105 protein-coding genes (1 of these 105 only partly in view) are annotated in these 114963 nt (G+C 59.8%); 55 read left to right on the forward strand and 50 right to left on the reverse strand.

Annotated elements, in window-relative coordinates; genetic code table 11:
• Positions 1-592, reverse strand: a 592-nt coding sequence (locus AC5FXY_RS14085) for a hypothetical protein (RefSeq protein WP_493557329.1), incomplete at its 3' end; no start/stop codon positions are given.
• 292 nt (positions 593-884) lie between these two features.
• Between AC5FXY_RS14085 and AC5FXY_RS14090 the strand changes: the two genes are divergently transcribed.
• The 6 genes from AC5FXY_RS14090 (at position 885) to AC5FXY_RS14115 (ending at position 6083) form a co-directional block, all read left to right on the forward strand.
• Complete coding sequence (locus AC5FXY_RS14090) at positions 885-1334, forward strand: ABA4-like family protein (protein WP_493557330.1); 450 nt, start codon at positions 885-887, stop codon at positions 1332-1334.
• 31 nt (positions 1335-1365) lie between these two features.
• The gene (locus tag AC5FXY_RS14095; RefSeq protein WP_493557331.1) at positions 1366-2217 is read left to right on the forward strand and encodes a hypothetical protein; all 852 of its coding nucleotides are present in this window, start codon (positions 1366-1368) and stop codon (positions 2215-2217) included.
• 54 nt (positions 2218-2271) lie between these two features.
• A complete protein-coding gene (locus tag AC5FXY_RS14100; protein WP_493557332.1) occupies positions 2272-3600 on the forward strand; it encodes a hypothetical protein in 1329 nt (442 codons plus the stop codon).
• A gap of 156 nt (positions 3601-3756) precedes the next feature.
• Positions 3757-4764: a sensor histidine kinase gene (locus AC5FXY_RS14105; RefSeq protein WP_493557333.1), complete on the forward strand. Its 1008-nt coding sequence runs from the start codon at positions 3757-3759 to the stop codon at positions 4762-4764.
• Between the two features lie 36 nt (positions 4765-4800).
• Positions 4801-5319 carry a flavodoxin family protein gene (locus AC5FXY_RS14110; protein WP_493557334.1) on the forward strand — a complete coding sequence of 173 codons (519 nt, stop codon included), beginning with the start codon at positions 4801-4803 and terminating at the stop codon, positions 5317-5319.
• On the forward strand, positions 5316-6083 hold the full coding sequence (locus AC5FXY_RS14115) for a LytR/AlgR family response regulator transcription factor (RefSeq protein ID WP_493557335.1): 768 nt from the start codon (positions 5316-5318) through the stop codon (positions 6081-6083). The genes AC5FXY_RS14110 and AC5FXY_RS14115 overlap by 4 nt, the downstream gene beginning before the upstream one ends.
• A 91-nt stretch (positions 6084-6174) precedes the next feature.
• On the opposite strand, the gene AC5FXY_RS14120 is transcribed toward AC5FXY_RS14115, so the two are convergent.
• The 10 genes from AC5FXY_RS14120 to AC5FXY_RS14165 all read right to left on the reverse strand — a co-directional run bounded on the left by AC5FXY_RS14120 (position 6175) and on the right by AC5FXY_RS14165 (position 19510).
• Entirely contained in the window at positions 6175-7674 is a 1500-nt protein-coding gene (locus AC5FXY_RS14120) for a RagB/SusD family nutrient uptake outer membrane protein (RefSeq protein ID WP_493557336.1), read from the reverse strand.
• Positions 7675-7689: 15 nt separating this feature from the next.
• Entirely contained in the window at positions 7690-10917 is a 3228-nt protein-coding gene (locus AC5FXY_RS14125; protein WP_493557337.1) for a SusC/RagA family TonB-linked outer membrane protein, read from the reverse strand.
• 568 nt (positions 10918-11485) lie between these two features.
• Positions 11486-12178: an HAD family hydrolase gene (locus tag AC5FXY_RS14130; RefSeq protein WP_493557338.1), complete on the reverse strand. Its 693-nt coding sequence runs from the start codon at positions 12176-12178 to the stop codon at positions 11486-11488.
• Positions 12179-12310: 132 nt separating this feature from the next.
• Positions 12311-12844 carry a GAF domain-containing protein gene (locus tag AC5FXY_RS14135; protein WP_493557339.1) on the reverse strand — a complete coding sequence of 178 codons (534 nt, stop codon included), beginning with the start codon at positions 12842-12844 and terminating at the stop codon, positions 12311-12313.
• A gap of 79 nt (positions 12845-12923) precedes the next feature.
• Positions 12924-13529 carry a hypothetical protein gene (locus AC5FXY_RS14140; RefSeq protein WP_493557340.1) on the reverse strand — a complete coding sequence of 202 codons (606 nt, stop codon included), beginning with the start codon at positions 13527-13529 and terminating at the stop codon, positions 12924-12926.
• 41 nt (positions 13530-13570) lie between these two features.
• Positions 13571-14359, reverse strand: coding sequence for a LytR/AlgR family response regulator transcription factor (locus tag AC5FXY_RS14145; protein ID WP_493557341.1), 789 nt, complete (start codon positions 14357-14359; stop codon positions 13571-13573).
• Between the two features lie 108 nt (positions 14360-14467).
• Positions 14468-15592: a sensor histidine kinase gene (locus AC5FXY_RS14150; RefSeq protein WP_493557342.1), complete on the reverse strand. Its 1125-nt coding sequence runs from the start codon at positions 15590-15592 to the stop codon at positions 14468-14470.
• A gap of 13 nt (positions 15593-15605) precedes the next feature.
• Positions 15606-16268 (reverse strand): hypothetical protein, encoded by a 663-nt coding sequence (locus tag AC5FXY_RS14155; protein WP_493557343.1) that lies wholly within the window; start codon positions 16266-16268, stop codon positions 15606-15608.
• Between the two features lie 95 nt (positions 16269-16363).
• Entirely contained in the window at positions 16364-17068 is a 705-nt protein-coding gene (locus AC5FXY_RS14160) for a hypothetical protein (protein WP_493557344.1), read from the reverse strand.
• Positions 17069-17311: 243 nt separating this feature from the next.
• Positions 17312-19510, reverse strand: coding sequence for a TonB-dependent receptor (locus AC5FXY_RS14165; protein WP_493557345.1), 2199 nt, complete (start codon positions 19508-19510; stop codon positions 17312-17314).
• 427 nt (positions 19511-19937) lie between these two features.
• Here AC5FXY_RS14165 and AC5FXY_RS14170 point away from each other — a divergent pair, with 427 nt between their 5' ends.
• The 5 genes from AC5FXY_RS14170 (at position 19938) to AC5FXY_RS14190 (ending at position 23423) form a co-directional block, all read left to right on the forward strand.
• On the forward strand, positions 19938-20381 hold the full coding sequence (locus AC5FXY_RS14170; protein WP_493557346.1) for a YsnF/AvaK domain-containing protein: 444 nt from the start codon (positions 19938-19940) through the stop codon (positions 20379-20381).
• A 40-nt stretch (positions 20382-20421) separates the two neighbouring features.
• Positions 20422-21390: a YsnF/AvaK domain-containing protein gene (locus AC5FXY_RS14175; RefSeq protein ID WP_493557347.1), complete on the forward strand. Its 969-nt coding sequence runs from the start codon at positions 20422-20424 to the stop codon at positions 21388-21390.
• 188 nt (positions 21391-21578) lie between these two features.
• On the forward strand, positions 21579-22253 hold the full coding sequence (locus AC5FXY_RS14180; RefSeq protein ID WP_493557348.1) for a hypothetical protein: 675 nt from the start codon (positions 21579-21581) through the stop codon (positions 22251-22253).
• Positions 22254-22324: 71 nt separating this feature from the next.
• On the forward strand, positions 22325-22747 hold the full coding sequence (locus AC5FXY_RS14185; RefSeq protein WP_493557349.1) for a hypothetical protein: 423 nt from the start codon (positions 22325-22327) through the stop codon (positions 22745-22747).
• 16 nt (positions 22748-22763) lie between these two features.
• Positions 22764-23423, forward strand: a complete 660-nt coding sequence (locus tag AC5FXY_RS14190) for a DinB family protein (protein WP_493557350.1) — start codon at positions 22764-22766, stop codon at positions 23421-23423.
• Between the two features lie 17 nt (positions 23424-23440).
• Here the strand turns inward: AC5FXY_RS14190 and AC5FXY_RS14195 are convergent, their stop codons facing one another.
• The gene (locus AC5FXY_RS14195; protein WP_493557351.1) at positions 23441-23983 is read right to left on the reverse strand and encodes a DUF4136 domain-containing protein; all 543 of its coding nucleotides are present in this window, start codon (positions 23981-23983) and stop codon (positions 23441-23443) included.
• Between the two features lie 214 nt (positions 23984-24197).
• Between AC5FXY_RS14195 and AC5FXY_RS14200 the strand changes: the two genes are divergently transcribed.
• The 4 genes from AC5FXY_RS14200 to AC5FXY_RS14215 all read left to right on the forward strand — a co-directional run bounded on the left by AC5FXY_RS14200 (position 24198) and on the right by AC5FXY_RS14215 (position 27719).
• A complete protein-coding gene (locus AC5FXY_RS14200; protein ID WP_493557352.1) occupies positions 24198-25154 on the forward strand; it encodes a 3-oxoacyl-ACP synthase III family protein in 957 nt (318 codons plus the stop codon).
• Positions 25155-25293: 139 nt separating this feature from the next.
• The gene (locus AC5FXY_RS14205; RefSeq protein WP_493557353.1) at positions 25294-26217 is read left to right on the forward strand and encodes a fatty acid desaturase; all 924 of its coding nucleotides are present in this window, start codon (positions 25294-25296) and stop codon (positions 26215-26217) included.
• Between the two features lie 69 nt (positions 26218-26286).
• Complete coding sequence (locus AC5FXY_RS14210) at positions 26287-27207, forward strand: pirin family protein (RefSeq protein WP_493557354.1); 921 nt, start codon at positions 26287-26289, stop codon at positions 27205-27207.
• Positions 27208-27269: 62 nt separating this feature from the next.
• Positions 27270-27719, forward strand: coding sequence for a GNAT family N-acetyltransferase (locus AC5FXY_RS14215; protein WP_493557355.1), 450 nt, complete (start codon positions 27270-27272; stop codon positions 27717-27719).
• A gap of 241 nt (positions 27720-27960) precedes the next feature.
• On the opposite strand, the gene AC5FXY_RS14220 is transcribed toward AC5FXY_RS14215, so the two are convergent.
• The 14 genes from AC5FXY_RS14220 to AC5FXY_RS14285 form a co-directional block, all read right to left on the reverse strand.
• The gene (locus AC5FXY_RS14220; RefSeq protein WP_493557356.1) at positions 27961-28518 is read right to left on the reverse strand and encodes a hypothetical protein; all 558 of its coding nucleotides are present in this window, start codon (positions 28516-28518) and stop codon (positions 27961-27963) included.
• A gap of 156 nt (positions 28519-28674) precedes the next feature.
• Entirely contained in the window at positions 28675-29334 is a 660-nt protein-coding gene (locus AC5FXY_RS14225) for a GAF domain-containing protein (protein WP_493557357.1), read from the reverse strand.
• 24 nt (positions 29335-29358) lie between these two features.
• Positions 29359-30723 carry an undecaprenyl-phosphate glucose phosphotransferase gene (locus AC5FXY_RS14230; RefSeq protein ID WP_493557358.1) on the reverse strand — a complete coding sequence of 455 codons (1365 nt, stop codon included), beginning with the start codon at positions 30721-30723 and terminating at the stop codon, positions 29359-29361.
• A gap of 434 nt (positions 30724-31157) precedes the next feature.
• Complete coding sequence (locus AC5FXY_RS14235) at positions 31158-32348, reverse strand: glycoside hydrolase family 26 protein (protein ID WP_493557359.1); 1191 nt, start codon at positions 32346-32348, stop codon at positions 31158-31160.
• 26 nt (positions 32349-32374) lie between these two features.
• Complete coding sequence (locus AC5FXY_RS14240) at positions 32375-33157, reverse strand: WecB/TagA/CpsF family glycosyltransferase (protein ID WP_493557360.1); 783 nt, start codon at positions 33155-33157, stop codon at positions 32375-32377.
• 97 nt (positions 33158-33254) lie between these two features.
• On the reverse strand, positions 33255-33773 hold the full coding sequence (locus tag AC5FXY_RS14245) for a serine acetyltransferase (protein WP_493557361.1): 519 nt from the start codon (positions 33771-33773) through the stop codon (positions 33255-33257).
• The gene (locus AC5FXY_RS14250; protein WP_493557362.1) at positions 33766-34827 is read right to left on the reverse strand and encodes a glycosyltransferase family 4 protein; all 1062 of its coding nucleotides are present in this window, start codon (positions 34825-34827) and stop codon (positions 33766-33768) included. The genes AC5FXY_RS14245 and AC5FXY_RS14250 overlap by 8 nt, the downstream gene beginning before the upstream one ends.
• A 20-nt stretch (positions 34828-34847) precedes the next feature.
• Entirely contained in the window at positions 34848-35726 is an 879-nt protein-coding gene (locus AC5FXY_RS14255) for a glycosyltransferase family 2 protein (protein WP_493557363.1), read from the reverse strand.
• On the reverse strand, positions 35680-36939 hold the full coding sequence (locus AC5FXY_RS14260) for a VpsF family polysaccharide biosynthesis protein (protein WP_493557364.1): 1260 nt from the start codon (positions 36937-36939) through the stop codon (positions 35680-35682). The genes AC5FXY_RS14255 and AC5FXY_RS14260 overlap by 47 nt, the downstream gene beginning before the upstream one ends.
• 18 nt (positions 36940-36957) lie before the next feature.
• A complete protein-coding gene (locus tag AC5FXY_RS14265; RefSeq protein WP_493557365.1) occupies positions 36958-38307 on the reverse strand; it encodes a flippase in 1350 nt (449 codons plus the stop codon).
• 91 nt (positions 38308-38398) lie between these two features.
• Complete coding sequence (locus AC5FXY_RS14270; protein ID WP_493557366.1) at positions 38399-39466, reverse strand: glycosyltransferase family 4 protein; 1068 nt, start codon at positions 39464-39466, stop codon at positions 38399-38401.
• Positions 39467-39532: 66 nt separating this feature from the next.
• Complete coding sequence (locus AC5FXY_RS14275; protein WP_493557367.1) at positions 39533-41836, reverse strand: GumC family protein; 2304 nt, start codon at positions 41834-41836, stop codon at positions 39533-39535.
• Positions 41837-41847: 11 nt separating this feature from the next.
• Positions 41848-42624, reverse strand: coding sequence for a polysaccharide biosynthesis/export family protein (locus tag AC5FXY_RS14280; protein WP_493557368.1), 777 nt, complete (start codon positions 42622-42624; stop codon positions 41848-41850).
• A 314-nt stretch (positions 42625-42938) separates the two neighbouring features.
• Positions 42939-43712, reverse strand: coding sequence for a DUF4184 family protein (locus tag AC5FXY_RS14285; protein WP_493557369.1), 774 nt, complete (start codon positions 43710-43712; stop codon positions 42939-42941).
• 172 nt (positions 43713-43884) lie between these two features.
• On the opposite strand from AC5FXY_RS14285, the gene AC5FXY_RS14290 reads away from it, so the two are divergent.
• The 7 genes from AC5FXY_RS14290 to AC5FXY_RS14320 all read left to right on the forward strand — a co-directional run bounded on the left by AC5FXY_RS14290 (position 43885) and on the right by AC5FXY_RS14320 (position 50427).
• Entirely contained in the window at positions 43885-45096 is a 1212-nt protein-coding gene (locus AC5FXY_RS14290) for a Gfo/Idh/MocA family protein (protein ID WP_493557370.1), read from the forward strand.
• A 148-nt stretch (positions 45097-45244) separates the two neighbouring features.
• Positions 45245-46072 (forward strand): cation efflux transmembrane domain-containing protein, encoded by an 828-nt coding sequence (locus AC5FXY_RS14295; RefSeq protein ID WP_493557371.1) that lies wholly within the window; start codon positions 45245-45247, stop codon positions 46070-46072.
• Positions 46073-46356: 284 nt separating this feature from the next.
• A complete protein-coding gene (locus AC5FXY_RS14300) occupies positions 46357-47196 on the forward strand; it encodes a hypothetical protein (RefSeq protein WP_493557372.1) in 840 nt (279 codons plus the stop codon).
• A 299-nt stretch (positions 47197-47495) separates the two neighbouring features.
• Positions 47496-47933: a hypothetical protein gene (locus AC5FXY_RS14305; protein ID WP_493557373.1), complete on the forward strand. Its 438-nt coding sequence runs from the start codon at positions 47496-47498 to the stop codon at positions 47931-47933.
• A gap of 217 nt (positions 47934-48150) precedes the next feature.
• Positions 48151-48288, forward strand: a complete 138-nt coding sequence (locus tag AC5FXY_RS14310; RefSeq protein WP_493557374.1) for a hypothetical protein — start codon at positions 48151-48153, stop codon at positions 48286-48288.
• Between the two features lie 37 nt (positions 48289-48325).
• The gene (locus AC5FXY_RS14315; RefSeq protein ID WP_493557375.1) at positions 48326-48565 is read left to right on the forward strand and encodes a hypothetical protein; all 240 of its coding nucleotides are present in this window, start codon (positions 48326-48328) and stop codon (positions 48563-48565) included.
• A 203-nt stretch (positions 48566-48768) separates the two neighbouring features.
• Positions 48769-50427: a M28 family peptidase gene (locus AC5FXY_RS14320; protein WP_493557376.1), complete on the forward strand. Its 1659-nt coding sequence runs from the start codon at positions 48769-48771 to the stop codon at positions 50425-50427.
• Between the two features lie 149 nt (positions 50428-50576).
• Here the strand turns inward: AC5FXY_RS14320 and AC5FXY_RS14325 are convergent, their stop codons facing one another.
• Complete coding sequence (locus tag AC5FXY_RS14325; protein ID WP_493557377.1) at positions 50577-51824, reverse strand: hypothetical protein; 1248 nt, start codon at positions 51822-51824, stop codon at positions 50577-50579.
• A 153-nt stretch (positions 51825-51977) separates the two neighbouring features.
• Here AC5FXY_RS14325 and AC5FXY_RS14330 point away from each other — a divergent pair, with 153 nt between their 5' ends.
• From AC5FXY_RS14330 to AC5FXY_RS14345, 4 genes are all read left to right on the forward strand, one after another.
• The gene (locus tag AC5FXY_RS14330) at positions 51978-53204 is read left to right on the forward strand and encodes a glycosyltransferase (protein ID WP_493557378.1); all 1227 of its coding nucleotides are present in this window, start codon (positions 51978-51980) and stop codon (positions 53202-53204) included.
• A gap of 494 nt (positions 53205-53698) precedes the next feature.
• Complete coding sequence (locus AC5FXY_RS14335; protein WP_493557379.1) at positions 53699-55135, forward strand: AMP-binding protein; 1437 nt, start codon at positions 53699-53701, stop codon at positions 55133-55135.
• Between the two features lie 11 nt (positions 55136-55146).
• On the forward strand, positions 55147-56292 hold the full coding sequence (locus AC5FXY_RS14340; protein WP_493557380.1) for a DUF3419 family protein: 1146 nt from the start codon (positions 55147-55149) through the stop codon (positions 56290-56292).
• Complete coding sequence (locus AC5FXY_RS14345) at positions 56285-57475, forward strand: aminoglycoside phosphotransferase family protein (protein ID WP_493557381.1); 1191 nt, start codon at positions 56285-56287, stop codon at positions 57473-57475. The genes AC5FXY_RS14340 and AC5FXY_RS14345 overlap by 8 nt, the downstream gene beginning before the upstream one ends.
• Before the next feature lie 302 nt (positions 57476-57777).
• On the opposite strand, the gene AC5FXY_RS14350 is transcribed toward AC5FXY_RS14345, so the two are convergent.
• Together AC5FXY_RS14350 and AC5FXY_RS14355 are read right to left on the reverse strand one after the other, a co-directional pair.
• Positions 57778-58848: a hypothetical protein gene (locus tag AC5FXY_RS14350; RefSeq protein ID WP_493557382.1), complete on the reverse strand. Its 1071-nt coding sequence runs from the start codon at positions 58846-58848 to the stop codon at positions 57778-57780.
• 236 nt (positions 58849-59084) lie between these two features.
• Positions 59085-61658, reverse strand: a complete 2574-nt coding sequence (locus AC5FXY_RS14355) for a PEP/pyruvate-binding domain-containing protein (RefSeq protein ID WP_493557383.1) — start codon at positions 61656-61658, stop codon at positions 59085-59087.
• Positions 61659-62139: 481 nt separating this feature from the next.
• Here AC5FXY_RS14355 and AC5FXY_RS14360 point away from each other — a divergent pair, with 481 nt between their 5' ends.
• A complete protein-coding gene (locus AC5FXY_RS14360) occupies positions 62140-62700 on the forward strand; it encodes a hypothetical protein (protein WP_493557384.1) in 561 nt (186 codons plus the stop codon).
• 66 nt (positions 62701-62766) lie between these two features.
• On the forward strand, positions 62767-63252 hold the full coding sequence (locus tag AC5FXY_RS14365) for a hypothetical protein (protein ID WP_493557385.1): 486 nt from the start codon (positions 62767-62769) through the stop codon (positions 63250-63252).
• A 137-nt stretch (positions 63253-63389) separates the two neighbouring features.
• Here AC5FXY_RS14365 and AC5FXY_RS14370 read toward each other — a convergent pair whose 3' ends face one another.
• On the reverse strand, positions 63390-64289 hold the full coding sequence (locus tag AC5FXY_RS14370) for a UbiA prenyltransferase family protein (RefSeq protein ID WP_493557386.1): 900 nt from the start codon (positions 64287-64289) through the stop codon (positions 63390-63392).
• Positions 64290-64329: 40 nt separating this feature from the next.
• Here AC5FXY_RS14370 and AC5FXY_RS14375 point away from each other — a divergent pair, with 40 nt between their 5' ends.
• Complete coding sequence (locus AC5FXY_RS14375) at positions 64330-66579, forward strand: efflux RND transporter permease subunit (RefSeq protein WP_493557387.1); 2250 nt, start codon at positions 64330-64332, stop codon at positions 66577-66579.
• 244 nt (positions 66580-66823) lie between these two features.
• Here the strand turns inward: AC5FXY_RS14375 and AC5FXY_RS14380 are convergent, their stop codons facing one another.
• Positions 66824-67069 carry a hypothetical protein gene (locus tag AC5FXY_RS14380; protein WP_493557388.1) on the reverse strand — a complete coding sequence of 82 codons (246 nt, stop codon included), beginning with the start codon at positions 67067-67069 and terminating at the stop codon, positions 66824-66826.
• Positions 67070-67182: 113 nt separating this feature from the next.
• Between AC5FXY_RS14380 and AC5FXY_RS14385 the strand changes: the two genes are divergently transcribed.
• Positions 67183-68436, forward strand: a complete 1254-nt coding sequence (locus AC5FXY_RS14385) for a cation:proton antiporter domain-containing protein (RefSeq protein WP_493557389.1) — start codon at positions 67183-67185, stop codon at positions 68434-68436.
• Between the two features lie 42 nt (positions 68437-68478).
• The gene (locus AC5FXY_RS14390) at positions 68479-69840 is read left to right on the forward strand and encodes a YfcC family protein (protein ID WP_493557390.1); all 1362 of its coding nucleotides are present in this window, start codon (positions 68479-68481) and stop codon (positions 69838-69840) included.
• On the opposite strand, the gene AC5FXY_RS14395 is transcribed toward AC5FXY_RS14390, so the two are convergent.
• The 3 genes from AC5FXY_RS14395 to AC5FXY_RS14405 all read right to left on the reverse strand — a co-directional run bounded on the left by AC5FXY_RS14395 (position 69841) and on the right by AC5FXY_RS14405 (position 71362).
• Positions 69841-70410 carry a hypothetical protein gene (locus AC5FXY_RS14395; RefSeq protein WP_493557391.1) on the reverse strand — a complete coding sequence of 190 codons (570 nt, stop codon included), beginning with the start codon at positions 70408-70410 and terminating at the stop codon, positions 69841-69843.
• A 127-nt stretch (positions 70411-70537) separates the two neighbouring features.
• Positions 70538-70933, reverse strand: a complete 396-nt coding sequence (locus AC5FXY_RS14400; protein ID WP_493557392.1) for a DUF6960 family protein — start codon at positions 70931-70933, stop codon at positions 70538-70540.
• A 141-nt stretch (positions 70934-71074) separates the two neighbouring features.
• Entirely contained in the window at positions 71075-71362 is a 288-nt protein-coding gene (locus AC5FXY_RS14405) for a hypothetical protein (RefSeq protein WP_493557393.1), read from the reverse strand.
• 502 nt (positions 71363-71864) lie between these two features.
• Here AC5FXY_RS14405 and AC5FXY_RS14410 point away from each other — a divergent pair.
• Both AC5FXY_RS14410 and AC5FXY_RS14415 read left to right on the forward strand, forming a co-directional pair.
• Positions 71865-72575 carry a DUF421 domain-containing protein gene (locus tag AC5FXY_RS14410; protein ID WP_493557394.1) on the forward strand — a complete coding sequence of 237 codons (711 nt, stop codon included), beginning with the start codon at positions 71865-71867 and terminating at the stop codon, positions 72573-72575.
• 38 nt (positions 72576-72613) lie between these two features.
• The gene (locus AC5FXY_RS14415) at positions 72614-73324 is read left to right on the forward strand and encodes a DUF421 domain-containing protein (protein ID WP_493557395.1); all 711 of its coding nucleotides are present in this window, start codon (positions 72614-72616) and stop codon (positions 73322-73324) included.
• Here AC5FXY_RS14415 and AC5FXY_RS14420 read toward each other — a convergent pair.
• The gene (locus tag AC5FXY_RS14420; protein WP_493557396.1) at positions 73321-73887 is read right to left on the reverse strand and encodes a hypothetical protein; all 567 of its coding nucleotides are present in this window, start codon (positions 73885-73887) and stop codon (positions 73321-73323) included. The two genes, AC5FXY_RS14415 and AC5FXY_RS14420, sit on opposite strands and share 4 nt — an antisense overlap.
• Before the next feature lie 380 nt (positions 73888-74267).
• On the opposite strand from AC5FXY_RS14420, the gene AC5FXY_RS14425 reads away from it, so the two are divergent.
• From AC5FXY_RS14425 to trpS, 7 genes are all read left to right on the forward strand, one after another.
• Positions 74268-76112: a glycosyltransferase gene (locus AC5FXY_RS14425; RefSeq protein ID WP_493557397.1), complete on the forward strand. Its 1845-nt coding sequence runs from the start codon at positions 74268-74270 to the stop codon at positions 76110-76112.
• Between the two features lie 299 nt (positions 76113-76411).
• Positions 76412-77233 carry a DUF4198 domain-containing protein gene (locus AC5FXY_RS14430; protein ID WP_493557398.1) on the forward strand — a complete coding sequence of 274 codons (822 nt, stop codon included), beginning with the start codon at positions 76412-76414 and terminating at the stop codon, positions 77231-77233.
• Between the two features lie 99 nt (positions 77234-77332).
• A complete protein-coding gene (locus AC5FXY_RS14435) occupies positions 77333-77707 on the forward strand; it encodes an STAS domain-containing protein (RefSeq protein WP_493557399.1) in 375 nt (124 codons plus the stop codon).
• A gap of 122 nt (positions 77708-77829) precedes the next feature.
• Positions 77830-78741, forward strand: a complete 912-nt coding sequence (locus tag AC5FXY_RS14440; protein ID WP_493557400.1) for a ribonuclease Z — start codon at positions 77830-77832, stop codon at positions 78739-78741.
• A gap of 250 nt (positions 78742-78991) precedes the next feature.
• Positions 78992-79759: a queuosine precursor transporter gene (locus AC5FXY_RS14445; protein ID WP_493557401.1), complete on the forward strand. Its 768-nt coding sequence runs from the start codon at positions 78992-78994 to the stop codon at positions 79757-79759.
• A gap of 37 nt (positions 79760-79796) precedes the next feature.
• On the forward strand, positions 79797-80417 hold the full coding sequence (locus AC5FXY_RS14450; RefSeq protein ID WP_493557402.1) for a hypothetical protein: 621 nt from the start codon (positions 79797-79799) through the stop codon (positions 80415-80417).
• Positions 80418-80444: 27 nt separating this feature from the next.
• The gene (trpS, locus tag AC5FXY_RS14455; RefSeq protein WP_493557403.1) at positions 80445-81422 is read left to right on the forward strand and encodes a tryptophan--tRNA ligase; all 978 of its coding nucleotides are present in this window, start codon (positions 80445-80447) and stop codon (positions 81420-81422) included.
• Positions 81423-81598: 176 nt separating this feature from the next.
• Here trpS and AC5FXY_RS14460 read toward each other — a convergent pair whose 3' ends face one another.
• Both AC5FXY_RS14460 and AC5FXY_RS14465 read right to left on the reverse strand, forming a co-directional pair.
• Positions 81599-82477 carry a hypothetical protein gene (locus AC5FXY_RS14460; protein WP_493557404.1) on the reverse strand — a complete coding sequence of 293 codons (879 nt, stop codon included), beginning with the start codon at positions 82475-82477 and terminating at the stop codon, positions 81599-81601.
• Positions 82478-82585: 108 nt separating this feature from the next.
• Entirely contained in the window at positions 82586-83758 is a 1173-nt protein-coding gene (locus AC5FXY_RS14465) for a CaiB/BaiF CoA transferase family protein (protein WP_493557405.1), read from the reverse strand.
• 72 nt (positions 83759-83830) lie between these two features.
• Here AC5FXY_RS14465 and AC5FXY_RS14470 point away from each other — a divergent pair, with 72 nt between their 5' ends.
• Positions 83831-84871 (forward strand): Gfo/Idh/MocA family oxidoreductase, encoded by a 1041-nt coding sequence (locus tag AC5FXY_RS14470; protein ID WP_493557406.1) that lies wholly within the window; start codon positions 83831-83833, stop codon positions 84869-84871.
• Between the two features lie 9 nt (positions 84872-84880).
• Here the strand turns inward: AC5FXY_RS14470 and AC5FXY_RS14475 are convergent, their stop codons facing one another.
• Positions 84881-85540 (reverse strand): NAD-dependent epimerase/dehydratase family protein, encoded by a 660-nt coding sequence (locus tag AC5FXY_RS14475; RefSeq protein ID WP_493557407.1) that lies wholly within the window; start codon positions 85538-85540, stop codon positions 84881-84883.
• Positions 85541-85823: 283 nt separating this feature from the next.
• Here AC5FXY_RS14475 and AC5FXY_RS14480 point away from each other — a divergent pair, with 283 nt between their 5' ends.
• The 5 genes from AC5FXY_RS14480 (at position 85824) to AC5FXY_RS14500 (ending at position 92130) form a co-directional block, all read left to right on the forward strand.
• The gene (locus AC5FXY_RS14480) at positions 85824-87374 is read left to right on the forward strand and encodes a DEAD/DEAH box helicase (RefSeq protein WP_493557408.1); all 1551 of its coding nucleotides are present in this window, start codon (positions 85824-85826) and stop codon (positions 87372-87374) included.
• A 180-nt stretch (positions 87375-87554) separates the two neighbouring features.
• Positions 87555-88124, forward strand: a complete 570-nt coding sequence (locus tag AC5FXY_RS14485) for a biliverdin-producing heme oxygenase (protein WP_493557409.1) — start codon at positions 87555-87557, stop codon at positions 88122-88124.
• On the forward strand, positions 88106-90418 hold the full coding sequence (locus AC5FXY_RS14490) for an ATP-binding protein (protein WP_493557410.1): 2313 nt from the start codon (positions 88106-88108) through the stop codon (positions 90416-90418). Before AC5FXY_RS14485 ends, AC5FXY_RS14490 begins: the two co-directional genes overlap by 19 nt.
• Positions 90419-90862, forward strand: a complete 444-nt coding sequence (locus AC5FXY_RS14495) for a response regulator (protein ID WP_493557411.1) — start codon at positions 90419-90421, stop codon at positions 90860-90862.
• Entirely contained in the window at positions 90862-92130 is a 1269-nt protein-coding gene (locus tag AC5FXY_RS14500; protein ID WP_493557412.1) for a sensor histidine kinase, read from the forward strand. The genes AC5FXY_RS14495 and AC5FXY_RS14500 overlap by 1 nt, the downstream gene beginning before the upstream one ends.
• 224 nt (positions 92131-92354) lie before the next feature.
• On the opposite strand, the gene AC5FXY_RS14505 is transcribed toward AC5FXY_RS14500, so the two are convergent.
• The 10 genes from AC5FXY_RS14505 to AC5FXY_RS14550 all read right to left on the reverse strand — a co-directional run bounded on the left by AC5FXY_RS14505 (position 92355) and on the right by AC5FXY_RS14550 (position 100720).
• Positions 92355-93026 (reverse strand): DUF998 domain-containing protein, encoded by a 672-nt coding sequence (locus tag AC5FXY_RS14505; protein ID WP_493557413.1) that lies wholly within the window; start codon positions 93024-93026, stop codon positions 92355-92357.
• 53 nt (positions 93027-93079) lie between these two features.
• Positions 93080-93643, reverse strand: coding sequence for a Crp/Fnr family transcriptional regulator (locus AC5FXY_RS14510; RefSeq protein WP_493557414.1), 564 nt, complete (start codon positions 93641-93643; stop codon positions 93080-93082).
• Between the two features lie 58 nt (positions 93644-93701).
• Positions 93702-94298 (reverse strand): DUF4240 domain-containing protein, encoded by a 597-nt coding sequence (locus AC5FXY_RS14515; protein ID WP_493557415.1) that lies wholly within the window; start codon positions 94296-94298, stop codon positions 93702-93704.
• 106 nt (positions 94299-94404) lie between these two features.
• Positions 94405-95337: a 1,4-dihydroxy-2-naphthoate polyprenyltransferase gene (locus tag AC5FXY_RS14520; protein WP_493557416.1), complete on the reverse strand. Its 933-nt coding sequence runs from the start codon at positions 95335-95337 to the stop codon at positions 94405-94407.
• Positions 95338-95449: 112 nt separating this feature from the next.
• A complete protein-coding gene (locus tag AC5FXY_RS14525; protein ID WP_493557417.1) occupies positions 95450-96043 on the reverse strand; it encodes a glutathione peroxidase in 594 nt (197 codons plus the stop codon).
• 81 nt (positions 96044-96124) lie between these two features.
• Positions 96125-96706 (reverse strand): LOG family protein, encoded by a 582-nt coding sequence (locus AC5FXY_RS14530; RefSeq protein WP_493557418.1) that lies wholly within the window; start codon positions 96704-96706, stop codon positions 96125-96127.
• An 87-nt stretch (positions 96707-96793) separates the two neighbouring features.
• On the reverse strand, positions 96794-98584 hold the full coding sequence (argS, locus tag AC5FXY_RS14535) for an arginine--tRNA ligase (protein WP_493557419.1): 1791 nt from the start codon (positions 98582-98584) through the stop codon (positions 96794-96796).
• Positions 98585-98813: 229 nt separating this feature from the next.
• Positions 98814-98993, reverse strand: coding sequence for a hypothetical protein (locus AC5FXY_RS14540; protein ID WP_493557420.1), 180 nt, complete (start codon positions 98991-98993; stop codon positions 98814-98816).
• 75 nt (positions 98994-99068) lie between these two features.
• Positions 99069-99518, reverse strand: a complete 450-nt coding sequence (locus AC5FXY_RS14545; protein WP_493557421.1) for a YbaY family lipoprotein — start codon at positions 99516-99518, stop codon at positions 99069-99071.
• Positions 99519-99745: 227 nt separating this feature from the next.
• Positions 99746-100720, reverse strand: coding sequence for an arginase (locus AC5FXY_RS14550; protein WP_493557422.1), 975 nt, complete (start codon positions 100718-100720; stop codon positions 99746-99748).
• Between the two features lie 338 nt (positions 100721-101058).
• Between AC5FXY_RS14550 and AC5FXY_RS14555 the strand changes: the two genes are divergently transcribed.
• From AC5FXY_RS14555 to AC5FXY_RS14565, 3 genes are all read left to right on the forward strand, one after another.
• Positions 101059-102456, forward strand: a complete 1398-nt coding sequence (locus AC5FXY_RS14555; protein ID WP_493557423.1) for a type III PLP-dependent enzyme domain-containing protein — start codon at positions 101059-101061, stop codon at positions 102454-102456.
• 192 nt (positions 102457-102648) lie between these two features.
• Positions 102649-102795 (forward strand): hypothetical protein, encoded by a 147-nt coding sequence (locus AC5FXY_RS14560; protein ID WP_493557424.1) that lies wholly within the window; start codon positions 102649-102651, stop codon positions 102793-102795.
• 220 nt (positions 102796-103015) lie between these two features.
• Positions 103016-103171 (forward strand): hypothetical protein, encoded by a 156-nt coding sequence (locus AC5FXY_RS14565; protein ID WP_493557425.1) that lies wholly within the window; start codon positions 103016-103018, stop codon positions 103169-103171.
• 77 nt (positions 103172-103248) lie between these two features.
• On the opposite strand, the gene AC5FXY_RS14570 is transcribed toward AC5FXY_RS14565, so the two are convergent.
• Positions 103249-103779 carry a D-glycero-alpha-D-manno-heptose-1,7-bisphosphate 7-phosphatase gene (locus tag AC5FXY_RS14570; protein WP_493557426.1) on the reverse strand — a complete coding sequence of 177 codons (531 nt, stop codon included), beginning with the start codon at positions 103777-103779 and terminating at the stop codon, positions 103249-103251.
• Positions 103780-103945: 166 nt separating this feature from the next.
• Between AC5FXY_RS14570 and hemG the strand changes: the two genes are divergently transcribed.
• Genes hemG through AC5FXY_RS14585 form a run of 3 tightly spaced genes read left to right on the forward strand, consistent with a single transcriptional unit; the run spans position 103946 to position 107120 of the window.
• Positions 103946-105289: a protoporphyrinogen oxidase gene (hemG, locus tag AC5FXY_RS14575; RefSeq protein WP_493557427.1), complete on the forward strand. Its 1344-nt coding sequence runs from the start codon at positions 103946-103948 to the stop codon at positions 105287-105289.
• An 18-nt stretch (positions 105290-105307) separates the two neighbouring features.
• A complete protein-coding gene (locus AC5FXY_RS14580; RefSeq protein WP_493557428.1) occupies positions 105308-106114 on the forward strand; it encodes a polyprenol monophosphomannose synthase in 807 nt (268 codons plus the stop codon).
• A gap of 52 nt (positions 106115-106166) precedes the next feature.
• Entirely contained in the window at positions 106167-107120 is a 954-nt protein-coding gene (locus AC5FXY_RS14585) for a TerC family protein (RefSeq protein WP_493557429.1), read from the forward strand.
• A gap of 20 nt (positions 107121-107140) precedes the next feature.
• Here the strand turns inward: AC5FXY_RS14585 and AC5FXY_RS14590 are convergent, their stop codons facing one another.
• Complete coding sequence (locus tag AC5FXY_RS14590) at positions 107141-109303, reverse strand: transglycosylase domain-containing protein (protein WP_493557430.1); 2163 nt, start codon at positions 109301-109303, stop codon at positions 107141-107143.
• A gap of 282 nt (positions 109304-109585) precedes the next feature.
• On the opposite strand from AC5FXY_RS14590, the gene purB reads away from it, so the two are divergent.
• The 3 genes from purB to AC5FXY_RS14605 form a co-directional block, all read left to right on the forward strand.
• Entirely contained in the window at positions 109586-110935 is a 1350-nt protein-coding gene (gene purB, locus AC5FXY_RS14595; RefSeq protein ID WP_493557431.1) for an adenylosuccinate lyase, read from the forward strand.
• 174 nt (positions 110936-111109) lie between these two features.
• Positions 111110-111778 (forward strand): helix-turn-helix transcriptional regulator, encoded by a 669-nt coding sequence (locus AC5FXY_RS14600; protein ID WP_493557432.1) that lies wholly within the window; start codon positions 111110-111112, stop codon positions 111776-111778.
• 393 nt (positions 111779-112171) lie between these two features.
• Positions 112172-114963 carry the 5' end (the start) of a T9SS type A sorting domain-containing protein gene (locus AC5FXY_RS14605; RefSeq protein ID WP_493557433.1) on the forward strand. It continues 4078 nt past the right edge of the window, so only the first 2792 of its 6870 coding nucleotides appear in the window; the start codon lies at positions 112172-112174; its stop codon lies beyond the right edge, outside the window.

Consider the following 114963-nt stretch of genomic DNA (forward strand, 5'->3'; position numbering starts at 1 on the left):
CGTAGTCCTCGCGGCGCAGGCCGTCCTGCGTAAACAGCCGCTGACGGCCACGCACCACCTTGTACAGGTCGCCGAGAAACAGCTTTACGCGGCCGTAAAAAATCACGCCACTGATATCGTCTTCCAGCTTATCGGAGGCAAACAAAGCCTGCCGGTACCCAACGCCCCCACCAACCCCAATCCACCGAAAAAAGCGCATGTGCCCGCCCACGGTGGGTTCGAGCAGCCAGATGTTCTTGCGGGGCGTGCGGTAAAAGGTGCCGTCAGGATATTGGTACCCGATGGAATAGCGGCCGTAGCCGGCCTGCACGGGCACGCTCAGCTCCCAGCGCGGATTGCCGATGAGTACGTACTCGCTGTAGAGCGCGGCGTAGCGGAAGCGCACCTTGTTGGTGGTGCCGATGGGCATCGGGAAGGGCTGAACCGCATCGGTAGGAATGGCACTGCCCAGGAAATACAAGCCCATGCCAGCGCGGAGGCGGCCGCGCCACTCCACGCCCAGCTTCAGGCCATTGATGCCGACCAACCGCTGCTGCAAAAGCGAAAACCGCTGATCGATCTGAAAAACCACCCGCCGGTGTGCTTGCCGCACGTGGCTGCTATCGGGCCCGGCCGGGCTAGCCGCCTGGACAGTCCCTGGTCCCAACGCTAATAACAGACAGCAGCCAAACCGATTCACGAGCGGAAGGTACGGCGCGGGCGGCGCTTAGTTGTGCAATGGTCAGGGCAGCACAGCGGCCCTTGCCGGGAGGCACCAGGTACTGGTTTCGCTTCGCTGCTGGCCGCTGTCGGTTCACCCGTTTAATTATTCGGTTCGCCTGACATAGCCTGCAGTCGGAACCCGGCCCCGCGTAGTTTTGAGCAGAAGCTAACCCTCTGGAGCCATGACGCCCGAACTCGCCTTTACCATTGCCAACACCGCCGTGCTACCGGCCTGGCTGCTGCTCGCGGTGGCGCCGCGCTGGGTGGTTACGCGCCGGCTCATTCGCAGCGGGGCGTGGCCGCTGCTGCTGGCCGCCGCTTACGCCGCGCTGCTGGTGGTGCACTACCTCAGCCCCTATGCCGGCGAGGGCGGCTTTAGCTCCCTGGCTGAGGTAGCCGCCCTATTTCGCGACCCGTGGGCCCTCACGGCGGGCTGGGTGCATTACCTGTGCTTTGATTTGTGCGTGGGCATCTGGGAAGTGCGCGACGCCGAGCGCCGTGGCCTACCTCACTGGCTGCTGCTGCCGGCCTTGCTGCTCACGTTCCTCGTCGGCCCTATTGGGCTGCTGTTATACATGGGCCTACGTCGGCTGCGGCCCGCCCCGGTAACGGCCCCAGCGGCTGTGGTTTGATTTTCACGGTGTTGCCTTACTCTTGCTGACTATGAAAACTGCTCTTGCTCCCGTTTCCTCAATTCAGGTGTTGACCAGTCATTCGGCGGCGCGGCCGGGCGGGTGGCTGCGCGCCATCCACGCCAGCCACCCGGCCCTGGCTTGGACGGGTTGGTTGAACGTAGCCTTGCTGCTGCTGGCGCTGGCGCTGTGGCCCTTCGATGAGCGCACCGTGACCGGCCTGAACGTGTGGATCAAGCCCGCCAAATTCAGCGCGTCGGTGGTGGTGTACGTCTGGACGCTGGCCTGGCTACTAGCGGCTGTGCCGGCCTCGGCCCAGCGCAGCGCCCGACGCATCGGGCGGCTGGTAGCCGTGAGCATGGCAGTCGAAATTGTGGTCATCTTCGTGCAGGCGGCGCGCGGCACCACGTCGCACTTCAACGTTACCTCGCCGCTAAACGGCGTTCTGTTCGCGGTGATGGGCTGGATGATCATGCTCAACACCATTGCCATTGCCTGGGCCGTGGTGCTCACCTGGCGCCACCGGCCCCTGGGCCCGGCTGCCTGGGCCTGGGGCGTGCGCCTGGGGCTGCTGCTCTTTCTGGTGGGCTCGGCCGTGGGCGGCAGCATGATCAGCCGCATGGGCCACACCGTGGGCGCTACCGACGGCGGGGCGGGCTTGCCCTTCCTGGGCTGGAGCACCCGCCACGGCGATTTACGCGCTGCCCACTTCCTCGGGCTGCACGCCTTGCAAGCTATTCCGCTGCTGGGCTGGTGGCTGAGCCGCCGCTTGCCGCGCCGAGCCCTGCTGCTGACGTGGCTAGGTGCCCTGGCTTATACCTTGCTGGTCGCGGCGCTGTACGTGCAGGCTGTGAGCGGCTCGCCGCTCTGGGCTGGCCGATAAGTTACCCTGTCAACCGCTTCTCCTCTCCCTGCTCTTTTATCCATCCACCGTATCATGAAGAAATTAGTACTCCGCGTATTGCTGGCCCTGGTGGCACTTCCCGTAGTGTTGTTGCTGCTCAGTGGCCTGGGCTACGCGGCCTATGCATTGTATACCCTCGGCTGGACCGATGCTAGCACCGTGAACTACCTGCGCCAACAGCAGCAGGTGGTACCGACCAATGCGACGGGCGAGTTTCCGGCTTTCCAGGCTGATTTTTATGAAAACCAATTGTTTTTACTAGGCGAGTCGCACGGCACGGCCGTACCGCAGGCGCTGGACTTCGCCTTGCTGCGCCACCTAAACCAGAAAACCGGCTTGCGCAACTACGTGGCTGAAATCGACCCCAGCCAAGCTTATTTCTTTAATGCCTACCTGACCACCGGCAACGAAGCGCATTTGCAAACGGTGTTCAACTCCTGGGACGGCAACGCCCAGTGGGGCAACCAAGATTTCTACGACAAAGTGCGGCGCATTCGAACGCTAAACCAGTCGCTCCCAGAGGCCGGCCGCATCCGCTTTATTGGCGTCGACCGCATCCAGGATGTGGCGGTGGTGCAGCGGCACCTAGCCGCCGTGCTGCAGCGGGAAAGCTACGCCACCGGGACCAACGCCGTGCTCGATTCGCTGCAGCAGCTAACATCTGCCGAAGCTCCTAAAGAAAAAGCCATGGCTCAGCTGGCGCACCGGCTGCTGCCCGCTTTCCTGGCCGACTCCACAGGCCGTGGCCTCTCCTCGACCGGCCGTGCCGAGGTAGCGCAGGTACTGCGCAACGCTACTTACCTCACCGACAAGCGCATTCCCCGCGACAGCGTGATGCTGCTAAACCTGCAAGCGGAATACGCCCGACTGAACCTGGGCGCAGAGAAAATGTACGGGTTATGGGGCTTTCACCACGTGCTGCAATCGGCCGTGAACGACACCCGGCCCTTCGCGGCGCAGGTGCGCGCTTCAGCTCTGCCTTTTCACAACCAGGTGGTGTCGCTGGCTATTTTCAATACCGGTAGCGAAACCATGATTCCTGCCGGCAGCATTCCGGCCAACTTCCGCCCGGCAGAACGCATCGTGAATGTGGACTGGCTGAACGCCGCTGGCCCCGTGATACTGGTGCCCGGCATCCGCGACCTTACCGGTGCTACCGCGGAAGAAGCCACTGCCACGCTATTTCGCCTCGATGCCGCTGGCTCGCCTTATGGCCAGTCCTTGCAGCTCGCCCGCATGCTGGCGCCGCTGATGGGCCAGAACATGGAACCCTCCCGCGCCCGCGCCGTCACCACCGATTATTTTCAGTACGCCATCTTGGTGCGCAACTCCTCCGCTGTGAAGCCGCTGGCGGTCCGCTAAGCCATCAGCCCAAAAAACGCGGTCTTGGAGGGCGTCCTGCTGAGCGCAGTCGAACCAGAGGTCGGCGTAGCTTGGCAGGACGTTCGTCTTTCGTACACTTACTCTTACGACCGGGTACTTAAACCACCGCTCATACTCCCGGCCCACTTTCCCTTGATGCAGCCGCACACCCTCAACGACCGGCGCTTTCTGCTGCTGGGTATTCCCATAATTGCCATTCTGGCCCTGTTGCCGCGGGGTCTTACCAGGGACCACTCCGTTTCCACCGTCCTGGTTTCCTGGCTTATCTCGATGGTGTTTACCACGGTGTTTTGGCTGTCGGGCCGGGCGCTCTGGTTGGCGCTGTTTCGGCGCTACCCGCGGGTGGAGCAAACCGCCAAGCGCCTCTGGCTGCTGGGCCTGGGCAGCCTATTGATTACGGCCGCAGCCACGGTAGTTCTGCTGACGATGTTCGGCCTGCGCCTGCCATTTAGCGAGCTGGCCAAGGAGTTTGTCCTCAATCTTCTCCCAACGTTGATCATCCAGCTCGTGTACGAAAGCTCCAACTACTTCCGGCAATGGGAGCAAAACGTGCGCCGCGCCGAGCAGCTGCAGAGCGCCAGCCAACGCGCTCAGTTGGAGGCCTTGCAGCAGCAGTTGGACCCGCACTTCCTGTTCAACTCATTGAACACGCTGGCCGCCTTTATCGAGCCCGAAAACGAACCGGCCCAGCAGTTTGTGGAGCAGCTCTCCGATGTGTACCGCTACGTGCTGCTTAGCCGCGACCGAACCCTGGTGCCCCTACGGGAAGAACTAACCTTTGTAGAAGCCTACGTGGCCCTGCAGAAAGCCCGCCTGCGCGACAATCTGCAGGTGCAGTTGCAAGTACCCGAGGAACTGCTCGACCGCCAGGTGGCCCCGCTCAGCGTGCAGCTGCTGGTCGAAAATGCCCTAAAGCACAACGAAGCTTCCCGCCTACACGCGCTGCACGTGCACATCAGCGGCACCGATAACTGGCTGACGGTACAAAACGCCCGGCGGGCGCGCACCACGGCCTTGGCCCCCAGCACCGGCACCGGCCTGCGCAACATCCGCGAGCGGTACGCACTGCTGGCACCCCAACATCCCGTGGAGGTGTTTGAGGAGCCCGCTACCTTTACCGTCCGCTTACCGCTCCTCGATTAAGTTGTGGCGCTAGCCTTTCCTTAAGTACGCGCAGCCATGAATCTCCCGTTGGTTATTATCGGCAGTGCCCGCGGGCAGAGTGATACCCAGAAGCTGGTGGAAACGGCCTTGGCAGACGTAGCGCACACCGTGCTCGACCTGCTGGATTTTACTATTTATCCTTACTGCTATTCCGGCCGCTACCCCGCCGATGACGCTTTCCATCAAGTGGTAGAGGCTATGCTTCAGCACGAGTGCATCGTGTTTGCGACGCCCGTTTATTGGTACGCCATGAGCGCGCCCCTGAAAGTGCTTTTCGACCGGTTTACAGACCTGACCGAAACTCGTAAAGCCGACGGCCGTCGGCTTAAAGGCAAGCGCACTTTTTTGCTGGCCGTGGGGAGCGACGCCGCTTTACCCAGTGGGTTTGAAGTACCATTCGAGCGCACATCCGCTTACTTTGACATGGCTTTCGAAGGCAGCTTTTATTACTCGCAGAAGCACCCTCCTGCTGCTCTTGAATTCCAATTGCTCAAACAGGCTTTCATTACTCAGCTTGTTGCCTCACCCCTATGAACGTCCTGCTGCTCGAAGACGAATACCCCGCCGCTGAACGCCTGCAGCGGCTGCTGGCCCAGGCCGCCCCCGACGCGCAGGTAGTCGCCCACTGCGATACGGTAGCCGGCGCCGTGGAGTGGCTGCGCACCCACCCCGCTCCCGACCTAATCCTGGCCGATATTCACCTCGCCGATGGCATCAGCCTCGATGTGTTCGACCAGTTGGTGGTGACTACGCCCGTCATCTTCACTACAGCTTACGACCAGTATGCCCTGCAAGCCTTTAAAACCCACAGCGTAGATTACTTGCTTAAGCCCATCAAGCTGGCCGAACTGCAAACAGCTTTGCAGAAGCTGCGCCAGTGGCACAGCCCGGCTCTGGCCGCTTCTGAGGTGACTCAACGCTTGCAGAATGTGCTGCAAAATCCGTCTGCTCCCACCCAGCCCAAGTCACGCTTTTTGGTGCGCCAAGGCGAGCAATTGCTGCCCATTCAGGCTACCGACATTGCCTGGTTTCAAAGCCGCAACGAGACGGTGACGCTGGTAACCCATGCTGGTCAGCGCTTCCTCGTAGACTACACCTTGGAGCAGTTGGAACAACTGTTGGACGCACGGCAGTTTTTTCGCCTGAATCGGCAGTTTCTGGCCCATCTGCCGGCCGTACAGCGCCTGCACCCATGGTTCAACGGCAAGCTGAAGTTGGACCTGCAGCCCGCTCCCACGGACGAAGTACTGGTCAGCCGCGAGAAAGCTTCTGCGGTGAAAAGTTGGCTGGAGGGGTGAGTATTTCTCGCATCGCCTAGTGGCATAAGCCTATTTAAAGCAAAAAGCGGCCTTCCCAATGGGAAGGCCGCTTTTTGCTCTTGGAAAAATATTAGTTCGGCGTAATTAAGGCATTGGTCTGCCGTTCCGTCTGCGGAATTGGCCAGATGTAGCGTGGGTCGCTGGGCGGTACCTCACTCACGCCCGGCTTAGCGGGAATAGGCTGATTCAGGCGCATGATGTCAAGGATGCGGATGCCTTCGCCCAGGAACTCAATGCGACGTTCCGTCAGGATAGCGTTGATCAAATCTGGCTGCCCAATGGTAGTTGGGTACAAGCTGCCGTTGGAACGGCCACGCACGGCGTTGAGCAGGGCCACCGAACGGGGCAGGTCAGTGTTGGTCCGCGCCAGAGCCTCCGACAAGTTGAGCAATACTTCCGCGTAGCGAATTACAGGTGATTTGTCCGTATACGGGGATGGGGCGCCCGTAGGAAACTTGGTCAGGAAAGGCTTGTTGGCGGTACCTACCAGACGGACAAAGCTCGTTCGGCGCGCGTCGTTGGCACTGAATGCCGGGTTAGCCAGAATGCCGTTAGGATTCAGGGAGTACTCTCCATTGCCACCGCCACCGGCGCCCGGTAGAAAGTAGAAGCCCAACTGGTTTTGAGTACCCGGTTGGTTCTGAGCCGTGAACGGGAAGCTCAGAATGCTCTCCTGATTCTCCTGAGGCGGCGTAAATACCGAAGCAATAGAGGCAGCCAAGGAATGATTCACCCCGCTGGTCGCGGTGAAGGGCGCCGAGGCCGAAACGATTTTGTTTGCCTCGGTAATTACGTCCGCGTAACGCGCCATACTCAGGTATACCCGGGTTTTCAGCGCGATAGCCGTATTGCGGTGGGCCCGTGTCACGTTCAGCGTGGCCCCCGAGTACGTCAATGGCAGGTTTTGCTCGGCAAAGTTCAGATCTGCCAGAATCTGCGTGTACACTTCGGCTACCGTGCTCCGGGCCAAGTCGTTGCCGGTCAGCGTGGTTTGGGGCGTTAGGCGCAGTGGCAGGCCGGGCTTGCTGCCGTTGCCGTCGGTGTAGGGACGGGCATAATACTGCAGCAGCGAGTAGTAGCTGAGGGCCCGCAGAAACCGGGCTTCAGCGCGGTATTGGTTAGCGGTGGTGGTAGCAAAGTTGGCCGGAAATGGCGTAGCCGCAAACTTGGCCTCGTTGGCGTCCATGCCTGCTAAGAACACGTTGCACTGGTTGATGGCTTGGTAAGCGGCCGACCAGAGATTGACGACGTCGTTCTGCGAGTTGTCCGTGAGGGTGTTGTTCCACACGCTGAGTCCGGTAACGTTGTTGCCGGTTTCGTTGATGAAGTCCTCGCCCCGGATGTTGCCGTAAACGACAAAGCGTGAGCCGTAGAAGGCACCGGCTTTCACGAAGCTGTAGAGGCCATTTACCTGCGCCAGAATACGGTTCGGAGTGTCGAATGCAACCGTTTCGGAAATTAGGATTTCGGGGATGGGCTCCAGCAGGTCTTTCTGGCAGGAAACCGTGCCCAGGGTCAGCAGGCCGGCGCAAGCCGCCACGGCCAGTTTATTCTTAAAAGTTATTTTCATTGGAAAGTCAAACGATTAGAAGCCAACGTTGATACCGGCCGTGAAAGTGCGAGCCTGGCCCACAGAGTTGCGGTCTACACCGGCTCCCGTGTTGCTGGTGACGCCGTTGTTGGAAGAAATTTCCGGATCAATGCCCTTGTAGCGAGTCAGCAGGCCCGCGTTTTGTACCTGCACGTAGATGCGGGCATTGCTCAAGAGCAATTTGGTCAGGGCACCCTGAGGCAGCGAATAGCCCAGGGATACGTTGCGCAGACGGACAAAATCGCCTCGGTCGACGTTGGTCGAGATGGGGAAGGCCGAGCCGTTCGACACGTTGTCGGTGTACACTACCCGCGGCCACTTAGCGTTAGGGTTGTCCGGCGTCCAACGGTCCATAATGTCTACTTCGTTGTTCCAGAAGCGTTGGTCGTGCAGACCGGCCCGGGTACCGTTGTAGATATAATTGCCGCCCGAGTATTGCAGGAAAATGCCCAGGTCAAACCCTTTGTAACGGAAGGTGTTATCAAGGCCGCCAAACCACTTGGGCAGCACTGGGCCGTAGTACACGCCGTCATCATTCTGGTTGGGCTGGCTGACTGATCTGCCTTCCATGTCCGTCCATCCTGCGCCTTGGTGGTCGTACTGCACGATGGTGCCATCAGCCTTGCGGAACATACGGCGCCCGTTAGCGGGGTTGATGCCCACCGACTCTACCACGCGCAGTTCGCCCACCGAGCGGCCGACTTCCGTGAAGTTCACCGTTTCAAGCTGCGTGGCCGTTCCGATGCGTTGTCCTTCGGTGACCAGCTTCAGCACCCGGTTCTTCTGGGTTGTCACGTTGCCGCTGACCGTCCAACTGAAATCCTTGCCCTGAATCGCATTATAGCTCAGATTCAGCTCGATGCCGGTATTGCGCATCTCGCCAATATTGCCCGCGATGAAGTTAGCGTTGATGAAGTCGTTGGGACCAGACGCACCAGACGGGATACCACGCGAAGGGGCAGTCGGCGCGTTCAGAATCAAGCCGTCGATCAGGTTGCGGTAGTAAGCAAAGTTGCCGGTCACCTTATCCTCCAACAATCCAAAGGTCAAGCCCACATCGGTTTTTTTGCTCGTCTCCCAGGTCAGGTTGCGGTTACCGGGCCGCGCAAAGTACAAGGTCGCCGCATCGCCGTATAATCCCGGTCCGTACGTGCCCAACGATACGAAGTCTTCGATGCCATTGGAGTTGCCCACTTCGCCGTAGCTACCCGTAAGCTTCAGGAAGTTGACCGCTCTGGCCAAGGGCGAATTCTGCCAAAAACCCTCTTCGGAGATAATGTAACCCAAGGAAGCACCGTAGAAGTTGCCGTACTTCTTCGCCCAGGCCGAGTAGCCGTCGCGGCGCACGTTCACCGACGCGAGGTATTTCTTGCCGAAGTCGTAGTTAACGCGCCCGAAAAACGATACCAGGTAGTTGTCTCCCTGCACGTTGGTGCCGACCGGCACGTTGATACTGGTGAAGCTGCCTTCGAAAGTCTGGAAAAAGTCATCGGCAATCCCCTGGCGGTTGGCACCCCAACGCTTTATCTGGGTGCGCTGCTGCTCGTTGCCTAGCAGCACTGAGACGGTGTGATTGGTCCCGAAGGTCTTGTCGTACTGCAGCGTGTTGGCCCAGTTCCAGCGCTTGTTGGTGCGGTAGAAATTGGAAGCCGAGCCGCCGAGCGATTGTCCGTCGCCAGCCAGCGCTGTTAGGAACGAACGATCTTCAAAGGCCAAGTTATTGATGCCGTAGTTCGTGCGCAGGTTTAACCCGTTCAGGATTTCCCAGTTCAGGTACACGCTGCCTTGTATCTCGTTGCTCTGGGAAGTGAAGTAGTTTTGTTCCAGCTCAACGATGGGGTTGTAAAAGTTTATCGGCAGGGGCGCGCCACCCTGCGGGTTCACGTTGGCGCCCGGGCCGAGGCCGGGAGGGTTGATGTTGGGCCTACCGTCGGGGTTACGGGCCGGCACGTTGGGCGGCAGCGCCAGCGGCAAGCGGCCCAGGCCACCCGTAGCGAAGGTGGTTTGTCCGGCACCTTCGCCCGTAGAGCCAGTATTAGGTGACCGGTTATTGGTGTTGGCGTAGCTCACGCGCAAGCCAGCCGAAACGGTTTTGTACACCCGGTGGTCGACATTGAGGCGGGTTGACAAGCGAGAGAATTTGTTCTGCTCGATCATGCCTTCCTGCCCAGTGTAGCCCACCGACGAGAAGAAGGTCGTCTTCTCGGTGCCGCCCGAGAAGCTGACGTTGTTGGAATGCGAAAAGCCCGTGCGGTAAATGTAGTCGTACCAGCGCGTATCTACCCGGTTGCCATCAGGGTCGAGCGAGGGTCGAAAAGCCCCTTCCACGAAGGTGGCTGGCTGGCCCAATCTCCGGCGGTTCTCGTTCAGGTTCGCTACAGCTTCGTTCTTAATCTCCATGTACTGATCGGCGTTCAGCACATCATACAGGCGCGTCGGCCGCGACACGCCTACCCAGGAATCCAGCGACACGCGGCTCTGGCCGCGACGGCCCTTCTTGGTGGTAATCTGAATAACGCCGCCGGCGGCTCGCGAACCGTAAATAGCGCTGGCCGCCGCATCCTTCAGTACCTCCACGCTTTCAATATCGTTCGGGTTCAGGTTGCTAAGCGGGTTGTTGGGCACGCTGCCAATAGCCGATTGGTTGCCGCTGAAGGCCGGAACACCGTCGATGACGTACAGCGGTTCCGAGCTCAAGTTCACCGAGTTTACGCCGCGGATACGCACCACCGGGGGGTTGTTGAGCACCCCGTTAGGCGTGGTGATGTTCAGGCCCGGAGCTTGGCCCTGCAAAGCCTGCTCAAAGCTTTGCACTGGCTTTTGCGCCAGTACGGCCCCGCTTACGGAGGAAATGTTGCCGGCCAGCTCGCGTCGGTTTTGGCCCGTGCCGTACCCTACTACTACTACCTCACTGATGTCGGTGGTTTTGGCCGCCAGCGTAACGTTAATATTGGATTGGCCGCCAATTGCGACTTCCCGGGAATCGTAGCCAATGAAAGAGAATACCAGGGTGCTAGCCGATTCAGGCACGCCTACCGAGAAGCGGCCGTCGGAATCCGTAGCAGTGCCTTGCGTTCCGCCTTTTACCACAACGCTGACGCCGGGCAAGCCCGCTCCGTCGGCACCCGTGACCCGCCCGGTTATGGTGCGGGTTTGAGCGTACAAATCATGTCCCGCCAAGGCAGCTACGGCCATGGGGAACAAGAGTAAACTTTTTCTCATGATGATTAGGTGATGGTGAGTGAATGGTGAGTATTCGCAGCCAATTAGAAGCACAATTGTGAATTCTACAATTTTTTTATCAGACTGCAACCCTCTACCAACTCACGTGTCCCCCAACATTTCAATTTCCCCTCTTACCAGAAGCCTACCGGTGGCGCTAGCAGACCTACTACAGCCACGTCATCATCTTCTCAAACTGACCTACCAATAGAACCAGCCCAAGCCTCAGCTAGATAAAATTTTTATAACTGTATTATAGGATATACAACCATTTGCAAAGTTAAATAATTGACTAACAACTATTTAACCCCATAATTACAAACTGACAAACCTATCACACCATGACAGTATCCAGACTTGTCATTAGGTAGAATGATTAGTTAATTATGAGGATCAGCTCACCACAACTGTCCAGGTTGATACTAGAACCTGTTAGCTCTGGAGTAATATTTCGAGCAGTGAAAAACTTTGCAGGAAGCATATTCAAAGCGTAAAAAACTTCTGCCCATCTGGGATGAAAATCCACGATAGGCACTGCAACAACACATGATCTAACTAAGCCCCTATACTACACCAGCTTCAGCACTTCTTCCAACGACGTAATCTGTTGAAAGCTGACGCCACTCAACTGTTCTTCTGGCACGCGCTCCATCACCCAAGTGGTGTGAAAGGGCACGTACACCGCTTTCCCACCGAGCCGAGCCACCGGCAGGACATCTGACTTCAGCGAGTTACCGATCATCATGAACTCCGTCGGTAGCACTTGGTAGCGCCCCAGTATACGCCGGTACGTGTCTTCGTTTTTTTCACTGACGATTTCCACGTAATCAAAGAAGTCGCCCAACCCGGAACGCGCTAGTTTGCTTTCCTGATCAAACAGGTCGCCCTTGGTGAGCAGCATCAGTTTCAGGCCGCGGTCTTTCAGCGTTTGGAGCACTTCGGGCACCTGCGGCAGCAGTTCGATGGGAAAGCTGAGCAGCCGCTTGCCTTGGTCGAGAATGTGCTGAATTTCAGCCCCGCTAATGTTATTTTGGGTAAGCTCAAGCAGGGTTTCGATCATGTTCAACATGAACGATTTGGCGCCGTAGCCGAATACGGGCAGGTTACGGTACTGCACCTCGTATAGGTGCAGGCCTAGCGTCTCCGCATCGGCGTAATGCGTCAGCAACGCATAAAGGTCGGCTTCGGCCTGATCAAAGTGTGGCTGATTGGGCCAAAGCGTATCGTCGGCATCGAAAGCAATAAGGGAGGGCGAGGTCATAGCAGTAAAGCGCTGGCGGCCGCTAATAATCTGTTCTGTAAAATGAGTAACGGCCGCTAATGCTGCTCAAAGTTATAGTCTTGCAGCCCCACGAAATAGATGGTCGATTCAGCCTCTGATGGCTAGCAACATCTACTTCACTTTCTGTTGCCGCATATAGGCCTGCACTACCGGCAGCAGCAGCGGCAGAGCGACTTCGATATATGCTCGTTCGGCTGCCGTCCATTGCCGCGGATGATCAAACACGCAGGGCTGCAATATGCCCCAAAGCTGTTGCTCCTCGTCGGTGATGTGCGCGTGCACCAGCGCCCGGTGCCCGAAGGTGCGACGCTCAAAGTCGCGGTTCAAGACCTCAGGACCGGCGACTTCTACATCATTAACAAACACGGAAGGCTGTGCCGTCAACGCTGCCCGAAACAAAGGATCCTCCTGGGGTAAGTTGCCAGTATCGTCCTGCCAGTCGTGGCGTGGATCGGGTACGGCGTCGTCGAGGCGCCAGACCAGGGCAATGCGGCCGCGGCCTAGTGCTGGGTCCCGCACATATAGAAAGCAGCGGTCGGCGCGCAGGTGCTGACCGATTAGGGCCAGGGCTTCGTTGAGGGCGGCTTTGGGCTCCTCCGTTTGCGCCAGCGCCGCTTGCAGTTCTTGGGTTTCGGGAGCAGTCATGGAATGCGTGGTTTAGTGCAGCCAGTACGCAGCCCTGCGCTGGTGAGTTTATTGGTAGCAGTCAGAGCACAAACCACAGCTACAGTGCTCCGGCCGCGGCAGCCCCTACCCCCGCTCCAATTACCAACTCCACTCCGGTGTGCCGTTCCAGCACAAGGCGGGAGGCGGCTACCAGCACCGCCAAGCCCAGGGCTAGTGCCCCCCAGCCTGGAGCCATTATCACTACACAGCCAGCCATAAAAAAGGACAGCGCCGCGTGCAGCGACACCTTCAGCCGAAAGTTGATCAGGTAACACACCAGCAGCAAGCTGCTGGCAGCCACCATACCTGCCCGCAATGGGGCTGCTGAATCGACCAAGAATAGCAGGGTCGTAAGGGCGGCCAGTAGCCCGATCAGCCGCGGGTAAAATGAAGTGCGATGTTCCCGGACCGATACGTCGAAATTCGAGTACGCCCCGGATTTTACCTGCCGGTAAGTCCACAACGTCATGGGAGCAGCTACGCCCAGCACTACTCCTGACCACACCCAGGCTGCCGTGTGCCAATCAAGCAGCCTAAGGGCCAGAACGCCCACAAACAAGGTGGCCGTAAATAGCGGATTGCCCAGCGTGGAGGTCCAGTAAGCTGCGCGTACCAGCGTCGGGTGATACGGCCGCTTTGACTGCGTCTTTTGGGCAGTACTCATGGTAGCAGCAGTAGTTGTTCTTGAACTGATCTTGCCCGCAGCTACCGATCCAGCCAAGCTCGGAATGCCGATACCCGCTCACGGCTTACCAGCACGTCGCCCTCGGGTGAAGCTGGAGCCAGGGTGGTTTTCAGGCGCGAATTGGTGTAATGAATAATATCCTGGATAGCTGCGTGGTGCACGAGATAAGCGCGGTTCAGGCGAAAGAACTGCTGCGGATCGAGCAGCTTTTCCAACTGTTCCAGGGTTTGATCGAGCACGAAGCGGCGGTTTTCGCGGGTCTGCACGAAGGTGGCTTTTTCGAGGCTGAAAAAGTAGCTCACCTGCTCGATGGGAATCACCTTCAGGTGCTCCCCTACCTTCACCACAAACTGCTTTTTATACTGTTGCTGCTGGGGCTGTAGCTGCTGCAATACCTGGGTCAGCAGAGCCGAATCGAAGGCTGGAGCCGGGGCGGCGGGAGCAGCTGCTTGGCGCAACTCGCGCAGCTTGTGCAGAGCCGCCTGCAGCTCCTCCTCATCGATGGGCTTAAGCAGGTAATCGATGCTGTTGACTTTGAAGGCGCGCAGCGCGTACTGATCGTAGGCCGTGGTGAAAATGACCGGGCAGCGCACTTCCGTTTTCTCAAATAGCTCGAAGCTCAAGCCATCAGCCAAATGAATATCCAGAAACAGAACATCGGGCGGCGTGGCGGCGGACTGGAGTAGCGCGACGGCATCTTCGACCGAACCCGCCGTGGCCAGCACCTGCACGGGTGGTCCTTGGCGGCGCAGCAGATCGGTCAGGCGTTTGGCGGCCAGCGGCTCGTCTTCGATGATGAAGGCGGTCATAGGGGATGGTGAAGTGGCAGGTGGTATAAGGTAAGTAGTCAGGTACAAGGCCAGCGTGACGACTGAGCGCCGAATCAGCCATTTGACCGCCTCCCGGCTAGCCGATGGTCAGGCAGCCGACAGCTCCAGCACGGGCAAGGTTACCACGAATTCTTTTTCGCCTTGCTCCACCTGCACCGGTTCGGCGGTGAGGTGGCGGTAGCGGCCCTTCAGGTTCGGCAGCCCGATGCCAGTGGATTCGCCGGGGGCCACGCGGCGTGGACGCAGGTTGTTTACCACGCGCAGGCTTTTGCTGGCTTCGTCTATCTCGATGCGCAACTGCAGGGGTTGCTCGGGCGTGGCCACATTGTGCTTCAGCGCGTTTTCGAGCAGCAACTGCAGGCTCAGGGGGGGCACCACCGTCAACGGCGATACGCTGTTGGGGCGGGGCATATCTACCTGCAGGGCCTCGCCGTAGCGAATGCGCTGCAAAAACAGGTACGACTCGGCAAAGGCCAGCTCGTCTTGCAAGGGCACCACGTCGCGGCCGCGGGCATCGAGCACGTAGCGGTACACCTGTGAGAGCTGCCGAATAAAGCGCACCGCCAGCTTCGGCTCTTCTTCCACAAGTGAGGTTAGCGCATTCAGGGCGTTGAACATGAAGTGCGGGTCCAACTGCTGCCGCAGGGTTTCGGCCTCGGCCTGGGCCATTTCCTTTTGCAGTCGTTCGTTGCTAATCAGGGCTTCGCGCCAGCCCATCAGAAAGGCCCGGCTATGCATGGCCAGCGAACAAATAACCGTGATGCCCAGCGGAAACACGAAGTTGCGCCACACCTGCGGCGAGAGCATTACATTGGGGCTTGACCCCTTAACTCCCACTATGATCAACGCATTGATGAGCACAATAACCAACAGCGAACCGCCTAGCGATACTAGCAGCGTGAGGCCGAGACGCTTTAGCGGTTCGCGCTTCCAGTTGACGTAGCCATCGAGCCAATCCACGGCGTAGCCGTTGGTCAGCCACAAACCCAGCGAATAGATGTAGGTGATACCAAAGTTGATGGCCATGCGGCGCGTATTGCCCCAACATTCGCTGCAGGTAAAGCTGGAGATGATGACCGACAACACGAACATGGTCAGCAGCAGGCGTACCCAGCGGCGCGAGTTTTCCCGCGACCAGCGCCGCACCGGTGGCACCGTCGAGTCGCGCCCGCTGCGGGTAAGGTTGTCTTGGGTGGGAAAGAGGGTAGACACGGCGCGGACGGGTTTAGAGGGCAGGCCTGGAAAGCGGCTGGGCAGCCGGGCGCCGCAAGGCGTAGTACGAGATAAAGCCGACGGCCAGCGTGGTGCCCACCATCGAGGGCACAAATTGGCTGTACGGCTGGTATTGGGCCAGCACGGTGCCGGTAAAGGCCGATACCAGCGCAAAATACGAGCTGATCATCTTCCAGATGTGGTCGAGGAGCCACAGCTTGCGGCGCCACAGCGGCACAAAGGCGAAGCGGGCCAAATCGTAGATGGTTAGGCTGATCAGGAACCCGAGCGTCGTGTAGATAATTACCGGCGACCAGACCAGGTTTATCCGATGCAGCACCAGCAGAAACCCCACGCTGCCCAGCAGGAAAGCGGCTGAAAACAAAGCATCGGCGCGGGTGGGACCAGTGCGGCGCGTGCGCATCACGCGGTAACCCGACCAGGCCTGATACACGCTCATCATCACCACGATGGCCAAGAACGGGCGGAAGTTGAACACGGCCAGGCCCAGCACGGCGGTAGCCAACACCCCGCCCATCACCCACATAAACCCGCGTCCGACCCGCACGTGCAGGCGCCCGCCGCCGGGGCGCAGCATCGGCACCAGGCCCAGCAGCAGGCCCACCGAACCGAAGAGAATGTGCAGGCCGATATTAAACTGGTGCAGGCGTTCCATGGTGAGGCAGGCGCGATGGTGAAAGGTAACGAATCGGCCGCCGCTGAGCCGGCGAATGCGGCTAGGCGGCGGCCGGTCTTAGACTTGATCCGAAGTTATTTGGCAGCCGTTTGCGCGGGCTTGTCATAAGCAGCCAGGCGGCTCAGCGCCTGCTTCTCGCCCCAGTTGGGAGCCAGCTCATTGGCCGGCTTAAAGCTGGCGAAGCGGGCTTTGGCTTCTTCGTACAGCGGCTTGGCCGCTTCGGCTCCACCCCCAAACATCTTGGGCGTATAGTACACGTTATTGGCCTGCACTAGATAGCTGCGTGGGTTGGCCGGATTGGCTTTTTTGGCCTGTGCCACCGTTTCACTTGCCAGCTGCGGATACTTCATGGAGCGCGTCATGGGCGAGATGCCCAGGCGGGCCTGGTAGATGTAGGCCTGCATCACCAGCAGTTCCGATTCGTCGCCGCGCAGCTTGCGGGCTTGGGCCAGTGCCGCTTCGGCTTGGTCAAGGTACTTGTCTTTCACCTCGCCGTCTTCTTTGCTTTGGAAAGTGGTAATCAGCAGGGCATAAGCCTGGTAGTAGCGCGGCAGCCAATCGGCAGGGGCTACGGCGGCGGCGCGCTCCAGCTTGCCCACCAGGGCCTTGAGCTGGGCCGGGTCGCCGGTGCTCATAACTTCTTTCACGGTGGCGGCCATCATGTCGGTGTAGCCGGCAGGAGCAGCCTGGGCAGTAGCGGCTGGTTGCTGGGTTTTTGTTTGGGCCGAGGCGGTGAACGAAGCGGCGGCGAAGGCGAGGATGAGCAGTGACGTTTTCATGGCGTTGGGTTGGTTTGAGGATGAATTTCTTGGGAAGTGCGGCCCTGCGCCGCTCTGATGATTCAAAGGTGGACTACCACTGCCGCGGTTGAAATTTTAGGTTGCCGAAGTGTTGAGTGGGCCAGATGAAGCGTGGCAGCAGCGGACTGAGTTGTAAGGCTACTTTGGGGCCCTGGCGGGGGCGGGGTAGCCCGCAGAGGAAGCAGAGGCATTTGGAGGGCGTCGCGAACTTCACCACCGCTGCTATTCTGGGGCCGTTTCGGTATCGGCGGGCCGCTTCTTGTTAATCGAAATCAGCAGGCCAGCGAAGAGCATGCGCGGGGCCGAGGGCATCACGGCCACGCCTTCATAGCGGCCATCGGCGCCGGGGGTGCTGGCGTAGCGGTAGCCGAAGACGTTGTCGCGGCCGAGCACGTTGGAGCACGAGAGGTGCACGATGGTCAGGTGCTTCCGGATGGTGGTGAGGTAGCTCAGGTTCAGGCTCAGATCCTGGTAGCTGCGCGTGCGGCCTTGGTTGAAGCCGGGCAGGTTGGGGTCGTGGAAAGCGCGGGGCGAGGCGTAGCTCAGCGTCCCTCCTACCAGCGTGTGCAGTTTGCCGATCCAGTACTTACCCACTACCGATACGTTGTGCCGCGAGGCAAACGTGGGCACGGCCAGTTGTGGGTCGGCGCGCTGCTGCCGGCGCGTGTCCACCAGGCCGTAGCTTACCCAGTAGTCGAGGTTTTTGACGGTTTTCCGGTCGCGCCAGAACATATCCACCCCGCGAGCATAGCCACTACCGGCGCTGCGATAGGCCTCGGGCCGGGAAAGGCGCTCGGCGTCGAAGAGCGTGAGGTGGTTGTAGTCTTTTTGGAAGGCCTCGACGCGCAGCGTCCGGTCGTTTTTGACGCGCTGGTACGTGAGCAAGTAGTGAGTGGCGCGCTCGAAGCGCAGCCCACTGCTGTACTGCCCAAAGCGCAGCAAATCGTTGGCGGGTGTTTGGTAGAAGTGGCCATATGCAGCGGATACCTGGCTGCCTTCGCTGAGCTGATAAGCCAGAGCCAGGCGCGGGGCCACGTTCCAGCGACCTAGCACGGCCGAATATTCGGCGCGGGCACCGGTCCGGGCGGCCAGCTTGTTGGTGAATAGGATATCCGATTCGGCAAAGCCTGCAATACGCTGCTCGTCAAAGCCGGTGTGCAGCGTCGGGGCTTCGGCAGTAGCTTGGTATTGCTGGCGGAAACGCTGGCCCAGGCCTTCGGCACCCAGCTTCAGGTTGAAGCCCGTGCCGGCCGAGTCGTTGGTGAGCACCACGCGGCCCACCACGGATTGCTCCAGGTCGTGCAGGTACTGGCGGTCGGGGCGGATGGTTTGCTCGTCGCGGGTGCCGGCCACGCCGGTTTGCAGGCTCCAGCCGCGGGTGAGCGGGCTGCGGAAGGTGGCGTTCAGGTACTGGTTGTTGTTTTGCAACGCCACCGGCATGCCGCCCTCGTAGCCCGGCATGGGCTGGCGCAAGGCAAACGACTGTTGGGTGCCAGCTCCGTAGAGCTTCAGCATGCCCAGCTCGCCGGTGCGCTGGCGCAGCGCCACGGAGCCTCCGGCCATCATCGGAGCCTGCTGCCAGCCCCAGCTTTGCGGCACCAGGCGGTAGTAGGGCTGCAGGTTGGTATAGTCGCCGGTTACGGCGATGGAGCTCCGCTCGAAACGCTGCTGGTGCGACAGGCTCAGACCCACCGACAAAAGCGAAATGCCGGTCTGCGTTTCGGGCGCGAGGTCCAGGGAATTCAGCCCTACCACGGCGGACAGCGCCTGCCCGTACTCGGCCGAGTAGCCGCCGGTGCTAAACACCGTGCCTTTAAACAAATTTGGAGCAAACCGCCCGCGGGCCGGCACGCCCGAGACCTGCGCGCTGTACGGGCTCTGCAGGGGCAGGCCATCGAGGTATTGCTTGGTTTCGCCAGCGGCCCCGCCCCGCACAAAGAGCTTGCCTTCTTCGCCGTTGCGAGTGGTGCCGGGCAGCGTATTCAGCGCGCCGGCCACATCGGCCAGAGCGCCGGCAGTGGTTACCACGTCGCGGGCCGTCAGCACGGCGCTGCGCTTTTCGTCGCTGGCTTCAAAGGCCCCGGCTGTGATGACCACCGAGCCCAGCTGATTGCGGATGGCTTTCAGCACGATTGCGAAGTGCTTCGGCTGCCCGTCTAAGGCAACCTCCTGCTCGTGTACTTCAAAGCTTACTTGGGTGGCTACCAGCGTGAGCGTGCCGGTCTGGCGGGTGCTGAAGCTGAAACGGCCAAGCGAGTCGGTGCTGGCGCCATCGAAAGTGGTGCGCAGGTAAACATTGGCCCCGGGCAGCGGCTGGCCGCTGGCGTCGCGCACCGTACCGCTGAGGGTGGTGGCGTCTTGGGCCGACAGGCGAAGGGCCGTGGCCAGCAGCAGAAGCAGGAAAGGTAGCAGGCGTTTCATAGGGGTAGCAGCGAAGTGACGGCTCAAATGTGCCGCCCTGGCTACCCGGCTTCAACTAAACCTTACCGAAGCGTCGGACGCGCCGGACGAAGCGTCGGAATACCAGCCTCAGCCGCGGCGCCTTTTTCAGGTTTCGGTGCTATTTCCCTCGCTTCGCTGACTTCTTGACCCGCGTTAGTGCCTTTCAGCGGCACCCTTATTATCAGTCTGATTCAGCCCTTGGCGCCCTGCCCCAACCCACACACAAGGCATTGATCAACAATTATTAAACCACAAGCAGGCCAGTGCCAGCGCGAGGCCTTTTCATCGAACTGAACAATAACAATGCCTCCACCACCCCGTAAGCTAATCCCATCTTCCGCTTAGGAATATGAATAGAAAGTCGCACCGGTTCCGGTAGCCATCCGGACCACTACCCCCCAGCAGGATGATACCACCGCCCGATCAAAACCAGCCTCAAAACCCCGCGCCGCTTCAGCCGGGCGAACCGGTCATCTATCCGGTTATTGAGGAGCACCTGCACGTCGAGCGAGGCGTGATTGAGACGGGTCGGGTACGCGTGTCGAAGAAGGTGCACGAGGAACACCAAATCGTGAGCGGCCCGGCCGTGCGCGAGGAAATAGAGGTGGAACGCGTGCCCATCAATCAATACGTGGAAGCCGCGCCGCCCGCCGTACGCTACGAGGGCGACACGATGATCATGCCCGTGCTGCGCGAGGTGCTGGTGGTGGAAAAGCGCATCCTCTTTGTAGAGGAAGTGCGCATCACCAAGCGCCAGGTAGCAGCCGAAAGCCACGAACCCGTGTTGCTGCGCCGCGAAGAAATCGTGGTGGAGCGGGTGCCGACTGACCCCAATCAACCTGCGAGCTGAACGACAGCTCGCCATTATCCAACCTAACCCTTACACAACCATGTCACAAACCGTAATCGGCATCTTCGACGATGCCAGCCAAGCCCGCCAGGCAGCCCAACAACTCGAAAACGCCGGGGTAACCCGCGACCATATAGATCTATCGGCCGGTACTTCCTCCGAAGCTTCGGCTAGCAGCACAGCATCGACGGACGACGATAGCATCACTGGCTTTTTCCGCTCGCTTTTCAATAGCGACGATGAAGTAAGCCGCTACTCCCAAGTGGCCCGTCGCAGCGCAATGGTAACCGTACACGCCGACACGCCTCAGCAAGCTGAGCGCGCCCGCGACGTGCTGGACCGCTGTGGCGCCGTGGACATAGACGAGCGTGCCCAGCAGTACGGCAGCGGCAGCTGGACCGGCATGGCTGCCGGCCAAAGCCCGAACATGGACACCCAGAATAGCCAGACCATGGGTGCCCAGAACATGGGAACCCAAAACATGAGCGCTCAGAACATGTCGGACCAAAACATGTCCAATCAAGACATGACAAGCGGCACCATGGCGGGCCAGAACATCACGGGCCGCGGCCAGGACATGACAAGTCAGTCCATTCCGATTATCGAAGAAAACCTGCAAGTGGGCAAGCGCGAAGTGGAAACCGGTGGTGCCCGCCTGCGCAGCCGCATCATTGAGCGTCCGGTAGAGGAGCACCTGCGCCTGCGCCAGGAGCACGTCTGGATTGAGCGCAACCCCGTGAACCGCCCCGCTACCGAAGCCGACATTCAAGGCTTCAAGGAAGGTGAGATGGAAATTACGGAGCGCGCTGAAGTGCCAGTAGTCAACAAAGAAGCCCGCGTGGTGGAGGAAATCCGCATGGGCAAAGAGGTAGAGGAGCGCGACGAGACCGTACGCGGCACCGTGCGCCGCACCGATGTAGATGTGGAGCGCCTCGAAGGCGACGAAGCGATGCGCCAGCGCCGCATGTCGTCCGATCAAGATGATATAAACCGCGGCAGTGGCCTCTAGCGCCTATTGCTAGTTCCTTGAATTACTAGTGAAGCAGAGCGGCAGTCGGATTTCCGGCTGCCGCTTTTTTGCGTAGTGCCGGCCGCCCTATCTCGACTTTAACTTCTGGGCCCCGACCTGCGTTGAGCCAAAAACCAAGAGCTGTTTCGGCCGCAGAAACGCTCATCTACTCCTGAGAGCCAACTCCCATGAAACGGTTGAGCTACGCGTTGCTTGCGGCCTCACTGCTGATGTTGCCTGAGTTGGTTTGTGCCCAAAAGCGCACCTGGGAGGCGGCCGCCGCCGCGGGCGGCGCCGTGAACCTGCCCACGCCGCTGCGCATTCACCAGCAGGAAGCGCCGCCGCTGCGCCTCACGGCCCGCTACCGCACCGAGCCTTTTCGCCTGCCCGTCTACTACGACCTGCGCATCGCTACGTGGCGCGCCGCCAACGGCTGGGCGCTGAAAATGACGCACCACAAAATTATCCTGCGCAACCGGCCGCCGGAAGTGCAGCGTTTCTCCATCACCGATGGCTTCAACCTCCTGACCATAAACCGTCTTTGGCAGCGTCACGGGCTGGTTTGGTCGGTGGGCGCGGGCGCCGTCATCACGCACCCTGAGTCCACGGTGCGCGGCAAGGCCTTCCCGGAGCGCGGCGGCCTGCTGGGCACCGGCTATTTCCTCTCCGGGCCCACGGTGGAAGTGGCGTTGGCCAAGCGGCACTACTTTGCACGGCGCTGGTTTGTGGTGGGCGAAGGCCGAGCTACCGCTTCCTATGTGCGCGTACCCATTCAGGACGGGCACGCGCACGTGACCAACGCAGCCGTGCACGGCCTGGTGGGCCTCGGCTGGCAAATCAACGGCACCTCATCCGCTCCTTAGCTGCTGACCGCTTCCACTTCCGGGCCCTAGCCGGTGTAGTTCTCCAGTTCTCCCTGATTTCAACCTCCTTTATGGCAACTCGCTCCGCCCCCGCCCTCCTAGCTCAGGCTCAGCACTCGCTCACGCAGTTAGACAGCCGTATTCCCAAGCCAGTTTCGCCTCAGGCCCACGCCGTTGTTGACCTGTTTGCTTTTCCGTCTATGCTGGCCCTGACGGCTTGGATGTGGCGGCGCAACCGCCCGGCGGCGGGGCTGGTGCTAGCCAATGCCTTAATCGAAGGCACCACGGCCTCGCTCACCAATTTTCCTCCGGGCTTATTTCCAGTCCTCAACTTCCGGCAGCACGTGCTCATCGGCTTAATCGGCTCGCCCTTTTACTTGGCCGCAGCAGCCCTGACACCCGGCATTCCGTGGCGGCACCGCCGGGTGCCGTTGCTGCTGGGCTTGGTCCCCCTGGTGCTCAATGGGCTGAGCCGCACTTCCGGCCGGAGTTGATTCCGCCTCTACTGCCATGCCTAATTCACGCCCTTCACTGGCTTCGCGCCGCCGCTTCCTCACCCGTACTGCCGGTGCGGCGGGCTTGGCGTTGTTGCCCGGGTTCCAATGCTCCGCTTCTTCCACCACTCCCCCTAGCCCGCACATCATCGGCCCACGGGAAGGCTACGCGCCGCAGGTGGGCACGCTGGTCTCCATGCTGGACTGGATGCGCCGCGTGGTGCTCGACTCGGCGCAGGGCCTCGGGCAGGCCGAGCTTGATTTTCACTTTGATGCCAAGTCTAACTCCATTGGGGCACTGCTGTTGCACCTGGCCGCCGTGGAGGTTTTCTACCAAGCCAACACATTCGACGGGCGCCAAGGCTTCAATGACCGCGAAGCCAAACGTTGGAACGCCGCCATGGACTTGGGCGCAGAAGGCCGCCGCCACATCAAAGGCCAAGACCTCAGCTACTATCTCACGGCGTTGCAGGAAGTACGGGCCAAAACCATGGACGAGCTACGCCGCCGCGATGACGCCTGGCTGATGAGTATCGACCCGGCTTTTTTCGGCCAGCAGCCCACTAACAACTACTGCAAGTGGTTTCACGTGTGCGAGCATGAGTCCAACCACAATGGCCAGATCAAATGGCTGCGCAGTCGCTTGCCGGGCGCACCAGCCAATGGTCGGCCTTGAATTCAAAAGCGCTTCCGCTAAGGACGCGGCGCCACCGGGTACTCCGCAAACAGGCGCGCCATACCCGCATCGATTCGCTCAGCGAGTTTGTCGGGGTTGTCGGTGAGCGTGCTGGAGGCCACGCCCTGCCATACGCGCTCATTACGCGCAGCATCTACTATGTCGACGGTGGCCGTGCCTACATCGTAGCGGCGCACTTCTACCTCTTGGCTTTCCCAACGGTAACGACGCTGCCCCATATAGCGCGGTGCATCGCGGATATCGGTCTGGCGCGTTTGCACCTGCTCTTTGGTCACCACACCAATGTTTACCCACAGTTCCGGGTCGTCGGCGCGCTGGTAACCACGGCGCTCCATTTCGCGGGCCACAGCCTGCTTGAGGTATTCAATGTTGTTGGCGTTGCCTTCGAACGCGGCGTCGTTGCGGGCTTTTACGTCAAGAAAATTATAAGTCTTGTAGGCCGTAAAATCCACGCCTAGGGCTCGATCCGTCGATTCCACGTTGGTAGAGCTGCAGGAGGCTAGCACCACCATGATCAGCACAAACAGTAACTTTTTCATAGCATTTGTTTACGTATTCAAGAGCACCTTTACGGCATGGTAACCTCATTACGTATACGGGTGAAGGGACTTTTGTGCCTCGCCTAGTGTCTCTTGCCTGTTACTGCAAACGGACGGCTGAGCTAAGCGTTATGCTGCAGCTTCTACCGGCTGCCCTTCGGTGGCATCACGGCGGGGCAGCCCTGCCTACTTATATCACGTTTCTGCTTTCTCTGTGTTCCTACACCACGTCGCCGCCTACCTCCCCACCACCGTTGTCCCCAACGACCACTTCACCCGCCTCAACGGCCTTTCGTCAGAGTGGATTATCGAGCGCACCGGCATTCGGGAACGGCGCCGCGCCGCCCCCGGCGAAAACACCAACACCATGGCCATTGCCGCCACCGAGCGTGTGCTACACGAGGCCGCGGGCATCGAGGTAGCAGACATCGATCTGATCATCGGCGCTACGTACACCCCGCACGACACCATCGTGACGCTGGCCCACGCGGTGCAGCACGCGCTGGGCGTGGCCGATATTCCGGTGGTCAGCATCTCATCGGCTTGTTCGTCGCTGCTGAATGCGGTGGAGATTGTGCAGGGCTACTTTGCCCTGGGCAAAGCCAAGCGGGCCTTAGTGGTGACATCGGAACACAACACCGCCTACAACAACGAAGACGACACCATGGCTGGGCACCTCTGGGGCGACGGCGCCGCGGCCCTGCTGCTCTCCGCCGAGCGCCTCGCGCCCACCGATCTGCGCGTGGTAGACGTGCTGACCGGCGGCGCCGCCACTGTGGGCAAAGCCACCGAAGGCGTGACGCTCAAGCCGCTAGACCGCAGCATCATCATGCCCCACGGCCGCGACGTGTTTCAGCACGCCTGCCAGTACATGACGCGCGTCACGGAGCAGATTCTCAGCCGCCACCAGCTCACGGTGCAAGACCTCACGTGGTTTATCCCTCACCAAGCCAACAAGCGCATCAGCACCAAGGTCGTGCGCGACACCGGCTTGCCACCCGAGCGCCTCGTATCCAACGTGGATACGCTGGGCAACACCGGCTGCGCAGGCGCGGCCATCGGGCTGGCCGACACGCTGCCCGCCCTGCGCCCCGGCGACCGGGTGGTGGTGACGGTATTTGGTGGCGGCTACTCCTACGGGGCCATGCTGCTGACCCGCGACGAAAATTAGAAAAGAAGCTGTGTTAAGTAGTGTCATCCTGCGCCAAGCGTAGGATGATTGACGAAATAGTTACGCAAACCAAGCCACCGCCGCGGGGTTACCTTTGGCAGAGCAGCCACGCCGGCCGCCCTGTTTGTAAGCGTGCCCTATGCGCCCCCTACCCGCCCCCATCGTACCGCCCACCGACCGGCTGGCGGTGGCTTGGTCTCACCTGCTGTGGCTGTACCTCATGCTGGTTCCGGCCCTGCTGTGGGCCGCTTCGGCGCTTACCTGGCAGCGCAGCTTAGCCTCAGCCCTGCTGATGGGCCTTACAGTAGGCCTGGGCCACGCCGTGGGCTTGCACCGCGGCATCATCCACCATGCCTTTCGCTGCTCCCGCCCTACGCGCGGCGTGCTGGCGTACCTGAGCGTACAGGCCGGCCTGGGCGGCCCCATCACCTGGATACGCTCGCACTACTACCGCGACTACTGGCAGAATCAGCCCCAGAGCCCCGCCTACTTCCGCTACGACCACTCGCTGTGGCGCGATTATCACTGGAATCATCACCTCGCCTTCGTGCCCACCGATGAGGCGCGCTACGCCTTGCCAGCAGCCGACTTAAACGACCCGTGGCTGCGCTGGCTGGAGCGCACCTGGCCGCTGCACGTGCTGGGTTTTCTGGGGCTGCTGTGGGTAGTGTTCAGTTTCGAGACGATGATTATCTGCGGCTGTTTGCGCATCAGCCTGAGCATGCTGGGGCACTGGTTTGTGACGTATGTTTCGCACACAAGCGGCTACGCCCGCTACCGCGTGGAGCAAGCCAGCGAAAGCGGCTACAACAACCTGCTGCTCGGCGCCCTCAGCTTCGGCGAAGGCTTTCACAATACGCACCACGCGTACCCTAGCTCGGCGCGCATGGGCACGGCTTGGTACGAGTTGGATCTGGGCTGGCTGATGGTGGTGACGTTGCGCCGCATGGGCTTGGTGTGGAACGTGCAGGAAGCCGGCCATTCAGCTGCTCCAAAGTCTCAGGCTCGACCGCACCCAGTGCACCGCCGCTGGCCCTGGCAAACCCCCGACACCCCGGCGTAACTAAGCGGCGCTTTCGCCACCTTGCGGCTGCTGACTGAGTTTGTTTTCATCACCTAACTCTTCCTCCCTATGCTGGATTTGGTCATCGAAGCCCGTCAGGCTGCCCTAAGCGCCGGATTCAACGTGAGGCGCATTCTTCCGTTCCGGCAGCGCCGCATGGTGGGACCGTTCATTTTTATGGACCACGCTGGGCCCATAAACCTCACCGCAGAGCAAGTACCCAACATGGACGTGCTGCCGCACCCGCACATCGGGCTTTCCACGGTGAGCTACTTGTTTGGCGGGCAAGTCACGCACCGCGACAGCCTCGGCGTGGAACAAATTATCCGGCCAGGCGAAGTGAATTGGATGACGGCCGGCAGCGGCATTGCGCACTCCGAGCGGTTTGAGGACCCGGCGGCGCTGGCCGGCGGCGCCCTCGAAATGATTCAGACCTGGGTGGCCCTGCCCGAAGCCGACGAAGAAAGCGCGCCGTCGTTTGCCAACTACCAGCCTCACGAGTTGCCCATCTTCACCGATACCGGCGTGTGGATGCGCTTGATTGCCGGCAACGCCTTTGGCCTGCGTAACGACGTGCGCACGCATTCTCCCTTGTTTTACCTGCACGTGGTGCTGCAGCCCGGCGCCCGGTTTGGCTTGCCACAAGGGCACACCGAGCGCGGCGCCTACGTGGCCAAGGGCAGCGTAGAAGTCGGGGGCCGCACGTACACCGCCGGTCAGCTGCTGGTGTTTACGCCCGGCCACGACCCGGTACTGCTGGCCCGCGAAGCCAGCACACTCATGCTGCTGGGCGGTGAGCCGCTGGGCGAGCGGTTTATCTGGTGGAACTTCGTGTCGTCGCGCCGCGACCGGATCGAGCAGGCCAAAGCCGACTGGCAAGCCGGCCGCATCGCGCTGCCGCCCAACGATGACCAAGTATTCGTGCCCCTGCCGCAGGACCGCTCCCGCCCAGCTGGCAGCGGTGGTGCCGCGCCGCAGGCTCTTTCCTAAGCCATACCACCACCTTCCCAGAGGTTGGCGGCGCTACTTTTGCGCCGCTTTATTTTCATCTCATGACCTTACGCTGGACCTGCAAACCCTTCTCGGAGCTTAGCCTCCCCGAACTCTACGCCGTGCTGCAATTGCGCAGCGAGGTATTTGTGGTCGAACAGACCTGCGCCTTTCAGGACATTGATGGGCAGGATGCCCCCGCCCTGCACCTGTTGGGCCACACGGCCGAGGGCGAGCTTGCCGCCTATGCCCGCCTGTTCGACGCGGGCCAGAGCTACGAGCAGGCAAGCATCGGGCGTGTGGTGGTGTCGCCGCGGTATCGGCGCTACGGCTTCGGCCGCGAACTGATGCGCGAGGCCATTGGGCAATGCGATACGCTGTTTGGCCCGCAGCCGATCAAGATCGGCGCGCAGCTGTATCTGAAGCATTTCTACGAAAGCTTCGGCTTCCGGCAGCAAGGCGAGATGTACTTGGAAGACGGGATTCCGCACATCCACATGCTCCGCGACTGACGAGCAGGCCTTTGCACTTGAGTGCCTGACTTTAGCTCATCTTGCTTCACGCAGGCGAACCGAACAAGGCAAAGGTCCAGCACTGCCTTTGAACTTGGCGTCGTACGCCTTTTGGTTGGTAAAACAGGGGCATGGCTTATGCAGCCTCGGGTTGGTTACCATCACGCTGAACGTTACAACAAGAAGCCCCGCCGCGGACCATTGGGTCTGCGGCGGGGCTTGCTTTTAAGCGGGTTACAGCTTAGTCGTTGTTGCCGGTGGCGCCTTCGTCGGTGAAGCCTTTGCTGGAGCTTGGGCTGGACTTAATGCCGCTGCTGGCGACGTCGCGGTTCAGCGAAGAATCAGCATGGCTGCTTCCTTTCTGGCTGCTGGCTTTGGAGCTGCTAGCGCTTTTGGGGCTGCTCTTCTGGGCGCTACCGCCGGCCGATTGGCTGGCGCTACCCGAGGCTTGGTCGTCGCTTTTCTGACCAGCCGAAGCCCAGTTGCCTTTTAGGCCCGATTTGTCGGCCAGCTCGCTAAGGCTGCTGCCCCACGAAGACCACTTGTTGCGCGTCAGGCCTACGAAAGCGCCGGCAGCTACTACTGCCAGGCCCGCGCCTACCCACGAGCGGTTGTTGCCGCGAGCCATCCAGGTTTTCAATGAGCTTTGGCCTTGCTGGTCATTGTCGTGCTGCGAGGGCGTATGAACGGCGTGGTGCTGCTCGTAGTAGTTGCCGCGCGAGGTATCGTTTTGGTCTTGACGGCCTTGCTGGTTAGGTTCGAATTCGAGGCGTCGGCGTTGGTCGTGTGAAGTGCTCATGGTATGGAAAGGTTACTTTCTATGAATATTCAGTGGTACTCTTGGATAGCGCTTACGGAATTTTTCGGCTAGGGTAACAGACAGCTTACTTTTTTTGCTGATTTCAATCTTTTAATAGCATTAGAGATACACTGTACTAATCTGATATTCAATTGTTTATTTCAACAGCTGTTGCAACAACTTAACATCTGACTCCAAGGTGTTCAGCCAGTCGCTACCGCCGGCACCTACTTGCGGCCGGACCTGCTCGATGGTGCTGCTCAGGCGCTGAATGACGGGCAAAGCAGCATTGATCTGCTGACGTTTTTGGACCAGTTCGATATTGGCCCGGCGCAATTGAAAATGCGTGTTTACCAGCTTGGCCAAGGCTTTGAGTGACTCTATCTTGATAGCCGGCAACTCGCGGGGACGGTTGTCTACCACGCACAAAGAGCCCAGCGCCCGGCCTTCGCCGTCTTGCACCGGCACTCCGGCATAGAATATCACCCGCGGATCGGTAATGGCCATCGGGTTGTCGTGAAACCGCTCGTCGTAGCGTGCATCGGGCACCACCAGTGGCTCGTTGGGCGTCAGGATGGCGTGCGCACAAAACGATTCGCGGCGCGGCACGTTCCCGCGTTCCATGCCAACAGCCGACATGGTCCATTGCCGTTCAGCTGCAACCAAGTTGATGGCGGCAATGGGGGTGCCGCAGATTTCGGCAGCCAGCCGTGTGATGTCGTCGTACACATCTTCCGGCATGGTATCCAGCAAGCTGTGTTCTTCAAGCGACTTGAGGCGCTCCGCCTCATTCGGCGGCGTGGAAGGAGGTAGCATGTTCGTATCGCGTTAGGAGAGCAATCAGTACGCGTTTTCTTCGCCTTTGAACACGTTGTAAACCGTTAGAAACATGATTTTGATATCGAGCGACAGGCTCCAGTTTTCCAGATACCATAAATCGTGCTCCACGCGCTTCTGAATGTGCCGTAGCTCGGTGATTTCGCCGCGGAAGCCGTTTACCTGCGCCCAGCCGGTGATGCCCGGCTTCAGAAACTGACGAATCATGTACTGGTCCTCCATGGTGGAATACTCCTCCGTGTGCTTCAGCATGTGAGGCCGCGGCCCCACGATGCTCATATCGCCAAACAACACATTCAAAAACTGCGGAAACTCGTCGAGGCTGGTTTTGCGCATAATGCGGCCGATGGGCGTCACCCGCGAGTCGTTGCGGGTGGCCTGCTTGGAGTTGGCTTCCGTGTTCATCGTCATGCTGCGGAATTTAAAACAGCGAAACGGCTGATTGTTTTTGCCGCTGCGCAGCTGCACGAAGAAGATTGGGCCCGGGGATTGAATGTAGATAATTAGGCCCAGCAACGGCACCAGCCAGCTAAGGATAAAAACGGTAACGCCCAGGCTGACGATGATATCAAACAAGCGCTTCTTGAACTGATTCATTACCTCCTGCAGCGGCTCCTTTCGCACGGAAAGAATCGGCAAGTCGTAGAGGTAATCCACGTGCACGGGGCGGTTGATGAAATACGCGAAATCCGGCACGATGCGGAAGCGGATCAACTGCTTATCAGCTTCCTGCATCATGCTGTACACCATGCTGTTGTTTTCGGGCATGATGGTGGAATAAATTTCCGTAACGCGCTGCTGGCTGGCTACTTTTAGCGCGTTGCCAATGCCGGAGAAAAAGGAATACTTGGCCTGATTGGACGAGCGGTTTCCATCGTCTACAAAGCCCGCAATGTGCACGTTCAGCTCTTCGCTCTCCAGGTACTGGGCTAGCTTCTCCCCTACCCGGTTGTGGCCTAGAATGAGGACGCGCCGATTAAAGTGTACCTTCTTGCGTACCCATTCCCGGATGAATAAGTACAGCAAGCGTCCCAGTAGCAAGGCACCGGCAAAGCCCAGAATAGTGGTGTACACGAACACCCTGAACAAGGGCAGTATGTCGCGGGCCAGAAAGGACAACACCAGCACAAAAAACGCCCAGACGAAATAGACCTGGAACGTGGCGTGCAGGAAGCGACGGAAAACAGAAATTCGCGAGTAAGAATATGTTTCTCCGATCCAGGTGACGCCGAGCCACACCGTATTGATCAGTAGCCAATAGATGGTGTGGTATGAGAGCAGAGGTACCTGAGCATCTTCGGTTATGTACCGCTGAGTGAAGAGATAGACAAGGTTCAGCAGAAACAAGTCCAGCACTACAAATAGCATTTGCAGGGACCCAAGAAATTTCCTGTCCATGATAATGGCAAGCATTGTTCACCAGCCGCGCCCCCAGCTGTGAACAGCGGAGCCCAGGAGGCTTTAGGTTTAGATGTATTTCATATCACATTTTTTCGCATTTAAAGTCAATTAATGTCTCATACAGTGCGGTTAGGTGTGCAGAAGAAGCGGGAGTGTGGCGGGGGCAGAAACGCTGCACGGAGGTAAGCGTGCAGTACTCAGGGTTTGCATCATCAGGCATGCCGATGCGCAGAATCAGCTTTTGACAAGCTTCTTACGATGCATGCGGCTTATAAAGATTCATAGCCAGGCACTAGGAATAACTGGTTAATTGTCATTCCTCAGCCTTTTGCAGATGCTGACCGTCGCATAAACAATCTAATCAACATTAAACCAAATACTTGTATTAATTCCATAATAAATTATTCTTTTTCGTAACAATCCCAAAGTTTTCGGCTCACTTTGTACATCCTAGGTTGTTTGTCGCCGAAGATGGTGAGGGCATGCTGCTTGAACTCTCGGAAATCAGAAGCCGCCGGATGCGACTGGGGCGGAGTCCAGTACAGCTCAGCAGAATTGGACCAGACGAGGCAGTAAGCCAGGCCTGGCACCGCTTGAAGCAGGGGCAGCAACCGTTGGGTGTACCAAGTACTGTCCGTCAGATTGGCCAGGCCGGTTTCGGTGAGGGCAGCCAGCTTGTGGTGGCGCGCCGCAAAACCTGCCACGATGCGCAGCTTCTGCCGGGCCACTTCCGGTGGCATTTCTGGGCTGAGGTCGGCGTAGTCGTCCAGGCCTACCACGTCCACGTAGGCGTGGCCGGGGTAGCGTTCCAAGTACTCAGGTTCGGAGGTGAAGTTGCGGTCGGGCGACCAGGCGTAGAGGAAGTTGTGCACTTGCAGGCTGTCGCGCAGGTATTCCACCGTGAAGCGGTACAGCTGTTGGTATTCCTCGGCGGTGCAGCGGCCCCGGCCCCACCAAAACCAGTCGCCGCTCATCTCGTGGAAGGGCCGGAAGATGACCGGTATCAATTTGCCATCGGCTCCGATGAGTGACTGCGCAAAAGCCGCCACTTCGCGTAGGGAATTCTTGTACACCTCGTGGTGAGTACCGCCGGGCAGGATGTGCCGCACGGCCTCCACCGGTGCATCGCGCCACCACACGCCCTCTTTGGCCACGGGGTTGTGGTAGTGCCAGCTGTAGGTGTTTACGCCGCCGCGGTTGTAGGCTTCTATCGTCAGCTGGCGCAGCAACTGCCGCTCGTGCTCCACTTTGGGGCCGGTGTAGAAATTGACTACCTGCATCAGGTCCCAGCCATACACGGCCGGGTAAGCGCCGGTTACATCGTGCACGTCGGACTTACCGGCGGGCACGGGCGGGGCCTGGTAGTCGCGGGTCCAGCCGTGGCCGTTGCGGGTGGCGTCTTGGTGGCCGAAGAGCACCCGCCCACTGGCAGCTACCCGGTGCAGGTTATGGTAGAGCGCGGCCGTTTCGGCGGTAGCCTGCTTATCGGTGAGTTGGGTGCGCAGTTGCGGCAGATGCCGGGCCGGGGTGCAGGCGCTCAGCAAGCACACCCACGCCCATAGAAGCGCGCCGCACACTGCACGGTGGCGCATGGCTGCCGTGGCCCCAGTAGCAGCCATCAGCCGCGCTGCTGTTCGCTGGTGCCTTTCTGCTGCTTTTGCTCCTCCAGCTGCCGGTACACAATGGGAATAAAGCCCGCGCTGTCGATGAAATAGCGGCGAAACAGCCGGGTGGGCTCGTTGGAGAAACGCCAGAACCACTCCATGCGCATGCGGCGCACGGCCTGCGGGGCCCGCTTGATGGTGCCGGCCTCAAAATCAAACGACGCGCCGATGCCCAGTGCCACGTTGGTATGGAGGTGCTGGATGTTGCGGTACATCCACTTTTCCTGCTTCGGGGCCCCTACTCCCACGAAGAGCAGGTGCGGCTTCACGGCGTTGACCATGTCAAGGATGCGGCGGTTTTCGGCCTCGTCTTTCTCGAAGCCAAAGGGCGGGCTGTAGGTGCCCACCACCTGCAGGCTGGGGTGCTTGCGGGTAAGCTCGGCGGCCGCTTTTTCGGCTACGCCTTCCAGCCCGCCGAGGAAGAATACGCGGTAGCCCTTTTGAGCGGCGTGGGCGCACAGCTTCGGAAACAGATCGGAGCCGGTGACGAGGGCTTTCAGCGGCGTGCCCAGTACTTTGGAGGCCCAGATCAGCGGGTTGCCATCGGCCAGCACCAGGCCGGCCTGCTCGTACACGTGCGCAAACTCAGCATCGGTTTCGAGCTTGACGATGTGGTCGAGATTGGGCGTTACCACGTAGGCTCTGGTGTCGGCTTCGATGAACCGGTCGACAGCCTGAATGGCCTCCTGCGGCGTGACATTGTCGATGTACGCCTTGCCGATTTTGACTTTTTCCACGAGGGTTGCGAGTAGGTGTTCGGTTAGTGCGGAGCGGCAGGCTTCTGCCCCGTCGGCTTCCCTTTCGGGCTGCAAGGGGCGGTATGCCTGAGGTTTGTTACTGCATCAGCGGAGCGAGAGTTTTTATCACCCGGGCCGGATTGCCCACGGCCACTGAGTTGGGCGGGACTGGGCGCACCACCACCGAGCCCACGCCGATCAGCACGTTGTCGCCGATGCTGATGTCGCCCACGATGCACACGTTGGCCCCGATTTCCACGTTGTCGCCGATGACGGGCACGCCTCCGTCTTCGCGGGCATTGCCGATGGTGGTGGACTGCCGCAAGGTGCAGTTGCGCCCCAGCACCGCGTGCTTGTGCACCACGGTGGCTTGTCCGTGAAAAATGCGCAGCCCCGGACCAACGGTGGCCGTCCAGGGCAGTTCGATGCCCATAAACCACTCCACCAGCAAGCGGTAAAGCGCGAGGTAGGGCGCAAACAGCAGCCGGCGCCCCCGCCCGCCCTGCGCGCCATACTGCGCCATCCGAAACAGCATGGTCACCAGCTTGCCCTTGGTGTTGTTCTGGTTTGCGGCAGCATCCTGCGTTATGTAGCTCCTGAAGCTCATATCATCCATGATTAAGCAGCGCCTGATACTCGTGTACGTAGCCCGCCACGCACGTTTCAATGGAATAGTCTTTCTCGGTTACGGACTCCGTGCGCTGCATCAGCTGCGCCACAGCTTCTTGTCCGTACTCCCGAAACAACTTGTATAGCGCCCGGCCGCAGGCCTCATGGTCGCCGCTGGGAAACAGGAAGCCGCGGGGCGTGCGCCCGATAATTTCGGCCGGGCCTTCGATGTCGGAAGCCAGCACGGGCAGCCCGGCCGCGAAGCCCTCCAGAATGGTGAGGCCGAAGCCCTCGTAGCGCGAGGGCTGCACCAGCAGGTGGTAACCGGCTAAGTGCTCATAAAGCCAGTCGCGGTTACGTTCGCCCACAAAATTTACCTCGGCAGTAAGCTCCAGCTGAGCGGTGAGCTGCTGCAGATAATCCAACGAACCGCCGCTGCCCACGATGTCGAGCGTGAAATCGGCGAAGCCGAAGTGCGCCTTGACGTGGTGCAGCGCCTGCAGCAGCACGTCCTGGCCCTTTTTTTCGTGCATGAGGCGGCTCAGCTGCACGAGCCGGATTTTCTCACCCGGTGCCAGGGTGTACTGCTCCCGGCGCCGGAACGGCGTGGCATCCACGCCGTTGTACACCGTGCGGATGGGCCGATCGAAGCGGCGGGCCAGCTCCTCGCGTACGGCATCGGAAATGGCGACCAGAGAGTGGTAATAATGGTAGTGCTGCGTGGGAATGCCTGTATCGTGAATGGTATACAGCAGCTTGCCCACGCGCGCCTGCAGAATGCGCCCGATGTCGGGCTCGTGGCAGTGGATGATCTGCGGATTGAGCCGCCGCAGCAGCAGGTTTAGCTTTACCAGTGGCCAGGGGTTTCGACTGCCCTCGGGGCGGTTGATGCGGTGCACTGCCACGCGCTTGTCCAGCTTTTGCAGCAGGGCTTCGCTGCACACGCTGTTGACTACGACCAACGCCGTCTGGTGCTCGTGGCACAGGCGGTTCAGCAGGTCCACGGCCAGCACCTGGGCCCCGCCCATCTCGAAGGTAAAAAAGCAATGCACGATGCGCATATCCGTCGGGTTTGGGAAGGTTACTTAGCGCGGATCAGGGCATTCAGAGCCAGTGAGGGCGTGAGGCCCACCACGGCTTTGTACACGGCCTTTCCGGACATGGGCGACTCCGTCAGCAGGCGCAGGGCGTCGCGCTTGCGGTGAGCGGCTATGCCCAGCAGCAACGCGTGCCGAAACTTCTGCTTGTAGCCGGCGGGATCGAAGCGGTACAAGTCCTGCCCGTAAAGGCCGAAGTAGTGCTGCAGGTAGGTGAACTTGCCCTCGATGGCGGCCGTGGTTTTGAGGCGCAGCGTTTTGGTGAGGTTGTCGGTGCGGTCCAGGTCCACCCAAGTCACGGTTTCAGGCACTACCAGCTGTGGCTCCGTAAACTTGATGATGCGCAGCCAGTTCAGGTTTTCGTAGGCCCGAAACTGCTCGAAGAAGGGAAATTGCAGCAGCACGTGGCGCTCTATCACGTGCGTGAAGTCGCCGAACACGCTTTCGGTCAGCCACTCCTGATACGTAGTGGTATAAGGCGCCTTGGCCGTGGTATTGGGATTGGATGACACGAAGAACAGAAAGTGCTTCACCGCGGCGTGGTCCGTCACGTGGCGGATAACCGTGTCCAGCCCACCGGGCATGAGCTTATCGTCGCTGTCAAGAAAGAGGATGTAGTCGCCGGTGGCCTGTTCCACGCCGCGGTTGCGGGTGTAGTTCACGCCCTTGTTTTCGGGGTTTTTAAACACGCGCAGCTTGGGCATCTGCAAGCTTTGGAGCAGTTCCCAGGAGCCGTCGGTGGAGCCGTCGTCCACGGCAATGACTTCGTAGTCGGCGGGGTATTCCGTCTGGATGCTTTCCAGGCACCGGGGCAGGTCAGCCTTGCGGTTGTAAACCGGAATAACGATGGAAATCTTCTTCATAGGTGTCTTGGCGGGTAGCGGGTACGGGAGCGAAGGCGTGCAGGCCCACGAGCGAGGCCAGCGTGATGATGGATATAGCCGTGGTGTTGGTAGCCATGGAGTTGTTGCCGGAGGCGATGAGCAGCACCACGCCTACCAGCACACAGCGCGTGGCCACAGGCAAGCGGTGAACCAGGCTGAACAGGAACCCAATCAGAAACAGTCCGAGGAAGGCCGTCAGCACGAAGCCGTACTTGAAAATCCAGATGATCCAGAAGTTCTCGATGATGTCGACCTTCTCCAGGTACATCACCCGCGTGATGTGCTGCTCGCCAATGCCCCAAGCCAGATCGGAAGCAGTGAAGTGCCGGAACATATCGAACACGCGGGCGCGCACGTCGGCGCTGTCGTCGTCGAATTTGGCCGAGGCAAAAATCCGCTCCCCGAAGGGCGTGCTGACGAGCACGAAGGCCACCAGCACGAGCATCAGGAAGAACAAGAACAGGTAGTTGAAAAACTTGCCCGCCGCTTCGTCGGGCTCGTAGTTTTTCAGATCGAAATACAGCAGAAAGGGAAAGGCCAGCAGCACGGCCCCCAAGGCCGTGCGTGCTCCAAAGGCGAAAATGGCCATGATGCCCAGCCCCAGGAAAAAGAACTTGCGCGTGGTGTCCTTGGCGATGATGACGAAGAGCAGCGTCAGGAAGCCGATGATGAGGCCGTTGTTGAGGGGGTGGCCCAGCAGGGCGTACGAGCGAAACGACTCAAACCAAGCCTCCTGCGTGGGCTTAAAAATGATGGTACTCAGGCCCCGCTCCACGATGGCCAGGCTGCAGTTGATGATGAAAAAGGCTTTGAGCCAGTAGAGCACCTGTGCCTTAAAGTCCTCGGTTTCGTTCTGGAGCAGCTGAATGAGCAGCACCGGCGCAAACAGCGTGTCGAGGATAAAGAAGTTGGCCTTCGACTTACCGAGCGTGATGGAGTACACAAACACCAGCAGCACGGCCAGGCCGTAGTAGCGCACCGTGGGGCTGTTCAACTGATACAGCGTATTCTGCTTGATGCTTTGCACGCCCCAGAGCCCAAAGAGCAGGTAAGTAGACGGGTGCAGCCGGTACAGCGGCCCACTCGTGGGGTCGGACTGCGGGTAGTGCAGCACGTCGAGCACGTTGGCGCCGAGGAAGAGCAGCAGCACCAGCACGAAGGGCAGGATCGGTATTTTGAGTTCGGCGTCCACGGCTTCGGGGCTGATGCGTTAGGCTTTGTGGCCGCCCAGCTTGCGCCGTACGGTGTCAACCATAGGCGCGGCCGTAGTAGCGATGTGCGAGAAGCGGAAGTAGAGGGTATTGACGGCCCGGATACCGTAGCGGCGCAGGTACAGCCACATCATCACCGCAATGGAAGCCTCTGTGAGCAGCCAGGCCCAAGCCCCGCCGATGTAGCTGTACTGGCTGGCCAGCCAGAAATTCAGCCCCAACCCCATCACGCCGCCTGCCGCGATAATCCAGGTGTAGGGCTTGTCCATCTTGAGGTTCACCATGGTCTGCACGCCCATCAGGTTGCTCAGGCCCATAATCATGGGAATAAAGCACAGAATGCGCAGCACGGTGATGGAAGGCGCAAAGGCCTCCCCGTAGAAAATGGTGATGATCAGCGGCGCCAGCAGCCACACACCGGCCCCCATCAGGAAGGTGAGATACACGATGAAGGGCGCCGTAATCTGGATGCGCTCAATGCCCTTTTCGCGGCTGATGCCGAAACTCTCGCCGATGTAGGGAAACAGCGACATGCCCAGCGGAATGGTGACGATGGTGTGCATGATGACCACCAGTCGCCACGAAGCCGAGAAAAACGCCACCGCTTCGGGGGTCTGCACCAAGCCCAGCACCAGCGTGGTGGCGTAGGTGTACACGTTGATGGAAACGAAGGAGAAGAAGATGACTTTCTCGCTCCACAAGTGGCGCAGCACCTTGCGCAGCGGCACGTAGGCCAGCCGAATCTGGTACTTGCGAAGGGCCCACACAAAGGCCACCACGCCCACCAGAATGTGCGCTACCCCAATCATAAATGGCTGCCACACGTAGTCGTCTTTTTCGCGGATGACGACCAGCACCGCAATGGTAAAAATCAGCTTCGTGACGAAGTTGAAGATGGCAATGTTGTACAGCTCCTGCATGCCCTGGTACAGCCAGTTCGGCGTCAGAACAAAGGAGAAAACGATGATAAACGAGTAGATGGCCACCAGCTTTTCCTCGCGCAGCTGGGGCATGGTGCTGAGCAGCACCAGGAAGATGAGCAGCGACACGGTGAACAGCAGCAGCTTGGCAAACAGCACCTCGTTGAACACGTTGCTGCGCGTCTGCACGTTGTTGCGGTTGATGGAAATAGCCCGCGTGGCCGTCAGGTCGAAGCCGTAATTGGTGAGCAGAATGAAGTACGACATCACCACCGAGGCAAAGTTGATGACGCCGAACTTATCGGGCCCGATGATGCGCACGATGATGGGAATGGAAATAATGGGCAGCACGTTATTGGCTGCCTGCAGCAAGCTCAGCGAGAGGAAGTTCTTAAAAAGCGTACCGGTCGGTTTTGCTGTGTCCGCCATCGGAAGTAGGGGTGCCGCTTGGGAAAGGGTAACGGGGTATACGCAGGGCCGGGTGGCCGTTGCCGCAGGGCTGCGGCGCAGGCAGCGCGGCTCAACTTCGGGCTTTCGGGGCCAGCTGCCGGTACAGGCCGATCAGCCAAGCGTTGAGCTTTTGCAGGTTGTATTCCTGGTCGATTTTGCGGCGGTTGTTTTCGGCCACCTGCTGCATCTGCTGCGGGTGCGAGGCCACATGGGCAATATGCTGCGCGAGGCTGGGCACGTCACCGGGCGTGATGAGAAAGCCGTTTTTGCCTTCCGTCACCAGGTCCGGAATGCCCCCTACCCGACCGCTGATGATGACCTTGCCCGCGGCCATGGCTTCGAGGATGGACATGGGCAGGCCTTCGTTGTAGGAAGGCAGCACCATGGTGTCGCACTGGCCCAGCCAGTGGCGCTTTTCGGTGTCGCCCATCCAGCCCAGCACCTGCACGTTTGGCGTCAGGCCTTTGTCGCTGATAAGCCGGCCTACCTGCTCGATTTCACCATCGCCGGCGAGGAAGAACTGCAGGTGCGTAAGCTGCTGCTGCTTCACCAGCCGCTCGATGGCTTCGAGCAGATCGTACACGCCTTTGCGCTGGCCCAGACGGCCCAGGAACAGGAAGCGGTGCAGGTTCTGAGGCATGGTGTAGCAGGCGCCAAATACCTCAGGATACACGCCGTTGTGCAGCACGTCCACGTTGTGCTTGCTGATGTGCTGCTCGAAGAATTCCTGCCAGAACCGCGACAACACCAGCACCTTGCTGCTCTGCTGGAATATCCAGCGGATGTACTGCTGCGCCACCCCGCTCGATTCGCGGTAGAAGGTGTCGAAGTCGGCGCCGTGCACGTGCATCACGGTGGGCTTGCCCAGCAGCATGCTCAGCAGCACAAACAGGCTTTTGCGGTAGAAGCTGGCCCCCGAAGCAGCATGCAGGTGCACCACGTCCACGCCCGGCTCGCGCAGCAGTTGGCCCAGGGCCCGGAGGGTGTAGCTGATTTTCTCCAACGCGCTGCCCTCCACGTGCGACACGATGTGGATGAACTGCACGCCCGGCGTTTGGTTGGCCAGCATGTCACTTATTACCGTGGCCATACCGCCCTTGGTGCGCGTGATGCTCGGACCGACAACTGCTATTTTCATGGAAAGCGCGTAGTGAATCAGCTGATGCAGCGGCCGGTTGTCGGCCGTGAGTGAAGTGAAGCGGCTCTATTCCGCTTTCGACGGCAGGCGGTACACCTTCTGGTAACCATAACCGAAGCCGTAACCGGTGTAGCGCGTGAGGAAGCCGCGCGGCGGCACGTCGTTGAACACGATGCCCAGGCCCGGCAGCGCCCGCAGCTTCTGGTTTTCTTCCAGGTGCTGCACAATGGCCGATGGCGTTACGCCCTGCCGAATCACCAGCAGCGACGCATCGGCCCAGCGCCCGAGCAGGTAGGCATCGATGGCCAGTTCCACGGGGGGAGTATCCAGCACGATGAAATCGTAGCGCTGGCGCAGCTCCTGCAGCAGCTGTTCCATGGCCGGGCTCACCAGCAGCGAAGCCGCCGCCTGCGCTGCCAAGCCGCCCGCCAGCATATCCAGACCCGTTACGCTGGTGCTCTGAATCAGCGAAGCGAGAGGCGTTCCGCGGCGAACGTAGTCCCCCACGCCAGGCTCTGGCGGCAGGCCATAAGCCTGGGCCGCTTCCGGCGCATGCAGATTCAGATCGAGCAGAATGGTGCGGTAGCCACCCTCGGCCAGGCTTTCGGCCAGGTGCGTGCTCACGAAGGTTTTGCCTTCGTTGGGCAGGTTGGAAGTAACCAGGATAATCTGCCGCCTGTGGCCAGCATCAAACAAACCCAGCGCAGCTTGCAGCTGCCCAAACTGCGCCGCCACCGCCGAGGCTGGCACCGCCCGGCGCAGCCAGGCGCGGCGCTGGCTGCTGATTTCGCCTACCACCGGAATACGCGTGGCCCGCTCCACCGTGGAGCGGAAGTACACCTTGCCGCCGGTTTCTTCTTTCATGAATATGTAGGCGATACTCAGCCCCACGCCGGCCACCAGCGCCCCAATGAGGAACAGCAGGCGCTTGGACGCCACCGGCCGCACACTGGCCTCGGCGCGGTCCACGATGCGCGAGTCGCCAATGGTGGACGCCGTGCTCAGCTCAGCCTCTTCGCGACGCTTGAGCAGGAAGGCGTACACGTCGTTTTTGATGGCCTGCTGCCGCGTGATTTCCAGCAGCTCCCGCTCCTTGCCGGGCAGGGTGCGCAGCACGGCGTTGTACTGATTGGAGGTACCCTGCAGGGTGTTGCGGCTGGCTTGCAGCTGGGCGCGTTGGTTGCGTACGATGTTGCTGATGCTGGGCCGAATCTGCCCAATCTCGCTTTCCACGGCCCGCGTCAGGGGATGATTTTCGCCAGAGGTGGTGCGCAGGTTGGCTTGCTGCAGCTCTAGGTTGTTGATTTTCTGCAGCAGGTCGGCCAGCACCGGATCGGAGATGCCGAGCGTGGTGGGCACGATGCCGGTGCGGCTGCCGCCGGCGCGCACGTATTGATCCACCTTATCCAACACGGCCAGCTGCATGTTTATCTCGGCCACTTTTCGATCGTTGTCGGCTACATTCTGCAGGTACAGGTTGCCCTGCTGACTTAGGTCAACCACATTCTGAGAGGACCGAAATTCCTGGATGCGGCGCTGAATGGAATCCAGCTCCCGCTCCACCAGTCGCACGCGGTCGGTAATGAAAGCCAGTGTATTGGAGGCCAGCTGATTGCTATTGGTGACCGAAGCGCGGGTATATTCTTCCAGCAAAGCATTGACAATGTCTTCGCCGCGCTCGGGCACTTCATCGGTGTACTGCACCGTCACCACACTGGAAAGCTTGGAACTGGCCCCCACTTCCAGGTTACCCCCAATGCCATCGGCCACCAGCCGCGGCGGCACGAGGGCAAAGTATAGCTCCCGATCCGTATTGCGCTGCTGCCGGGGGTTGGGGTCGAAGCGCAGCACGCCGTGGGGCGTGCGCACCCACTGGCCTAGCGGGTAGCTCCGGCTGCCCATGCGCACCTGATTGGCGCGGGCATCGAAGGCAAACTCAATGCGCGGCTCGGCCCGAATGGAATCGGGCTGCCGGGCCTGTACGCGGATGGGCGAGGTCAGGTAAGCCGAAGCCGGCTTGATGCGGCCAGCCTCAAACAGTGGTGCGTACAGGTGCAGCCGCCGCACCACGCCGTGGAGCAAGGTGCGCGACACGAGCACCTGCACCTCGTTCTCGACGATGGTGTTGCCGGCGTACACGTCCAGGGAGCGAACAGTTTCGGACTCTTCCACGCCGCGCGCCTTGTCGTTGACCACCACCGTAGCGTTGATCCGGTACACCGGCGTGAGGTACTTGGTAGCAAAGAAAGCCACGGCCAGCAGCAGCCCGCATAGCAGCACAAATAGTGGCCAGTACGGCAGGTAGCGCGAAGCCAGCAGCCCGAGCAGGCTGACATCGGCGGGGCGGCGCGTTGGGGTTGGTGGTATCATGGCCCTGGGTGCTAGCGCGTGAAACGATCAACCAGGATAATCAGCACCGAAAAGCTGCTGACGATGGCTGGCAGGTACTGGTTCAGGCGGCTGGCCCCGGCAATGCGCGACTTATTGGGCTCCACGTACACCACGTCGTTGGACTGCAGGTAGAAATACGGCGAACTAAAGAGTTGCTCAGAGCCCAAATCCACGCGGTTGGCCACGCGCTTGCCGTTGGTTTCGCGGATGACCAGCACGTTGTTGCGCTTGCCGTAGATGGTGATGTCGCCCGCCAGCCCGAGGGCTTCCAGCAGGGTGATTTTTTCGTTGGGCACGGTCACCACCGTTGGGTTGGCGACTTCGCCCAGCACGGTGACTTTGTAGTTCAGCAGCCGTACCTCCACCACTGGGTCTACCAGCAGCTTGCGCCTGACGATGCCTTCCCGGATCTGGGCCTGCAGCTGATCGGTGGTAAGGCCTTCGGCTTTCACATCGCCCAGCATCAGGAACTGAATCATGCCGGCTTTGTCGACGAGGTAGCCCGCCAGCTCCAGCTGATTGCCGGCCGGCGTGGTGCTGCGCACATCCGTGCGGCCAGGCGCGTTAAAAATGCGCGCTGCCTCCGGATTCTGACTGCTGACCGTAATGGCAAGGATGTCGTTTTTACGAATGATATGCTCTGGTGCGGCTAACTCCGGGAATTCAGTGTTATCCTTCAGGTCAGTGAAATAGGTTGCTTTTCGCGTATTGACGCAGCTCCACAGCAACGGCAACAACGCGAGCAGCAGCAGTAAAGATTTCGGCATAGGTGCGGGCAGCGGTGAAGCTGCGGGGTCAGGGGAACGGGAGCAGGTAAGGAAAGCAGCATGCGCCCGACACGTAGCCCAACGCGAAGCCAACGGGCCCAACGGCAGGTCCTGTGAATCAAGGCATAATGCTACTCATGTACCGCAACTTCGCCAGCGCCCACGGCTTGCACCGAGGCCACAGCGCTACTGCTGCGGTACACTTGCCCGGTTTTGTACGTTGCCAGTATTAACTTGGACTAATGTAGCCCGGAGATATTTTTTTCTCGGTTACCTAGCCGTAGTGCTACTCGCTCTTCCTGAGTTCCTTCCCACTATCGGCTTTCCCCACCAACTGCAGCAGCCTGTTTTTTGGCTGCTACTGTCGTCCACGCAGCACAAACGCTTAGCAGCGCCAGCAAAAACGCAGCGATGATAATTACCGGAATATCCTGCGTCACTGCTGCCGGCCCGAAAGCCACTCGCAAAGCCATGATAACAGCCGAAATACCAGCCGTAGCGCCCCAGAATCCCCACAGGGAACTGGCTCTGGCTTTCGGCGCAGGGGCCGCGGTGGGCAGCTTGCGAAATGCCCAAGCCATAAACACTAACCCAACCAAGGAGTGACACGAGTGCCACGCCGTGTAAATAGTGTTGTGGGGCTGCCACTCCCGAAAAGCAAAAAGCTGGCTTTGATGCGCGTAGAGGTAGTCGGCGCTCTGGTGCACAAACCAGTCCCAACCGAAATGCAGCAGTACCCCGAGCAGGATGGAAAACACCACAGCGGGCCAGTGCGACCGAAGCTTCTGCCGCCAGTTGCCTTGGGCCAGCGGGGCCAGGCGAGCCTGCAACAGCCTGGGCAAGTGCAGCAGCAGCGGCTGGCGCATGAATTGATGGAATACCACCGTAAGCAGCAACGCAAACGGCAGATCAAACCAAAGCATGCCCGACCAAGTGTGGCTGTAATAGCTCAGGCCCTTGCGCATCCGGAGGAAGTACTCGAAGTCGGGCACGATGCTGCCCACAATCAGACCCGTGGGCGAAAACCAACGACTCTGGCGACGCAGAAGCGGCAAAACCAAAGCCGGATGGGAAAAAGTAAAGGGCATCAGCGGCAACCTTTGAATGCTGGCACGGGCAGGCTTGAGCCCCGGCAGGCTGGGAAAGCGCCACAAAGCTACGCCGGCCCGCTACAACTTGCCTCCGCCCAGACCGGTGCGCTCCATTCATAACCTTCTGCCCCGAACGCGGGTAAGTCCTGATGCACCAATCAGCAATGTTATGCGTCACGTTTTCAACCGTTTCGTACCTGATTTAGACGCCTCGCGCCGGGACTTCCTGCGCACTTTCTCCCTGGGCCTCGGGGCCTCGCTCCTTGGCACGTCGGGGCTGGCCCGCTCGCTTTCCTGGCTGGATGAAACTGCCTATGGCCCAGCCAGCCTGGAGGCGCTGCAGCAGGGCCGTAAGCTAGGCGTAGCGCTGGTGGGCCTGGGCAAATACAGCACCGGACAGCTGGCTCCGGCCCTGCAGGAAACGCAGCTGTGCCGCCTTGCGGGCATAGTGACGGGCACGCCTTCCAAGGCCGCGCAGTGGAAGCAGCAGTACAGCCTCGCCGACAAAAACATCTACGACTACAAGAACTTCGACCGCATCGCCGACAACCCGGACATCGACATCGTGTATGTGGTACTGCCGGTGGGCCTGCACGAAGAGTTTACGGTGCGCGCCGCCAAAGCCGGCAAGCACGTCATCTGCGAAAAGCCCATGGCCCTTTCGGCGGCGGAGTGCCAGCGCATGATAGCGGCGTGCAAGCAGGCCGGCAAGATGCTGAGCATTGGCTACCGGCTGCACTTCGAGCCGCACCACCGCGAAATGATGCGCCTGGGCCAGCAGCAGGTGTTTGGGCCGATCAGCAAGCTGGTGGCCGACAACGGCTTCCGCTTCACTAACGACACGCCCTGGCGCGTGGATAAGGAGCTGGCCGGTGGCGGACCGCTTATGGACCTGGGGATTTACTGCGTGCAGGGCGTGGTGTACACCATGGGTCAGCTGCCGGTGTCCGTCACGGCCAAGTTTGCGCCCAAGCCCAACAACGCCCTGTTTAAGGAAGTGGAAGCAGGCATCAACTGGCAGATGCAGTTTGCCAACGGCGCGGTGGCCGACTGCCGCACCAGCTACGCCGAAAGCATGGAAAGCCGCCTACGGGCCGAGGCCGCTAAAGGCTGGATGGAGCTGCAGCCCGCATTCGGCTACGGTGGCCTCAAAGGCCGCACCAGCCAGGGACCGATGAACATTCAGAACGTAAACCAGCAGGCCCGGCAGATGGATGACTTTGCCGACTGCGTACTCAACAACAAGCCCACCCGCGTGCCCGGCGAAATGGGCCTGCGCGACATGCAGCTCATCGAGGCCATTTACCGCGCGGCCGAAACCGGACAGAAGGTATCGACCAAAGACGTGGTAGCGGTGCTCGACAAGGTGCAGGGCCGGTAGTCTGCTCCCGGCAAGAGTGCAGAATAAATCAGGAGCCGTAGCACGTTGCTCTTAATGTGCTTGGTAAGCCTGTGGTTCAGCCTGAAACGAAGGTCAACGGCAGCGGGCAATACCTCGTATGTATGGCGCGCCTTTTCGTTTTTCAGCCATGCAGGAATCCGTTTTTCGCATCGCCCACATGGACTGCCCTTCCGAGGAGACCCTCGTACGCATGCAGCTACAAGGTGTGCCAGCGGTGCGACAACTGGCCTTTGACCTGCCCCGGCGGCTGCTTACCGTGTACCACGAAGGCGAACTGCTCAACATCGAAGCCCGAATTCACGGCCTGAACCTGAACGCGGCCCTGCTGCACTCCCGCCCGACGGATAACTCGCTAATCGGCGTGGCTTCGCCCGCTACGACGCCCATGCCAGCTACGGATGCCGGGCAGCAGACCCGCCTGCTCTGGACGGTGCTGCTCATCAACTTCGGCTTATTCGTGGTGGAGCTAGCCACCGGGTTGCTCTCCCGCTCCATGGGCCTGGTAGCCGACAGCCTAGATATGCTGGCCGACGCTTTCGTGTACGGGCTCAGCCTGTGGGCCGTGGGCAGCGCTGTAGGGCGTAAGAAGAACGTGGCCCGGGCCAGCGGCTACCTGCAGTTGGTGCTAGCCGGCCTCGGGCTGCTGGAAGTAGTTCGCCGGTTTCTGAGCAACGAGGCCATACCGGATGTTCGGCTGATGCTGGGCATATCGGTGCTGGCGCTGGCAGCCAATGCGACCTGCCTGTACCTGCTGCAGCGCAGCCGAAGCCAGGAAGCACACATGCAGGCCAGCCTCATCTTCACGGCCAACGACGTGCTCATCAACCTCGGCGTAATTGCCAGCGCCGTGCTGGTACAAGTGTTCGACTCCAATAAACCCGACTTACTCATCGGGGCTGTTGTATTCGGGCTGGTCATTCGGGGCGCTTTGCGCATCCTGCAAATAGCCAAATAGGCCACCCCGGGTGGGAGTGGCCTATGCATGGGGGCTGGAGGCGGGCTGCTTATTCGCTGCTACGGTCGCGCAGCTTCTTCTTTTCGTCTTTGGCCGCCTTTTTCTCTTTCGGAGTTTTAGTAGGCTCTTTCTTCTTTTCTTTTCGAGCCTCTTGTCCTTTGGCCATAATCAGGGGAAATTGGAGGTGAGTAAATCCGTGATTCGTAACGCACAGCGCCAAATCTTTGTTGTCGAGCGTCGGCACTCGCTTTACGGTGCAATATCCTCCGATTCTTCCCTATTTCATGAAGTATTTTCTGTTGCTGGTTTGGCTGTATTTGCCGCAGGTCGTGCTGGCCTGGAGGCCCACCGAGCCGCTCCAAATTGCCGAACGCTTCGTGGCCAATGACCGGTGGCCGCAAATGAAGAATTTTCTGTGCTGCGAAGCGGCCCAGCAAGCCAAAAATCAAACCCTGGGCCAGCAGATTCCGCCCACCACGCAGCGCCGTTGCCAGCTGGTACAGCAGGACTCGGCCTCGGCGGTAGTGGCCGTGGAGCTGCGCAACGAATCCGTTAAAACCTCCGACTTCTACCTGCACTTTACCAAGGCCGGCGCGCAATGGAAACTGCAGGCGGTGCGCGGCCTGGCCATGACAGCCCTCGGGCACGAAATGCTGAAACTGATGGAAGGCATGCCGCCGGCGGAAGTCGATAAATACAACCGCAACCACCCCGACGCCGACCACCACTTCACCGTGAGCAACCTAAAGCTGTGGGTAGGCGCCGATGCCGACATCATTGCGCACTTCAACCGTCACCAAGGCGAGTTCAATAAGGTAGTGCGCCTGGCGCAGGCCGGTGGCTTTTTTCCGGCCGAACTAAACGAAGCGGCCTTCGAGGCAGAGCAGGCAGCCAACAATGACCCAGTCATCAAGGAGCTGCTGCAAGGCCTGTACATCCGCCGCCTCACCCGCCGTGATACGGGCTGTGGCAGCTGCCTGGAGTTTCTTATCGGGGGCGTCACCGGCAATACCGTGGGCCTACTCTACCAGCCCGATGCCGACGAAGTGCCCGACATGGACCCCAGCCGGATCATCGTGATGAAGCCGCTGGGCGGCGGCTGGTATTTATACAAGACGACCTAGCGCACGACAGTTCAAAAGGTCGTGGGTGTCTCTTCGAGCCTGTTCAAGTTTGCCGCTTTCCACGCCCGGCATCCTTTTTTCGGCTACGGATTTTGAGTGGTTCCTATTGTAGGGGTGCGTTGATAAAGAGGCTCAACGGTAGCCTGCCCCAACCCGTACCGGGTTTGGCTCGTTGTTACGAAGGTCTATTTCCGGCCGCTGCATCACGCGCCAGGGCGCACGGGCTACCCGGCCCGTCCGGCTTGGCGCGGAGCTGTTGGGCCGGGCTGTTCGTCAACCCTCCAAACTCCCTTCTGCTCATGGCTTACACGCACACCGTAGTAGGTGCTTTCAGCACCACCAATGCGGCCCAGAGCGCGGCCGATCAGCTCACCCAAAACGGCTTCCCGCCCGCTGTGGTGGAAGTCTCCGACCACGACACCACCACCACGGAAAACCCCACGGGCGAGTTTCCGGAAAACGACTCGTTTCACCACTTCCTGATGTCGTTTCTAGGTCCGCCCGCCGATAACCAGCGCGAAAAATACCAGGCGGCCCGGCGCCACGGCTTCGTGGCGGTGCACGTGGACACCTACCTGGAAGCCGAGCGTGCCCGCGACCTGCTGGACCACGCCGGCGCCCTCGATGTTCACGAGCTAGGCATCGGGCACCGCGGTGCTGAAGCTGGCACCACGCAGGACGAAGCCCTGCGCCCCCAGCCGCGCAGCCGCATTGTGGAGCGCCGCCAGCCGCTGTAAGCTGCACCGCTCGAATTGGACTGCATTTTCTTCGCAACCGATACCATTCCATGACTAATAGCAACTCCCGCCGGCGCTTGGCGTACCGGCGGGAGTTGCTATGTCGTGTGGTTAGAGTCCGTGTCCTTTAACTACAGTCGCAAACCTTACTTCTGACCCTGCCATCAGCGACTTCGTTGCAGCCCAGAAGGTGTTTTGCCTGCCTGCACACCCACTTATGACCGCACCTACTTCTTCCGTCGATTACCAGCACTTGTTCCGCTCCCTGCCCGACAGCGTGCTTGCTTTTGAAGTAACGGAACTGGTAAAAGCCCGCAAAGCCCTCGAAGGCCTCTCAGGTAATCCTGCTCAGTAAAATCCCCGACCAGCCCCAACGCCCTTCCCCGTTCCGTATGGACATTTCTAGCCTGGACTTCCAGCAAGCCAGGATAAAGCAGGTGCTCTTTAAATTCTGGCTCCGCTCCGTGCTATACGGCGTGCGCGAAGCCGACGATACCATGTTTTCCATGCGCGACAATCCGCTGGCTGAGTGGCTGGGAACCGTGGTAAAACCCAGGTACCATGCACACAGCGAGGTGCAGGAAATCGAGCGAGTGCTCCAACAGATGCTGGAGCGCAACAGCACGCCCTAGCTGCCAGGATGAATCGAAGATGGCAGCGCAGTGCATCCACGCATTCTTAGTCCTATACTGGGTAATGTGCTTGCCCAGGTGCTGGGTGCGGAGGGTTAGCGGCATAACGTCAAAGGTGCTGCACTAACTACCACTAAGCGCTAATGCAACCTTCGCGGCTGAAGGCAGTATTTTTGGCGACCGTTCACCCCACTCCCTTTCGAATGCGCTTATCCTACTCGCTGCTCTTTTGGGGCGGCTTGCTGGCTGCTAGCCCCGCTGCAGCCCAGTCCCTCACCGTTGATAAAAAAGTGGCCGATGCCTTGGAGCAGGTGCGGCCCGACGATATCAAAGCTCACATCTGGTACTTAGCCGACGACAAGCTAAAAGGCCGCCAGCCCGGCACCGAAGGCTACCAGATGGCCGTGGACTACGTCACGCAGCAGCTGAAAAGCTTCGGCGTAAAGCCCGCTGGTGATAAGGGCAGCTACGTGCAGCGCGTGCGCCTGCGCCGCGCCTACACCAAGCCCGAAACCACGCTCACGCTGCGCGGTGAAGGCGGTGCCGTGAGCACTCTTACCGCGGGACAGGATTACGTATTCTACCCCAACCCCGAACTGCCCAATGTGCAGGCCGATGCGCCGCTGGTATTTGCCGGCTACGGCATTTCGGCACCCGAGCTGGGCTACGACGATTACGCCGGCCTCGATGCCAAAGGCAAAATGGTGGTGATAGTGCGCGGCGCCCCCCGCTCCTTTCCTTCCACAGTTTCGGCCGCCAGCCAGGACCTGACCATGATCATGCAGAACGCCGTGCGGCACGGGGCCGTGGGCGTTATTGTGGCCAGCACCAATCCTAAGGGCACCTTGCCCAACTTCCGCCGCGGCGCTTACAGCGTACTTGCCCCCAATGGCAAGGTGGCCGCCTCGCGTAGCTACGCCGCCGGCACCGAGCTTAAGCTGCTGGCCAACGTGAATGCCGCCGTGCTGCACCGCCTGTTTACGGCCGCAGCCGCCGACACCGGCCGTACACTCTCGGCCCTGCGCGCCGGTACGCCGGCATCGGCGCCGCTGCGCACCTCGGCCAGCGCCACCTTCGGCTCCACCTACCAGGATTTTGATTCCTACAACGTGGTGGGCCTGATTCGGGGCTCCGATAAAAAGCTGCGCGACGAATACGTGGTGCATTCCGCCCACCTCGACCACCTGGGCGTAGCCGCCGCCGTGAAAGGCGACTCCATCTACAACGGTGCCCACGACAACGCCTCGGGCGTGGCCTCAGTGCTGGAAATTGCCCGCACCTATTCGCGCCTCAAGCAGAAGCCCAAACGCTCCATCCTGCTGGTGCTGCAGACCGGCGAAGAGCTCGGCCTGCTGGGCTCGGCCTACTTTGCCTCGCACCCCACCGTGCCCAAAGACAAAATCGTGGCCGACGTGAATACCGACATGCCCACCATCATTGCGCCGCTGCTCTCCGTGGTGCCGCTGGGCGCCGAGCACTCTAGCCTGGCTGAGCCCGTAAACCGCGCCGCTGCTTACCTCAACCTCACGGTAGAAGCCGACCCCGAGCCGGAGCAAAACCGCTTTATCCGCTCCGATCAGTACAGCTTCGTGACGCAGGGCATTCCGGCGCTGCACATCAAGTACGGCAACAAAACCGCCGACGGGCAGAACAACCTGAGCCAGCTGGTGCAGAAGTGGCGCGCCGAAACCTACCACAAGCCGCAGGACGATACCTCGGGCACTTTCGACTTCGAAGCCGGCAAGAAGTACGTGCAGCTCAACTTCCTTATCGGCTACCAAGTGGCCAACGAGCCCCAGCGCCCTACCTGGAAAAAGGGCGACTTTTTCGGCGGACGCTTCGGTGCGCAGCCAGCCCAGTAAGCTAAGCAGCTGATCAACGCGAGCTACAGCATTTACCGCTCTCAAAACACGTGGGCCCCGTGGATCAGCTGATCCACGGGGCCCACGTGTTTTGCGGCTTGCTTTTCGCCGCTAGTCAGAACAACTACGTTCTCGCGCCACCATTAGCCTCAGCGGTGAAACACGCCATAGCGGCTTTGGTAGCGCCTCTGGTATGTAACACTGCTAAGGCCTACTTCCAGGCCCAGCAGCGGCCCCTGCAGCGTAGCATCGTGGCGGGCTTCGAGGTGGCGGTATATGGCCCGAATGCGCATTCGTACGCCATCTATTGCGGGCACCTGAGTGGCATTTCCCCTTGGCGTTCTGCCGACGTGCACGTCCAGGTTGAGGCCGGCCGTGAAAGGCCGCCGGAAGCGCATCGCCACGTCCTGAGTCGGGTCGGTTTGCACAGCGGTTTCCGTGGCGCTGATGCCAAAGTACAAGCCCCCCACAAACGGCGTCAGGCGCAAACGCGCGTTGTCTACTACGGCGTAGCCCACGGCGGCCGCGGCCGTTAGCAGATTGACGCGCAGATCCTGGTTCCAAGTTTGGTTTCGGTACTGAAAGGCTTCTCGTACGCCGCTGTTGCTGATTCCCAGCGTGCCGCCCAGGGTAAGCCGATGGTACAGCACTTCGCCGCCCATATTCAGGGTTACGGCGTTGCGTACGTATCGGCCCAGGGCCGCCGGCAGCAGCAGCACTCCCACCGTGCCATTGGCTCCCAATGCCACCTTGGAGGCCATCACCTCATTGCCGATTATGCCTTCGCCGAACAGGCTGGTCAGGGAGCTGGTCGGGTATTGCAACTTGAAAGCCGCAACCGCTTTGGCAAGGCGCATGCGGGTTTCGGGCGAGTTGGGCAGCAAGTGCCCGTCCAGATAAATGGCCAGAAAAGCGGCGTCTTCCTCGCTCAATGCCGCAGCAGCCAGTTCGGCCCGCACCTTGGCCTCGTGCCGCCGCACGTAATCAAATGCAGCCGCTGACAGGCCGTCGCGGGGCGGCGTAGATATGATGGGCCCATGAATCCTGTGGCCGTAGCTGCGTCGGGGTTCGACACGCAGGCGCCGGGTCAGCTCCGCAAAGTCGCCGGTAGCCATCAGCAGCCAGTCCTGCTCGGTGGGATAAATGCCGATAACGGAATCTGAGTTTACGGCTATCAGGTAATCCCGCAACGGCGGGATGAGGGCCACCGCATCGGTTTGGAGCAGGTGCGTTAGTCGTTCCCGCGCCTGCACGATGCGTACCGTTTCGCTACGCGGCCACTGCTGTAGCGCCGCCTCGGCAGCCCGGCGGTAGGCGTCCAGCGCCTGACCATTGGTAGCTGCCCCCAACATCATCAAGGCAATGAGAATCGGTAGTGAGGTCTGAAGCTTACGCATATTGAATAACTGCCCGAACGGCACCCCAACCTACGGCTTATACTGGAGTTTTTTCTATCAATCACCAAAGCCGTTTGCCGCCTTTTCCCCACGGTTTTCTGTCTAAACGGCATCAATAACCTTGAGCGGCCGAACTGCACTACCTTACCGCCCATGAACATCAGCATCCTGACGCTTGGCTCGCGCGGCGACGTGCAGCCCTACGCCGCACTGGGGCAGGCGCTGGCGCAGCGCGGCCACCAAGTTACTCTGGCAACTGCCCAAAACTTCGGCGCCTTGGTGCGCGGCTACGGCGTCGGCTTCCACCCCATAGAGGTCGATTATCAGGCCATTCTGAACACACCGGAAGGCAAGAAAATGCTCGGTTCCAATCCGTTTGCCATTCGGCGCAACCTGGAGAAATGGGTGTATCCGCTCATCGAAAGCTCCTTGGATGAGTTCTTCCACCTCGCGCAGGCTAGCGACAAATCCATCTACCACCCCAAAACCCTGGCCGACGTATTTGCCGGCGCCCTGCCCGGAAAGATGGTGCGCGCCGCCGTGGTACCGGCCTTTCAGCCCACGCGGGATTTCGCCAATCCGGCCTTCAGCGGCTTTCCCATCCCGGCCCCGCTGAACCGCTTTAGCTACCGCCTCACCGACTGGAGCATGCGCTTGCTCAGCAAGCCCATCGGCCGGTTTCGGCAGCGCAATTTTCTCTCGGGGCAGGGCTCCATCGAGGTGGTACCGTTTCTGTACGGCATCAGCCCCGCCTTCCTGCCCAAGCCAGCTGATTATCCTAGCAACCACTACTTTACCGGCTTCTGGTTTGGGGCCGAAGCCGAGGCGCTGCCCGCCGAGGTGCAACGCTTTTTGCAGGCCGGCGCGGCGCCTGTGGTCATCACCTTCGGCAGCATGCCTTTCAGCAGCCCGGCGCCCATTGCCGAGCTAGTCGCAGCGGCCGTGGAGGAACTGGGTTTGCGCATCATCTTGGTGAAAGGCTGGGGCGTGACGGTAACGCCGGCGCTGGCGGCGCTACCCCAAGTGCTCGTAGTGGATGCCGTGCCCTACGCAGCGCTGTTTCCGCAGGTGCGGGCGGTGGTGCACCACGGCGGCATTGGCACCACGGCCGAATGCCTACGGGCGGGCTGCCCCATGCTCATCTGCCCGGTGCTGTACCCCGTAGGCGACCAACAGTTCTGGGGTAAGCTGGCCGAGCGCCGGGGTGTAGCGGTGGCGCCGTTGCCGGCCAAGCAACTGACGCGCCGTCGGTTTGTGCAGCGCTTGCGCGAGCTGATCGGCCGGGCTGAACTGGCCGAGCGCAGCCAGCATATGCACGAATTAATTCTTCAGGAGGATGGACTGAAGCGTGCCGTTGAACTGCTTGAGTCTGCAGGTTAGCGCTACCTGAATTGGGTTGCCGAATCAGGCCGTCGGGCCGCGCCATAGCGGGGCCTGATCGTTGCTGACTCAGGGCACTTCCGGTTATTTAAACGACGGCCACGCTGCAGCGTGGCCTTGCAACTTGCCTCCCCGAAGGCTGTAGGGAGCGTGGTGTGGCCCCGGCAGCACCTCAACGCTTTACGTCCCACGTAAAACGCTTCACATATTCGGGTGGTTTCGCTCCTTTTTTGGTCAACCTGACCAAGTTCAAAAAGTCAGAAAATCGCCATTTTTTCAGCTTAAAAGCAGAGTCAAACCTGATAACAATCATTATCAAAATGCATATAAGTTTCTTTATACCAAACATATACATACACAATACACACACTTACATTCTCCAAAGGTTAGTTCTATCACTTCATTTGATAAAGTCTGATTACCGCCACTATTAGGCCTTTACTTGTCCCGCTTATTGCTCAGATTTGGTCATCGGATTTGCTCCACTGACCAGCATGACTTCGCCCAACTTTTATCGCCACATTCACCAGACGCTACGCCAACAGGCGGAGCAGGTGCTGCTAGTGTGGCCCGGCGGAGCCCCCGATGCCCAAGACGCCCTTTTCACGGGCTCCATGTTGGCTGGTCGCATCGGGGCCTATCAGCAATTGTTGCTTGCTGAGGGCGTTCAGGCCGGGCAGCCGGTGCTGCTGTTGCTGCCCGTGGGTGCGGAGCTGATTTGTGGCCTGCTGGCCGTGATGAGCCTGGGTGCGGTACCCGTGCTGCCGCCCGCTGGAATTTCCGCCCTGGGGCTGATCCATCTGGCCCGTCGCAGCCAACTACGGACGGCCTTACTGCCACCCGCCAAGGCACGGCGCTACGGCTGGCTAATGCGCGGCTTCGGGCTGCACCTGCTGGGCGCGCCCGCCCCTGAAACGGTAGCCGAGCCATTAGCCTCGGAGGCAGTACCCTTTGATCGGCCCGCCTTAGTGTCGCACAGCTCGGGCTCTACCGGCCAGCCCAAAGCCATTCGGCGCAGCCACGCCGTATTGTCGGCCCAGCACGAGGTACTGAAAGCGGTATTTCCGCCCTGGGCGGGCCAGCGCGACTTTCCGCTGTTTCCCAACATCTTGCTGCACAACCTGTCCATCGGGGCGGTAAGCGTGCTGCCCGATGTGCCCTGGGGCCAGCTGGCGCAGCTGGATGCGGCCCGGGTGGTGCGTCAGCTACAGGCTGCGCAGGTACAGACGCTGACGGGCAACGTGTTTTACTTCACGGCGCTGTGTCGCCACCTGGAGCAGCACCCCACGGCCCTGCCAGCCGTGCGCGCTGTGGGAGTGGGTGGCTCGCCGGTACCGGAGCGGCTGTTGCAGCAGCTCCGAAAGCACTTTACCGGCGCGGCGGTGTACGTGATTTACGGCTCTTCCGAAGCCGAACCCATAGCCGTGCGCCCCGCCACGGCGGCCACCGATCCGCGCGGCGGCTATTGCGTGGGGGCAGTGCAGGCCGATTTGCACTGCCGCCTGCGGGCCATCGGCCAAGTGCAGCTGCCCGAGGGCCGCCGTTACGAAGTAGGCGAAATCTGCGTGCAGGGCGCCCATGTGGCCACGGCCGCCGGCACCTGGCTGCACACCGGCGACTTCGGCTATATCGATGAGCACCAGCAGCTCTGGCTGACCGGGCGACAGGGCAACGAAGCCATAATCCAAGGCGTGCAGCATTACCAGGTAGAGCACGTGCTCAGCCAGCTGCCAGGCGTAGAGCGCGTGGCTGCCCGGGCCGGCGCCCGCGCCTTCGATATCTACCTGCAAGGCACCGCTCCGGAACTGGCCGTGCGCGCCGCCTTAGCCGAACATTTTCCCCCGGGCCTGTGCAACCGCGTGCACCGACGACGGCATCTGCCAGTTGACCGCCGCCACCTCTCCAAAATCCTCTACGACCAGTTGCGCTAACGCCCTCCCCTATGCACACCGAATTTTATAACGTAGCCCTCGACCGCGTCCGTTATTCGCTGGTTTGGGAAAGCGGCGACACCCTCGCAGAGGCCCTGGGCTTGCAGGCTACCGACGACGTGCTGGTCATTACTTCCGCCGGCTGCAACGCCCTGAACGCCTTGCTACAGAACCCGCGCAGCGTCACGGCCATCGACCTGAACCCGGTTCAGAACCACCTGCTGCGCTTCAAGCAGTACCTAATCCTGCACCACGAGCCGCAGGTGCTGCGCGCTCTGCTTGGGCTGGATGGTGTACCGGCCGTGCTGGCCGCCTGGCAGGCGATAGAACCGGCTTTGCCAGAAGAGCTGCGGGCTTATTGGGCACCCTTCTTCGAAAGTCACCCAGCTGGTATTCTGACGGCTGGCCGCTTGGAAAGCTACTTGCTGGGTTTCCTGCCTACGCTCAGCGCGGAACTGCAAGCCACCCTACATCAGCTCGTGCGCTTCGATACGGTGGCCGAGCAGCGGCGCTGGTTTATGGACCGCCTGCACGGCACCGCCTTCGAGGATCAGTTTATTCATTACTTCGACGACGCCAACCTCAGCCGCGGCCGCGACCCGAAACTGTTTCGCTACGCCCCCGAATCGGGCGGTGAGGCTTTTTACCGGCGACTGGTGCGGCACGCGTCCACGGAACTGCTGCGCGACAACTTCTTTTTCCGCTTCTTCTTTTTCGGCCCCAACAACCTGCCCGAAAGCATCCTGCCGCCCTGCTACCAGCGCCAGCATTTTGCGCAGCTGCGCAAAATGCTGCAGCGCGGCAAACTGACCGTAACCACCGGCGAGGCTACCCACTACCTGCTTTCCGACGCCGGCCGACACATCAGCAAAGCCAGCCTCTCCAACATTTTTGAGTACGTGAGCCCGGCCGAGTTTCAGCTTACCGCCCGCGCACTGATGAGCCGCCCGCACCAGCTGCTGCGGGTGGTGTTCTGGAACCTGCTGCAGACGCACGCCGCCGGTACCATGCCCGGCATTCCCCTCGACCGCGTGGCCTCCACTGCCCTGGCCCGCCGACCCCGCGCTTGCTTTTACTTCCGCGACGTGCGCGTGCTCGATGCAACTCTTGCCACTACTTCCGTACCCGTTCCACACCTGCTGCCCGCTCATGCATAGCCCCGACTACTACCGTTCCGCGGCCCTCGTACAGGGCCTCATGCAAGCCCACGCGCCGCAGTGCCGCATCCAGGTGCGGGAGGTGCAGCCGCTGCCCATTGATAACTCGGCGAGCATCTTGGTGGTGCTCACGGCTGGGCAAACCGAGCGGCCCATCGGGCACTTCGGCTTGGCAGTTACTTTCGAAGCCGATGGCGAGCTGCAGACGCGCCACATGGTGCTCAAGCTTAAGCCGGCTGGCGGCGAGGTGTCGAGCATGCTCATGGGCTTGGCGCAGGCCTGCGGCGGCGAAGCAGCGGCAGTGTACCCTACGTACGCCACCCGCACTGGCTTCTTCCACACCCACCAGCGCGAGCTGGAAGTGTATGCCCGCCACGGCAACAGCCCATTGATGCCGCAGATCTGGGGCCTGCACCAGGACGAGGCGAACGACGTGCACATCATCCTGATGGAGTACCTCGACGACGTGGAGCTGCTCAACTCCGCCATGACGCCCGAGCAGTGGACCGATGAGCACCTGCGCGCCGCGCTGGCCCAGCTTGCCACTTGGCACGCCGCCCACCTGCGGCCCGCTACAGCTGTGCCCACCTCCTGGCCCGATCAGCCTTCGGCCAGCTACATGCAGACGCTGGCTCCGCTGTGGCAGGCCCTGGCCAACAACGCGGCGCAACGCTTCCCGGAGCTTTACGAGCCGGCCCACGCAGCGCTACTGCAGCAGGCTATTCGCAGCATTCCGGAGTACTGGGCCGAGCTGAGCACACAGCCGAAAACCCTCATTCACAACGACCTTAACCCGCGCAACACCTGCTTCCGCCGCACCGCCGCTGGCCTGCAGCTCTGCGCCTACGATTGGGAGCTGGCCACCTACCACGTACCGCAGTACGACGTAATTGAGCTGCTGGCCTTCGTGCTCGATGCTGACCGCTACCACCTGCGTCCCGCTTACCTAGAGTATTACCGCCAGCAGCTGCACGCTCACACCGGCCTCTTCGCCGATGCCGACGAATTCAACCGTATAGCCGGCCTGGCCGCGCTGGATTTCGGCCTGCACCGCCTGGGCATGTACATGATGGCGCACAGCGTTAGCCCCTACCCTTTCCTGCCGCGTGTGGTGCAGAGCTACTTTAATACCCTCGCGCAACTGCAGCCGCTCCGCGCTGCTACGGCCGCCTGCCCGGCGTAGAGCCGCCACCCCATACCCTCGCAGCCAACGCTTTGCAGCTCATCGTTAAACAGCCTGCGGCTATTGCTATTTATCCTGCTTAGGAAGTGTCATCCAGAGCAAAGCGAAGGCCCTTACCACGTATGAACGAGTCGTTGAGACGATTGTCTTTCTAGCGTGGTAAGGTCCCTCGCTCTGCTCAGGATGACAGCCCGATGCCGAATTCATACTAGCTAATAAGCTTCTCTATTTATTGTACAGGGTCAGCTTCGATTCAGTATTGAGATGTGGAGCATTGGCTGTGCCGACCTGCGGTGTCGGCCCTACAGTTCCTTCCCGAATAAGGCGTATTGGGCCACCTCGTAGTCCAGCCCGTCGGTGAAGTGCAGCGAAAAATTACCGGTACGCATCAGACAGAAGATGACCTCCTCGTACCGCTCGCGGAAATGAACCATGCCGTAAGCGCCCATGTACGACATGAGGCCGCGCTGCCGGTAATCGGGGTGCACGCCCACCGTTTTAGCCAGCAGCACCTTGCGTGGCAGCTTCGGAAAGTCGCGCTCGAATACGGGGTGCTCCTGCGGTGGCAACTGCAGCGCCTGGTAGTTGGGGTGGCAGAAGCTGAGCGCCGCCAGCTGCCCGGTGGCCCGGTCGCGAAAGAGCACCGAAGTGTACGGGCACAGCCGTTCGGCGTAGCGGCGGTTGTACAGCAGCCGAAACTGCTCGAATGAAACCGGTCGGTATGCCGGATTGGCCCCGAAAATAGCCTCTACCAACTCGTAGATGGCGCGTTCGTGCTCTTCCCAGGTGGCAGGCGTCAGCGGAATGAAGTCGAAGGGAATTTTCCCCAGTTCGGCGAGCAGCAGATTTTTATCCGCAAACACCGCGGGCACCGTTTCGGGCCGGATCAACCGGCTTTCGAAAGTGCTGACGGGCTGAAAGCCGAGCTCCGTGAGCAGGGCCTGATAGTAGGGCGGGTTTACCGGCTCCCGGTCAAATCGCCCCCACGAAGGCGGTTCGCCCAGCCGCAGCCGGTAGGCGTGGTAAGTGCTAAAATTAAGCGGGCCGACGAGGCGAGTGCGGCCGCGCTGCCGCGCCTCGTCGGCCAGTGCTTGGAAGGCCGCTTCGTTGGCCGGTGCGTCATCGAGTGTTTCCCAAAAGCCGAAGTATGCCTCGGAGCTGTCCGTCGGAAATATGCCAGCCACGCGCATGGTTCCTGCCTCGTCGCCGAAGAGCACGATGTCGTTGCGGTCGGCTTCGTGGGCAAACAGCTGCTCGGTTACGGCGCGGTTTTCATCGGGTTTGTAGGGTTGATTGTCGTACACGTGCGCCGGCACCTGCCAAAACCAGTCGGGGAGTTGGTCAGTGTAAGGTATGCGGAGAAGTGTCGTCATAGATGAGTTTTCTAATGCTGAATGACGCCAAGGCGGCATCTGCCGTAGGTTGTCAGCTGCAATATCACCGTCATGCTGAGCGCAGTCGAACCGAAGGAAGGCGTAAGCCCAGCATCTCTACTGATAGTAAACTCAACGAAGCGGTAGAGATGCTTCGACGAGCTCAGCATGACGGCCAAGAACATTTTATTTGCTTCGGGCTGAGTAGTAGAAATAACGTGCGGAACCGCGCAGCGCTACAGTGGTTCGATCTGGCCGGTGGCGCCATCCATCCGCACCTGCTGCCCGCTCTGCAGGCGCTTGGTGAGGCCGGGCACGTTGATGATGGTGGGAATTCCCAACTCGCGCAGCAAAATGACCGAGTGCGAAAGCGAAGACCCTTTTTCGATGATGACGCCGCGGCAGGCCGGAAACAGCGCCGCCCAGCCCGGGTCGGTGCGCAGCGCACACACGATTTTGCCGGCTACGGCGAGGTTGTCGTCGGGCGACGTTACTACCAGCACCTCCCCGCTCACCTGGCCGGGGTAGCAGCCGGTACCGCGCAAGGCAGCGTCGTCGGCAACGGCATCTGCCAACGGTGTAAGTGGCGGCGAGGGCACTACCACTCGGGCCGGCACTTCGTCGCGCAGGTAGCCGTTGAATTCTGATTGGCGTGCGGCCAAGGTGCCTGAAAGCTCCGTTGGGGCGGCGCCGCGCAGGGCGGCGGTTATCTCGTCTTCGGTGAGGTAGTATACCTCCCGCGCATCGCGCAGCAAGCCGCCTGCCACCAGCCGCTCGCCCATGGCCAGGTACAGCGCCCGGTACATGCCAAACAGCCGCGTACGCTCCAGCCGCAGCGACTCGCGGTGCCGGATGGCCTCCTGCAACTGCCGCAGCCGCCGGCGCAGGCGGGCCCGCAGCAGCCACGACTTGCCCCGCAGCAGCGCATTCACTTCAGCCTGGGCTTCGCTGAGGACTTGCTGGGAGCCATGGGTGCCGAGGGTGGCCGGGGTGTCGGCGGTGAGGTAATTGCGCAGGTACTGGTAGAAGATCTGCGGGCAGGTGCGCATGGTCTGGGTTTCGAGCTTCAGCTCCCCCACCGTCCGGTCGCCGTAGCGGCTGATGAATTCCTCTACCTCTCGGGCAAAATCGGGCGCCAGCTGCTGGACTTGGGCGAATAAGTCGGCGGGCTGCGCCAGGATGAGCTGGCGCAGGGCGGCGTGCGGGCGCACCTGCGCGGCCAGGGCCAGCATGCGCTTAGTGGGCTGGGTGCTGGCCAGGTCCTGGTCGCCGGCGAGGTAGCGGCGCAGCAGCTCCTCGGGCTCCGGGGCGCCGGCTTGCTGCAGCAGGCGCACGGCGCGGCCGTTGCTCATCATCACGTAGAAATCGTTGACGATGGGCGTGCTCCAGTTGCCGAGCAACTCCTGATCCAGCCGGCCTTTTTCGGCCAGCAGTTCAGCGGCGCTCAGCTGCGGCAGCGGCAGCTGGTAGAAGCGCTGGTAGTGCTGCTCAAATCGGCGGTGAAAAGCCTGGACGGCTCCATTCAATCGACTGAAAGCCCAAAGCAGCCGCGAGAGGTTCAGCACCAGCCGCGGGGCCATGCGCAACTTGGTGCTCAGGCTTTTTTCCTGCGTCTGCACAAAATCCACCGGCTCTTCCAGCCCCATCATGCGCTCCATATCGGCCTTGTTTTGCCGAAACGAAGGCAGCAGTTGCAGGCCGCGGTACCAGTTGTTGATGTTGTAGTAGATCCGACCTTTCACCAGGCCCAGCAGCTGCGTCACCACACCCTCGTGGGCGGCTATTTCGGCCGCTGGCAAGCCCAGGGCCCGCATGGTTTGGCGGTACACAGTGGCGTAGGCGCGCTGCGCAAAGCTGAACGTGAGCGGCGTAGTCACCCCGCAGTAGCTTTCCTGGATGTTGGAGTTGTCGTACACGATGACTTCCGGGATGGGCTGTGTGATGGGCCGCGCCTGCACTATCCACAACTGCTCCTCGGCCACCACAAACTCCACGTCCTGCGGCCCGCCAAAATCCTGCTCCAGCTGACTACCGATGCGGAACAGCTCGGCCAGGTGCTCAGGCGAGAGGCACGCGGCCTCCTGCAGGGGCTGCGGCACCGGCGTCGGCTCCAGCCCACCTTCCGGCCGGGCGGTCAGCTGCTCTTCTTTGCGGGCAATGATGTGGCGGTGCACCTGCCCGGTTTGCTTGCTGAAGTAAAACTCATCGGGCGCCAGCGCACCGCTGACCAAGCCTTCGCCAAAGCCCCACACGGCGTGCACGGCCAGCTCCTGCGGGTACTCGGGAAAGGTGGAAAAGAGCACGCCGCTGGCCGCAGGCGTGATTTGGCGCTGAACAATTACGGCCGGCCGGGCCGTGAGCGGCAGGTTCTTCTGCCGGCGGTAGGCCAGGGCGCGGTCGGAATAGGCGCTGGCGGCGCAGCGGCCGATGGCGGCTTCCACGGCCTCGGGCGTGGTCAGGTTCAGGAAGGTATCCATGAGCCCGGCGAAGGCGGCGTGGCGGCCGTCTTCATCGGCCACGGAGGAGCGCACCACCACCGGCTGCTGCGGAAACTGCCACTCGCGCAAGAGGCTGGCGAGGGCGGTGCGGTCGGCTTCGCTGAGCTGAAAAGCCCGCAGCTTTTCGCGCCGCTGCAGCAGCCCGGCTTCGTCCGTAACGGGTAGCTCGCCCGGTTGCGGGTCGAAGTTGTCGGCGGGCAGCACCGCGAAATCGGGCACTCGTGCGCCGGCCGCTTGCAGGTGGAGCAGGCCCGCGGCTTTGCCCCCGATGCCAGCGGCTGGCGCACGGAGATTAGACTGAATCAGAATCATGTAGAAAACCCGGCAACGATGGCCATATGGGAGCAAAGTAGCGGAGCGGGCAGGTTCCGCCAAGCCAATGTGTAGGGCAACCTGACTTTACAGCGGGATCTGCCTGGGTTAGTTTCCTGAGCTGTTGTAGAACGTTTTTGAAATTATACGCTTGAGTCGAGTCATGCTGAGCCCCGCCGAAGCATCTCTACCGCTTCGTTGGAATTAGTATCAAGCGAAGCGGTAGAGATGCTTCGGCGGGGCTCAGCATGACGTGCTAGAACCCTTTTTATTAAACTAAAACACACTAGTAGCCCCTTATCCGGCTTACAGTTCGCCGCTTGAAGACAGTGGCAATGTGTTTTGCAATGGCAGTTACACGCATAGCGTAGGTTGGATAACTGCCACTGCATTGCGTACTATTGATGGGAAACTGCCATATTGATACAGTGGCTAATGGCGGCAACCCAGATGTTAGCGGTTATTTTAGCACAACCTGCCAGTGAACTTTGAGCTGAACAATAATAATTTAGGTAACTGGTTGACACAACTGAATGGTAAGACCGTTGACAAGATATTTCAGGTTGACTTTAATGAAGAAGACAGGCACGAAGACATTTATTTGCCGTGGCTTTTCTTTGTAACATTCACCGACCTTGGCAAGTTTTTGGAAATTGAAGGTGACTTTGACGGCAGCCACATAAGAATTGCCCTCCATGACATTTCCCAACTTGAAAAAAAGCTGGAAGAAAACAATCTTCCTGATTATCCTGATCTTTGGAAAGTTTATGTGACAAGCCCAGAAGAAATTCTCAATAAACTTTTAGGACAGAAGATTAGTTTTATTGAATACGGTATTGATAGAGATGAATACTTGATAAATGGAACCATTTCAAAGGGACAGAAGGATGTTTTTACTTTTATTAGGCTTCATTGCGAGACTGTTAGCTTGACAATCTTTGAAGGTTCTGCAACTGGGCTTGGTGTATCAAATGACCCAAATGTGCGATTAGATTTTGAAGAAACATTTGAAGTTTTCAGCACGATGAAAAACAACCGCTAACAGCGTATTCGCAAAAAAGCGGCTGACCAACTACCTTTTAACAGCAAAAACAAAATCAACAACAGAATGAAAATGAAGCAGCAGAATATCGACTTCCGCTTCTTCGCAAATACGTTTTCCGTTTGCAATAGAGGACTTGCTCTGAAATTTAAGCAAATGATTAAAGACGGTATTAACATAGAAAGAGCACTTACAGAATTATCAAACGAAATTCTGAGCACAAATCAAGTCTCTGACATTCTTGATAGCCCTAAAGAGTTTCCAACAACCGTAGTTGAGGAACTGTCGATTGAAACTGCTTTAAGGTATTGGAAGGGACAACTTAACTACGAAGCCGCTGATTGCATTATGAACAACCTCTATTCATTCTGGGTAAACGATGATTATTTCGTCAAAACGTATCCATTTACAGATGTAGCATGGGAATGTTTTGAAGCTTTTGATGCTGGCAAATACTATAGAGCTAATGATAACAAAAGCATTAGTCTTGAAGTAAAATACACAAGGCCGCTTGTTGAAAAATTATTGAAAAGCAGAATGCTAATCGAATAAACTGCACACAAAACGAGGTTTGCGTCAGGCAGGTTAATGTGCAAATTTGAAGCTATGTGCTACTATTGAACTTTAGTAATGAATCGAAATTTTGTAATCCAAAATACGTCCTAACGCAAATATCCAAACTGCTGACGTCACCACACCCACCGCCCAATCTCAACAATAATCGACACATAGCTCGTCAGCATAAACAGCGACACCAGCAGCTCGGCGACTTTCAGCGTTTTGGGCCGCGGGCGGGCCAGGCTGCCGATGTAGGCGCCCAGCGTCACGAGGTAGAGCAGGCCCATCAGGGCGAAGGGCCAGAGGCGCGTATCGAGCAGGCGCAGCAGATAGCCTTGCACCAACACCCCGGCCAGCAGCACCACCAGCACCGCCACGATGGCACCCACGTAGCCCAGGGAGCGGGAGTAAGAATCGACACCGGGGCGCTCGGCCTCGGGCGTTTTGATTTTGCGGGCAATTTCAAACGAGAGGCCACCGAGCAAGCTTAGCAACGCCAGCAGCAGCAGCGGCAACGAGAGCAGCGGCCGCGCCGCGTACGCCGACCACACCCACCCGATAATCAGCGGCATGATGAGCAGGTGCGTGAATGCATAGAGCACCAGCCGCGCCCGCAGCCAGTCACGCACCAGGAATTCGTAGCGCATCAGCAGGCTGTAGCCTACCACCAGCGCCCAGGCCAGCAGGGTGCCCCAGCCCATCCACCAGGACCACGCCGCCTCCACGGCCACGCCTACCCAGGCCAGGCGCGTGAGCTGGCCCAGCGTGACGCGCCCCGACTGCAGTACGCGCTGCGGGTAATGCTCCAGATCGGAGGCGTAATCCTTGATTTCATCGAACACCCGGAGCCGGAAAAAGAAGGATATTGTAGCCAGAATGCCCACGGCTTCCCGCAGCCCGAAAGAGGCGGCTTCGGCGGGTTGGGTGGCCTGCGCCACGGCGTACACCGTCAAGAACAGGATGGCAAACAGAGCCATGTTGACGGGCGGAAACCGCTCGTGCAGGTAAGCAAAGAAATTACGCCGATTCATCGAAGCAAATAACGCCTGCGGCCGCCGCTATTACACTCACATGATTGAGGGATTGTACAAATTTCGCTGGTGGCTGCTGGGGCTGACGCTGGCGCTGTGCGCGCTGCTATGGCCGGGCGTACGTGCCGCCGTGCAGGTCGACAACAGCCTGGAGGCCTGGTTTCTGGAGGGTGACCCGGCGCTGGGCGCCTACCGCGACTTTCAGCAGCGCTTCGGCAACGATGAAGTGGTCATCGTGGTGGTGCACGACGAGCAATCGGTGCTCACGTCCGACTACTTCCGCCGTTTCCGGGCATTGAGCCAGGTGCTGGAACGCAATCCGGCGGTGGCCAGCGTCATCGGGCCCGGCAATGCGGTAGTGCCCACGCGCGGCCCGCTGGGCAGCGGTGCCCGGCCGCTGCTGGCGCCGGATGCCTCGCCGGCGCAGGTGCGGCAGCAGCTGGCCAGCCACGCGCTGCTGCGCGAGCAGCTGTTCAGCCCCGATTTTCGCACGGCCCGCCTGCTGGTGGTGCTGCGCCAGCTGCCCGATTTTGATGCGCAGCGCGGCGAGATTCTGGCCGCCGTGCAGCGCACGGTGTACGCCCACGTACCTCAGAAAAACGCGTACCTGGGCGGGGTAGGCGTCATTTTCGCGGGCCTGAACGCGCTGTCGCAGCAGGACTTTGGATTCTTTTTAGGCCTGGGCTATTTGCTGATGTTCGGGGTGTTTGCGCTGCTATACCGCAACGGCCTGCTGCTGCTCTACGTGCTGGGCATTGTGGGCCTGGCTACTTACCTCACGCTGGGCGTGTACGGCCTCACGGGCCACCGCCTGAACCTCATGACGGTGCTGCTGCCGGTGGTGCTGATTCTGCTGGGCTTCATGGATGCCATGCACGTCATCAATGAGCGCAACCTGCTGGCTACGCCCGGTCTGTCGCGGCGCGAGTCGGCCCTGCAGGCACTGCGCAATACGTTTTCGCCGTGCCTGGCCACTATGCTCACCACCGTGGCCGGCTTCCTGGCCCTGGTGACCAGCCCCATGGCTATCCTCAAGAACTTCGGCCTGTTTGCGGCCTTGGGCATTGGGCTGTGCTTCGTGTTCACCTTCGTGCTGGGCGTGCTCATTCTGCCTCTGACCAAGCCGGCGCCCCGCGCCACCCGCAGCACCAGCACGGCGCTGGCCCGCCTGTACACGTTCATTCTGGCGCGCAAAGGCGCCTTCACGGCTGCTTCAGTCGCCTTGGTGCTGCTGGCCGCGGCCGGCACCACCCTACTCCGCGCCGATACCTACACGCTCGGCTATTTCCCTTCCACCCACGCTGTGGTGCAGGACCACCGCGCCATGGAAAGCACCTGGGGGCCCTACATGCCGCTGGAGCTGCTGGTAGAGCCCAGGCCCGGTCATCAGCTCTACGATGCGGCCGTAGTGAGTGGCGCGGCGGCTTTCGCCGATTCGGCCCGTACACTGCGGGGCGTAGGCCGGGTATTCGGATTTCAGTCGCTATATCAGGCTGGCCTCGAAACGCAGTTTCCCAGCAAGGGCCGCGCGGCCCTGAGCAGCCAAAGCCTGCTGCGGCAGGTGCACCAGCAGCTCACCGCCGATTATCCGCAGTTGGCCGCGCAGTTTATGCACGTGCCCAGCCAGACCGGGCGCATCACCGTTTCGGGCACCATGCTTTCGGCGCGGCAGCTCACGGCCAAAACCGACACGCTGCTGCGCATGGCCCGGCACACGCTGGGGCCGGTGGCCACGGTGCGGCCGGCCGGCTATCAGCCGCTGTACGCCCGCATCGTGGAGTACGTGACTACCTCCCAAACCGAAAGCCTGCTCTTATCGGCCCTGATGGTGTTTGGGCTGGTGTGGGTGTACGTGCGCAGCTTCCGGCTGGCGCTGCTCACGGTGGTGCCCAATTTCTTCCCCGTGCTGGTGTTGCTGGGCGTAATGGGCTGGAGCGGTATTGCCCTGGATACGGCCACGGCCAGCATCGGCGCCATTGTGCTCGGGCCGTGCGTGGATGATACCGTGCACTACATTCACCACTACCGGCAAGCCCGCGTGGGCGGCCAGTCGCCGCACCTGGCGCGCCTGAGCACCATCACGCACGTGGGCCCCACCATTGTCCTGACGAGCGTGATTCTATTTGCCGGCTACGCTGTGATGGGCCTTGGTTCGCTCAAAACGGTGCAGCTGTTTGGGGTGCTCACGGCGGTATCAGTAGCAGCCGCGCTGTTTGGCGAAATCATCATCTTCCCGCTGGTGCTGGAGCGGTTTGATCGGGAGAAGGCAGCGGAGAAAGTGACGGTGTAGTTTCTTCAGTACCGGTTGAATTTAACCGACCGTCATGTCGAGCGCAGTCGAGACATCTCGCGTGTTTAGCCGGATAGTAATTCCTTTATCAGAACATTACTCTCGGCTCGGCCGTCCGCACGCGAGATGTCTCGACTGCGCTCGACATGACGGGCTGCTTTGGTCGTTTAACGATTGTCAACCACCCCGCCCTGCGGGCACCACTCCTCATCCGAGGAGGGGAGTTTTATTCTAACTACTTGGCTTAAAACTCGTCCGGTAAATTCACCGCGTCTAGCCAGGTTTGCAGCAGTACCGGCCTCTGGAATAGGTTGATGAACAGTACGCGCTCCTCGCCTACCAGGCGCCACACCTCGGCGTAAAAATCCTCCAGGGCATAAAGCTGCAGCCGGCAGCCGTGCTCGGCGCGGTCGGCCAGGTGGTGACCGGTGCGGAGCAGGTGCTCGGCCTGCTGGCCCAGCGGAAGTTTGGTAAAAGCAGCAAATTTCATGACATCACAGTGGCAGCGGCGCGGCCACCGAAGATACAACGATTAGCTGGCAAGGGGTTCCGCTGCGTATGCGGGGGTTTGGTTAGCTTTCCGGCGTTACTTGTTGCTACTGCATGTCTACACCTCTGCTCATCATCGTTCTGGGCTGCTTGATTTTCTTCGGGCATTACCTCTCCGAGGTGTTTGAGCGCACCAAGCTGCCGGAGGTCATTGGTCTGCTGATGGTGGGTTTGCTGCTGGGCCCGATTCTGGGCGTGGCCAATCCGCAGGACTTCGGCCAGGGTGGGCGCCTGTTCACGAATATTGTGCTGGTATTCATTTTATTCGAGAGCGGCCTGGATGTGCACTTGCGGCAGCTGCAAGCGTCGTTGCGCGGCTCGGTGGGCCTAACCACGCTTAACTTTATCGTCTCCACCCTGCTCGGGGCGGGCGTGGGCGTGTGGCTGGCCGGGCTGGATATCCTATCGGCGCTGATGCTAGGCTCCATTCTGGGTGGCACTTCTTCGGCAGTGGTCACCACGCTCATCCGTAAGGTAAAGGTGCAGGAAAGCACCTCCGCTACCTTGGTTATCGAGTCGGCGTTTAGCGACCTGTTTACCCTGGGCGTGCCCCTGTCACTGATGACGGCCTACGACGACTCGTACTTCAACGTCGGGACGATGTTCGGGCAGATGGTTGCCTCCCTGGTGCTGGCTGTGCTTATTGGGGCGGGCGGGGCACTGGGCTGGTCGTGGATTCAGGCCCGGCTGCCCAGCTTGCAGAAAACACGCTTCTCCACGCCGGCCTTCGTGTTTATCGTGTACGGCTTGGTGGAAATGATGGAGTTCAGCGGGCCGATTGCGGTACTCACCTTCGGCATCACCCTCAGCAACCTGAATTTGCTGAGCCCGCTCCGGCTGGCCAAGTACATCCCGCAGAATCCCGTGACGCTGCGCGAAGACGAGAAAAGCTTCTTCTCCGAAATCGTGTTTTTGCTGCGCACCTTCTTTTTTATCTACATCGGCCTCAGCATTCAGGTCGACAACATCTGGCTGATGACGGCCGGCGTGGTGCTCACCTTGCTGCTTCTGCTGGCCCGCATTCCGGTGGTGCGCATTTCGGCTCCGGCCAATACCCCGCTGCTCGATCTGTCTATCATGAGCATCATGATACCCAAGGGCCTGGGCGCGGCCGTGCTGGCTACGCTGCCGGCCCAACGCGGCATTCCCACCGGCGAGATTATCCAGACGGTGACCTTCTCGGTGATTCTCAACACTACCCTGCTCTGCACGCTGCTCTTCGTGCTGGTGGAGCGCGGCACACTGCTGGGCTTCTACCGATTGTTTTTCCGCTCGGCCCCGCACGAGCCCGCGCAGCCCCTGGAGTAATCCCCAAAGGTGCGCCGCTGCTATTTCATTAGTTTCCCAATAATGCCCAGGTTCCGCTTTCCGCACCCGCTGGTGCTCCTTATCGGTTTTATCATGCTGGCCGTGGCGCTCAGCTACGTGCTGCCCGCGGGCCGTTTTGAACGGCGGCTGGACGAGGCCACCAAGCGCGAGGTGGTAGTGCCCGGTTCTTACCACCGCGTGGCGCCCACGCCGGTTTCGCCACTCGATTCCGTCACGGCCATTCCACGTGGCCTACTGGAAGCCGCCGACGTTATTTTTCTGGTGTTTCTGGCCGGCGGCGCCTTTACGGTGGTCGATCAGACCGGCGCACTGCGGCGTGGCGTCGACTGGCTGTTGCAGAAGCTCAGCGGGCGCGAGGCCCTGGTAATTCCGGTAGTGGCGCTGCTGTTTGCCACCATGGGCGCGCTAGAGAATATGCAGGAAGAAATCGTGCCGCTGGTGCCGGTGCTACTGGTGCTGATGCGGCGTATGCGTTATCCGGTGCTCACGGCCGTGGCCATCAGCATTGGTTCGGCGGCCGTGGGCGCAGCCTTCAGCCCAATTAACCCTTTCCAGGTAGGCATCGCGCAGAAACTGGCCGGCCTACCCCTACTCTCGGGCGCGGGTTTCCGCATGGTGTTTTTGGCGCTGGCATTGCTTATCTGGATTGGCGGCACGCTGCGCTACGCCCTGCGCCACCGGGAAGCCACGGCCGTGGTTGCTGATACCTCAGAAATGGAAGCCGAAACAGCCGCGCAATCTGGCAATGGCCGTCACGGGTTGGTGCTGGGCTTGCTGCTGGCCACGTTCGGGTTCTTTGGCTACGGCGTGCTGGAGCTAGGCTGGGACTTCACCCAGATGGCAGCCCTGTTTTTTGCCCTGGGGGTGGCGGCCGGACTGGCGGGCGGCTTGGGCCTCACCGGCACCGCCGAGGGCTTTATTGCCGGCTTCAAGGACATTGCTTTTTCCGGCATGCTAATCGGCTTTGCCCGGGCCATTTTCGTGGTGCTGGAGCAAGGTCAGATTGTCGACACCATCGTACAGGGCCTATCGGCGCCGCTGGCGCAGCTACCGGTGACGCTTTCGGCGCTGGGCATGCTGGGCGTGCACACAGCGCTGCACCTACCCGTGCCCAGCGTGAGCGGACAGGCGGTGCTTACCATGCCCATTCTCACGCCATTGTCGGATTTGCTGGGCCTTTCGCGTCAGGTAACGGTGTTGGCGTATCAGTACGGCGCGGGCCTGTGTGAGTTGATTACGCCTACCAACGGTGCCCTAATGGCCATTGTGGCGGCCTGCGGAGTGCGCTTTGATCAGTGGTGGAAATTTGCGCTGCCCCTGTACTTGTTGCTGGTACTACTGGCCGTGGTGGCCATCGTGGTAGGTATTGCGGTAGGCGTTTAGCTACTCTGCGAAGACCGTAACGACGACCGGCCTGGCTTCCGGCGTGGTGTGCACCGCGTAGGCCATCAGCGCCCATATCAGTACCGTGTACCAGCCCATTACCGCCACCGCAAACTCGCGGCCTACAGCAAGAGATAAAAGCGCAAAGCCGGGCAGGAAAAAGCCGCCGGCCAGCGGTACCCAGCGGCGCCAATCCGCCCAGACGCGGGCGCGGAGCACGGCCGTGCCCACCACCAGCATGAGCACCATGCTGGCCGGCCACGCGGCATCGGCTACCTGATAAAGGACGTGCTTCTGCGGGCCAGCTACCGTATCAAACACTTGCTGCGTGGCAGCCAGACTCAGCAGCACCAACTGCACCGCGTACAGCGCCTTAGCTCCTCGCCCGAAGCCGGTGACGCGCCCCTGGCGCAGCCCCGTGGCGCTGCACGCCCAGCCAATCAGAAACACCAGCCCCATCAGCGCCGAGCCCGTCGGGGCCCAGCTTAGCTTGGTTTGGCCGATGGTCATCATCAGCTGCATGCCCGGGCAACAAATGAGGGCGACGATGCCCAGGGTGCGATTATTCATGACGCAGGAAAGGGTTGGGAAGTGACTGGATTAGACACTTGCAAAGAACCCTGCCTGGCATCGGCAGCACAATCACATCATCAGGGAGACTGGCCACTTTCGGGCTGGTTCCCCATCACATATTCGGTTACGAAGCCCGCAGCTGATGCGCTTCAAACACCTGCGGCACCTTTTTCTTGCGCACCACTATCTGGTAACGGGCCCGGGCAGCGCCTTCGTCCCAGAAGATATCCGATACCACCCCGCGCAGGCGCGGCTGCCCGGGCTCCATCTCCGTAGCCTCCACTGCATCGCCGAAGCCGAAGGGCGGGCGCTGAATAGGCCGAAACAGCTCGGGGCGCACCAAGAACTGCTGCTCGTCGTAACGCAGCGTAATCCATTCCTCGTCCTCGCCTATCTTCTCAAACACCTTGTCCAGCGGCTCTACCCACTCAAACGTGCGGCGGTTGGCCGGATGCACGTAGGTATAGCCGTAGTCGGCAGACCAGCCATAAAGGCCGTATTGAAGCATCGGACGGGGCACGGGCAGGAAAAGTTGGTTATCAGAAAGCCAAACGCCGAAGCCGGGCGGCAAGTTTGGCGGGCGGCAAAAGTAACACAGCCTGCCCGCCTGCGCATCGTAGCTGGGCAGCCGCACCGCCCCCGCGACGGCGCATAGCCTGGGCTACGGTGCCGCGGTGCCGCCTTCGGTGCTACCGGGTTCCAGCAAGTACACGTCAGATTCGCCGTCGCCATACAGCTGGGTGAGCGTGTATGAGTGGGCTTGCGCGCCGGTGCCGCGGGTAGGCAGCGTCACCATTTCCTCGGCGTCGGGCTTGTCGCTTTTCTTCATATACAGCTTGTCACCTACCCAACGGTAAGCCCCGGCAAAGCGCGTGTACACGTAGCCCATACCGCTCACACGGTACTTCGGCGTGCCCGTTGGGGTAGAACTGAATGGTGCCGCCCGCACGTGAGCTAAGGGTGTTGTCCTTGCGCACGGTGGTTAGTTGGGTAATGTTCCACTCGCTCGGAAAGGGCAGCCGCGCAGCAGGTGCAGCCTTGGGTCCCGCTGCCCTGGGCCCAGCGGGCTTGGATGCAACCGTTTTAGCGGGCGTTTTAACCGCTGCTTTTTGTTGGGCCCAGACATCAGGCGACGCGGCGGCCACTAAGGCTACCACAACAAGTAGAGGCAACAACCGATGCGTCATAGCAGAAAGGGCAGCCCGTTATATGGGCCGGGCCCTAAAGATAATCTTGTCGGGAATAGCTGGTCAATTATTGGCCGAAACCAAGATTGGTTGTTTTTACGGAGCTGTTTTAGACCCTTTTACCGTAACCCGCCCCCCTCAGAAGCGCGTTCAATGGGGTTCCGTCCCCTGAGGTATAGCAGGTATCCAACATCATATTCGAGGACACTTTCCGGTACGGAGCATCGGCTCCGCTGCCGCCGGGTAGTTTTTTGGCTGAAGGCAATGAAGAAAGAAGAAATTTACCTGGGCGACATCGAGCGCATCATGTTGGGCAATGCGCCCGTCGAGTTTATGGTGGAAGTGCTGCTGCGCACGCTCATCATGTTCTTGGCGCTGCTGATTGTATTCCGGTTGCTGGGCAAGCGCATGAACGCGCAGCTTTCCCTCACCGAAATGGCCGTAATGGTAACGCTTGGTGCCATCGTGGCGGTACCCATGCAGCTCCCCGACCGCGGCCTGATTCCGCCCCTGGTGGTACTGCTGTGCGTGCTGGGCCTGCAGCGCGGGCTCAATTACTGGGCCACGCGGCGGCGTCCGGTGGAAGTCACCTTGCAAGGCGATGCCCGCTTGGTAGTACGCGAAGGCGTGCTGCAAACTGAGCAGCTCAGGAAGTCTGGGATTTCGCACGAGCAGCTGTTTGCGCAGCTCCGCTCCGAAAACGTGCTGCACCTGGGCCAAGTGAAACGGGTGTACTTCGAGGCTTGCGGCAACTTCAGCATTTTCCGTCATGCCCAGCCTCGCCCAGGCCTGAGCGTGCTGCCACTCATGGACCAGAAGCTGCACACCGATGAGCACCAAGCCGAAGGCCAACAAGCCTGCCTGCACTGCGCTACGGTGGTAGAGCACCAAGCCACCGAACGCCCCTGCCCCACCTGTGGCCACCAGGAATGGACATATGCTGTAGTCGAGGCCCACGAGGTAGCCGAATTCTAGACGCTATTCAGTTAATTATTTGCTAGCGCATCTCGCTTATGAAACCCGAAGACATTCAGCTGACCGATTACATGCGCATTTTGCTGGGCGAATTGCCCTGGAGCTTTGTACTGGAATCCATACTGCGCATCCTGTTCCTGTACCTGCTGCTCATCGTCTCCATGCGCATGATGGGCCAGCGCATGGCCGGCATGCTTAGCCGCATTGAAATGGCGGCGTTGGTGTCGCTGGCAGCGGCCATTGGGGTGCCGCTGCTGGCCCCCGACCGCGGCTTGCTGCCCGCCATCATCATCGCGGCGGTGGTGGTGCTTAGCCAGCGCATTATTACGCGGTATGCCGTGAAGCACAAAGAGTTTGAGCAGCTGGCCCTCGATGATATCAGCATCGTGGTGGAAGATGGTCGCTTGCAGCGCAAGGGCATGCTGGAAGCGGTATTGCCGCAGGAGCGGCTGTTTTCTGAGCTTCGCTCCAATGGCATTGACAACCTAGGCATGGTCAGGCGCATGTATATGGAAGCCAATGGCAATTTCACGGTGCTCAAGCAGCCCAAAGCGCAGCCCGGCCTGACGCTGATTCCCGATTGGGACCAGGATTTCATTCAGGAGCAAGCCAAGGTGCCCGACACCTATGCGTGCTGCAGTTGTGGCTTTGTACGCCATAGCCGCGGCCACGAACCCAACACCGCCTGCGGCCATTGCGGTGAAAAACGCTGGTCGTCGGCCGTTATATCGAGCGAAACAGAAGATTAGGCGCGGTGCTGCGCCGCATGAGCCAGCAGTTGGTCACGCAACTCAGGCCCACCACGCATGTTGCCAAGGTTCAGGCGCCGTTGCTGGCCACTGGGCAGGTAAATAAGCACGGCTGCATCGCCGACGGGCTCCAAGCGCACTACATCGGCCCACTGATAGGCAAACCGCCGCCCAAACGGATGCAGCCGGCCGCTAAAGCCGCTTTCCTGCAGGTGCAAAAAACGCCGCCGATGCAACCGTGCCAGGTTGAACGCCAGCCAGACGTATACGCCCGCCAATGCCCAATACACGTAAGGCAGCGCATGAAAGCGGGGCTGGCCGCTGAGCGCATCGGCCTCGTGGTGACGGTGCCAAATGTGGTAGCCCTCGATAGCCAGAATGCCGGCGGCGGCCAACTCCAGCCAAGCTACTCGCTCCTGGTGGGTGGGGTCGTGACGGAGGTGGCGCAGCTCACGCACCAGCAGTACCACGTAGGCGGCTCCCACCAAGAATTCGATGCCGGTGAGGAAGGTAAATGGCTTTTCGCCGCGGATAACATTGGCTACACCTAGCAGCAACACCACCGCGGGAACCAGGTGAGAAATCCCTTTTGCCCGTTCAGAGCGCATCCGCCGCTTGTGGTGCAGGACGATAAACGCCGGTGAAACGGCAGCCGTACTTTTCATGCTTTGAAGCACGGAAAAATAGCCCGCTTGCGCAACCTCAAATCTTGTCTTGGCTAGCGCAAAGTCCGCTGGAAGCACCTGGCTGTTTGCAAATTATTGCTTTCAGCCGCCACCCTTGCCTGCCAGGGGTGGCCCGTGGCTACCAGCGCTGCATCCAGGTGGTTTGCCGGGGACCCCACGCAACCATTTTGGATAAATCCGCGCAATAATCGGCTAATACCGTACTCCAATTAGTCCCGGCCTGTATATTTCGAGGCCTCCACCTAGTTTGCTCGCCTATGCAATTTCCCCTGCCCGCCCCCGAAGCCGTAGTTCCCAATGCCTTGCTCGTGGAAGTAGCCTGGGAGGTCTGCAACCAAGTGGGTGGTATCTACACTGTTATCCGCTCCAAAGTACCGGCCACCGTAGAGGGCTGGGGCGAAAGGTACTGCCTGCTGGGCCCTTACTTTCCGCAAGCGGCTCAGGCTGAGTTCGAGCCCCTCTCCGAAACGCAGCTCGCCGCCGCCTACACCGATCCAATAGCCCGGGCCGTCCGGCACTTGCGGCAGCAGGGAGTAGAGGTGCACTACGGCCATTGGCTGGTTACGGGCAAGCCGCGCGTGGTACTCATTTCGCCGTTTCAGGCTTATCATCAGCTGAATCAAATCAAAGCTGACTTGTGGGCCCACCACGGTATTCCGTCCCAGGACCAGGACGACCTGCTGCACCAGGTCACTGCCTTCGGCCACCTGGCCAAGCTGTTTGTGCAGGAACTGGAAAAGGAAGTGGCTGAAACCGGCCAGCAGGTTATCGGCCATTTTCACGAATGGATGGTGGGCTCAGCCATTCCGGCGCTGCGCCGCGAGCAAACCAAGGCGCACTTGGTATTTACCACCCACGCCACGCTGCTGGGCCGCTACCTGGCCATGAACGACCCCAATTTCTACGACCACCTGCTGTATGTAGACTGGGAGCGGGAAGCCCGGCATTTCAACATTGAAACGGCTGTGCGCATGGAGCGCGCCGCGGCCCACGGGGCACACGTATTCACTACCGTCTCCGAGCTGACGGTGCGCGAGTGCATGTACCTGCTCGACCGCATCCCCGATGCCGTGCTGCCCAACGGGCTGAACATCGAGCGGTTTGTGGCGCTGCACGAGTTTCAGAACCTGCACCAGCAGTACAAGGCCAAGATTCACGAATTCGTGATGGCGCATTTCTTCCAGAGCTATTCATTCAACCTGGACGAAACGCTGTACCTCTTTACCTCGGGCCGCTACGAGTACCATAACAAGGGCTTCGATCTAACCCTGGAAGCCATGGCACGGCTGAATTACCGCATCCAGCAAAGCGGACTGGCGGGCCAGGTGGTGCTGTTCATCATCACCAAGCGCCCTTACCACAGCATCAACCCCGACGTGCTGCACAGCCGGGCCATGCTGGATGAAGTGCGCGAAACCTGCCGCGCCATTGAGCAGCAGGTGGGCGAGCGGCTGTTTTACCAAGCAGCCGCCAGCGCCGATTACCAGATGCCCAACCTCTCCGACCTCACCGACGACTACTGGAAGCTGCGCTACCGCCGCACCTTGCAGAGCTGGAAAACGTCGCGGCTGCCTCCAGTTGTCACTCACAACCTCGTCGACGACAAAAACGACGAAATCCTGGACTTCGTGCGCCGCGCCAACTTGGTAAACAACCGCCACGACCGCGTCAAAATCGTGTATCACCCGGACTTTGTGTCCCCTACTTCGCCGCTGTTTGGCATGGAGTACGGGCAGTTTGTGCGCGGCTGCCACATCGGGGTGTTTCCCAGCTATTACGAGCCCTGGGGCTACACCCCGCTGGAGTGCGTGGCCCGCGGTGTGCCGGCCATCACCTCCGACCTATCCGGTTTCGGCGACTACGTGCAGCAGCACGTGCCCGACCACGAGCAGAAGGGCATTTTTGTGGTGCAGCGCAAAGAGCGCAGCTTCGACGAGGCTGCTGAAGAGCTGACCGACATGCTCTGGCGCTTCGTGATGCAGACCCGCCGCGAGCGAATCATGCAGCGCAACCAAGTGGAAAGCTCTTCCGAGCAGTTCGACTGGCGCCAGCTGCGCGTGTACTATGACAAAGCCTACGAGCTGGCGCTGGAACGGCAGTAATCGGCTCAGCCAACCAAAACGCCCGGCGAAATCGTCGGGCGTTTTGGTTGGCTAAAGATGGCGCGCGGGTGGCTCAGGCTCACAGCAGCAATACGCAGTCGATGTCGTAAGCCTCCATTAGCAAGGAGGGCTACCTTGCCGCTTCGCGCACGGTTAGGGCGCTGCTAGACACCCCCACGAATACTTCTCGTCTGGCAAGAGTATGCCTGGATGTAAGTAGCTATTCAGAAGTCAAAATTTCTGACATACTACCGGCTGCATCTATCGGAAAAGGCTCTTGGAACCTGCATCTTTGCTTGGTGCGAACCCGCTCCTTTTGCCTCTTTTCCGTTCTATTACTTTCGCTTGGCGCTACTGCCAACGAGTTCTGGCTGCAGCCCGTGCGCTTCACGGTGGCACCCGGCACCCGTCTGCACGTAGGCCGTTGGGTGGGTCAGAATTTTACCGGCGAGCGGTGGCCTGGTCGCGGTGCCCGCCTGGAGCAACTGCGCCACTACCAGCCCGGCGGCCTTGTCACCGACCTGACTCAGGAAGCCCGTCAAAGCGACTCTCTCCACACCGTAGTCACCTTTCAGCAGCCGGGCACCCACCTGCTGGCGTTTGAAACCAACAACGCGGCCATTACCCTGTCGGGCCAGGAATTCACAGCCTACCTGCGCAAGGAGAGCCTCGCCCACATCGAGCAGTTGCGCGCCCGGCGTAAACAAACTGATAAGCCCGCGCGTGAGTTGTACCGCCGCTGCGCCAAGACGCTGGTGCAGGCTGGCCCGGCCCAACCCGCCGATACCACGTGGCGGCAGCCTGTGGGGCACCCGCTGGAAATCCTCCTCGAACAAAACCCGTATACGCTTCGCCTTGGCGCTTCCCTCACCGCGCGCGTCTTCGTCGATGGCCAGCCAGCCCCCTACCAGACCGTGCAGGCGTGGCTGCGCCCAACTTCGGACGGACCGGCCCAACATTTTACCTTGCGCACCAACAACAACGGCCGATTCCTGTTACGCCTTACACAACCTGCCGCTGTATTACTCAGCTCGGTGCGTATGGTACCCCATTCTGTACCGGCTGAGGCAGACTGGCAAAGCACTTGGGCCACACTTACATTTGCTTTTCCGGGCCGCTGATTCTTGCAGAGCTTCGCCTTAATGCCGAATTTGCAGTAAATTCGACATTGTTTTTTTTACTACCTTCGCAACACCCACGTACTACCGAAGACGTCCCGTATGAAGTACTCCATCGATAAAAAAGAGACCTACACGATAATCACGATTGACGAGAAGAAGCTCGACACCACCGTAGCTCCCGATCTGAAATCGGAATTCGTGAAGCTCAACGCCGAAGGCATCAACAACCTGATCCTCGACCTGCAGAACGTGAAGTATACTGATTCGTCGGGGCTTAGCTCAATCCTGATTGCCAACCGGCTCTGCAATTCGACGGGCGGCTTGCTGGTACTTACCGGCCTGCAAGACCACGTGATGAAGCTCATCACTATCTCGAAGCTGGAATCGGTGTTGCACATTCTGCCCACCGTGGAAGAAGGTATCGACCGTATTTTCCTGCACGCCATCGAGCGTGACCTGACCAACAAGGAATAGCTTGCTCGATTTTTGATTACAGGTTGTCAGTTGTCGGTTCGTGGAAACTGACAATTGACAACCTTCTTCTTTTTGCGCGGCCCCATTGGCTCCGCCTGCTTAACCCCTAACGGGCCTTTTTCTTGGAGTTTGAGCTTACCATACTCGGCAGCGCATCGGCCACTCCGATGCTGGGACGGCACCACACGGCGCAAGTCCTCACTGTGGGCCGCGAGCCATACCTGATTGATTGCGGCGAGGCTACCCAGGAGCGCCTCATGGAACACCGCATCCGGTTTGGGCGCATCAACCGCATCTTTATTTCGCACCTGCACGGCGACCATTTTTTTGGTCTCTTCGGCCTGCTGGGCACCCTGCACCTGCAGGGCCGCACCGAGCCGCTGCAATTGTTCGGCCCGGCCGGGCTCGATGAAATCCTGACCACGCAGCTGCGCTGCTCCGGTACGCCGCTTTCCTTTGACGTGGATTTTACGCCCGTCGACACCACCAAGCACGCCTTAATTTACGAAGACGCGCAGGTGCAGGTATCCACGCTGCCCATGCGCCACCGCATTCCGTGCTGCGGCTACCTGTTCCGAGAGCAGCCGCGCCGCCGGCGCCTGATCAAAGACCAGCTGCCCGCCAATCTGACGCCCGAGCAGCTTCAAGCGCTTACTCGGGGCGAAGACCTCCGCGACGAGGCCGGCCACGTCTGGCTGCGTCACACCGACGTCACTACCTCGCCCGCCCCGCCCCGCGCCTACGCCTACTGCTCCGATTCAGTCTACCTCGAAAGTCTCGCTGACCTAGTTCGCGGCGTAGACCTGCTCTACCACGAGTCGACGTTTCTGCACGAGATGCTTGACCGGGCCCAGCAAACCGGGCATTCTACGGCCCGTCAAGCGGGCCAGTTTGCACGGCTCGCCGAAGTCAAGCAGCTCCTTATCGGGCACTTCTCTTCGCGCTACCGCGACTTGCAGCCGCTGCTTGCCGAAGCCCAGCGCGAGTTCCAGCCCGTACAATTGGCCACCGAGGGCCTGACCGTAACACTGTAATGCCGCAACGCGGGGTGGTACCGCCGGTGCCAGAAAAATTGCGTCGGGGAGTAGTCTAGCGCCCAGCCACACGCGGTGGTTCGTTTGACAGAAGTGCGTCCCGCTGAGCTTGTCGGACCGGAGGACAACAGATGGAGTAGGACGCCGTGAAGGCTAGGCCTCGTCTGCTTTTAACTGACTGGTTATCAAGAACGGAAGACCCTGGCACTTGCCGCGTGCCACTCCGCACTACTTACATTAATTTGCTGCTATGTTCAGCGCCGTTACCTCTTCGTTTGCTCACAAGAAGCAACAGCTATACCTCGTTCTAAGCGCCATTTTCATTGTAAATGCGCTGCTGGCTGAAATCATCGGGGTCAAAATCTTTCACGCCAACGGCCTGCTCGGCCTGCCCGAAACCGTGCCCGGCGACCTAACCGCCGGGGTACTCATCTGGCCCGTGGTTTTTGTGACGACCGATATTCTGAACGAGTACTTCGGCCCGAAAGGCGTGCTGCGCGTGAGCTTGCTCACGGCGGCTCTTATCCTCTATGCCTTCGCCGTCATCTATGCCACTACGTCGCTACCGCCGGCAGCTTTTTGGCTCGAAGTCAACAAGGAAGTGGCCCCCGATTTCAACATCGATGTGGCTTACAAAAGCATTTTTCGCCAAGGCGGCAACATCATTATCGGCTCCATTGCGGCCTTCATCATTGGGCAGATTCTCGACGCGACGGTTTTTCAAGCCCTGCGCCGCATTACGCGTAACCGCATGGTGTGGCTGCGGGCCACCGGCTCCACGCTGGTCTCGCAGCTAGTGGACTCGTTTGTGGTGCTATTCGTGGCGTTCTACATCTTCGGCAACTGGAGCTTTCAGCAGGTACTAATGGTAGCCAACACCAACTACTGGTATAAATTCGCGGCGGCTATCCTACTCACGCCGGTGCTCTACCTCGCCCACGGGCTGATTGACCGGTATTTGGGCAAGGAAGAAGCCGTGGAGTTGCAGCAGGAAGCGGTAGAGAATGTGAGTGTGTAGATTTCTATTACCTTACCTCGTCTGTACCAATACTCATATGATGAAAAAATTACTCTTTTCCGTCCTCTTAGCTGGCACGCTGCCCATCTGGGCTCACGCCCAAGTTTCCCCGGCCGTGCCAGGTACGTATCGACTGAAAGATGGTACTTCCGGTGAAGGCAAAATCTCTATTGACTACGGTACTGGTCAGCTGCTGGTGAAACAGGGCAAGGAGAAGTTTACTCTTACACCAACCCAAGTAGACCGTGTGCGCATGATGGGCACTGTACTCAAGCCCGTTAGTGACTTCACCATGAAGCTGAGGCATGGCAAGGAGTCCGTTGACATAAGGGAAGCCTTTGCCATACAAATGGATACGGGTCGGGTAGAGTTGCTGACCTATTCCTATCAGAGGCCACCGCGCCTCAGCGCCTCAACGCAAGACCGGATACCCCATAGATCATTCTTGTTGCGCACAGTTACCGGCGCGCCCACGCCGGTAACTGTGCGCGATGAAAGCAACATGGTTCATGACGGTAATTTTGACGAAGAGGATAAACAAACCCTGCTACGCGTGTTCAACAACGACGCGGAGCTAACTCAACTGTTCGCCTCGAAGAAACTTAACGGCAAGACTTTTCCCGATTTCGTGCGCGCCTACAACCGACGTAAAAGCTAGGCTGTTGCGCGCCAACTACTCTCGTACATGTCCCGTATCCTCACCGGCATTCAGAGCACCGGCCGCCCGCACTTAGGCAACCTGCTCGGCGCCATCCTACCCGCCATTGAGCTGTCGAAAAGCAGCAACAATGAATCGTTGCTGTTTATCGCCGATCTGCACTCGCTCACCACCGTACGCGACGCCGACACGCTGCGTCAAAACACCTACGCCGTAGCGGCCGCGTGGCTGGCCTGCGGCTTCGATACGGAGAAGAATCTGTTTTACCGCCAGTCCGATGTGCCGCAGGTAACGGAGCTGACGTGGTACCTCTCGTGCTTTACGCCGTACCCGATGCTGGCCAACGCGCACTCGTTCAAGGACAAGTCGAACCGGCTGTCGGACGTGAATGCCGGACTTTTCACCTACCCAGTACTCATGGCCGCCGACATTCTGCTCTATGATGCGGAGTTCGTGCCGGTGGGCAAAGACCAGATTCAGCACCTGGAAATCACCCGCGACATTGCTTCGGCTTTCAACAACCGCTACGGTGAAACCTTCGTGCTGCCGCAGGCCCGCGTGGACGAGCAGCTCATGACCGTGCCCGGCCTTGATGGGCAGAAGATGAGCAAGTCGTACGGCAACATCATCGATATTTTCCTCGACGATAAAGCGCTGCTCAAGAACATCCGCAGCATCGTGTCGGATAGCACGCCGCTGGAGGCCCCCAAAAACCCGGATACCGATACCACTTTCAAGCTGTACTCGCTGCTGGCTACGCCGGAGCAGACGGCCGAGATGCGCGAGCGGTACCTGACTGGCGGCTACGGCTACGGCCATGCCAAAACGGCGCTATACGAGCTCATCCTGCAGCGTTTCGGGGCCGAGCGAGAGCAGTTCAACCACTACATGAACAACCTTAAGGAAGTGGACGAGCGTCTGGCCGAAGGGGCCCGCAAAGCCCAGGCCTACGGCACCACGGTGCTGAACAAGGTGCGCGAAAAAGTGGGCTACCTGAAGCGGTAAAGCCGCTCAACCTCCGCTGCAATTTCTACAATAGCTGTCATCCTGACGAAGGCACCGAAGGAAGGCATAAGCCAAGGACCTTACCACGCTGGAACGAGTCGTTATGACGATTGTCGTTCTGCGGTGGTAAGGTCCTTCGCGTTGCGTGCTTCAGATAACGGACGGATGGCGGGCGCTTAGTAGATCAGCCCGTCGTAGCCTTGGTGGCGCTGCTCGTTGCGGAAGTTGAACCCGACTTTGCTGCCGCGGCTCACCTGTTGGTTTTCTACCTTCTGCTTGACGGTAATCTTCTGGATATCCTGGATGGATGGAGCGATGAGGTCGTTATTGACTGCCGCAATCATGGCGCTTTCCACGTACAAGCGCATGGCGTCGTGGTTGATGACATTGTGCTCCATGTCGTTTTCGGGCATGTCGAGCTGTTTGGCGCCTTCGATGTAGTAGTGGTTTTCGATGTTCACCAGCAGCCGACCTACTAAGTAGCCGGGGTCATTCATGCGCTGATACTTAATGGAGTCAGCCATGAAGTTGTAAGCCATGATGTGCCCGAAGAAGCGGCGGCGGAAATCGTCGTTGACGTAGCTCGTGTTGAACAGCGGGAAGTCATCGGGGAAAGTGATGATGTTTGAGTGCATCACAAACACGAGCAAATCACCCGAAAACCGGATGTGAAATTCAAACTCGTTGACCGGCCGGTATTCGATGGCTACGCTGGCATCGACCGTAGAGATGCGGCGCGTGAGTTCCAACACCAGTTCCTGCGTTACGGTGCGCAAGCAGTCAAAAGCCGCCTGGGTATTGCGAAAAATCGCCTGCTTGGCGGTTGATTTCTGGCGCAGTCCTTCAAAAATGATGTCGAGTTTGTCCTCAATGGGCTCGGGCACGTATTCGGCCTGCGCGGTCGGCTGAGCCACTTCCGGTGCCTGTTCGGCCGCCGGGCTGGCGTCGTTGGTAATGGCCGGTGACGGGGCCTGCGCCGCTTGCTCGGGATGTTGACCAGCAGGCTTTTCGTTGAATTCGGCGGAGGGCGTCACATTTTCGAGTTCTTCGGGCATAGGCATGCGGCAGAGCGCCGTTTAAGTTGAATCGGGGACCAACCCGGCAGCGGCCGTGCCAGATCGGTAAATCAATGGTACGAAGCTTTAGTTGGCCGGGGTTTAATTTTAGCCCAAACCCTGTCCGCCGTGGCTGAATTCCCCCGAATGTTCGCCCAAATGAGGCGGGGACTTAAGCGCCGCGGCTCGCGGCCACTGAGGGCTTTCAAAGGCAACCGTGCGCAGCCCCGCGTGCGGAAACTCGGCGGTTGGCGGCAGCAGCATGGCGGCAGCGCTTGGCTGCTGCAAGGCCTCGCCGGCGGTGCGCACGGCTCCGGCGGGCACGGCCCGGCGCTCCAGTTCCGCCAGCAGTTGCTGGCCACTGACTTCGCCAATGCGCTGCCGCAGCAGCTCTTCCAGCGCCGCGCGGTGCTGCACCCGAGCGCCATTGGACTTGAAACGCTCTTCCATAGCCCACTCAGCTCGCTGTAGCACCGTGCACAGATCCTGAAACTGACGGTCGGAGCCTACGGCCAGAATCAACTTCACATCGTCGGCGGCTTGGTACACCGTGCCGTACGGCACGATGCTGGGATGGCCCGAGCCCAACGGCTGCGGATCGTGACCGGTGACGAGGTAAGTGCTGCCTTGATTGGCCAGCGACGCCAGGCCGGCTTCCCACAACGACACCTGCACCAAGGCTCCTTCACCGGTCCGCTCGCGGCGGTACAATGCTGTGAGAAGTCCTTCCTTTAGCTGATGCGCGGCCAGTAGGTCCATGAGGGCTACTGGCATCTTGAGCGGCTCGTGGCCGGGCGGGCCATTCAGGTGCATAAAGCCCGCTTCGGCCTGCACCACGGCATCGTAGCCAGCACGGGGCTCTTGGGGGCCGTAGCCGGTAATCTGCCCGTAGAGCAGGCGCGGGTTCAGCCCGTGCAGCGTGGTGTAGTCCACGCGCAGTCTTTCGGCGTCGCCGGGCTTATAGCTGGCCAGCACCACATCGGCCTGACGGGCTAGCCTGTGTACAGTGGCCAGCCCATCGGCGGTGCGCAGGTCTATCACCACCGAGTGCTTGCCCCAGTTGGCGCTGGCGAAATAGGCCGAAACATCAGTATCTGCCAACTCAGCAGCCGTTTTCCAGGTGCGCGTGACGTCGCCGGCCGGCGGCTCTATTTTCAGCACTTCGGCGCCGAGCTCGGCAAAAAACTGCCCGACTTGTGGGCCGGCCAAGACGCTGGCCAGTTCCAGCACGCGCAGGCCGTGCAGGGGTAGCGCCTCAGCGGAAGAAGGAGTTGACGACACGAGAAAAAGCTATGACTTGGGCGAAGTAAGCACGTAGCGGCTTAAGGAAGCTTTCTTCCTTACTTTACGGCCATGACCCACGCCATTCAAACCGGTCTGCTCGCCTATGGCATGTCGGGCCAGGTATTCCAGGCTCCCTTCGTGGCCGCCCACGCCGGCTTTCAGCTGCGCGCCGTAGTGGAGCGCAGCCGCAAACAAGCCCAGCAGCGCTACCCCGATATCATCAGCTACGACTCAGTGGAGGCCCTGCTGGCCGATGAAGCCATCGAGCTGGTCATCGTAAACACGCCCAACGACTCGCACGTGACACTGGCGCGCCAAGCCCTGCAGGCCGGTAAGCACGTGCTGCTGGAAAAGCCCGTGGCGACCAGCGTGGCCGAGGCCGAGGCGCTGTGGCAACTGGCCCGGCAGATGAACCGCCACCTCTTCGCCTACCAAAACCGCCGCTGGGACTCTGACTTTCAGCTGGTGCAGCAGGTAGTGAAGAGTGGCCAGTTGGGCCACTTGGCTGAAGTCACCTTCCGCTTCGACCGCTACAAAATGCCGCTGCACCACAAGCTCTTCAAGGAGCAGCCCGACACACCCGGCAGCGGCCTGCTGTTCGATCTGGGCCCGCATATTCTGGATCAGGCCTTGAGTTTGTTTGGCCATCCACAGCGCGTCCGTCGCACGCTGGGCCGCTTCCGCCCTGGCTCCCAGGTCGATGATTATTTTCAGCTTCAGCTGCTTTATCCGCACGGCCCGCTGGTCACGCTCGTGTCGGGGCTTACCATCGCGCAGCCATTGCCAGCCTATGTGCTGCACGGCACGCAAGGCAGCTTCCAGAAATCGAGAGCCGATGTGCAGGAAACCCAGCTGCAGGAAGGCCTTACACCGCTGGACCCCGCGTATGGGCTGGAGCCGACAGATCAGGCAGGCATATTGACGCTGGTGGCTGCTGATAGCCAGAAAACCCAGCAGCTGCTGCCTGCGCCCAAAGGCGACTACATGCAGTTGTTCAATGCAGTGCACGCCTCCTTACGCAGTGGTGTCCCCTACCCCATTACGGCCGAGCAAATCAGCTGGCAGATGCGGGTTCTGACACAGCCGGATGAGTGGTGGGATATGGCATAAGGCCCCGCCCTACTGCCGGCGCGCCAACTGCACTATGTCTTGTACCTCCAATACCGGCTTCCCATACCCGTGCTTGGCAGCGTTGATCATCGCCTGCCCCATTTCTTTCAGCGTCGACACGTAGGCCGGCGTCAGCTTACGCATCAAGGGGTATAGCCAATTGATGTATTTATAGGCGGGCAATGCATTTTTCAGGCCGGGCGTGGGCAACATAAACCCTGGCCGGAACATGTAAGCGCGGCGAAACGGCAGCCGCAGCAGCGCATTCTCGGTACGGCCTTTCACGCGGGCCCACATCTGCCAGCCCTGCTCGGTGCCGTCGGTGCCGGCACCCGAGACGTAACAGAAGGTCATCTGCGGATTGAGCCGGACCAGCGCCTGGGCAAAGCCAAGTGTCAGATCGTAGGTCAGGCGGGCGTACTCTGGCTCCTTCATGCCCACCGACGAGACGCCCAGGCAGAAAAAGCAAGCGTCGTAGCCGGCTAGTTCTTGTTCAATGGCCGCCAACTGCTGAAAATCAGGCAGCAGCATCTCTTTCAGTTTAAGGTGGCTCACGCCGGTGGGCTTGCGCGTCACCACCAGTACTTGCTTGATGTCGGCATCGAGTAGGCATTCGTGCAGCACGCCTTCGCCTACCATGCCGGTAGCGCCGGTTACGATTACGTTCATAGTTGGAAGTGCAGGAAATAGCTCAGTTTACTGGGCTGACGTACGGCGGCAGCTTATACTTTAGGCCGACCACTAATACTTCGGTCGGTTCCCGCTGGCCTACGCACGTCCTCGTGGCTGGCTGCCCAAGCAAGCTTGAACAGGACATATTCTTCGAATGATATTCCCCAACGAACCATCCCTCGGCCGCACCTGTTGATTTCGCGTATCTTTAGCCGGAATACGCTGCATTTGCTGACCAGGAACCCAAGGTCAGCCATCATTTACTCAATTTGCTGAACCCTTGACGTTCGACGATTTTCAACTGCACCCCGACGTACACGACGGGGTGCTGGGCATGGGCTATACCAAGCCCTCCCCCGTGCAAGAACAAGCCATTCCGTTGGCTTTAGCCGGTAAAGACCTAATTGCCTGCGCCCAGACCGGCACCGGCAAAACCGCCGCTTACCTGCTGCCCGTGCTCGACTTCATCGCCTACGAGCGGCCTGCGCACACCACTGCCCTCATCCTGTGCCCCACGCGCGAGCTGGCCAAACAGATTGACGAGCAGGTGGAAGGTTTTGGTTACCACGTAGGTGCCTCGTCCATCGCCATTTACGGCGGCGGCAAAAGCGACATTTGGGAGCAGCAGAAGCGCGCCCTTACCCAGGGTGCTGACATCATCATCGCCACGCCGGGCCGCCTGATTGCGCACATGCAACTGGGCTACGTGAAGCTCGATCAGATCGACTTCCTCATTCTTGACGAGGCCGACAAGATGCTGGACATGGGCTTTTCGGACGACATCATTCAGATTGTCAACCAGCTGCCTACCAAGCGCCAGACCCTGCTCTTCTCGGCGACGATGCCGAACAAAATCCGTGAGTTTTCGAAGAAGATTCTGCACGAACCCGAGGAAATCCGCCTGGCCGTGTCGAAGCCGGCCGAAAACATCAACCAGCAGATGTATATGGTGTACGACACCATGAAGCTGGCTTTGCTGGAGCACCTCATCGGCGAGCTGGACGTGCAGAGCATGATTCTGTTTACCTCGCGCAAGATGAACGTGGGCCCCATCGAGCGCGCCCTGCGCAAGAAAGGCCTGAACGTGCGCGGCATTACCTCCGACCGCACCCAAGAGGAGCGCGAGCAAGTGATGCGCGACTTCAAGAACAAGCAGTTCCAGATCCTCGTCGCCACCGACGTGATGAGCCGGGGCATTGACGTGAGCGAGCTGAGCCACGTGGTGAACTTCGACCTCCCGCGCGACGCCGAGGACTATGTGCACCGCATCGGCCGTACGGCCCGCGCCGGCACCTCCGGCATGGCCATAACCTTCGTTTCCGACCACGACCAGGACGCGGTGGTGAAGATCGAGAAGCTCATCGAGCGGGAGCTGGAGAAAAAGCCGACGCCGGAAGAAATAGGTCCGTCGCCGGAATTCGACCCGCGTAAATACCGGGGCCGCGGCCCCTCGCACCCCGGCAAGCCCGCTGGCCGAGGTGGTAAAGTCGGTGGTGGGCGGAGTGCCCGCCCCGAACGCCCCGCTAGCCCGGCGCCCGTAGCTGCTGTCCCAGCCGCAGAGGGCGCAGTAACTGCCGAAACCGAGGAGCAAAAGCGCCGCAAGAAGCGCCGCAAGCCGCGGCCTCAAGGCGCCACGGAAGCAGGTGCTAGCCCAGAAGTGGCCGTAGCTTCAGGTGATGTATCGGGTGCGGAAGCAGTACCGGCCGCCGAAGGCGCTACTGGCGAAGCTGCCAAGCGCCGCCGCAAGCGGGGCGGGCGCAACCGCAGCGGCCGAGGGCCACAACCGGAAGGCAGCGAAGTTCGCGCGGAAGCCTCCAACATAGTAGAATAACAAGAAACCCTGCCGCTAAGTCGGCAGGGTTTTTTTATTGATTTTTAGTTTAATACACGCTCTCATATATAAATTATAACATATATAGTTGGCATAAGCTCCCGCCCGATGGAACTAGCTTACTTGTACTTATCGTCTATTATCTTCTAAATTGCCATCTTTTCCGCAACCCTGTTGCCTATGCCGATTACCGCGACCAGCTCTGACATCCTGCAGCACCTGCGCCGCGGAACCCATGCCCAACACGAAGCTCTGGAGCAGAATGAATTCAACCAAGCGTTGAGTGCGGGCACCGTTACGATAGCCGCTACCAAGCGCTTCTTAGGCAAGCTGTACGGCTTTTTGCGGCCCTACGAAGCGCAGCTGCATCGGCATGCGCCAGACTTTGCCCCGGCCTGGCAACTTGAAAAGCGCTACCGCGCCCACCTGATCGAGGCTGATTTGCCCCAGGCATCGGCGCTGCCGCTGTGCCAAGCCATGCCTCCCCTGCAGACCCGTTCCCAGCTACTGGGTGCCCTGTACGTAATGGAGGGCTCCACGCTAGGTGGCCAACTTATCACGCGGCAGCTGGCCAAGGCGGGCATTGACGCTCGCACCTACTTCACCGGCTACGGCGACCAAACCGGGGCCATGTGGAAAGCATTCTGCCAGCTACTCGCAGCCGAAGCCACCGAAGAAAACCAGGCCGACATCGTAGCTTCCGCCACTCTGACCTTTCAACTCCTGCACGCATGGATCGAGCAACCGTAGTTTACTCCGACGAGGCGCTGCTGAACGCGCCCGTCACGCTCACCAACTGCGACCGGGAACCCATTCATATTCCGGGCTCGGTGCAGCCCTACGGTTTTTTGCTCTGCCTCGACGAGAAGACGTTCCGTGTGGTGCACGCCAGCAGCAATACCGTTGAGCTCATCGGTATCGAGGCGGAGGACTTGCTTGGTCAAAGCCTTAACCGGCTGTTCAGCTCCACTCAACTGGCCGAGCTGCAGCCGGTGTACCCTACGCTAACGGCAGCCACCAAACTGCTGGGCGTACGCCTCAGCGAAGTAGCGGGCCAACCCTTCTATAAGCTCATCCTGCACCGTCACGACGGTTTGCTGTGGCTGGAGTTTGAGCCCGTAGAGGAAACCGGCGCCAGCGTGCTCGACCTGCCTTCGCTGAACGTGGCCTTGGGCCAGATGCTCGGGGCCAACTCAATGCCGGAGTTCTGCCAGTACGCTGTGGAGCAGATGCGCGACATCACCGGCTTCGACCGGGTGGTTATGTACCGCTTCGCCGAGGACGCTAGCGGGGAAGTAGTGGCCGAAGCCAAACGTGAGGACCTGGAGCCTTTTTTGGGCTTGCATTACCCGGCCACAGATATTCCGCCGCAAGCCCGGGCCCTGTACCTGAAAAACTGGCTGCGCTTCATCCCCGATGTTTCGTACCTGCCGGCGCCGCTGGTGCCGGTACTGCACCCCACCGCCCAGCGCCCGCCCGATATGACCTACGCGGTGCTGCGCAGCGTGTCGCCCATCCACTTGGAGTACCTGCGCAATATGGGCGTGGCGGCCACCATGACGGTTTCCATTATCGTGCAGGACAAGCTGTGGGGGCTGATTACCTGCCACCACATTACGCCGCGCCTGGTGAGCTACGAGCTGCGCGAGCTGTGCTTGTTTATCGGCAAAACGTTTTCGGCCCTGCTGCCCAGCAAACAGCAGCGCGACGACTATGCTTACCAGCTGCACATTCGGGAAACGCAGGCGCACCTGTTTGAACAGATTGGCCGCAACGCCAATTTTATGAACGGCCTATACCAAGGCCAGCCCACGGTGATGGACGTCATCGACTGCGGCGGCGCGGCCATTTGTTTCGGGGGCGAAATCATCACGCTGGGCACTACCCCGACCAAGCCCCAGATCCAGGAACTGGTGCAGTGGCTGCAGGCCAATGTGCAGCAGGACGTGTTTCACACCACCTCCTACGCCAAACACAATCCGGCCGGGGTAGCCATCCGCGGCACCAGCAGCGGCATCGTCGCCATTTCGTTGTCGCAGGAACCCGGCGACTACCTGATCTGGTTTCGGCCCGAAGTGGTACAGACGGTAACCTGGGCCGGCAAGTCGCAGAAGGCGGAGGTAATGAAAGACGGAGAATTACACCTCTCCCCGCGGCAGTCGTTTGAGGCCTGGAGCCAGCTGGTTGAAAATACCTCGGCTCCTTGGCGAGCCATGGAAATCGAAGCGGCCGAAGAAATTCGCCTGCATTTGTCCGACATCCGCCTGAAGATTTTCAACGAGCTGCAGGCCCGGGCAGCTAGTCTTAGTCGGCTGAACATCGAGCTGGAGCGCAGCAACGACGAGCTGGATTCTTTCGCGTACGTGGCCTCCCACGACCTCAAAGAGCCCCTACGCGGTATACACAACTATTCCGTCTTCTTGCTAGAGGACTACGCCGAACAGCTCGACGCCGACGGCGTGAACAAACTGCAAACCCTGGTGCGCCTGAGCCAGCGCATGGAGTCGCTCATCGAGTCGCTGCTGCAGCTCTCCCGCGTGGGCCGCTTGGAGCTGTTGGTGGAACAAACCGACCTAGGCGAGGTACTGGAAGAAGTGACGGATTTGTTGCAGCCGCGCTTCGAGCAGATGCAAACCAGGGTCACCTTAGCCGAACCGCTGCCCAGTATCCGCTGCGATAAGGTGCGCATCCGGGAGGTGTTGATGAACCTGCTCACCAACGCCATGCGTTACAACGATAAACCGGAACGGCTGATAACCGTGGGCACGGCCGCTGATGGAATAACCGGCCCGCGCGGTTCCAACCACAAAACGCACTATATCTTCTATGTGCGTGACAATGGCATCGGTATCGACCCCAAACACCACGACACCATTTTCAAAATCTTCAAGCGCTTGCACACCCAAGATAAGTACGGTGGAGGTACGGGCGCGGGACTTGCCATTGCCAAGAAAATGATTGAGCGCCACGACGGCGAAATGTGGGTTGATTCCGCGCCGGGCAATGGAGCTAGTTTTTATTTTTCCGTTTCAAAGCAACTCTAAGTGACAGCCTTACCCCTCAAACCCATCCTTGTGGTGGAAGACAGCGTCGAGGATTTTACCGCCCTGGGCCGCGCGTTTCGCAAAAACGCGCTACCCAATCCTGTACTCCGCTGCGAAGATGGTGACCAAGCCTTAGAGTACTTGCAAGGCTACGGCAAGCGGCCGGGCTGGCCGCAGCTACCCGCTTTTGTCCTGCTCGATCTTAACCTGCCCGGTACCGACGGGCGCACGGTGCTGGGCATCCTTAAGCAGGACCCGCAGCTGCGCTCGATTCCGGTTATTATTTTCAGCACCTCTACCAACGCCCGCGACATAGAGGACTGCTACCGCCTGGGAGCCAACAGCTACCTGACCAAGCCCATTGAGTACGCTACGTTGGAAGAAAAAACCCGGCTGCTCATGCATTACTGGCTGGCCACCTCCGAATTACCATCTGCGGGCTAGTGGCTGCGGGGGGCGTAAAAAAGATCTTACTCGTTGACGATAACGAGCACGACCGGATGCTGTACAAGCGCTTCCTGCGCAAGCACGTGGCGCCCGATTTGTTTATGGTCGTGGAGGCATCGTCGGGAGCGGAAGGCCTTGCTTTGTTTCAGGCAGAGCGGCCCGACTGCGTGCTGCTGGACTACAACCTACTTGATACCAACGGCCTGGAAATCTTGGCCGACCTGCAGCGGCTGGCCCCGCTGGACACGCTGTGCGTGGTAATGATTACCGGCGGTGGCAGCGAACAACTGGCCGTGCGTGCCCTCAACGAAGGTGCCCTGGATTATCTTGTCAAGCAGCAATTCGACCATGAGCTGCTTTGCAAAACGGTGCTGCATGCCATTGAGAAAAACGAGTGGCGCCAGCACGTGAGTCAGCACAATGCTCAGCTGCAGGCCATCAATAAGCAGCTGCTCGATTCGCTGGCCGAGCTGACCAAAACCCGGCAGCAGGTGCAGCAAACCAATGCCCAGCTGCTTTCGGCCAACGAAGCCATTAAGGCCAGAAACCAAGCGCTGACCACTGCCAATCAGCAGCTAGCCCGCACCAATGCCGACCTGGACAACTTCGTGTACGCGGCTTCCCACGATCTGCGCCAGCCCATCAACAACCTGCGCGGCCTTTTCGAGGAACTTCGCCGTACGGCTAGCTTCGATGATCCTGACGAAAGCTTGCTGCTGCGCCTCGTGGATGAGTCCCTGCTTGATTTGACGAGTACCATCGACGGGCTGGCCGCGGTGGTTCAGATAGAACGTCAGAACGGCGAGCAAGCTGCCGAGCTATTGTCGATGCAGGACGTCGCGGCTGAAGTGCTCCAGACCATTCGCCCCCAGCTACTGGAAGCGCAAGCCGAGCTGCAGACCGACTTTGCCGAGCTACCTGAGCTCTTGTACGTACGCAGCAACCTGCGCACCATCCTCTCTAACCTGCTCAGCAATGCCCTCAAGTACCGCCACCCCGACCGCCTCCTCCAGGTGAGCCTGCGCACGCGGGTAGCTGCCGGCCAGCCCGTGCTGGAAGTGGAAGACAACGGCTTGGGCATGGACCTGGAACGCTACAGTGCGGAGTTATTCCAACTGTTCCGCCGTTTCCATCCCCACGCCAGCGACGGTACGGGCGTCGGGTTGTTTCTGGTCAACCGCTTGGTGCAGGCCCACGGCGGCCGCATCGAGGTCGAAAGCCAAGAAGGCTGCGGCACCGTTTTTCGGCTGTACTTACGCTCTTAAGTTGCTGATTGTCGGACTTGTTCAGCACGCACCCCTCATTTACTTACGCACTTATCAAGCGTCGCTCCGCAAGCGGCGCTTTTTTGTTGTGATGACTGCGTGGAATGTTATTGGGAAGTTAGCCCAAAGTAACCGCAGCCTTCCGGCATCAGTAGAGGGTCGGGCCGAGGTGGCGCGGAGTGGCACGTGCCTGTTTGTACAATTCTCTACGAACTGCTACTTGATTATCGGATCGAGGTCTTGGCCGCTTTCCGCAAACTCTTAGCCACTGCCTCCCTTAGCTCCTCGGCCAACGAACTCTGCCGGGTGCGCAAGCGCAGCCGATTGGCGAGTAGAGCGACAAAGAGAAAGTATCCACCAAAACTGATTCGCTGCATAAGTCCCGGCATACCTTCCGGCACCAGCAGCATCAGCCCGAACATCAGCAGAGGCAACCACGGCAGCCAGCGGGCTAGCCCAAGCCAAGGCGCATAAGTGCGCAAGGCCGGCGCCAGCGTCAGAGCACAGCCCAGCCAGCAGATGCCGCTGCCCAACGAGCCGATGGTGTGCAGCAAACTGAGCAGGCTTTGGCGGCGGTCCATGTCAACAGGGCACAGGCCGGCCAGGGCCATGAGCAAGCCGCTGGCCAGCAGCAAGCGAAAAGCCAAGGGTCGTTGCGGCAAGTAGCGGCGCAGCCCTTGGGCGCAGACCGCAATCAGCAGACCGGGTAGCAAGTAGCCCAGCACATTGAAGGCCCAGCGGTGCGGTGCATCCACGCTCCCTAGCTCGCTTACTGCCTTGGTCAGGTGACTATAGCCGTCGGAACGCAGGGCGGCGAAACTCAGGATAGCAACGATGCTCAGGACCGGGGCGGCCAGCCCGGCCCAGGCGCTCAGGCGCAGGGTACGGTGTTTCATGTGGCCAAACGTAGGTACCGCTGCCCCCGCCTCCTTTGACTTAGGTCAAAAAATCACGGGGCGCTGCGGATGCGGCTTAGCGTTTCGGCCGAGAGGCCCAGGTAGGCAGCCACCATGCCCAGCGGCAGGCGCCCCAGCAGCCTCCGGTGCGACTCGCAAAAGTGGGCGTAGCGGTCGGCCGCCGAGTTGAACTGCAGTGCCGCCAGCCGCTCTGACTGCCGCAGGTATTGCCCCGCCAGCGTGATGCGGCCAAACCGCTCCATTTCGGGAAACCGATCAAATAAATAGCCCAGGTCGGCCTGCGTAAGCGCGTAAACGGTGCTTGGCTCCAAGGCCTGCACGTAGGACTGGTCGGGCTGACCGGTCATAAAGCTGTAGGCCGCCGTCATCCAGTCGTGCTCCGCGGCGAAGAAATCGGTGATTTCGCGGCCATTTGTCAGGTAGTAGCTGCGCAGCAGTCCTTGTTGCACCCAATAAGTGCGCGTGCAGACGGCGCCAGCTTGGTGCAGCAGTTCCCCTTTCTCCACCTGCCGGGTGGCTACACGTCGCTGCAGTTCCAGCCGTAACCCATCCGACAATGTGGTGAGTTGCGCAACGTGGTCTAACAGGTCTTGCATAGTGGGACTGTTGTTTTGAAGCTGTCGAACAAAGGCGGGGATGAAACAGCGTCGGTGTTTACCAGGTCAATAACCACAACTCGGGGTACCGCATCAAGGCCGATGACTCCTCGAATAACGGACCGTGCAGCTCATAGGCCAAGGCACCAGAAGCGGGCATTTCGTGTCCGGTTTTCCCTTTGTACTGCGCGGTGGCCACGTAAGCCAGCCCCTCGTAATTCTGCAGTAGTTCAGCCCGCCCCGACAGAAACAGCAAGCGAGGGTGCCGCAATGTCCAGTAAAACTTATCCCGTCCCTGCGCAATGAGCCAGCTTCGGAAATACTCGAAACAATCATCGGAGCACCCACCATTGAGAGCGTACGCGGCTTCCCACAGGCGAGCATTGTAGCTTTTCTGCATGATGTAGTCCAGCGTGCGGTCGAAGCGCCGGAGCTGCACGGTATCCAGTAGTGCAAGTTCGTCGCCTAGGTTTTGTAGCTGCTCGTCATAATTGGCATAGCCATCCTGCCGCGCAGCTTCGATGAGGTGCCAGAAATCAGCCTCTGGCATCATCTCAGGATTGTGACCGGTTGCGAGGAAAGTCGGCCCTGAGTAGCGCGGGAAAGGCACAAACCGCTGCACAATAACCCGAAGCAGCAGGAGCCCGAGCAGCACGGTCAAAGCAGTGGTTAGCATCTTCTTCACAAGTACTTCTCTTGTCACCAGTCACCTCGAACCTTACCTCTGTATCGCGGAATTGATTACACCAGCTTAGAAACCATTACAGCAGCTGCCCTACCCCAAACAGCAGCACAAACAGCAGCGTGCTCATGGCCATTTGCTTAAGCAGTGGATCAAGCTGCATCGACTCTTGTCGCTTCCATACCTGCGCGCCGTTGAAGGCCAGCAGCGGCACGGCTCCCAGAAAAAGCCATTGCCAGGGCGAACGGTAATTCTGCAGCACGTACGCTACAGCAGCACCGAGGCCCAACAGAATCAGCGCCCAATGGTAGAGCCGCGCCGGGCGCGGGCCCAGGCGCACCGGCACGGTAATCTTGCCGGCCAGTTGATCGGAGCGCATATCGCGGATGTTGTTCACGTTTAGCACCGCCGCCGAAAAGCAGCCCAGGCTGACGGCCGGCAGCAGCACCTCGTAGGGCAGTTCACGAGTCTGGAGGAAATAGCTGCCGCACACGCCTACAAGGCCGAAGAAAAGAAACACCGATACGTCGCCGAGGCCGGCGTAGCCGTAGGGCCGGGCGCCGGCGGTGTAATTCACAGCCGCCCAAATGGCACCCAGACCTAGCAGCAGAAAGCCCATGAACAGCCATAGGCCCGAGGAGCCCAGCGCTACCCACAGCAGCCACAGCCCCGAAGCCAGGGAAGCCGCCCCAAAGACGACCATGCCCTGTTTCATCTGGCCGGCCGTAATGGCGCCGCTCTGCACGGCCCGCTGCGGCCCTTCGCGGTGCACGCTATCGGCACCATTCTGCGAGTCGCCGTAGTCGTTGGCGAGGTTGCTCAACACTTGAAGCAGCACCGTGGTAAGGGCCGCCAAGCCGATAACGGCTCCGTTGAACTGGCCGCGGCCAGCGGCCAGAAAGCCGCCCATGAAAATACTGGCCAGCGCTAGCGGTAACGTGCGCGGCCGAAAAGCAGAAACCCAAGCGCCGACGAGGCTTGGGTTTCGGGGAGTGAGGTCGGAAGAAGTCAAACCGAATCTGCTGGCAAAGCGCCTGCTCAAGCACCGCAGACGCAAATAGTAAACTTAGTTATCATATGCAGTAAACCAGTTTACTGCATCACTATTGAGGCAACTTCCTGCCCTATTTCATGATGGCCGCCAATAGCTCATCGTCCATTGGCTTTGTATCCGAAGGGTAAAAAGCCACTACCCGGCCCTGCTCGTCCACAAGGTACTTGCAGAAATTCCAGGTTGGCTTTTCGTCGGTGACGCCGTTTTTGTTTTTGTCGCCGAGGTACTGATAGAGGGGCGCGGTATCAGCGCCCTTTACCGACACTTTCGAGAAGAGCGGGAACGTCACGGCGTAGTTTTTCTCGCAGAAAGCCGCAATCTGCTCGTTGGAGCCTGGCTCTTGCCCGCCGAAGTTGTTGGCCGGAAAACCCAGCACCACCACCCGGTCGCCGTGCTTTTTGTGCAGTTCCTCCAGCTCCTTGTACTGAGGCGTATAGCCGCACTCCGAAGCTGTATTGACGATGAGCAGTTTTTTGCCTTTGTACTGACTTAGCGGCACGGGCTTGCCGTCGATGCTGGTCATCGTGAAATCATACACAGTGCTGCGGGCAGCGGTTTCAGAAGTAGCGGTTTCGGGCATAGCGTTGGGTTGGTTGGCGGTGGAGGTGGTCAGACCGCAGGCGGCCACTAGTACAGCAAGCGGGAGCAACAGCATGAATTTCATGGCAAACGGTGGTGAGGCCCGTCGGCGCCGGAGTATACCGGCACCGGCAGGGTTGGTTTGGCGCGGCGAGGTTAGTTTGGGTTAGGTGCGTGGCGGAGTCAGCCACTTTTCAACATCGGAGGGCTGCCAGGTATTCATCAGCGCCAGCAGCTCCTCAATGTTATCGGCGACCAGCAATTGACGGCGGTTTTCGGACCGCAGCAGGCCTTGCTGAGTCATGTGGTCAAGTAGGTCAATGAGCGCGTTGTAGAACCCGGCCACGTTCAGCAGGCCGATGGGCTTACGGTGCAGGCCCAGCTGGCCCCACGTGAGCACCTCAAACAACTCTTCCAAGGTACCGAATCCGCCGGGCATGGCAATGAAGCCCTCGGCCAGCTCGGCCATGCGCAGCTTGCGCTGGTGCATGTTGTCGACTACTTCCAGCTGCGTGAGGCCCAGGTGGGCTACTTCCTTCTGCTGCAGAAAGTAGGGAATGACGCCGATGGCCTGGCCGCCCGCGTCCATAGTAGCATCGGCCACGGCGCCCATCAGGCCCACGTTGCCGCCCCCGTATACTAGCGTAATGCCGCGTTGGGCAAAGGTTTTCCCCACCTCTGTGGCGTGCTGGCGGTACCGCTCATCCAAACCGGCGCTGGAGCCACAGTAGACTGCTATTGATTTCATGATGCTATAAGGCAGAACGCAGCCGCACGACGCGTCCGAAAAGGTGTAAAAAGCAGAACGCGCCCGGGGCGCGTTCTGGAAAGGCAATTACATACGCTCCGGGGCCTGGATGCCGAGCAGCTTCAGGCTTTGCCGCAGCGTCTCGGCCACCTGGGCCGAGAGAGCCACGCGCAAGCTGCGCTTGGCCGCATCGGGCTCGGCCAGTACCTGCACGTCGTTGTAGAAGCGGTTGTAGGTTTTAGCCAGGTCGTAGGCATACTGCGCAATCACGGCCGGCGAGAAGGCCTTGGCGGCGTCTGCTACGGCTGCCGGGTACGAAGCCAGGGCTTGCACCAGGTCGCGCTCGGTTTCGTGCAGGCTGGCCGCGTCGGCGGCCAGCTCCGGCTGAATGCCCATTTCGGTTGCTTTCCGCCGCAACTGGGCAATTCGGGCGTGCGTGTACTGAATGAACGGGCCCGTGTCGCCGTCCAGCTTCACCGATTCCTCGGGGTTGAACAGCATGCGTTTCTTCGGGTCCACCTTCAGCAGGTAGTATTTCAGCGCCCCGAGGCCCAGCATGTGGTAAAGTTGCCCCAAGTCCTGCTCGCTCAGACCTTCGGTTTTGCCTTTGGCCAGCGTTGCTTCCTTCGCTGCTTCGGTTACTTCCACTACCAGCTCGTCGGCGTCCACTACGGTGCCTTCGCGCGACTTCATCTTGCCCGAGGGCAAATCTACCATGCCGTAGCTCAGGTGGTAGATGGCGTCGGCGTAAGGCTTGCCCAGTTTTTTGAGCACGAGTTTGAGCACCTGCATGTGGTAGTTCTGCTCGTCGGCAATAACGTACACCGAGGAATCATAGCCAAAGTCCTGGTACTTCAGCTCGGCCGTGCCCAGGTCCTGGGTCATGTACACGGAGGTACCGTCGGCACGCAGCAGCAGCTTCTGGTCGAGGCCTTCGTCGGTAAGATCTACCCACACCGAGCCGTCGTCCTTACGGAAGAACACGCCTTTCTGCAGACCTTCTTCCACACGCTCTTTGCCCAGCAAGTAGGTTTCCGATTCGTAGTAGAACTTGTCGAAGTCAACGCCGATGCGCGCATACGTGTCGTTGAAGCCTTCGTACACCCACCCGTTCATCTGCCGCCAGAGGCTCACCACTTCGTCGTCGCCGGCTTCCCACTGCAACAGCATTTCTTGCGCTTGGCGCATGAGGGGGGCTTCGCGTTTGGCTACTTCATTGGCCACACCCTCGGCTTCGAGCTGCTTGATTTGCTCGCGGTAGTGCTTCTCAAACAGCACGTAATACTTGCCGATGAGGTGGTCCCCTTTAATGCCCGCAGACTGCGGCGTTTCGCCCTGCCCGTACTGCTGGTAAGCCAGCATGGACTTGCAGATGTGGATGCCGCGGTCGTTCACCAGGTTGGCTTTGGTGACGGTGGCACCGGTGGCCTTCAGGATTTCGGCCACGGAGTAGCCGAGGAAGTTGTTACGCAAGTGGCCCAGGTGCAAGGGCTTATTCGTATTCGGCGACGAATACTCCACCACCACGCGCTGCGGCCCGCCCGTGGCTACGGGTGCTGCAATGTCCTGACTGCGCAGTTCGCGCAGCAGCCGCAGCCATTCGGCATCGGCGAGTTCGAGGTTCAGGAAGCCTTTCACAACGTTGAAGCCGCTCACGCGCGGCTCGTTGGCGGTCAGCCACTCCCCCAGTGCCTGCCCGATCTGCTCCGGTCCTTTGCCCAGCGGCTTGGTGAGCGGAAACGTAACGAGCGTGAAGGTGCCTGCGAAATCCTTGCGGGTGGGCTGAATGGTAAGCTGCTCGGGCGCCACCGCGGCGCCAAATACTTGCTGGATGGCCGAACTGAGGGCGGCTTTGAGGTCTAATTCGAGTTGTTGCACGAGGTGCGGATTTTAGGTCGGCGCGCTACGCTATTGACTGGTGCACGCTGAAAAAAACAATGGGTTAAGGGGACGAAACGGACGCTGGCGTAAACCTCACCCGCGGCAATACTAATTACCGCGCAGGCCACAGGCTTACGCTACATTCGTCGCTCGTTTCGGCTCCGAAACGACCGCACCACAAGATTCAATACGAAGACAGGCAGCGGTTTCACGGCCGCAAAGCTAATCACGGATTCAGACGGATTTTGCGGATTTCGTGGATTTTGTAACCGGCGCGGAGCAAAGCGGCTTTTGCGCTGGCGTTGGGGCACAGCTGCAGGCCTTTACCGCTGAGGGGTTTGCCAGCCTTGCTTCCGTGCAGACTAGTAGAGCTGCTTCCGCGAACCGTCGGCCAGTTCTTCTGCACGGGGCGCTGAGGTTGTCGACGGCTGAATGCCTGGTTTCGCAGGACTTGTGTGCGGAGCTGCCCAGCGTAGCAGCGCTACTGCCGCACCCGCTGCAGCATCAGGGCCACCTGCTTGGGATTGCCGCGGGTGATGACCGGATAAGCGGCATCGTTGGTGAACAAAGGCTTGCCCTCCACCTCAATGCTGGCCTGCACGGTATAAGTATTGTTGCGGTCGATGCCCGTAGTATCGTAGCGCAGCACAAAAGGCAGCGGGACCTGTTTGCCGCTGGTTGGCACGGTAGCCGTTTCGATGACGATGGCCGCCACATCCTGCTGGGTTACATCGTGCAGCTGCACCCGCAGCACAGCATTCGGCGGCAGTGCCATCCGTTCGCGGTAAGCCACAGTACCTATTATCGAATCACGCACAACGATGCTGCTAGCCCGACCTGCTGCTTCTGAGGCGTCAGTAGTAGCGGGAGCGGTGCATTCTTCCATCAGCAGCGCTACGGCCAGCAGTGACAAGAGCAACCGTGGTTTCATAACAATAGCAGCAACTACAAAAGACCTAGGGAACTGACAGCCACTCAATATAAGTAGAGAAATCCTTATCAGGTTCTTCTAATATTAAGCTCTTGCCAATGACGATTGATGCTGAGCTTGGTGCCGGTTCCCAATTTGTCTTTCAGCGGTACGCCCGGGCAAGCCAAGGCTTGCCCGGGCGACATCCGGCTGGCCCACTAGGCATACCAACTTAAAAAGCTCCGCGCTTAGCGCCCAGTCACGGTATCCAGCCGTAGCCGCTCCTGAATGGCCTCAGTGGCTACTTCGAGGATGTCGAAAGCGTTAGCCGCCATGGTGTTTTCTGAGTCGAGGGTAGGATTTATTTCCACCATTTCGAAGCACACCACGCGGTCGTTTTCGAGCAAGGCGCGGCACAGGGCCTTGGCTTCCGATACGTCTAGGCCCAGCTCCACGGGGGTGCCGGTGCCTTTGCTGAAGCGCGAATCGAGCGAGTCCACGTCGAAGGAGATGTATACCAAGTCGCAGAAGCGCAGCTGTTCGTAAATCTCGCGGGCTACCTGGCGGGGGCCTTTGGCGCGGAATTCATCCAGCTTAAAGTTGCGAATGCTGTGCTTGGCAATGATGGCGTCCTCTTCCACTTCGGTGTCGCGCACTACTACGTACACAAGGTGGTCGGGCGTGACTTTAGGGCCTTCCTCGCCGAGATTTTTGATTTTGCGCCAGAAAAATTCCGTTTCGGGCTCCACGCGGTTTTGCTGCAGCTCGCGGTGGTCGGCGCCGAGGGCCATGGCCAGCGGCATGCCGTGCACGTTGCCGGAGGGCGTGGTGTAGGGCGAGTGAATGTCGGCGTGGGCATCGATCCAAACGACGCCTAAGGTCTTGTGCGGGTAAGCCGCTTTGATACCGGCAATGGTGCCGGCCGCGTTGCTGTGGTCGCCGGCCAGCACCAGCGGGAACTCACCGAAACGCAACGTTTGTTCCACCGTGCCGGCAATGCCTTTGAGTACGGTGTAAATGCTGTCGATGTGCTTCGCGTAAGGAAAGTGGTTTTTATCGAACAGCACTTGGTTTTGGTCGGGCACCGCCACGGAGTTGAACCGCCGGAAATAGTCCGAACCCTTGTTGAGGCAGGCCACACGCAGGGCGTCGATGCCCAGGCTTGCACCACGGGTGCCGGCCCCAAGTTCGGACCGGACTTCAATGAGCTTAATTCGTCGCATACTACATCGGCTAAAAAGTTTAGAGCGGTAGTGTTGCTTGCCGATTGCCGGGACCTGCTGCTGCGAGGGGCTGCGCCCCCACGTGGGCGCCCGGTTAGGCTTGGCGTCGGGGGACCTTCCCCCGCGACCAACGAACAATTCAACAACCAAAACACCCCCGTTGGGGTATCTTTGCGGGCCTTAATTTCGGCTTTTTCGAGCTTAGTGCCTAGCGCAGCGGACCGGATAAGTGGTTTTTGATCCGCGGCGTCGTACTCAGCATTACTCCTTCGTCAACACCACATTTACGCAACACGCGAAGTACCAGGCACTAAGCTTTTAGCACTAAGCACCAGAGAATGGATACGTACCACGACCTCATCAGCCAGACCTTCGATTTTCCCTCGCAGGAGTTTACCGTCGAAAGCAACGAGCTGCGTTTTCATGACATTCCGCTGATGGATCTGATCCGCAAGCACGGCACGCCGCTGCGCCTGACGTATCTGCCCAAAATCAGCTCCCAGATTCAGCGGGCCAAGCAGTGGTTTCAGCAGGGCATGGAGAAAATTGGCTACCAAGGCTCCTACACTTACTGTTACTGCACCAAGGCCTCGCACTTCGCCTTTGTGTTGGAAGAAGCCCTCAAAAACGACATCCACATCGAGACGTCGTCGGGCTATGATATGCACATTGTGCGCGCCCTCTACAACAAGGGTAAAATCAATAAGCAGACGTACATCATTGCCAACGGCTTCAAGCGCGAGCGGTACAAGCGCTACCTCACGGACTTTATCAACGATGACTTCGTGAACTGCATGCCCATCCTGGACAACCTCTCGGAGGTGGACTACTACCACGAGCACGTGCAGGCCGACAAGAAGTGCAACCTGGGCATCCGACTGGCTTCCGACGAGGAGCCGCGCTTCCAGTTCTACACCTCGCGCCTAGGCGTGCGCTACGCCGATGCCATTCCGCTCTACGAAGAGAGGATCAAGGACGATCCGCGCTTCGAGCTGACGATGCTGCACTACTTCATCAACACCGGCATCAAGGACACGTCTTATTACTGGTCGGAGCTGCGCCGCTTCGTGCACAAGTACTGCGAGCTGCGCAAGGTGTGCCCCACCCTGCACACCATCGATATCGGCGGCGGCTTGCCCATCCAAACCTCGATTCAGCCTGAGTACGACTACCCGTACATGATCGAGGAAGTGCTGCGCACCATCCAGCGCATCTGCCGCGAGGAAGGCGTGCCGGAGCCGCACATCTTCACCGAGTTCGGCATCTTCACAGTGGGCGAATCGGGGGCGCACATCTACAAGATTCTCGACGAGAAGCTGCAGAATGACAAGGAGCTGTGGTACATGATTGACGGCTCGTTTATTACGAACCTACCTGATACCTGGGCCCTGAACCAGCGCTTCATCATGCTGGCGCTCAACGGCTGGGAAAAGAACTACAAGAAGATCCAGCTCGGCGGTATGACCTGCGACTCGCAGGACTACTACAATGCCGAAAAGCACATCTACCAGGTCTTCCTGCCCGAGCAGAGCCCCAAGCAGCCGCTGTACGTGGGCTTCTTCCACACCGGCGCCTACCAGGAGCAGCTCTCGGGCTACGGCGGCATCAAGCACTGCCTGATTCCGGCTCCCAAGCACGTCATCCTGGAGCGCGACGCCGACGGCACCGTGCGCGACTGGGAATTTGCCCCGGAGCAGGACCCCGAGTCAATGATGCGGATACTGGGCTACATGTAGGCTTTTCTTGCGGCCTTTTTTCACCAAGGTCCACCGCGCCTCGTTGCGCGGTGGACCTTGGTATTTTTATCAATAACCCACTAATCAATAGTCATTTACCGCATTATTAAAATTTTTTAATTGAATTAATTGGAGCTTTGGATTCAGCATTAGTAAGTTTGACATTCTACAATCCAATAGCTCATCATCGAAATGAAAAAAGGTCTACTCCTACTAGCTGCGGCCGCTACGATGGCGCTTGGTGCTTGCAACAAACAGTCGTGCCCGGCTTACGGCAAAGCCGACACCCAGAAGGCTGAGGCAGTGGCCTCGGCTGCAGCCCCGGCCGAGCGCCAGTAACACACCTACCCCAGTCCCAAAGCCCGCCGGCTGCTCCTTGGAGCAGCCGGCGGGCTTTTTTTATGCTTCGATAGGATTATGATTTTTACCAAGTCAAATTCTTATCGGACAAGTAACAGATAAAATTATTTCGACACAGCACAAACTAATACATGGTCTAACTGCGTTAATTTCGAACTGTTTGCCCAACTACCACCATCCTCACAAATTGGCTTTTAACATGAAAAAGATTGCAGTTATCGGCGCTCTGGCACTGGCAGCTGGCTTGGGTTCGTGCAGCACAAAATGCCCGGCCTACACCAGCGTTAAGCCTGCTACCCAGCAGGCAACTTCCGTAACGGCTAGCACCGAGGCGTCGGCTGCTGATCGGATGTAAGCACAGCTGGCAAGCTGTGACTTGAGGCCCGGCCGGAGCGCTACCCAGCGTTCCGGCCGGGCTACTTTTTGGAACGCCTAACGGGTTGGCTCCAGAATCAAGTCCACCGCTGCCGGCAAATCGGCGACGTGCGGAGCACCGGGCACCGGGGGTGACTCTGCTCCTACCAGAATGCCGCGCACGCCTACCTTGGCGGCAGCCTGCAGGTCGCGGGGCCGGTCGCCGACCATCCAGCACCGAGCTGCGTCCAGCCGGAAGCGTGCCATGGCTTTTTCAAGCATCAGCGAATCCGGCTTGCGCATCAGCGACTTCGATACTGATGGGTGACCGGGCGCGAAATAGAAGGCATCAATGAGGTAGCCGCAGGCGTCCTGCAGCTTCTGGTGACAGGCGGCTACGTCGGCAGCGGTGTATAGGCCCTTGGCAATGCCGGCCTGGTTGGTCACCACTATCAGCCGGTAGCCGGCCGCATGCAGGCGCTGCAGGGCTTCGGGAACACCGGGCAACACCACAAAATCATCCGGCCGCCACACATACGTGCCGATTTCAGCGTTGAGCACCCCGTCGCGGTCCAGGAAAACAGCTTTGGCCGTTTGGTTGTCATTCATGCGGCAAAGCTAAACCGCTGGCTCCGGCTGGTGTTATTGGGTGCAGCAGGCAAGGTGCTGCTGAATAGCGGGACACACCATTGGCTGATCAAAATCAGTGTCTAAAGCGAATGGAGCCGGCATCTGCGGGTTAGTTTTGCAGCTTCGGGCAGTTTAAGACAGCAGCATGAGAGTAGCAATCATCGGCAGCGGCATCACGGGCCTGGCCACGGCCTGGCACCTGCAGCGCAGTGGCGCCGCAGTCCACGTATTTGAAGGGGGCGCGGCGGCTGGCGGCAACATGCGCACCAAGCACCTGCCCGAAGGCTACACGCTGGAGCTAGGGCCCAATTCCCTGCAGCTTAGCCCCGAGCTTGAGCAGCTGATAAACGAGCTAGGCATTCAAGGCCGTATCCAAGAGCCAGCCGGCATTAGTGCCAACCGCTACGTAGTGCGCGGCGGCCGCCTGCGCGCCTTGCCGGGCAAGCCGCAGCAGCTGTTGTTTAACGGCTTTTTCAGCCTACATGCAAAGCTCAACCTGCTGCGCGAGCTACGTCGCCCGGTAGCGACTACGGACCCAGCTGAAACCATTGCGCACTTCTTCAAGCGCCGCTTCGGCCAGGAAATCCTCGATTACGCCGTCAACCCCTTCGTATCCGGCATCTACGCCGGCGACCCCAGCCAGCTGTTGCTGCACAAAACCTTTCCGCAGCTGGCCGCGCTGGAGCAGGAACACGGCTCGGTGCTGCGGGGCTTTGCGCGCACCATGAAGGGTGTGGCCCGGCGCCGCATCATTTCCTTCCAAGGGGGCTTACAGGTGCTCACCGATGCCTTGGTGGCGCAGCTGTCGCACCTGCACCTGAATACCCGGGTGGAAGCCTTGCTGCCCGAAGCCAACGGCCGCTACCGTTTTCGCCTGGCCGGCTCGGCTGAACCTACTGAGGTATTCGACGCAGTGGTGCTGGCCTTGCCGGCGTACGCTGCTGCCAAGCTGGTTCAGCCGCTCCAACCCGAGGCGGCTACGGCCTTGAGCAACGTGCACTACCCCCCGCTCACGGCCGTGCACACAGCCTACGACCGTGCGGCCGTTCAACACCCACTGAACGGCTTTGGGGCGCTGAGCCCGCGGGTGGAACAGCCGGTAGCGGCGGGCACCTTGTGGAGCAGTTCGTTGTTTCCAGATAGATGCCCAGTTGGGCAAGTGCTCTTTACTTCCTTCGTGGGCGGCGCGCAGTACGAGACGGCCGCCCGTCAGCCCGATGAACAGCTGCTGGCAGCGCTGCGCACCGAGCAGGAGCGCCTGTACGGCCTGCAGCCCAGCGCGCCGGCGCGGCTGCAGCACATTTTCCGGTGGGAACGAAGCATCCCTCAGTTCGATGCCCGCATCATTCCGGCGCACTCGGCCGCCGACGCGCTGGAAGCCACCGGCATCTGGACGGTAGCCAACTGGCGGGCCGGCGTCGGCATTCCGGATTGCCTGCGCCGGGCACAGCAGGTCGCCGAAAAAATTCAAGCAGGCCAGCTAGCCTAATTATTACCTTTGAGCTTAATGAACGATTCGCTCGTCATCATACCGACCTACAACGAACGGGAAAACGCCGAGCTTATCATTCGCAAGGTGTTCTCCCTGGCGAAGTCGTTTGATGTACTTATCATCGACGACGGCTCGCCCGATGGCACGGCAGAAGTGGTGCGCGGGCTACTGGCGGAGTTTCCAGGACGCCTACACCTGGAGCAACGCACCGGTAAGCTAGGACTAGGCACGGCTTACCTGCACGGCTTCCGCTGGGCTTTGGCGCGCGGCTACGACTACATTTTCGAGATGGACGCCGACTTCTCGCACAACCCCGACGACCTGCTGCACTTGTATGCTGCCTGCGCGGTGGAGGGCAATGATCTAGCCATCGGCTCGCGCTACATCACCGGCGTCAACGTGGTAAACTGGCCCATGGACCGCGTGCTCATGTCGTGGTTTGCGTCGGCCTACGTGCGCTTTATTACGGGCATGCCCATCATGGATGCCACTGCTGGCTTTAAGTGTTACGCTGCCCGAGTGCTTCGGACCATAGATCTGGCCAAGATTCACTTCGTCGGCTACGCCTTTCAGATCGAGATGAAATGGCTGACTTACAAGCACGGCTTCCGCATTAAGGAAGTGCCCATCATTTTCACCGACCGCACCCGCGGCGCCTCTAAAATGTCGAAGGGCATTTTTAAAGAAGCCTTGCTGGGCGTTATGCAGATGAAGGTAGCGAGCTGGTTTAAGCCCTTTAAGCAGCCTGCTGCCCTTGGCTCGACGGTGGCCACCAATACCTTTACCACAGGTGCCGCAACCTCCGCCTCCAAAACACGGTAAGGCCCAACGGACTCACGGCGTCTTATTGCCGCTTGCTTGACGCGCGTATCGCATGACTACTCCCTTGTTTTGGGTTGGCTTCAACCTCTTTGTACTGGCCATGTTGCTGCTGGATTTGCTGGTATTCAACCGCAAAGCCCACGTAGTGCGCATGCGCGAAGCTTTGAGCTGGAGCGCCTTCTGGATTGCCCTATCCCTGGTCTTCAACTATTTTGTCTTTCGCGAATTTGGCCGCGAAGCAGGCATGAACTTTCTGGCGGGCTACCTGCTGGAGAAAGCCCTGAGCGTCGACAACTTGTTCGTGTTTCTGCTCATCTTCACCTACTTCAAAGTCCCGGGCGAATACCAGCACAAAATTCTCTTCTGGGGGGTGCTGGGGGCCTTGATACTACGAGCTACGTTTATCGTTCTGGGGGCGGCATTAATCAGCAAATTCAGCTGGACGCTCTACATTCTGGGTGCTTTTCTGGTATACACCGGTGTGAAGATGGGTACCAGCAGCGACAACCCTGACATCGACCCGGAAAACAACCCGGTGGTGAAATTCCTGAGCCGCCACCTGCCCATCACCAACAAGTACGAGGGCGGCAAATTCTTCGTGCGCAAAGAGAAGCTGCTCTTCGCCACACCACTGTTTGTAGTGCTGGTGATGGTGGAAACCACCGACGTAGTTTTTGCCGCCGACTCCATTCCAGCTATTCTGGCCATCACCCAGGACAAGTTTATCGTGTACACGTCCAACGTGTTTGCGCTGCTGGGTTTGCGGGCTTTGTACTTCGCGCTGGCCGGCCTCATGCAACTCTTTCACTACCTGCACTACGGCCTGTCTGTCATTCTGGTGTTCATCGGTGTGAAGCTGCTGCTGCATGACTTTTTCATCATTCCTACCGAATGGGCTTTGGGCGTCGTAGCAGCTGTGCTCACCTTATCGGTTGTCATCTCCCTGCTGCTTCCTAAGAAGGCCGTCAACGAGCCACTAACGCCCTTCGACGACCCTGCCCAGTAAATTACTCAAGCTGTTTGGCCTTACGGCTGATTACCGTTGCGGGGCGCGTTGCTGTTTACGCCGGCATCCGTGGCCCCACCGGTGTTCAGCAGGTCAATCAGGTTAATCGGATCAAACTGACTGCTGTCGCTGGCCGCTACGCGGGTGGTATCGGGACGTGCCGAGAAGTTCATGAAGCGGCGCGCCGGCCCGTTCAGGCTCACAGAGCGGCTCAGGCCATCAGCTTCTGACTCGGGGATGTAGCCGCGCCGCGCCATGATATTGGCAATCAGGCGGAAGAAGTAGCGTGAGCTGGAGCGCAGGTCGCCGTAGGCATCAAACGACTGGCGGGCGTACTTGGGCTTGGGAATGATGCTGGCTAAGTATAAACTTTCCTGCAGGTTCAGCTGCGACGGTTCCTTATCGTAGTAGAAACGCGCGGCCTCTTTCACGCCGTAAACGCCCCGCTCGCCGCTTGGCCAGCGGTAGGTGCTCGGGCCCCACTCAATGATGTTCAGGTACACCTCCATCATGCGCTCTTTGCTCACGATGCGGGTGTTTTCGATCAGCCACACCATCAGAGCCTCCTCGGCCTTGCGGGCCACGGTTTTTTGCCGCGTCAGGAATACGTTTTTGACCAGCTGCATTGAGAGCGTGCTGCCGCCGCGGGCAAAGCGCTTTTCCTTGATGTTCTGGATGGCCGACTTCACAAACGCTTTTTCCATAAAGCCCTTGTGGGTGAAAAAGCGGGGGTCTTCGGCCGTTATAATGGCGTATTTCAGATAATCTGATACCTGATTAAAGGGCACAAACTCAGCGTTGGTAGGCCCCACGGTGAAGGTCTTAACCGAGTCGCCCTTGTCGTTGTAAGCCGTGTAAGGAAACTCTGTGCCCAGTTTGCGCAGGTCTACCCGGCCAAAGCGCGTCACGCTAAAGTCACGCGAGGCTTGCAGGCCAGAATCAAACTTCAGGCTGTCCACCTGCTGCATATCCAGGGCGGCGTTCAGGCGGTATTGCAGCGTGCCCGTACCCTGAATGCCCTCCACCGAATCGAAAATGCCCTGCGGCAGCGAAGCGAAAAAGTCGGTGGTGGGCGTCTGGGCCGATTCCACGTTCAGCGACACCAGCAAGCCACGCAGGCGCGGACTGTAGTCGAGGGTGTGGGGCGAGAGGCGGCGCCCCAGTTCGGCCCGGGTCCGCATCTTCACGCTGATCTGCGGGTACGCCTCAATTTTGTTGAGCGTAACCTTGGTGCCTTTGTCAAGCGCCAAGTAGTTCTGGCCAAGGGTAGCCACGAAATCAATGCCGCCACGACGCACGGCTACGTCTTCGTCGGCAATCTTGGGGTGGTTCAGACGGAAGTTGCTGGCCGCCGCGGTGCCGCGCACGGTCAGCTGCTCGTCGGCGTACTTCTTGCCGTCGAGAGCCAGAAACAGCGTATCAAACTGCACGCGGGCGCCAAAGCGACGCTGCACGTAGGGCAGTACCACCGGCTGCCGGTTCTGGCCAAATACCTGCACGTTCAGCTCCTCGTCGCCCTGCTCCACGTGACCGCGCAGCCCGATGCGGTTCATCACCGAATCCACCACCACCGTCAGCGAGCCGGTCAGGTCGCCGTCTTCGATGGAGAGTTGAGGCATGTTGAGCGTAGCCGCGTGGCGCGGGTTGCGGTACGAGACGATGAAGTCGCGGAAATCGGCTTGCCCGGGAATGTTTTCGAGGCCGGCTTCGAGCACCTGATTCAGCAGCACGCCGTAATTGGTGCCCTTAGTAGTATCGCGCTGCACCACGGGCTGCCGGCCCTGCTTCTTGAGCAGAAAGCCATAGTTGTCGCCGGCGGCGTTCTTATGAGCATCCAGACGAGCATGCTCGATCTGTAGATTACTGAACACGGGGCGCCGCGCAAACAACGAACGCAGACTGATACTGGCGTTGATGCGCCGGGCCGTGAGCAGCGTGTCGCGCAGGCCGGTGGTGGGCACCAGGCTTACGCCTTCGATCTGGACGGAATTCAAATCGGTGAACCGAGCTGGGCCCAACGTAAGCGTCACGGGGTATTTCCGCTCGACTTTGGTCTTGGTTTGGCGCAGCGCATACTGCAACAGCTCTTCGCGTTTCAGCAAAAACACCCCCAGGCCAATGAGCAATAGCAGGGCTACGCTACCCAAGGACCAGTACAATACTTTTTTGGTTTTCGGATTCACTCGCTCGGAAGAGATGGTAATAGCGCCCGGCTTGGCCACTTTCGTGCCGAACCTACGGCGCTTACGGCACAAAAGTACCATAATCTGCCCCTACGCGTAGCTGAACAAGACGTTGCCCGGGCTTCGGCGCATTCGCTACCTTCGCGGCGCATTGGGGGCTCAGGATCTGAAAAGGTTTTGCACCGGGTTGTAGTTCCACCGCGCCAGTCGCATCCATTGGTTGGGCAGTCGGCCCGCCGGGTTCCCAGGCTTACTCGCTTTCCAGCCCACATCCCCCACACGATGCCCGACGCCCTGACGCCGCTCACGGCCCTTTCGCCACTCGATGGCCGCTACCGCCGCCAAACCGCCCCGCTCGCCGCTTTTTTTTCCGAGCTGGCGCTGATTCGCTACCGCGTGCTGGTGGAAGTGGAGTATTTCATTGCCCTCTGCGAGCTACCTCTGCCGCAGCTGCAGGACGTGGACGCGGCAGTGTTTGAACGCCTGCGCCTGCTCTATCAGGAGTTTACGGAGGCCGATGCCGAGGCCATCAAAGCGCACGAGCGCGTGACCAACCACGACGTCAAAGCCGTGGAATACTGGCTGCGCGACCAGTTCGAAATCCTGGAACTGGACTCGTACGTGGAGTTTATTCACTTCGGTCTGACCTCGCAGGACGTCAACAACACGGCCGTTCCGCTGAGCCTGCGCGAGGCTCTGCAACGCGAGATTCTGCCGGCCTACGAGCAGCTCGCCGATCAGTTGCGCTCCTTCGCGGTGCAGTGGCAAGCGGTGCCCATGCTGGCCCGCACGCACGGCCAGCCGGCTTCGCCCACGCGCCTCGGCAAGGAGATACAAGTATTTGTGGCGCGGCTGGAGGCTCAGCTCGCTTTGCTGAAGCAGGTGCCCTACGGCGCCAAGTTTGGCGGCGCCACCGGCAACTTCAACGCCCACCACGTTGCTTACCCGCAGGTAGACTGGCATGCTTTCGCGGAGCGTTTCGTGAATGAGCAACTAGGCCTGCACCGCTCCTACCCCACCACCCAGATCGAGCACTACGACCACCTGGCCGCTACCTGCGACGGCCTAAAGCGGCTTAACACCATCCTTATCGACCTGGCCCGCGACGTGTGGCAGTACATTTCGATGGGCTATTTTCGGCAGCAGATCAAAGCCGGCGAGGTAGGTTCTTCGGCCATGCCGCACAAAGTCAACCCCATCGATTTCGAAAACGCCGAAGGCAACCTCGGCGTGGCCAATGCCATGCTGGAACACCTGGCCGCCAAGCTGCCCATTTCCCGCCTGCAGCGCGACCTCACCGATTCCACCGTGCTGCGCAACCTGGGCGTGCCGCTGGGCCACATTCTCATTTCGCTCACGGCTCTGCAGCGCGGCCTCGCCAAACTAGCCCTCGACGAAGCCGCCTTGCACCGCGACCTGGAAGCCAACTGGGCCGTGGCCGCGGAGGCTATCCAAACCATTCTGCGCCGCGAGCGGTACCCCGATCCGTACAACGCCCTCAAAGCCCTAACGCGCACCGGTGAAGCCATTACCGCGCAAACGATTCAAGACTTTATCGACGGGCTTGACGTGGCAGAAAGCGTTAAGACAGAGCTGCGTGCAATTTCGCCCAGCAGCTATGTAGGTACATAGCCATATAGCTGTACATTTAGGAGCTTTTCGTGATGCTTTTGCCGATTGCAGCACTGGGAGCTCCGGTAAGGCCGCGCGGATGAAGATGCTGAAACGCCTTCATCCGCGCGTTTTGCTTGCGCGTCGCCGGAAATATTGCCCTGCCTCCCTACCACCGCACCGCTGCATACCTACATGTCTCTAGCAGAGATAGTACAATCGACTATCGACGAAATAGCTGCCACTGCCGACCGTTACCCAGGCGTCGTTATTATTCATAACATCCAAACCGACACCGTCGAATATATGTCGGCGCGGGGCCTGCGGCAGTTAGGCATCTGCATGGAGGAACTCCGCCAGCTAGGGCCTGCTTACCACGCCCGATTCTTTAACCCAGAAGACGCGGCCCATTACGTTCCCAAAATTTTTGACCTACTGGAACGCAACGATCTGGACCAAACCATTTCGTTTTTTCAGCAGGTGCGCTTGGTCGGTAACCGCGGATTCACTTGGCACATGAGTGCCGTTCGCATCCTGCTGCGCGACAACGAGGGCAAGCCCTTGCTGGTGCTGACTTTTTCCACTCCCATTGCGCCCGAAAGCCACCTAACGACCAAGGTGCAGCGGCTACTGGACGAGAACGATTTTGTGCGGAAACACCACAGCGAGTTTGCCCAGCTTACGCGGCGCGAACGGGAGGTGCTGCGGCTTTTAGCATTGGGGCATAGCGCCCCCGAAATAGCTACCGAGCTGCACATTTCCACCCAGACCGCCGAGACGCACCGCCGCAACCTGCGCCTAAAGCTCCGGGCTGATTCCACCTTCGATCTAGCCCAGTATGCCCGGGCGTTTGATCTGATCTAAGTAGTTCATACACTATTCTATCAACTTAGAAAATACCTACTTGTAGGTATAGGAACTACTGTGCGATTAGGGTGAATTTTGTAGGATTTTTCTACCCTGCTTTACCTGTATGGCAAGAGTTTACGCTGGTGTTTTTCTTCGTGGATATTGCTATTCCTGCTGCTTTTTTCTGCAGCCCTGCATTTACTCTAGTGACTCGGCGTCGCCTTTTCGTCGCTTAAAGACCTGTTGTGGTACGCTACCGGCCTAAATACTTAGGGCCGGCTACCATTATTCCTTGCTTGACCATCCAAAGCAGTTGAGGGCCTAACGTGTTGTGTTGCCCCCGCTTTTCTTACACGCGTGCCCAAAGGGCTGCGCGTCTTTTGCTTACACCTTTACATCCACCTTTATATGCACACACCTTTTACGTATCGAACAGCCAGCAATAGGCCTCCTTGGTCTTGGCTGCTGGTATTGGCTTTGCTATTGGGCAGCCAGGGGGCTTGGGCCCAGTCTACCACTTTCCAGTTTACGGGAGCCCCCGGAACGTATACCGTTCCGGTAGGCGTCAATCATTTGCGAGTAATAGCTCGGGGTGCAGGAGCCTCTCCTGGTCAGCAATTTAGCTCTACAGGCCAAGGAGCCATTGTAGAAGCCGTATTCAGAGTAACGCCTGGTGAAAGTTTCTCCTTTAGAGTAGGCGGTGCGCCAAACGGCGCAACGGGTGGCTACAACGGTGGCGGCAATGGTGCCGGTGGCGCGTTAGGCGGCGGCGGTGCCACTGTATTGTGGCGAGGTCCGGATAAGATACTTATTGCCGGCGGTGGCGGCGGCATTGGCGGTATTGCTACAAGCAGTTCCATAATATTTGGCGGCACGGGCGGCAATAGCTCCCAAAACGGACTGGCAGGCCAAAGTGGCAGCGCCAGTGTAGGTGGCGGCGGCGGCGGGGCTACGCAGAGTGCCGGCGGTACGGGCGGCTTCGCCACCAGCGGCCAGAGCGTAAACAATGGTTCAAACGGCTTCCTTGATTTTGGCGGCAACGGCGGTGCTCCCACCGCCACAAACCCCAACGGCGGTGGCGGTGGCGGTGGGGGCGGCCTTTATGGTGGCGGCGGCGGTGCCGGTGGCGGTGCTGGTGCCTCTGGCGGCGGCGGCGGCGCCGGAAGCAGCTTCGTGGCCCCCGGGTTCTTGGTCTCTACTCCCGTTTTTAACACGGGCAATACTTCCCACGGTAGTCTGGAGATGATTCCAGTACCGCTAGAGTCCTTCTCGCCCGTGGTGGGTCCTGTAGGCACCACTGTGACGCTCAACGGCTTCAATTTCACCGGAGTAACCGCGGTAGCATTCAATGGTACGAATGCACCCGGCTACGTCGTAAACTCACCGAATCGTATAACTGTCAGTGTACCCGCTGGGGCAACTACGGGGCCGATTACCATAACCAATCCTCAAGGCACATTCGCCTCGATGGAGAACTTTTCGGTCATGAATACGGGGCCGTCAACCACGTTCAACTTTACGGGTTCGTGGCAAAATGGCTTTGTGGGTTCGCCCCAGACGTACACCGTTCCGGCAGGCGTAACCCAATTACAAGTAGTCGCTGAAGGCGTTAACATTGGCACAGTACCCAGGGGAGCCTTGGTAACTGCGCGGCTGCAAGTAGTACCAGGCGAGGTGCTGACAGTAGTAGCTGGTGGACCTGGACTTACAGCGGCCGGCAACGGCGACCCGGGTGCGGGAGGCTACAACGGCGGTGGTATGGGCGGCAGGGCCACGGGCGTTGGCTCGTTTGGTGTCGGTGGATCAGGCGGCGGCGGAGCCACCGATTTACGCCGTATCAGCGGGGCCACCAGCGCCAACCCCTTAGCCGGCGGTACCCTGACCAGCACCTTGGGCTCACGCCTGGTAGTTGCCGGAGGTGCAGCTTCTGGCGCAAATGCTGGGGCTAGCGGTAGCAACCTTATGGACGGTCGCGCCGGCACCAGCAGCGCGGGCGGTGCGGGTGGCACCGGCACATTCAACGGATTTGCAGGCTCACTCGGTGAAGGTGGTACCGGTGCTACTGGGCAATCGGCCGGTGGTTATGGCGGCGGCGGCGGCTATTACGGCGGCGGCGGCGGTGCCGTGAGCGGGGCTACCAATGGCGCGGGCGGCGGCGGCTCCAGTTATGTTCAACCCTCAGCTCTGGTCAGTGGCACTACCCCAACATTTGGACTTCGCCCCGCAGGGGCAGGTGGCACTTTTGGCTCTGGAGTACTTACTGTAACGCCGGTTTATGCTCCGCCCACGCTTACCAGCTTCACGCCCAATAGCGGCATGCCCAACGTGACCCAGGTAACGCTTACGGGCACCAACCTGAACGGTACAACGGCCGTGGCTTTCAACGGCACTACAGCCCCTGGCTTCACCGTCAACACTGCTGGAACATCCGTGACAGTAACGGTTCCCTCAGGTGCCACCACTGGCCCCATCAGTGTGACTACGCCGAGTGGCACCGCCACCAGCAGCCAAAACTTTACCGTAACGGCTCCGCCGACCATCACCGACGTTTCGCCCAGCACTGGCATTGCGGGGGTGACGAGCATTACCATTACGGGCACCAATTTCTCAGGCACGCCCGTGGTGCGCTTCTACAACGCCTTCGCCACCAACGTGGTGGTGAACAGCCCCACCCAACTGACGGTAACCGTACCGACGGGGGCGCGCACCGACTTCATCCATGTAACGACCCCGGGCGGCAGCGTGTTCTCGCCCTCGCAGTTCCGCGTTACCAACTGTCCGCCGGCTTTTACGCATACGTTTTCGCCGTACACGCAATGCAACGGGCGGGCGAGTGTCCTAACCGTTACCCCCACTGACGGGGAGTTGTACACCTACAGTATTCAACTGATTAGTGGACCAGGAACGCAGCCCTCAACTGGTGGCTACACCAGCACGGGCGGCCCTAACAGCTACACTTGGGGAGTTGCTAGCATGGCCCCTCCCGGTGGCTATTCCGGCCATATCGTGTACCGGGTAACGGCCTCGGCCAACGGCTGCAGTTCCACCCAAGATGTTACCCTGACCATTGCTGACCCGGTTGGCCCATCGGCTCCATCGGTTACACGCTGCGGCCCGGGCAGTGTCACGCTTACAGCTAGTGGTGCCCCAGCTGGATCCACCTACAGGTGGTATTCCAACCAGGGAGGCGGCAACGTTAC

It is taken from the genome of Hymenobacter sp. FMD4 (assembly GCF_058932745.1).

Bases quoted from the DNA above. Each gene is read 5' to 3' on its own strand.
- AC5FXY_RS14090 (WP_493557330.1), top strand. From the start codon at position 885: ATGACGCCCGAACTCGCCTTTACCATTGCCAACACCGCCGTGCTACCG.
- AC5FXY_RS14095 (WP_493557331.1), top strand. From the start codon at position 1,366: ATGAAAACTGCTCTTGCTCCCGTTTCCTCAATTCAGGTGTTGACCAGT.
- AC5FXY_RS14100 (WP_493557332.1), top strand. From the start codon at position 2,272: ATGAAGAAATTAGTACTCCGCGTATTGCTGGCCCTGGTGGCACTTCCC.
- AC5FXY_RS14105 (WP_493557333.1), top strand. From the start codon at position 3,757: ATGCAGCCGCACACCCTCAACGACCGGCGCTTTCTGCTGCTGGGTATT.
- AC5FXY_RS14110 (WP_493557334.1), top strand. From the start codon at position 4,801: ATGAATCTCCCGTTGGTTATTATCGGCAGTGCCCGCGGGCAGAGTGAT.
- AC5FXY_RS14115 (WP_493557335.1), top strand. From the start codon at position 5,316: ATGAACGTCCTGCTGCTCGAAGACGAATACCCCGCCGCTGAACGCCTG.
- AC5FXY_RS14120 (WP_493557336.1), bottom strand. From the start codon at position 7,674: ATGAAAATAACTTTTAAGAATAAACTGGCCGTGGCGGCTTGCGCCGGC.
- AC5FXY_RS14125 (WP_493557337.1), bottom strand. From the start codon at position 10,917: ATGAGAAAAAGTTTACTCTTGTTCCCCATGGCCGTAGCTGCCTTGGCG.
- AC5FXY_RS14130 (WP_493557338.1), bottom strand. From the start codon at position 12,178: ATGACCTCGCCCTCCCTTATTGCTTTCGATGCCGACGATACGCTTTGG.
- AC5FXY_RS14135 (WP_493557339.1), bottom strand. From the start codon at position 12,844: ATGACTGCTCCCGAAACCCAAGAACTGCAAGCGGCGCTGGCGCAAACG.
- AC5FXY_RS14140 (WP_493557340.1), bottom strand. From the start codon at position 13,529: ATGAGTACTGCCCAAAAGACGCAGTCAAAGCGGCCGTATCACCCGACG.
- AC5FXY_RS14145 (WP_493557341.1), bottom strand. From the start codon at position 14,359: ATGACCGCCTTCATCATCGAAGACGAGCCGCTGGCCGCCAAACGCCTG.
- AC5FXY_RS14155 (WP_493557343.1), bottom strand. From the start codon at position 16,268: ATGGAACGCCTGCACCAGTTTAATATCGGCCTGCACATTCTCTTCGGT.
- AC5FXY_RS14160 (WP_493557344.1), bottom strand. From the start codon at position 17,068: ATGAAAACGTCACTGCTCATCCTCGCCTTCGCCGCCGCTTCGTTCACC.
- AC5FXY_RS14165 (WP_493557345.1), bottom strand. From the start codon at position 19,510: ATGAAACGCCTGCTACCTTTCCTGCTTCTGCTGCTGGCCACGGCCCTT.
- AC5FXY_RS14170 (WP_493557346.1), top strand. From the start codon at position 19,938: ATGATACCACCGCCCGATCAAAACCAGCCTCAAAACCCCGCGCCGCTT.
- AC5FXY_RS14175 (WP_493557347.1), top strand. From the start codon at position 20,422: ATGTCACAAACCGTAATCGGCATCTTCGACGATGCCAGCCAAGCCCGC.
- AC5FXY_RS14180 (WP_493557348.1), top strand. From the start codon at position 21,579: ATGAAACGGTTGAGCTACGCGTTGCTTGCGGCCTCACTGCTGATGTTG.
- AC5FXY_RS14185 (WP_493557349.1), top strand. From the start codon at position 22,325: ATGGCAACTCGCTCCGCCCCCGCCCTCCTAGCTCAGGCTCAGCACTCG.
- AC5FXY_RS14190 (WP_493557350.1), top strand. From the start codon at position 22,764: ATGCCTAATTCACGCCCTTCACTGGCTTCGCGCCGCCGCTTCCTCACC.
- AC5FXY_RS14195 (WP_493557351.1), bottom strand. From the start codon at position 23,983: ATGAAAAAGTTACTGTTTGTGCTGATCATGGTGGTGCTAGCCTCCTGC.
- AC5FXY_RS14205 (WP_493557353.1), top strand. From the start codon at position 25,294: ATGCGCCCCCTACCCGCCCCCATCGTACCGCCCACCGACCGGCTGGCG.
- AC5FXY_RS14210 (WP_493557354.1), top strand. From the start codon at position 26,287: ATGCTGGATTTGGTCATCGAAGCCCGTCAGGCTGCCCTAAGCGCCGGA.
- AC5FXY_RS14215 (WP_493557355.1), top strand. From the start codon at position 27,270: ATGACCTTACGCTGGACCTGCAAACCCTTCTCGGAGCTTAGCCTCCCC.
- AC5FXY_RS14220 (WP_493557356.1), bottom strand. From the start codon at position 28,518: ATGAGCACTTCACACGACCAACGCCGACGCCTCGAATTCGAACCTAAC.
- AC5FXY_RS14225 (WP_493557357.1), bottom strand. From the start codon at position 29,334: ATGCTACCTCCTTCCACGCCGCCGAATGAGGCGGAGCGCCTCAAGTCG.
- AC5FXY_RS14230 (WP_493557358.1), bottom strand. From the start codon at position 30,723: ATGCTATTTGTAGTGCTGGACTTGTTTCTGCTGAACCTTGTCTATCTC.
- AC5FXY_RS14235 (WP_493557359.1), bottom strand. From the start codon at position 32,348: ATGCGCCACCGTGCAGTGTGCGGCGCGCTTCTATGGGCGTGGGTGTGC.
- AC5FXY_RS14245 (WP_493557361.1), bottom strand. From the start codon at position 33,773: ATGGATGATATGAGCTTCAGGAGCTACATAACGCAGGATGCTGCCGCA.
- AC5FXY_RS14250 (WP_493557362.1), bottom strand. From the start codon at position 34,827: ATGCGCATCGTGCATTGCTTTTTTACCTTCGAGATGGGCGGGGCCCAG.
- AC5FXY_RS14255 (WP_493557363.1), bottom strand. From the start codon at position 35,726: ATGAAGAAGATTTCCATCGTTATTCCGGTTTACAACCGCAAGGCTGAC.
- AC5FXY_RS14265 (WP_493557365.1), bottom strand. From the start codon at position 38,307: ATGGCGGACACAGCAAAACCGACCGGTACGCTTTTTAAGAACTTCCTC.
- AC5FXY_RS14270 (WP_493557366.1), bottom strand. From the start codon at position 39,466: ATGAAAATAGCAGTTGTCGGTCCGAGCATCACGCGCACCAAGGGCGGT.
- AC5FXY_RS14275 (WP_493557367.1), bottom strand. From the start codon at position 41,836: ATGATACCACCAACCCCAACGCGCCGCCCCGCCGATGTCAGCCTGCTC.
- AC5FXY_RS14280 (WP_493557368.1), bottom strand. From the start codon at position 42,624: ATGCCGAAATCTTTACTGCTGCTGCTCGCGTTGTTGCCGTTGCTGTGG.
- AC5FXY_RS14285 (WP_493557369.1), bottom strand. From the start codon at position 43,712: ATGCCCTTTACTTTTTCCCATCCGGCTTTGGTTTTGCCGCTTCTGCGT.
- AC5FXY_RS14290 (WP_493557370.1), top strand. From the start codon at position 43,885: ATGCGTCACGTTTTCAACCGTTTCGTACCTGATTTAGACGCCTCGCGC.
- AC5FXY_RS14295 (WP_493557371.1), top strand. From the start codon at position 45,245: ATGCAGGAATCCGTTTTTCGCATCGCCCACATGGACTGCCCTTCCGAG.
- AC5FXY_RS14300 (WP_493557372.1), top strand. From the start codon at position 46,357: ATGAAGTATTTTCTGTTGCTGGTTTGGCTGTATTTGCCGCAGGTCGTG.
- AC5FXY_RS14305 (WP_493557373.1), top strand. From the start codon at position 47,496: ATGGCTTACACGCACACCGTAGTAGGTGCTTTCAGCACCACCAATGCG.
- AC5FXY_RS14310 (WP_493557374.1), top strand. From the start codon at position 48,151: ATGACCGCACCTACTTCTTCCGTCGATTACCAGCACTTGTTCCGCTCC.
- AC5FXY_RS14315 (WP_493557375.1), top strand. From the start codon at position 48,326: ATGGACATTTCTAGCCTGGACTTCCAGCAAGCCAGGATAAAGCAGGTG.
- AC5FXY_RS14320 (WP_493557376.1), top strand. From the start codon at position 48,769: ATGCGCTTATCCTACTCGCTGCTCTTTTGGGGCGGCTTGCTGGCTGCT.
- AC5FXY_RS14325 (WP_493557377.1), bottom strand. From the start codon at position 51,824: ATGCGTAAGCTTCAGACCTCACTACCGATTCTCATTGCCTTGATGATG.
- AC5FXY_RS14330 (WP_493557378.1), top strand. From the start codon at position 51,978: ATGAACATCAGCATCCTGACGCTTGGCTCGCGCGGCGACGTGCAGCCC.
- AC5FXY_RS14335 (WP_493557379.1), top strand. From the start codon at position 53,699: ATGACTTCGCCCAACTTTTATCGCCACATTCACCAGACGCTACGCCAA.
- AC5FXY_RS14340 (WP_493557380.1), top strand. From the start codon at position 55,147: ATGCACACCGAATTTTATAACGTAGCCCTCGACCGCGTCCGTTATTCG.
- AC5FXY_RS14345 (WP_493557381.1), top strand. From the start codon at position 56,285: ATGCATAGCCCCGACTACTACCGTTCCGCGGCCCTCGTACAGGGCCTC.
- AC5FXY_RS14350 (WP_493557382.1), bottom strand. From the start codon at position 58,848: ATGACGACACTTCTCCGCATACCTTACACTGACCAACTCCCCGACTGG.
- AC5FXY_RS14355 (WP_493557383.1), bottom strand. From the start codon at position 61,658: ATGATTCTGATTCAGTCTAATCTCCGTGCGCCAGCCGCTGGCATCGGG.
- AC5FXY_RS14365 (WP_493557385.1), top strand. From the start codon at position 62,767: ATGAAAATGAAGCAGCAGAATATCGACTTCCGCTTCTTCGCAAATACG.
- AC5FXY_RS14370 (WP_493557386.1), bottom strand. From the start codon at position 64,289: ATGAATCGGCGTAATTTCTTTGCTTACCTGCACGAGCGGTTTCCGCCC.
- AC5FXY_RS14375 (WP_493557387.1), top strand. From the start codon at position 64,330: ATGATTGAGGGATTGTACAAATTTCGCTGGTGGCTGCTGGGGCTGACG.
- AC5FXY_RS14380 (WP_493557388.1), bottom strand. From the start codon at position 67,069: ATGAAATTTGCTGCTTTTACCAAACTTCCGCTGGGCCAGCAGGCCGAG.
- AC5FXY_RS14385 (WP_493557389.1), top strand. From the start codon at position 67,183: ATGTCTACACCTCTGCTCATCATCGTTCTGGGCTGCTTGATTTTCTTC.
- AC5FXY_RS14390 (WP_493557390.1), top strand. From the start codon at position 68,479: ATGCCCAGGTTCCGCTTTCCGCACCCGCTGGTGCTCCTTATCGGTTTT.
- AC5FXY_RS14395 (WP_493557391.1), bottom strand. From the start codon at position 70,410: ATGAATAATCGCACCCTGGGCATCGTCGCCCTCATTTGTTGCCCGGGC.
- AC5FXY_RS14410 (WP_493557394.1), top strand. From the start codon at position 71,865: ATGAAGAAAGAAGAAATTTACCTGGGCGACATCGAGCGCATCATGTTG.
- AC5FXY_RS14415 (WP_493557395.1), top strand. From the start codon at position 72,614: ATGAAACCCGAAGACATTCAGCTGACCGATTACATGCGCATTTTGCTG.
- AC5FXY_RS14425 (WP_493557397.1), top strand. From the start codon at position 74,268: ATGCAATTTCCCCTGCCCGCCCCCGAAGCCGTAGTTCCCAATGCCTTG.
- AC5FXY_RS14435 (WP_493557399.1), top strand. From the start codon at position 77,333: ATGAAGTACTCCATCGATAAAAAAGAGACCTACACGATAATCACGATT.
- AC5FXY_RS14445 (WP_493557401.1), top strand. From the start codon at position 78,992: ATGTTCAGCGCCGTTACCTCTTCGTTTGCTCACAAGAAGCAACAGCTA.
- AC5FXY_RS14450 (WP_493557402.1), top strand. From the start codon at position 79,797: ATGATGAAAAAATTACTCTTTTCCGTCCTCTTAGCTGGCACGCTGCCC.
- trpS (WP_493557403.1), top strand. From the start codon at position 80,445: ATGTCCCGTATCCTCACCGGCATTCAGAGCACCGGCCGCCCGCACTTA.
- AC5FXY_RS14460 (WP_493557404.1), bottom strand. From the start codon at position 82,477: ATGCCCGAAGAACTCGAAAATGTGACGCCCTCCGCCGAATTCAACGAA.
- AC5FXY_RS14470 (WP_493557406.1), top strand. From the start codon at position 83,831: ATGACCCACGCCATTCAAACCGGTCTGCTCGCCTATGGCATGTCGGGC.
- AC5FXY_RS14475 (WP_493557407.1), bottom strand. From the start codon at position 85,540: ATGAACGTAATCGTAACCGGCGCTACCGGCATGGTAGGCGAAGGCGTG.
- AC5FXY_RS14485 (WP_493557409.1), top strand. From the start codon at position 87,555: ATGCCGATTACCGCGACCAGCTCTGACATCCTGCAGCACCTGCGCCGC.
- AC5FXY_RS14490 (WP_493557410.1), top strand. From the start codon at position 88,106: ATGGATCGAGCAACCGTAGTTTACTCCGACGAGGCGCTGCTGAACGCG.
- AC5FXY_RS14505 (WP_493557413.1), bottom strand. From the start codon at position 93,026: ATGAAACACCGTACCCTGCGCCTGAGCGCCTGGGCCGGGCTGGCCGCC.
- AC5FXY_RS14510 (WP_493557414.1), bottom strand. From the start codon at position 93,643: ATGCAAGACCTGTTAGACCACGTTGCGCAACTCACCACATTGTCGGAT.
- AC5FXY_RS14525 (WP_493557417.1), bottom strand. From the start codon at position 96,043: ATGAAATTCATGCTGTTGCTCCCGCTTGCTGTACTAGTGGCCGCCTGC.
- AC5FXY_RS14530 (WP_493557418.1), bottom strand. From the start codon at position 96,706: ATGAAATCAATAGCAGTCTACTGTGGCTCCAGCGCCGGTTTGGATGAG.
- AC5FXY_RS14545 (WP_493557421.1), bottom strand. From the start codon at position 99,518: ATGAAACCACGGTTGCTCTTGTCACTGCTGGCCGTAGCGCTGCTGATG.
- AC5FXY_RS14550 (WP_493557422.1), bottom strand. From the start codon at position 100,720: ATGCGACGAATTAAGCTCATTGAAGTCCGGTCCGAACTTGGGGCCGGC.
- AC5FXY_RS14555 (WP_493557423.1), top strand. From the start codon at position 101,059: ATGGATACGTACCACGACCTCATCAGCCAGACCTTCGATTTTCCCTCG.
- AC5FXY_RS14560 (WP_493557424.1), top strand. From the start codon at position 102,649: ATGAAAAAAGGTCTACTCCTACTAGCTGCGGCCGCTACGATGGCGCTT.
- AC5FXY_RS14565 (WP_493557425.1), top strand. From the start codon at position 103,016: ATGAAAAAGATTGCAGTTATCGGCGCTCTGGCACTGGCAGCTGGCTTG.
- AC5FXY_RS14570 (WP_493557426.1), bottom strand. From the start codon at position 103,779: ATGAATGACAACCAAACGGCCAAAGCTGTTTTCCTGGACCGCGACGGG.
- hemG (WP_493557427.1), top strand. From the start codon at position 103,946: ATGAGAGTAGCAATCATCGGCAGCGGCATCACGGGCCTGGCCACGGCC.
- AC5FXY_RS14580 (WP_493557428.1), top strand. From the start codon at position 105,308: ATGAACGATTCGCTCGTCATCATACCGACCTACAACGAACGGGAAAAC.
- AC5FXY_RS14585 (WP_493557429.1), top strand. From the start codon at position 106,167: ATGACTACTCCCTTGTTTTGGGTTGGCTTCAACCTCTTTGTACTGGCC.
- purB (WP_493557431.1), top strand. From the start codon at position 109,586: ATGCCCGACGCCCTGACGCCGCTCACGGCCCTTTCGCCACTCGATGGC.
- AC5FXY_RS14600 (WP_493557432.1), top strand. From the start codon at position 111,110: ATGTCTCTAGCAGAGATAGTACAATCGACTATCGACGAAATAGCTGCC.